General features: G+C 62.9%; 105 protein-coding genes and 2 pseudogenes. 74 read left to right on the top strand and 33 right to left on the bottom strand.

The genetic code is table 11. The features are described from left to right. Positions 1 to 15 precede the first annotated feature (15 nt). The gene (locus WG901_RS22315) at positions 16 to 441 is read right to left on the bottom strand and encodes a DUF3597 domain-containing protein (protein WP_339589341.1); all 426 of its coding nucleotides are present in this window, start codon (positions 439 to 441) and stop codon (positions 16 to 18) included. Positions 442 to 574: 133 nt separating this feature from the next. Between WG901_RS22315 and WG901_RS22310 the strand changes: the two genes are divergently transcribed. The 5 genes from WG901_RS22310 to WG901_RS22290 all read left to right on the top strand — a co-directional run bounded on the left by WG901_RS22310 (position 575) and on the right by WG901_RS22290 (position 4,235). Next, the gene (locus WG901_RS22310; RefSeq protein WP_339589340.1) at positions 575 to 1,147 is read left to right on the top strand and encodes a DUF4142 domain-containing protein; all 573 of its coding nucleotides are present in this window, start codon (positions 575 to 577) and stop codon (positions 1,145 to 1,147) included. A gap of 206 nt (positions 1,148 to 1,353) precedes the next feature. Beyond that, positions 1,354 to 2,772, top strand: a complete 1,419-nt coding sequence (locus WG901_RS22305) for an MFS transporter (RefSeq protein WP_339589339.1) — start codon at positions 1,354 to 1,356, stop codon at positions 2,770 to 2,772. A 117-nt stretch (positions 2,773 to 2,889) separates the two neighbouring features. Further along, entirely contained in the window at positions 2,890 to 3,144 is a 255-nt protein-coding gene (locus tag WG901_RS22300) for a hypothetical protein (RefSeq protein WP_339589338.1), read from the top strand. A gap of 188 nt (positions 3,145 to 3,332) precedes the next feature. Further along, entirely contained in the window at positions 3,333 to 3,512 is a 180-nt protein-coding gene (locus WG901_RS22295; protein ID WP_339589337.1) for a hypothetical protein, read from the top strand. 234 nt (positions 3,513 to 3,746) lie between these two features. After that, the gene (locus WG901_RS22290) at positions 3,747 to 4,235 is read left to right on the top strand and encodes a GFA family protein (protein WP_339589336.1); all 489 of its coding nucleotides are present in this window, start codon (positions 3,747 to 3,749) and stop codon (positions 4,233 to 4,235) included. 162 nt (positions 4,236 to 4,397) lie between these two features. On the opposite strand, the gene WG901_RS22285 is transcribed toward WG901_RS22290, so the two are convergent. Together WG901_RS22285 and WG901_RS22280 are read right to left on the bottom strand one after the other, a co-directional pair. Continuing rightward, on the bottom strand, positions 4,398 to 4,628 hold the full coding sequence (locus WG901_RS22285; RefSeq protein ID WP_339589335.1) for a hypothetical protein: 231 nt from the start codon (positions 4,626 to 4,628) through the stop codon (positions 4,398 to 4,400). 147 nt (positions 4,629 to 4,775) lie between these two features. Beyond that, positions 4,776 to 5,732, bottom strand: a complete 957-nt coding sequence (locus WG901_RS22280) for a cation diffusion facilitator family transporter (protein ID WP_339589334.1) — start codon at positions 5,730 to 5,732, stop codon at positions 4,776 to 4,778. Between the two features lie 1,318 nt (positions 5,733 to 7,050). Here WG901_RS22280 and WG901_RS22275 point away from each other — a divergent pair. The 6 genes from WG901_RS22275 (at position 7,051) to WG901_RS22250 (ending at position 11,456) form a co-directional block, all read left to right on the top strand. Beyond that, on the top strand, positions 7,051 to 7,503 hold the full coding sequence (locus WG901_RS22275) for a PA2169 family four-helix-bundle protein (protein ID WP_339589333.1): 453 nt from the start codon (positions 7,051 to 7,053) through the stop codon (positions 7,501 to 7,503). Positions 7,504 to 7,576: 73 nt separating this feature from the next. Then, a complete protein-coding gene (locus WG901_RS22270) occupies positions 7,577 to 7,933 on the top strand; it encodes a PRC-barrel domain-containing protein (protein ID WP_339589332.1) in 357 nt (118 codons plus the stop codon). Positions 7,934 to 7,999: 66 nt separating this feature from the next. Then, positions 8,000 to 9,259, top strand: a complete 1,260-nt coding sequence (locus WG901_RS22265; protein ID WP_339589331.1) for a cation:proton antiporter — start codon at positions 8,000 to 8,002, stop codon at positions 9,257 to 9,259. Between the two features lie 283 nt (positions 9,260 to 9,542). Beyond that, a complete protein-coding gene (locus WG901_RS22260; protein WP_339589330.1) occupies positions 9,543 to 9,869 on the top strand; it encodes an entericidin EcnAB in 327 nt (108 codons plus the stop codon). Positions 9,870 to 10,178: 309 nt separating this feature from the next. Next, complete coding sequence (locus tag WG901_RS22255; RefSeq protein ID WP_339589329.1) at positions 10,179 to 10,376, top strand: hypothetical protein; 198 nt, start codon at positions 10,179 to 10,181, stop codon at positions 10,374 to 10,376. A 57-nt stretch (positions 10,377 to 10,433) separates the two neighbouring features. Continuing rightward, positions 10,434 to 11,456 carry a mechanosensitive ion channel family protein gene (locus WG901_RS22250; protein WP_339589328.1) on the top strand — a complete coding sequence of 341 codons (1,023 nt, stop codon included), beginning with the start codon at positions 10,434 to 10,436 and terminating at the stop codon, positions 11,454 to 11,456. A 357-nt stretch (positions 11,457 to 11,813) separates the two neighbouring features. On the opposite strand, the gene WG901_RS22245 is transcribed toward WG901_RS22250, so the two are convergent. Beyond that, positions 11,814 to 12,035: a hypothetical protein gene (locus tag WG901_RS22245; RefSeq protein WP_339589327.1), complete on the bottom strand. Its 222-nt coding sequence runs from the start codon at positions 12,033 to 12,035 to the stop codon at positions 11,814 to 11,816. 2 nt (positions 12,036 to 12,037) lie between these two features. Continuing rightward, entirely contained in the window at positions 12,038 to 12,781 is a 744-nt protein-coding gene (locus tag WG901_RS22240) for a Crp/Fnr family transcriptional regulator (protein WP_417603925.1), read from the bottom strand. A gap of 226 nt (positions 12,782 to 13,007) precedes the next feature. Between WG901_RS22240 and WG901_RS22235 the strand changes: the two genes are divergently transcribed. After that, positions 13,008 to 15,245 (top strand): catalase, encoded by a 2,238-nt coding sequence (locus WG901_RS22235; RefSeq protein ID WP_339589326.1) that lies wholly within the window; start codon positions 13,008 to 13,010, stop codon positions 15,243 to 15,245. On the opposite strand, the gene WG901_RS22230 is transcribed toward WG901_RS22235, so the two are convergent. After that, positions 15,242 to 16,147 (bottom strand): NAD(P)/FAD-dependent oxidoreductase, encoded by a 906-nt coding sequence (locus tag WG901_RS22230; protein WP_339589325.1) that lies wholly within the window; start codon positions 16,145 to 16,147, stop codon positions 15,242 to 15,244. The genes WG901_RS22235 and WG901_RS22230 overlap by 4 nt on opposite strands. Before the next feature lie 14 nt (positions 16,148 to 16,161). Beyond that, positions 16,162 to 16,743: a hemerythrin domain-containing protein gene (locus WG901_RS22225; RefSeq protein ID WP_339589324.1), complete on the bottom strand. Its 582-nt coding sequence runs from the start codon at positions 16,741 to 16,743 to the stop codon at positions 16,162 to 16,164. Positions 16,744 to 16,930: 187 nt separating this feature from the next. Here WG901_RS22225 and WG901_RS22220 point away from each other — a divergent pair, with 187 nt between their 5' ends. The 4 genes from WG901_RS22220 (at position 16,931) to WG901_RS22205 (ending at position 19,803) form a co-directional block, all read left to right on the top strand. Continuing rightward, the gene (locus WG901_RS22220; RefSeq protein ID WP_339589323.1) at positions 16,931 to 17,113 is read left to right on the top strand and encodes a hypothetical protein; all 183 of its coding nucleotides are present in this window, start codon (positions 16,931 to 16,933) and stop codon (positions 17,111 to 17,113) included. Positions 17,114 to 17,258: 145 nt separating this feature from the next. Further along, complete coding sequence (locus tag WG901_RS22215; RefSeq protein ID WP_339589345.1) at positions 17,259 to 17,819, top strand: SRPBCC family protein; 561 nt, start codon at positions 17,259 to 17,261, stop codon at positions 17,817 to 17,819. Next, complete coding sequence (locus tag WG901_RS22210) at positions 17,819 to 19,009, top strand: zinc-dependent alcohol dehydrogenase (RefSeq protein ID WP_339589322.1); 1,191 nt, start codon at positions 17,819 to 17,821, stop codon at positions 19,007 to 19,009. Before WG901_RS22215 ends, WG901_RS22210 begins: the two co-directional genes overlap by 1 nt. An 8-nt stretch (positions 19,010 to 19,017) precedes the next feature. Beyond that, complete coding sequence (locus tag WG901_RS22205) at positions 19,018 to 19,803, top strand: SDR family NAD(P)-dependent oxidoreductase (RefSeq protein ID WP_339589321.1); 786 nt, start codon at positions 19,018 to 19,020, stop codon at positions 19,801 to 19,803. A 339-nt stretch (positions 19,804 to 20,142) separates the two neighbouring features. Here WG901_RS22205 and WG901_RS22200 read toward each other — a convergent pair whose 3' ends face one another. Further along, positions 20,143 to 20,595, bottom strand: coding sequence for a pyridoxamine 5'-phosphate oxidase family protein (locus WG901_RS22200; RefSeq protein WP_339589320.1), 453 nt, complete (start codon positions 20,593 to 20,595; stop codon positions 20,143 to 20,145). A gap of 477 nt (positions 20,596 to 21,072) precedes the next feature. After that, on the bottom strand, positions 21,073 to 21,216 hold the full coding sequence (locus WG901_RS22195; RefSeq protein ID WP_339589319.1) for a hypothetical protein: 144 nt from the start codon (positions 21,214 to 21,216) through the stop codon (positions 21,073 to 21,075). A 789-nt stretch (positions 21,217 to 22,005) separates the two neighbouring features. Here WG901_RS22195 and WG901_RS22190 point away from each other — a divergent pair. Next, entirely contained in the window at positions 22,006 to 22,614 is a 609-nt protein-coding gene (locus WG901_RS22190; RefSeq protein ID WP_339589318.1) for a J domain-containing protein, read from the top strand. Positions 22,615 to 22,813: 199 nt separating this feature from the next. Here the strand turns inward: WG901_RS22190 and WG901_RS22185 are convergent, their stop codons facing one another. Genes WG901_RS22185 through WG901_RS22175 form a run of 3 tightly spaced genes read right to left on the bottom strand, consistent with a single transcriptional unit; the run spans position 22,814 to position 23,693 of the window. Then, on the bottom strand, positions 22,814 to 22,993 hold the full coding sequence (locus WG901_RS22185) for a hypothetical protein (RefSeq protein ID WP_339589317.1): 180 nt from the start codon (positions 22,991 to 22,993) through the stop codon (positions 22,814 to 22,816). A 59-nt stretch (positions 22,994 to 23,052) separates the two neighbouring features. After that, positions 23,053 to 23,292, bottom strand: a complete 240-nt coding sequence (locus WG901_RS22180) for a hypothetical protein (protein WP_339589316.1) — start codon at positions 23,290 to 23,292, stop codon at positions 23,053 to 23,055. Further along, on the bottom strand, positions 23,289 to 23,693 hold the full coding sequence (locus WG901_RS22175) for a hypothetical protein (protein WP_339589315.1): 405 nt from the start codon (positions 23,691 to 23,693) through the stop codon (positions 23,289 to 23,291). The genes WG901_RS22180 and WG901_RS22175 overlap by 4 nt, the downstream gene beginning before the upstream one ends. Before the next feature lie 864 nt (positions 23,694 to 24,557). Here WG901_RS22175 and WG901_RS22170 point away from each other — a divergent pair. The 6 genes and pseudogenes from WG901_RS22170 (at position 24,558) to WG901_RS22145 (ending at position 27,770) form a co-directional block, all read left to right on the top strand. After that, entirely contained in the window at positions 24,558 to 25,139 is a 582-nt protein-coding gene (locus WG901_RS22170; protein WP_339589314.1) for a DUF4142 domain-containing protein, read from the top strand. A 152-nt stretch (positions 25,140 to 25,291) separates the two neighbouring features. Beyond that, a complete protein-coding gene (locus WG901_RS22165) occupies positions 25,292 to 25,510 on the top strand; it encodes a hypothetical protein (RefSeq protein ID WP_339589313.1) in 219 nt (72 codons plus the stop codon). A gap of 186 nt (positions 25,511 to 25,696) precedes the next feature. After that, positions 25,697 to 26,041 (top strand): annotated as a pseudogene (locus WG901_RS23800) (calcium-binding protein); the annotation flags it as partial. 109 nt (positions 26,042 to 26,150) lie between these two features. Further along, complete coding sequence (locus WG901_RS22155) at positions 26,151 to 26,348, top strand: hypothetical protein (RefSeq protein ID WP_339589311.1); 198 nt, start codon at positions 26,151 to 26,153, stop codon at positions 26,346 to 26,348. A gap of 449 nt (positions 26,349 to 26,797) precedes the next feature. Beyond that, positions 26,798 to 27,505 carry an SDR family NAD(P)-dependent oxidoreductase gene (locus tag WG901_RS22150; protein WP_339589310.1) on the top strand — a complete coding sequence of 236 codons (708 nt, stop codon included), beginning with the start codon at positions 26,798 to 26,800 and terminating at the stop codon, positions 27,503 to 27,505. 136 nt (positions 27,506 to 27,641) lie between these two features. Beyond that, positions 27,642 to 27,770: a hypothetical protein gene (locus tag WG901_RS22145; protein ID WP_339589309.1), complete on the top strand. Its 129-nt coding sequence runs from the start codon at positions 27,642 to 27,644 to the stop codon at positions 27,768 to 27,770. A 20-nt stretch (positions 27,771 to 27,790) separates the two neighbouring features. Here the strand turns inward: WG901_RS22145 and WG901_RS22140 are convergent, their stop codons facing one another. Continuing rightward, on the bottom strand, positions 27,791 to 28,213 hold the full coding sequence (locus tag WG901_RS22140; protein ID WP_339589308.1) for a response regulator: 423 nt from the start codon (positions 28,211 to 28,213) through the stop codon (positions 27,791 to 27,793). A 446-nt stretch (positions 28,214 to 28,659) separates the two neighbouring features. Between WG901_RS22140 and WG901_RS22135 the strand changes: the two genes are divergently transcribed. From WG901_RS22135 to WG901_RS22125, 3 genes are all read left to right on the top strand, one after another. Next, entirely contained in the window at positions 28,660 to 28,857 is a 198-nt protein-coding gene (locus WG901_RS22135; RefSeq protein WP_339589307.1) for a hypothetical protein, read from the top strand. Positions 28,858 to 28,947: 90 nt separating this feature from the next. Continuing rightward, positions 28,948 to 29,238, top strand: coding sequence for a hypothetical protein (locus WG901_RS22130; protein WP_339589306.1), 291 nt, complete (start codon positions 28,948 to 28,950; stop codon positions 29,236 to 29,238). 152 nt (positions 29,239 to 29,390) lie between these two features. Beyond that, positions 29,391 to 30,353, top strand: coding sequence for a YegS/Rv2252/BmrU family lipid kinase (locus WG901_RS22125; protein WP_339589305.1), 963 nt, complete (start codon positions 29,391 to 29,393; stop codon positions 30,351 to 30,353). 290 nt (positions 30,354 to 30,643) lie between these two features. Here WG901_RS22125 and WG901_RS22120 read toward each other — a convergent pair whose 3' ends face one another. Next, a complete protein-coding gene (locus tag WG901_RS22120; protein ID WP_339589304.1) occupies positions 30,644 to 31,738 on the bottom strand; it encodes a GGDEF domain-containing protein in 1,095 nt (364 codons plus the stop codon). A gap of 365 nt (positions 31,739 to 32,103) precedes the next feature. On the opposite strand from WG901_RS22120, the gene WG901_RS22115 reads away from it, so the two are divergent. After that, the gene (locus WG901_RS22115) at positions 32,104 to 33,396 is read left to right on the top strand and encodes a cytochrome P450 (protein WP_339589303.1); all 1,293 of its coding nucleotides are present in this window, start codon (positions 32,104 to 32,106) and stop codon (positions 33,394 to 33,396) included. A gap of 217 nt (positions 33,397 to 33,613) precedes the next feature. Here WG901_RS22115 and WG901_RS22110 read toward each other — a convergent pair whose 3' ends face one another. From WG901_RS22110 to WG901_RS22100, 3 genes are all read right to left on the bottom strand, one after another. Continuing rightward, a complete protein-coding gene (locus tag WG901_RS22110) occupies positions 33,614 to 34,240 on the bottom strand; it encodes a glutathione S-transferase family protein (protein WP_339589302.1) in 627 nt (208 codons plus the stop codon). 269 nt (positions 34,241 to 34,509) lie between these two features. Next, positions 34,510 to 35,307 (bottom strand): exodeoxyribonuclease III, encoded by a 798-nt coding sequence (xth, locus tag WG901_RS22105; protein ID WP_339589301.1) that lies wholly within the window; start codon positions 35,305 to 35,307, stop codon positions 34,510 to 34,512. A 1-nt stretch (position 35,308) separates the two neighbouring features. Then, positions 35,309 to 35,599: a hypothetical protein gene (locus WG901_RS22100; RefSeq protein WP_339589300.1), complete on the bottom strand. Its 291-nt coding sequence runs from the start codon at positions 35,597 to 35,599 to the stop codon at positions 35,309 to 35,311. Positions 35,600 to 35,746: 147 nt separating this feature from the next. Between WG901_RS22100 and folE the strand changes: the two are divergent. Both folE and WG901_RS22090 read left to right on the top strand, forming a co-directional pair. Then, positions 35,747 to 36,357, top strand: a pseudogene (gene folE / locus WG901_RS22095) (GTP cyclohydrolase I FolE). Positions 36,358 to 36,508: 151 nt separating this feature from the next. Further along, positions 36,509 to 37,882 carry a phospholipase D-like domain-containing protein gene (locus tag WG901_RS22090; protein ID WP_339589299.1) on the top strand — a complete coding sequence of 458 codons (1,374 nt, stop codon included), beginning with the start codon at positions 36,509 to 36,511 and terminating at the stop codon, positions 37,880 to 37,882. A gap of 342 nt (positions 37,883 to 38,224) precedes the next feature. On the opposite strand, the gene WG901_RS22085 is transcribed toward WG901_RS22090, so the two are convergent. Continuing rightward, complete coding sequence (locus WG901_RS22085; RefSeq protein ID WP_339589298.1) at positions 38,225 to 38,419, bottom strand: hypothetical protein; 195 nt, start codon at positions 38,417 to 38,419, stop codon at positions 38,225 to 38,227. 157 nt (positions 38,420 to 38,576) lie between these two features. Here WG901_RS22085 and WG901_RS22080 point away from each other — a divergent pair, with 157 nt between their 5' ends. From WG901_RS22080 to WG901_RS22045, 8 genes are all read left to right on the top strand, one after another. After that, positions 38,577 to 38,864: a hypothetical protein gene (locus WG901_RS22080; protein WP_339589297.1), complete on the top strand. Its 288-nt coding sequence runs from the start codon at positions 38,577 to 38,579 to the stop codon at positions 38,862 to 38,864. Positions 38,865 to 38,912: 48 nt separating this feature from the next. Next, positions 38,913 to 39,341 carry a DUF2231 domain-containing protein gene (locus WG901_RS22075; protein WP_339589296.1) on the top strand — a complete coding sequence of 143 codons (429 nt, stop codon included), beginning with the start codon at positions 38,913 to 38,915 and terminating at the stop codon, positions 39,339 to 39,341. Continuing rightward, positions 39,341 to 40,669 carry a PQQ-dependent sugar dehydrogenase gene (locus WG901_RS22070; RefSeq protein WP_339589295.1) on the top strand — a complete coding sequence of 443 codons (1,329 nt, stop codon included), beginning with the start codon at positions 39,341 to 39,343 and terminating at the stop codon, positions 40,667 to 40,669. The genes WG901_RS22075 and WG901_RS22070 overlap by 1 nt, the downstream gene beginning before the upstream one ends. 178 nt (positions 40,670 to 40,847) lie before the next feature. Continuing rightward, entirely contained in the window at positions 40,848 to 41,375 is a 528-nt protein-coding gene (locus WG901_RS22065; RefSeq protein ID WP_339589294.1) for a 2Fe-2S iron-sulfur cluster-binding protein, read from the top strand. Further along, positions 41,372 to 42,358, top strand: coding sequence for an FAD binding domain-containing protein (locus WG901_RS22060; RefSeq protein ID WP_339589293.1), 987 nt, complete (start codon positions 41,372 to 41,374; stop codon positions 42,356 to 42,358). Before WG901_RS22065 ends, WG901_RS22060 begins: the two co-directional genes overlap by 4 nt. Continuing rightward, the gene (locus WG901_RS22055) at positions 42,355 to 44,691 is read left to right on the top strand and encodes a xanthine dehydrogenase family protein molybdopterin-binding subunit (protein ID WP_339589292.1); all 2,337 of its coding nucleotides are present in this window, start codon (positions 42,355 to 42,357) and stop codon (positions 44,689 to 44,691) included. Before WG901_RS22060 ends, WG901_RS22055 begins: the two co-directional genes overlap by 4 nt. A 247-nt stretch (positions 44,692 to 44,938) precedes the next feature. Further along, positions 44,939 to 45,208 carry a DUF2171 domain-containing protein gene (locus WG901_RS22050; RefSeq protein ID WP_339589291.1) on the top strand — a complete coding sequence of 90 codons (270 nt, stop codon included), beginning with the start codon at positions 44,939 to 44,941 and terminating at the stop codon, positions 45,206 to 45,208. Between the two features lie 82 nt (positions 45,209 to 45,290). Continuing rightward, positions 45,291 to 45,470, top strand: coding sequence for a ComEA family DNA-binding protein (locus WG901_RS22045; RefSeq protein ID WP_339589344.1), 180 nt, complete (start codon positions 45,291 to 45,293; stop codon positions 45,468 to 45,470). 160 nt (positions 45,471 to 45,630) lie between these two features. Here the strand turns inward: WG901_RS22045 and WG901_RS22040 are convergent, their stop codons facing one another. Both WG901_RS22040 and WG901_RS22035 read right to left on the bottom strand, forming a co-directional pair. Further along, entirely contained in the window at positions 45,631 to 46,692 is a 1,062-nt protein-coding gene (locus WG901_RS22040) for a L,D-transpeptidase family protein (protein WP_417603922.1), read from the bottom strand. Positions 46,693 to 46,751: 59 nt separating this feature from the next. Next, positions 46,752 to 47,426 (bottom strand): murein L,D-transpeptidase catalytic domain family protein, encoded by a 675-nt coding sequence (locus tag WG901_RS22035; protein WP_417603920.1) that lies wholly within the window; start codon positions 47,424 to 47,426, stop codon positions 46,752 to 46,754. Between the two features lie 90 nt (positions 47,427 to 47,516). On the opposite strand from WG901_RS22035, the gene WG901_RS22030 reads away from it, so the two are divergent. Beyond that, on the top strand, positions 47,517 to 47,972 hold the full coding sequence (locus WG901_RS22030) for a response regulator (protein ID WP_339589288.1): 456 nt from the start codon (positions 47,517 to 47,519) through the stop codon (positions 47,970 to 47,972). Positions 47,973 to 48,190: 218 nt separating this feature from the next. Here the strand turns inward: WG901_RS22030 and WG901_RS22025 are convergent, their stop codons facing one another. Further along, entirely contained in the window at positions 48,191 to 49,714 is a 1,524-nt protein-coding gene (locus WG901_RS22025) for a M48 family metalloprotease (protein WP_339589287.1), read from the bottom strand. A gap of 788 nt (positions 49,715 to 50,502) precedes the next feature. Beyond that, entirely contained in the window at positions 50,503 to 51,954 is a 1,452-nt protein-coding gene (locus WG901_RS22020; protein WP_417603918.1) for a DUF4403 family protein, read from the bottom strand. Between the two features lie 296 nt (positions 51,955 to 52,250). On the opposite strand from WG901_RS22020, the gene WG901_RS22015 reads away from it, so the two are divergent. The 16 genes from WG901_RS22015 (at position 52,251) to WG901_RS21940 (ending at position 70,139) form a co-directional block, all read left to right on the top strand. Continuing rightward, entirely contained in the window at positions 52,251 to 54,242 is a 1,992-nt protein-coding gene (locus WG901_RS22015; protein WP_339589285.1) for a methyl-accepting chemotaxis protein, read from the top strand. A 5-nt stretch (positions 54,243 to 54,247) separates the two neighbouring features. Further along, the gene (locus WG901_RS22010; RefSeq protein ID WP_339589284.1) at positions 54,248 to 55,654 is read left to right on the top strand and encodes a chemotaxis protein CheW; all 1,407 of its coding nucleotides are present in this window, start codon (positions 54,248 to 54,250) and stop codon (positions 55,652 to 55,654) included. Continuing rightward, positions 55,651 to 56,733: a chemotaxis-specific protein-glutamate methyltransferase CheB gene (gene cheB, locus WG901_RS22005; protein ID WP_339589283.1), complete on the top strand. Its 1,083-nt coding sequence runs from the start codon at positions 55,651 to 55,653 to the stop codon at positions 56,731 to 56,733. The genes WG901_RS22010 and cheB overlap by 4 nt, the downstream gene beginning before the upstream one ends. Further along, positions 56,673 to 57,581, top strand: coding sequence for a CheR family methyltransferase (locus tag WG901_RS22000; RefSeq protein ID WP_339589282.1), 909 nt, complete (start codon positions 56,673 to 56,675; stop codon positions 57,579 to 57,581). The genes cheB and WG901_RS22000 overlap by 61 nt, the downstream gene beginning before the upstream one ends. Beyond that, positions 57,581 to 59,524: a chemotaxis protein CheA gene (locus tag WG901_RS21995; RefSeq protein ID WP_339589281.1), complete on the top strand. Its 1,944-nt coding sequence runs from the start codon at positions 57,581 to 57,583 to the stop codon at positions 59,522 to 59,524. Before WG901_RS22000 ends, WG901_RS21995 begins: the two co-directional genes overlap by 1 nt. Next, positions 59,521 to 59,781, top strand: coding sequence for a hypothetical protein (locus WG901_RS21990; protein ID WP_339589280.1), 261 nt, complete (start codon positions 59,521 to 59,523; stop codon positions 59,779 to 59,781). The genes WG901_RS21995 and WG901_RS21990 overlap by 4 nt, the downstream gene beginning before the upstream one ends. Positions 59,782 to 59,837: 56 nt before the next feature. Then, complete coding sequence (locus WG901_RS21985; protein WP_339589279.1) at positions 59,838 to 60,221, top strand: response regulator; 384 nt, start codon at positions 59,838 to 59,840, stop codon at positions 60,219 to 60,221. Next, positions 60,221 to 60,868 carry a chemotaxis protein CheX gene (locus tag WG901_RS21980; RefSeq protein ID WP_339589278.1) on the top strand — a complete coding sequence of 216 codons (648 nt, stop codon included), beginning with the start codon at positions 60,221 to 60,223 and terminating at the stop codon, positions 60,866 to 60,868. The genes WG901_RS21985 and WG901_RS21980 overlap by 1 nt, the downstream gene beginning before the upstream one ends. After that, positions 60,861 to 62,801, top strand: coding sequence for a PAS domain-containing protein (locus WG901_RS21975; protein WP_339589277.1), 1,941 nt, complete (start codon positions 60,861 to 60,863; stop codon positions 62,799 to 62,801). The genes WG901_RS21980 and WG901_RS21975 overlap by 8 nt, the downstream gene beginning before the upstream one ends. A gap of 839 nt (positions 62,802 to 63,640) precedes the next feature. Further along, positions 63,641 to 64,912 (top strand): putative bifunctional diguanylate cyclase/phosphodiesterase, encoded by a 1,272-nt coding sequence (locus WG901_RS21970; RefSeq protein ID WP_339589276.1) that lies wholly within the window; start codon positions 63,641 to 63,643, stop codon positions 64,910 to 64,912. Beyond that, positions 64,909 to 65,649: a LysM peptidoglycan-binding domain-containing protein gene (locus tag WG901_RS21965; RefSeq protein ID WP_339589275.1), complete on the top strand. Its 741-nt coding sequence runs from the start codon at positions 64,909 to 64,911 to the stop codon at positions 65,647 to 65,649. The genes WG901_RS21970 and WG901_RS21965 overlap by 4 nt, the downstream gene beginning before the upstream one ends. A 40-nt stretch (positions 65,650 to 65,689) precedes the next feature. Continuing rightward, positions 65,690 to 67,369, top strand: coding sequence for a serine/threonine-protein kinase (locus WG901_RS21960; RefSeq protein WP_339589274.1), 1,680 nt, complete (start codon positions 65,690 to 65,692; stop codon positions 67,367 to 67,369). An 8-nt stretch (positions 67,370 to 67,377) separates the two neighbouring features. Beyond that, positions 67,378 to 68,388 (top strand): type VI secretion system-associated FHA domain protein, encoded by a 1,011-nt coding sequence (locus WG901_RS21955; RefSeq protein WP_339589273.1) that lies wholly within the window; start codon positions 67,378 to 67,380, stop codon positions 68,386 to 68,388. Next, entirely contained in the window at positions 68,385 to 69,191 is an 807-nt protein-coding gene (locus tag WG901_RS21950) for a PP2C family protein-serine/threonine phosphatase (protein WP_339589272.1), read from the top strand. Before WG901_RS21955 ends, WG901_RS21950 begins: the two co-directional genes overlap by 4 nt. After that, positions 69,188 to 69,637 (top strand): PilZ domain-containing protein, encoded by a 450-nt coding sequence (locus WG901_RS21945; protein WP_339589271.1) that lies wholly within the window; start codon positions 69,188 to 69,190, stop codon positions 69,635 to 69,637. The genes WG901_RS21950 and WG901_RS21945 overlap by 4 nt, the downstream gene beginning before the upstream one ends. 325 nt (positions 69,638 to 69,962) lie before the next feature. After that, complete coding sequence (locus WG901_RS21940) at positions 69,963 to 70,139, top strand: hypothetical protein (protein ID WP_339589270.1); 177 nt, start codon at positions 69,963 to 69,965, stop codon at positions 70,137 to 70,139. 309 nt (positions 70,140 to 70,448) lie between these two features. On the opposite strand, the gene WG901_RS21935 is transcribed toward WG901_RS21940, so the two are convergent. Then, positions 70,449 to 71,108, bottom strand: coding sequence for a glutathione S-transferase family protein (locus tag WG901_RS21935; protein WP_339589269.1), 660 nt, complete (start codon positions 71,106 to 71,108; stop codon positions 70,449 to 70,451). 263 nt (positions 71,109 to 71,371) lie between these two features. On the opposite strand from WG901_RS21935, the gene WG901_RS21930 reads away from it, so the two are divergent. The 5 genes from WG901_RS21930 (at position 71,372) to WG901_RS21910 (ending at position 75,271) form a co-directional block, all read left to right on the top strand. Next, entirely contained in the window at positions 71,372 to 71,806 is a 435-nt protein-coding gene (locus WG901_RS21930; RefSeq protein ID WP_339589268.1) for an MgtC/SapB family protein, read from the top strand. A 334-nt stretch (positions 71,807 to 72,140) separates the two neighbouring features. Continuing rightward, a complete protein-coding gene (locus WG901_RS21925) occupies positions 72,141 to 72,716 on the top strand; it encodes a 3'-5' exonuclease (RefSeq protein WP_339589267.1) in 576 nt (191 codons plus the stop codon). A gap of 1 nt (position 72,717) precedes the next feature. Then, a complete protein-coding gene (locus WG901_RS21920; RefSeq protein WP_339589266.1) occupies positions 72,718 to 73,047 on the top strand; it encodes a hypothetical protein in 330 nt (109 codons plus the stop codon). Positions 73,048 to 73,229: 182 nt separating this feature from the next. Further along, positions 73,230 to 74,426, top strand: a complete 1,197-nt coding sequence (locus WG901_RS21915; protein ID WP_339589265.1) for a DUF2252 family protein — start codon at positions 73,230 to 73,232, stop codon at positions 74,424 to 74,426. A gap of 176 nt (positions 74,427 to 74,602) precedes the next feature. Then, entirely contained in the window at positions 74,603 to 75,271 is a 669-nt protein-coding gene (locus WG901_RS21910) for an alpha/beta hydrolase (protein ID WP_339589264.1), read from the top strand. A 57-nt stretch (positions 75,272 to 75,328) separates the two neighbouring features. Here WG901_RS21910 and WG901_RS21905 read toward each other — a convergent pair whose 3' ends face one another. From WG901_RS21905 to WG901_RS21895, 3 genes are all read right to left on the bottom strand, one after another. Next, positions 75,329 to 75,577, bottom strand: coding sequence for a DUF6894 family protein (locus tag WG901_RS21905; RefSeq protein WP_339589263.1), 249 nt, complete (start codon positions 75,575 to 75,577; stop codon positions 75,329 to 75,331). Positions 75,578 to 75,704: 127 nt separating this feature from the next. Then, positions 75,705 to 78,830, bottom strand: coding sequence for a helicase-related protein (locus WG901_RS21900; protein ID WP_339589262.1), 3,126 nt, complete (start codon positions 78,828 to 78,830; stop codon positions 75,705 to 75,707). Then, the gene (locus tag WG901_RS21895) at positions 78,827 to 79,381 is read right to left on the bottom strand and encodes a PRC-barrel domain-containing protein (protein ID WP_339589343.1); all 555 of its coding nucleotides are present in this window, start codon (positions 79,379 to 79,381) and stop codon (positions 78,827 to 78,829) included. The genes WG901_RS21900 and WG901_RS21895 overlap by 4 nt, the downstream gene beginning before the upstream one ends. A 321-nt stretch (positions 79,382 to 79,702) precedes the next feature. Between WG901_RS21895 and WG901_RS21890 the strand changes: the two genes are divergently transcribed. From WG901_RS21890 to WG901_RS21865, 6 genes are all read left to right on the top strand, one after another. Then, complete coding sequence (locus WG901_RS21890) at positions 79,703 to 81,343, top strand: putative bifunctional diguanylate cyclase/phosphodiesterase (RefSeq protein WP_339589261.1); 1,641 nt, start codon at positions 79,703 to 79,705, stop codon at positions 81,341 to 81,343. Then, positions 81,340 to 81,771 (top strand): BLUF domain-containing protein, encoded by a 432-nt coding sequence (locus WG901_RS21885; protein WP_339589260.1) that lies wholly within the window; start codon positions 81,340 to 81,342, stop codon positions 81,769 to 81,771. Before WG901_RS21890 ends, WG901_RS21885 begins: the two co-directional genes overlap by 4 nt. Positions 81,772 to 81,855: 84 nt before the next feature. Next, on the top strand, positions 81,856 to 84,435 hold the full coding sequence (locus WG901_RS21880; RefSeq protein ID WP_339589259.1) for a PAS domain-containing protein: 2,580 nt from the start codon (positions 81,856 to 81,858) through the stop codon (positions 84,433 to 84,435). Positions 84,436 to 84,467: 32 nt separating this feature from the next. Next, positions 84,468 to 84,767, top strand: coding sequence for a hypothetical protein (locus WG901_RS21875; RefSeq protein ID WP_339589258.1), 300 nt, complete (start codon positions 84,468 to 84,470; stop codon positions 84,765 to 84,767). A gap of 189 nt (positions 84,768 to 84,956) precedes the next feature. Continuing rightward, the gene (locus tag WG901_RS21870; protein WP_339589257.1) at positions 84,957 to 85,250 is read left to right on the top strand and encodes a DUF1488 family protein; all 294 of its coding nucleotides are present in this window, start codon (positions 84,957 to 84,959) and stop codon (positions 85,248 to 85,250) included. A 141-nt stretch (positions 85,251 to 85,391) separates the two neighbouring features. After that, the gene (locus WG901_RS21865) at positions 85,392 to 85,820 is read left to right on the top strand and encodes a VOC family protein (protein ID WP_339589256.1); all 429 of its coding nucleotides are present in this window, start codon (positions 85,392 to 85,394) and stop codon (positions 85,818 to 85,820) included. A gap of 45 nt (positions 85,821 to 85,865) precedes the next feature. Here the strand turns inward: WG901_RS21865 and WG901_RS21860 are convergent, their stop codons facing one another. Then, complete coding sequence (locus WG901_RS21860; protein WP_339589342.1) at positions 85,866 to 87,416, bottom strand: phospholipase D-like domain-containing protein; 1,551 nt, start codon at positions 87,414 to 87,416, stop codon at positions 85,866 to 85,868. A gap of 215 nt (positions 87,417 to 87,631) precedes the next feature. Next, positions 87,632 to 88,543, bottom strand: coding sequence for an endonuclease/exonuclease/phosphatase family protein (locus WG901_RS21855; protein ID WP_339589255.1), 912 nt, complete (start codon positions 88,541 to 88,543; stop codon positions 87,632 to 87,634). Between the two features lie 173 nt (positions 88,544 to 88,716). Between WG901_RS21855 and WG901_RS21850 the strand changes: the two genes are divergently transcribed. Beyond that, positions 88,717 to 88,854, top strand: coding sequence for a hypothetical protein (locus WG901_RS21850; RefSeq protein ID WP_339589254.1), 138 nt, complete (start codon positions 88,717 to 88,719; stop codon positions 88,852 to 88,854). After that, positions 88,851 to 89,045 carry a DUF6961 family protein gene (locus WG901_RS21845; protein WP_339589253.1) on the top strand — a complete coding sequence of 65 codons (195 nt, stop codon included), beginning with the start codon at positions 88,851 to 88,853 and terminating at the stop codon, positions 89,043 to 89,045. The genes WG901_RS21850 and WG901_RS21845 overlap by 4 nt, the downstream gene beginning before the upstream one ends. A 77-nt stretch (positions 89,046 to 89,122) precedes the next feature. Here WG901_RS21845 and WG901_RS21840 read toward each other — a convergent pair whose 3' ends face one another. Together WG901_RS21840 and WG901_RS21835 are read right to left on the bottom strand one after the other, a co-directional pair. After that, positions 89,123 to 89,737, bottom strand: a complete 615-nt coding sequence (locus WG901_RS21840) for an SOS response-associated peptidase family protein (RefSeq protein ID WP_339589252.1) — start codon at positions 89,735 to 89,737, stop codon at positions 89,123 to 89,125. 699 nt (positions 89,738 to 90,436) lie between these two features. After that, positions 90,437 to 91,381 carry a LysR family transcriptional regulator gene (locus WG901_RS21835; RefSeq protein WP_339589251.1) on the bottom strand — a complete coding sequence of 315 codons (945 nt, stop codon included), beginning with the start codon at positions 91,379 to 91,381 and terminating at the stop codon, positions 90,437 to 90,439. A gap of 76 nt (positions 91,382 to 91,457) precedes the next feature. On the opposite strand from WG901_RS21835, the gene WG901_RS21830 reads away from it, so the two are divergent. The 5 genes from WG901_RS21830 to WG901_RS21810 are packed head-to-tail and all read left to right on the top strand — an operon-like array spanning position 91,458 to position 99,525. Then, positions 91,458 to 93,920 (top strand): pyruvate formate lyase family protein, encoded by a 2,463-nt coding sequence (locus WG901_RS21830; protein ID WP_339589250.1) that lies wholly within the window; start codon positions 91,458 to 91,460, stop codon positions 93,918 to 93,920. After that, a complete protein-coding gene (locus WG901_RS21825; RefSeq protein WP_339589249.1) occupies positions 93,910 to 95,211 on the top strand; it encodes a spinster family MFS transporter in 1,302 nt (433 codons plus the stop codon). Before WG901_RS21830 ends, WG901_RS21825 begins: the two co-directional genes overlap by 11 nt. A gap of 28 nt (positions 95,212 to 95,239) precedes the next feature. Beyond that, complete coding sequence (locus tag WG901_RS21820; RefSeq protein WP_339589248.1) at positions 95,240 to 97,531, top strand: TonB-dependent receptor; 2,292 nt, start codon at positions 95,240 to 95,242, stop codon at positions 97,529 to 97,531. Positions 97,532 to 97,538: 7 nt separating this feature from the next. Then, the gene (locus WG901_RS21815) at positions 97,539 to 98,528 is read left to right on the top strand and encodes an aldo/keto reductase (RefSeq protein ID WP_339589247.1); all 990 of its coding nucleotides are present in this window, start codon (positions 97,539 to 97,541) and stop codon (positions 98,526 to 98,528) included. A gap of 4 nt (positions 98,529 to 98,532) precedes the next feature. Next, positions 98,533 to 99,525: an aldo/keto reductase gene (locus WG901_RS21810; RefSeq protein ID WP_339589246.1), complete on the top strand. Its 993-nt coding sequence runs from the start codon at positions 98,533 to 98,535 to the stop codon at positions 99,523 to 99,525. Positions 99,526 to 99,682: 157 nt separating this feature from the next. Here the strand turns inward: WG901_RS21810 and WG901_RS21805 are convergent, their stop codons facing one another. Both WG901_RS21805 and WG901_RS23835 read right to left on the bottom strand, forming a co-directional pair. After that, positions 99,683 to 100,180, bottom strand: coding sequence for a CinA family protein (locus WG901_RS21805; protein WP_339589245.1), 498 nt, complete (start codon positions 100,178 to 100,180; stop codon positions 99,683 to 99,685). 128 nt (positions 100,181 to 100,308) lie between these two features. After that, positions 100,309 to 100,644 carry a GFA family protein gene (locus tag WG901_RS23835; RefSeq protein WP_465263056.1) on the bottom strand — a complete coding sequence of 112 codons (336 nt, stop codon included), beginning with the start codon at positions 100,642 to 100,644 and terminating at the stop codon, positions 100,309 to 100,311. A 312-nt stretch (positions 100,645 to 100,956) separates the two neighbouring features. Between WG901_RS23835 and WG901_RS21800 the strand changes: the two genes are divergently transcribed. Then, positions 100,957 to 101,418, top strand: a complete 462-nt coding sequence (locus WG901_RS21800; protein WP_339589244.1) for a GNAT family N-acetyltransferase — start codon at positions 100,957 to 100,959, stop codon at positions 101,416 to 101,418. Positions 101,419 to 101,536: 118 nt separating this feature from the next. On the opposite strand, the gene WG901_RS21795 is transcribed toward WG901_RS21800, so the two are convergent. Then, positions 101,537 to 102,229, bottom strand: coding sequence for a hypothetical protein (locus WG901_RS21795; RefSeq protein ID WP_339589243.1), 693 nt, complete (start codon positions 102,227 to 102,229; stop codon positions 101,537 to 101,539). A gap of 293 nt (positions 102,230 to 102,522) precedes the next feature. Here WG901_RS21795 and WG901_RS21790 point away from each other — a divergent pair, with 293 nt between their 5' ends. After that, positions 102,523 to 102,663, top strand: a complete 141-nt coding sequence (locus WG901_RS21790; RefSeq protein ID WP_339589242.1) for a hypothetical protein — start codon at positions 102,523 to 102,525, stop codon at positions 102,661 to 102,663. The last annotated feature ends 67 nt before the right edge of the window (positions 102,664 to 102,730 follow it).

The following is a 102,730-nucleotide window of genomic DNA, read 5'->3' as shown; positions in this document are numbered from 1 at the left end:
TGGCGAGCGCCGACATCACGGCCTGAGACTGTCGGGCACCACGCCGCCGTTGTCGGCAAGTTTTTCCATAACCGCGCGGTGCAGCGCGATGTTCTGCTCGGCGCTGCCGTCGGCGCCGGCAGCGACTCCGAGCTCGTCGCCCAGTTCCTTGCGCGCCGTCAGGCTAGGATCGAGATCGAGCAGTTTCAGCAAGTCGACAATCGACGACTTGTAGTTGCCGCCGTGATCGCCTTTCATCGTGGCCATGGCTTCGAGCACGGCGCCGACATCGACCGGCGTAGGCGCCGGTGCTGTATCGACAGGCGGCGTTGCAGCTGGTGTGGTTGCTGGCGATGCTGCGCTCGGCGCGGGTACCGGGCTCGCTGGCGCCGCGCTCGGTGGGGCAGCCTTGGCGCTATCGTGATGGAAGATCTTGTTGAGAATATTGCCGAAGATGCTCATGCGCGCGCTCCCGAGGTTGCTGTGTCACAGACCGAACGCACGAGCGCCGCGAAAGGTCGCGGAACGTGTGGGGGCTGCCGCTCGTTGAGGTCGAGACAGCCGCGGGCACCGCGGCGAGAGGAGCCTCGAGGACATGAAGAACACCCTGATACTGGCCGCATCGCTTGCGGCAATCGCGCTTGGTGGCTGCAGCAAGAAGGACGAGACCCCGACCGTCGCCACCGACGTTGCGCCCGACGTAGCCGCGAGCGACCCGATGGCCGGCGCAACCGCAACGCCCGCTGCAAGCCCGGCGCAGGCTTTCGCCGACGCTGCGGCGACGAGTGACATGTTCGAGATCGAAACGTCCAAGCTTGCGGCGACCCAGGCCGGCGCGGCCAAGGTCAAGACCTTCGCCGAACAGATGATCAAGGCCCACACGGAATCCACCGCCAAGCTCAAGATCGCCGCGTCTGCCGCTTCGCCCGCCATCACGCCGATGCCGAGCATGACCGCGATGCAGCAGCAGACGCTGGCCGATTTGCAAGGCAAGTCGGGCGCCGACTTCGACAAGGCCTATGCGGCCGCTCAGGTCGACGCCCATCAGATGACGCTCGACGCGCTCAAGGCCTACGCCGCGAGCGGCGAGGCTGCCTCGCTCAAGAGCTTCGCGGGCGGGATGGTGCCGACCGTCACCGCCCACCTCAACATGGCAAAAGCGCTCTGATTGGGCGAAGCTCGGTCGCCTCTTTGCCCGATCGTGGTGGGGCGACCGTTTCTGCACGAAAGCATTTGCGTCCACGCGCGGCGACCATCGCATTCACCGGTTCGTGCGTTTAGGGTCGCAACCGAGGCGGCAATGAGCCTCATGGTGCTGCCGAGCAAGGGAGGTGAGCGGTGACCACGCCTCTGTCCCAATCCTGCGATGCGGGCGTGGCGCGATCGGCGGTCGGGCGCACGACCGCCAATCCGAACTGGACCATCGCGGCGACCATGCTCGCCTCGAGTCTCGCCTTCATCGACGGCTCGGTCACCAACGTCGCGCTGCCTGCGATAGGCAAAGACCTGGGCGGCAGCGCCAGCGACCTGCCCTGGGCGATCAACGCTTATCTGCTGCCCTTATCTGCGCTGCTTCTCATCGGCGGAGCGCTCGGCGACCACTACGGACGGCGACGGGTTCTGATCGTCGGGGTCGCACTGTTCACCCTCGCGTCGATCGGCTGCGCGCTGGCGTCTTCGCTCGCGGCCCTGCTCGCCTCTCGCGGATTGCAGGGCATCGGCGCCGCGCTGCTGCTGCCCAACAGTCTAGGCATTCTCGGCAGCGCCTTCGCAGGCGAGGCGCGCGGCCGCGCGGTCGGCACCTGGGCCGCGGCCGGCGCGATCGCGAGCGCGGTCGGACCACCGTTCGGCGGCTGGCTGATCGATACGGTCGGCTGGCGCAGTATCTTCTATCTGAACGTACCCGTCGCCCTGGGAGCGATCTTCATCTTCCTGCGCTACGTCGCCGAAACCGAACGCAGCGAAGGCACGCTCGACTGGCGCGGCGCCGCGCTCGCGACCGGTGGGCTCGGTCTGCTGACCTGGGCGCTCACATCCTGGTCGACCCGGCACGAGATCTCGGCATTGGTCGGGACTACGATCGCAGCCGGCGTCGCGCTCCTCGTCCTGTTCGTGCTCAATGAGAGGCATTTGCGCGATCGGGCGATGATGCCACTGGCGCTGTTCGCCTCGAAGGCCTTCGTCGGGCTCACGGTGCTGACGTTCCTGCTGTATGGCGCGCTCGGCGGCCTGTTGATGCTCTTGCCCTATCTGCTGATCGTGGGCGGCGGTTACACCCCGACCGAGGCAGGCCTCGCGCTGCTGCCGTTCTCGATCGTCATCGGCGTCACCTCGCGGCTGACGGGACGCCTGACCGGGACGATCGGGCCTAAATGGCCCCTGACGATCGGCCCGATCGTGACCGGGGTGGGTTTCGCGCTTCTCATGCGCGCCGATCCGCAAGCGAGTTATTGGACGAGCGTGCTGCCAGGCATGGCGGTCGTGGCGCTCGGCATGGCGGGCGCCGTGGCTCCGCTGACCACGGCGGTGCTCGCATCTGTCGACGAGCGACATAGCGGGACGGCTTCGGGCTTCAACAGCGCCATCTCGCGCACCGGCGGGCTTATTGCCACGGCGCTCGCCGGGGCCGTGATCTCGCAAGCTGGTGCGCAGCTCGTCGGCGCTTTCCAGGCGGCAGCGCTTGTTTCGGCGGTGTTCGCGCTCGCCGCGGGCCTTACGGCCTTTGTAACGCTCGGGAATGAGCAACGAGGACTGGAGAAGCAGACTGACCCAGCGGACGCGCGCAGAGGCTAGTCGATCCAGAGACCATGCTTGCGATACCGGTCCTCCAGCTGCTCTTCGGCGTGCGCATCAAAGGTCTGCTCGTCGAGACCAATCTCCGATCACACCCATGACGTTTTCGAGCCGAGCATGATGGGGACCGGCGAAGGCGCCTGGAGCAACCCCGCTGTCGATTGCCGGAGCGAACGGTTGGATGAAATCGGGATGATCGGGCGCGAGCATCAAAGCGCTCTAGCGCGGGCGGCGCAGAAGGTTCTCTCGCCGGCACTTGCGGCAACCGTCGCCGTCTTCGATCGAGGCCTGGAAGGCCATCGTCTCACCCGGAACGGTCAGCGGGCCCATGCTCGCGAACGCATCGAACTTGAGCCATCGCCCATTCAGTGAACGACTGCCGCTTTCAGGCCGCGCCTATTCTGGAGCCACCGTCCGCAATGTCGGAGACATCCGCACGAGAATGAATCGTTACCCACGCGACCAAGGTCTAAGGGTTTCCCTTATGCGATGGCGACAGACCAATCCGTTTCGGACATATTGAAACGGTGCCAAGTGCAAAACTGGTCCGCGTTTGGAACGTGGACCTCGTGGAATGTGTGGCCGCCTGGGATGCGGTCGTCATCCGTTTCTTTATGTCCCCCAATCGAGATCTGGAAATCTCCTGCATTCTTGCGGACGATTTCAACCTTGAAGATCAATGCGAGATGGCTGGCGAAGCCATCGACGCGATTAAACGCAAGCTGCTTCGCTCCTTTTAGCCATCAGCGGCCATGCATCCAGACTTGTCCAACCGACATCCCGCGCCGAGCAGGCCTGACTCCCCCTCGCGCATTAGCTGCGTATCGGACTTTTAGCTGGCGGCGGTCACCATGCAGGATTGCCTCGGACGCATGGAAGAGAGGCCTCGCGGATGCCCATCGGCTCGCGCATGACTGCTATGTCGGCGGAACCCGCGCGCAGGTCAGCGGTTTCCCGGCAGAAGGGAGCCAGCCATGCCTCTGAAGCTCAAAGGATCGTGCCGCTGCGGCAAGATTGGCTTTTCCGCCGACAGCCACGCACCAGTTCCGTTCATGCGATGCTATTGTTCGATATGTCGCAAGACTGCGGGTGGAGGCGGATACGCAATCAATCTTCATGCCGACAAAACTAGCCTCAGGATCGAGGGCAAGACGTCCGTATTCCACGCCGAGCTGGACAACAGCAAAGGTCAATGCCGCGTCAGCACGGGGGAGCGGCATTTCTGCAGTGGATGCGCTAGCGCGCTGTGGGTCTTCAGCCCGGAGTATCCCGAGCTCTTTCATCCATTCGCCTCGGCCATTGAAAACGAACTTCCAAAGGCCCCGTCGCTCGTCCACATGATGCTCTCGTCAAAGGCGTCGTGGGTCGAGCCAGACATCGGCCCAAACGACCAGCGTTTCGCAGAATACCCGGACATCACACTAGAGGACTGGCACCGAGCGCACGGCCTTTGGATGGATTAGCGTTCAGCGTCGTTGAGAGCCGTTCTGGCCAACACATGGGGCAGTGAGGCAGCTCAGACGTTCATGAAGGTATGGCCATCAGCCTCATGAAAGTTGGGTGCTTCGAAGATTGCCGGTCTGGCCCGGGAACGGCAGAAATGTCGGCGATCCAGACCCTTGTCCTCATCCGGCCGTCACAATCGAATGTTCAAGTCGAACATCGTCGAGCAGCCGCTCGATCGCGGCGCGTTGCCCATCGGTGCCGCTTAGTCTGACATCCCAGTTGCAGTGGGCATGTGTCTGCGTGTCGCGCACGATCACCTTGCCAAGCGCCCGCTGCCATGTTTGCGAGGTGCCGCCCCTCTCCCGAACAAGGCGGGCGATAATCAGATGTTCGAGATCGGAGGCGGTCATGCCGCGCGCTTAACCGATGTCGCCAGCCAGACAACAGGCGTGCCCGCGCAAGATCGATGGAAAACGTCGACTTTCGAGGATCATCTGCGGAGCGGCAAGTGTCGGGCAGGTCAGGGCGACGCGCCGAACGCTGAGCTGCGCGGTCGATCAGCGCGCAGGTGTTGGAATTTGGTGCAGACCACGGTCCGATCCGAATTTGCTGCCCGCGTCTTCGTGTGGACGGACGTATAGCCGATAAACGCTTGGAAACTCCGCCTGGATATCCTTTTCCATCTGGTCAATCATTCGCTCGACATCGCTTGCCGTCAGGCGATTGTCGAAATCGACGTTAATGGCCGCGACAATCTGGCTCGGAGAATTGTGTATCGTCATAATCTCGCCGATTCCCATCACACCGCTGCGCACTATGGTCCGGCGAATTCCCGCAATTAGCTCGGGGTCAGCGGCTTCGCCGATCAACAGGCCCTTGGCTTCCCGTGCGAGGAATATCGCGACGAAGCCGAGCAGAAGACCGATGAGGATCGACGCGATCCCATCAAAGCGAGGATCGCCCGTCAGCTGCGAGATCGCCAGACCGATGGCTGCAACGACGATCCCGACCATCGCGGCGCCGTTCTCGAGCAACACGATGACAGTCGTCGCGTCCTTGGTCGATGTCAGCGCCTGCCACCAGGACTTGCCTCGCCGCGCGCCATTGAATTCCTTGAAGGCCGCTACGGTCGAGCCGCCTTCGAGCACGAACGCGATCGCGAGGACGCCGTAGGCGACCAGCGGCGCGACAGCCGGTTCGGGCTCGACCAAGTGGACGATGCCCTCGTAAACCGAAACGCCGGCGCCCAGGGCAAAAACGAGCAAAGCGACGACGAAGCTCCAGAAGTAGAGCTCGCGGCCGTAGCCTGCGGGATGCGCCGCGTCGGCGGGCTTGGCCGCACGTTTCTGCCCGTACATGAGAAGAACTTGGTTGGTGCTATCGACGAGGCTGTGCACACCTTCAGTCAGCATGGCCGACGAGCCGGTGATGCCGGCAGCGACGAACTTGGCGACCGCGATCCCGACGTTCGCCGCCAGGGCGATGATCAGGACCTTCGAGTTTTCCGCCTTCATGCCCGGTCAAACGCCCCGCGGACGAAGGAGTTCAAGTCAGGGCGGTATTTGTCTCGCCGGCCTGCCAATGCCGCCAATGCTTGCGGATCAAGGTCCAAGGAGCCGGGCATGTGGCAGCAGGTTGAGAGGGATGAGCACGGACATTCACGATCTTGAGCTGCACATGGCGGTGGCCGCTGCCGCCATGGATCTCAAGGAGGCGCGCGGGAACTGATGCCCGGCCATGTGTCGGCCGCCGGCCTGGCGCTCTGCCTCGCCTTCCTTGGTTTGATGGCTTTGCGCCAGATCGCGGTTCGGCGGCGGCTCGGCCGCCCGACTCTGCCGCGGTCTGCCGGCGAGGACGATGCCCCCTTGCCTACGCGCTATCCATTGCCGGCGTGATGATCAGGGCGTTCGGCATCGTCGTCGCCGGGATGGTCCCGGCGCTGCGACTGGTAATTTAAACGCTCCATGCGACGCTGATCGCCGCGGCCTCGGATAACAGGTAGCTCGAAGCCCGTATCGCACGGCGATATGGGTTTGGGCTCGCCGCCGTTCGATCCGACCGATTTGGATGCATGCTTATCTTCGGTGAGGACAAGGCGGGTCGAACGCCTGCACGGTGTCGTAAGCAACCTTAGCGACCCCGCGTCCGTTCACTCTGCGACCTGCGAACCATTTCGCAGGGGACATCGCGGAGCAGCCACAATCGATATGCACCAAGACCCAGTAGGTCGAGCCTATGAGCTCGCGATCGAAGGGAGCTGCAAAGACTTGAATGACATCGAGCGTCAGCTCCGAGGAGAAGGTTATCTCAGAGCATCAGATCAGCTGACTGGCCGTCTTTTACGCGATCAGCTTGTCGCTGTGATCGATGCCAGACGCCTATTCGAGGCGCGGTCGATCTAACAAGTGCCAAGCTCTCTTGTCGCGCCGATCAGAGGCACCCGGACTTGGATTGTGCTTCAGGCCGCCGGACTGCTTAAGCCGACTCGACCGATAAAGACTGCGTCTGGTCGAGACGATACGACCCTCGCGACGGAATAGATCGATGGCATTGCTAGGCAATACGCCCATCGCGGCAAAGCGACTGCAGCGGGTATCTCAGCGTTTTTGCGCCTTGCGAGCAGTGTAGCGGGCGTCGCGCTCTGCCTCAGCTCTTTCGCAGTCGCCACTTGGGCCAGCCAGCCTCGGCTGCTCGCGCTAGCCCGCCGGCATCGCCTCAAGCCCGCCTGAGCGTTTCTCGCTCGGTTCACTGCTCGTCGCGTTTCCCCGCGAGACCGCGGAACGGGGCCTGACGCCCGGCGTTCAAGCTGCTCCCCATACAAGGAATTTTCCCATGACGGCACACAGCAAGGACGTGAGCGTCCTCAACACCCTGATCGCTACTCTCGTCGACAGCATCGACGGTTATCAGAAGTCAGCAGGCGACATCGACAACCAGGCGCTTGCCGACAAGTTCAACGCGCGTGCGCGCGAACGGCAGTCCGCTGTCACCAAGCTACAGGCCGCGGTGGCCACCGCAGGCGGAAAACCGGAAGATGACGGCACTTTGCTTGGAGGCGCGCATCGTGCGTTCCAGAGCTTGAAGGAGACGGTCATGAGTCGCGACGACAAGGCGATCGTCTCGGAAATTGAGCGTGGGGAGGACTACCTCAAGAGCAAGTTCGAGACGGCCTTGGCCGAAGCCGAACTCTCGCCGGCCGCACGCGATGCCGCCGAGCAAGCTTGGCAGTCAGTGAAGGCCGGTCACGACGAGATGAGCGCCCTCAAGCATTCGATGGGCGACTGATGCTTCTGGCCCGAGCTGGACGCGGTGACTGGCTCGGGCAACTTGTCGAAATCTGAATCGGGGAGCGGCCCTAATGAGCAACATACTCAAGAATGAGGCGCTTCTCGCCGAAGCTGAGGTCACGGGATTGATCGTCCGATCACGCGACGGCGACAAGCTTGGTCACGTAAAATCGCTCTTAGTGAATAAGCAAAGCGGACAGGCGATTTACGCGGTGCTCAGCCTGGGAGGGTTTCTCGGTCTCAACAAGAGCTATTATCCAGTGCCTTTCGAAACCATCGCCTATGGCATAGCAGAGGATGATTACGTCCTCACGATCGACCGCCGACTTCTCGAAGGCGGTCCAAGCTGGGCGAACAACGCTCCCGACTTTGACCAGGCCTATGCCGATCGCGTGTCGAGCTACTATGCCGCTTCACCGCAGATTTGACCGTTGACGTCGCTCGGTCTCGCCGGACCAGAGCCCTACATCCTGTGGCTTACGGGCGCTGGAATATTGATCGCCCTGGTTGCATGGCTGCCGCTCGCCTTAAAGCGCCTGCCACTCTCGCTGCCGATGATCTGTATTGCGATCGGGGCGGGTATTTTCTCTCTTTCCGACGTCGCGATGCGCCCGCTTCCGCAAGCCTACCCATTCATCACCGAGCGGCTCACAGAATTTGTCGTCATCATTGCTCTCATGGGAGCGGGTCTCAAGCTCGACCGGCCCTTCGTGTGGCACAGATGGAGCGTCACTTGGCGACTGCTCATCGTAGCCATGCCACTCAGCATCGGGGCGATAACGCTCGTCGGCGGTCTCGGAATTGGATTGGGATGGACTGCGGCCTTGCTCCTGGCAGCGAGCCTTGCCCCCACGGATCCGGTCCTCGCAGCCGATGTGCAAGTCGGCCCTCCTAGAACCGGACAGGAGGACGAGGTCCGTTTTGGGTTGACGTCCGAAGCCGGGTTCAATGACGGCCTTGCCTTTCCTTTCGTCAACTTGGCGATCGCGCTCGCTGTATCCGAGCAGAGCGGAAAGCCGTGGCTACAGCACTGGCTCCTGCACAGCGTAGTTTGGGAGGTGGTTGCGGGAGCCGGACTTGGCTGGCTCATCGGGCGGTTGTTCGGCTGGCTGACCTTCAAGGTGCCCGCAGAGACCAAGCTGGCCAAGACGGGTGACGGGCTGATCGCAATATCGGCCACGTTCGTCTCCTATGGGATCACCGAAATCCTGAACTGCTACGGGTTCCTGGCAGTTTTCGTGACGGCTCTCGCTCTGCGCAGATCTCATCGGGATCACGATTTCAACTATGAGATGCATGCCATCACCGAGCAGATCGAGCGCCTCGCTATGATGCTCGTTCTTATATTTTTTGGCGGAGCTATAATCGGCGGCCTGCTCGTGCCTCTAAGATTTGAGGACTGGATCGCCGCCGCTGCGATCATTCTTCTGATACGTCCCGCCGCAGGCATGCTGGCCCTCGCCGGCTTGAAAGCCGCCTTTCGCGAGAAGCTCATGCTCGCGTTCTTCGGCATACGTGGTGTCGGCTCGTTCTATTACCTGGCCTATGCTCTCAATCATGTCGACTTGCCGCTCTCGTCGCGGCTCTGGGCAATCGTCGGTCTCGTCTGCCTGCTATCCATCCTGCTCCACGGCCTCACGGTCACGCCGTTGATGCGATCGCTCGACCGCAGCCGAGGACGAAATCCCGATGATCTGGAAATCCCGCCACCCGGTCTACCCGGTCCGGCTGGTCACGAGCGCTTAGGCTCATGATCCATGCTCAAATCGTAAGAGCAATGAGGTGGCCTGCTGAAAAGAGGACTGCGACACGCATCCCAGGTGACCGATCAGGTAGCTTACGACCGACAAATCTGTAGCTGGCCGCTGTAAGGCGAGCCGAATGGTCTTGGCCCGCGCCAATGAGTGCCGCCCTAGCGCCTGTCACGCCGGCTTAGGTGAGGTGCGCAACGACCTGGTGGTCGGAGGAACTATGTGTCTCAGCAGCGATTTAGAGGACACGGCAACCTAAGGCGTTGTCGCACCGGAAGGGGATTTCATGAAAAAGATCATTCTCGGCGCCACGACCCTACTTGCGTGCCTATCTCTGGCTGCGTGCTCGGAAAAGACCCAGGACGCCGCGGAAAATACTGCACAATCTGCAGGCAGTGATGCAGCCGCGGCCGGTGTGGCTGTCGGGAATGCTGCAGAAGGCGCGGCAAACGCGGCTGGCAACGCGGCTGAGCGGGGTGCCGGCGCGGTCGCCAATACCGCCGACAAGGCTGCCGCCGCCACCGATGAAATGGGAGCAAAGGCCGAGGCGGAACGCGCCAAGGTTGAGGCAAGCGCCCACAACGAGAGCGTCGCCGAAGCCAAGAAAGATTAGCGGCGGTTCGAATGGCGGCGGTGGGAGTGGACCCTTGCCGTCGCCGTCTGAATTTCGTCGTTGGCTCGCGTTCCGCGGGTGCGCGCGCCGAAAGCCGCGTCACACTATTGGCAACATCGCAGTGACGAGGAGCGGCTTCAAGGCCTCCGACGTACTCGACCCGGCTATCAAGTCAGCAGACATCGAGAATGTTATGCGGGCTGTCGTCTACCCATGCGAGCGCTCGCGCGATGCGGTTACTTCCATAAAGTGTGCAAGCCTGCGACGGATGAGCGCAACAAGTTTTACGCAAGCCGGAGCGGAAACCCGATGCGCAAGCCAATGACATTCAGGCTTGATTTCGAGCTTTTGGAAAGAGCACGTCGCCACGCCATCGCGGAGAACCGGAGCCTCGCCAACTACGTGGAAACAGCGGTGTTACGTGAAGTAGAACAACGTGACTCAATTCTGAACGGCCAAGCCCGGAAGATCGCCGAGCTTGCGCAAGCTGATACATTCGGAACATAAGCGCCGCCGCGTAGCCGAATAAGCGAGCACCGGGATTTGGCTTCGCATTTGACGTGCTTGAACTGTGGCAATGTCGCTGGCGGCCACCCTCACCACCTTCGCGAGCAGGTCAGCCTCGGCAGGAAACCAACCTGCATCACCGCCTTCCGGACCAAAAAACGAGCACCTTTTGGCCAGCCGAACGTTCCGCTGAAGCGGATACGGATGACATGCAGCTTCCGCGAATACGGAGCCGGTATGAACTTGAACCTCCAAAGCGATGAACTGGTCTACTGGGTTGCCCGCATTGGTTCCGCGGCGCTGATATTGTTGATCGGCCTATGGCTCGCTTACTCTATTTCCAAGGTGGTGCGCACTAAGGCGATAGAAAACCCGAGGATCGACACCACCCTAGGGACGTTTCTGTCCCTGATCATCCGCTACGCGCTGATCATCGTCGTTCTAATCGTAGTCCTTCAGCAGTTCGGCATCCAGACGACCAGCCTGGTCGCCATCCTGGGGGCGAGTGCCCTGGCAATTGGGTTGGCCTTGCAAGGCACGCTCACCAATGTCGCTTCGGGCATCATGATAGCCTTCATGCGGCCTTACCACATCGGCGACTTCGTCGAGATCAACGGCAGAGAGGGTATTGTGTTCGACCTTGATCTGTTCTTCACGAAACTGCGCTCCGAGAATGATCAGATCATCCTTGTTCCCAATGGCCAGGCTGCGTCCAATCCGATCATCAACCACACCCGCAAAGGTATGCGCTGCTGCATCCTTCGTGTGGGGATCGGTTACGAGGACGATATCGATCATGCGCTGCGGGTCCTGAGCGGGATCATGCAGAACGACACCCGTGCCTTGGGTGAACCACCTGCATGGTTTGGCGTTCAGCAGCTTGGTGATTTCGCCGTTACGGTCGAAGGCCGGGTGTGGGTCGCGACGGAGGAACACCGCATATTCAAGGCCGAGATGACCAAGTTGATCAAGGAAGCTTACGACCGTGAGGGCGTGGAGATGCCCTATCCGCATGCGGTGGAGATGAGCAAAGGCGAGGTGCCCCGCCGCGAACCGCCGCTCAAGCAAGCGCCCGCATAAAAGGGACCTTGCCGATCAGTGGTCTACCTCCGACCCTCGTCGATCAATCTGCGTGCATAAATCGGGCTCCTTGAGCGCGAAAGCCATCACATGGTGATCTTCGCTTTGAGGGTGCGCTCGTCAGCTATCGCGGCAGGGCAAGTCCTCGCGGGCTGAATGTGTGGAGGGTGATATAGGCCTCGCTCGCCCCCCCCCCCCCCCGCACGACTGCTACGTCGGCGGGACCCATTCGTCAGCCCTCGCCCGAGTGTGCTGGCGAACGTCCTATTCCTTTGATGTTCCTTGAGCGCCCCCGCCAAGCAAAACCTTGCGAGATTTCAATCTTGCGCACTCGGCAGAATCGAACGCGGATGACAGCTAATCGGTCTCTGTCGCGCTGTCAGGCATAGGCCGGTCCACATCTATCTGTGCTGCGGCCACTTGCGCTGCAGCCAGCAGGCTGTTTCCGGTGCCGGTCGCTGCATCGACCGTCATGGTGACGGCGACACCTCCGGGTCCATCGAGGATGACGAAGCCATCCTCGGCACTCGCCTCGCCGGGCTCTGTGTGGACCTGTGGCACAGCGGTCTGGGATGTCATTATCATACCTTGCTGAGAGGGGATCGCGTCAACGCCGGATCGTCGATGTAGAGGTAGGTCGGGTCGAACTGCCCCCGGACGGCAAGCCGGTTCGGCTGGGGAATTTCGACCAGCGACGACCGGAAGACGCAGAGGCTTTCCTCCCGCAGATGACGCATGACGCGATTGACGTGGACGTTTGTCAGACCGCAGATTTCGGCAATGTCGTTCTGGGTTAGACCCAGGGCAAAGCGGTATCCGTCGCTCAGCCCTGCAGAAACCAGGCGCGCGTTGGTTTCGCACAGGAAGTGCGCGACACGCCCGACCGCGTCGAGCCGGCCCAGGCGGAACAGCCAGGCGCGGTGGATCGCAGCGTCGATCAGCGTGGCGAACCACAGCTTGCGCGCCATGCCGGGCATTTCACGCTCGATGGCTTCGAGTTCGCTATGGGGGACGACCGCTACGGTCACCGAGGTCATGCTCGCGACATCGTGATCGAGCACCTTCAAGGGAAAAGCGTGCAGATCGACGAAGTCGCCGGGCACATGGACTGCAACCAGCTGCCGCAATCCGCTGCGATCATCGATGTAGCGCGACATGAACCCCTCGATCAGCAGAAGGGACTGCGTCAGCCCGTCCCCGGCGCGGACGATCGTCGTGCGAGGCGGGAAGGTCTTGATTTCCCGGATCGCGGTTTCGAGCCGCGCGCGTTCGTGTGCCTCGAGCCGGCACCCGCGTTTGTCGCGAAGGAAACGTTCGGTAAAAATTGGCTGCTCTCTCGGTCGGCCCGGACCGGGCTCAGCTTCTAAACGGGCGGGCGTCCATCGCGTTGCTGCGCGGCCGGCGTCAATCGTCCTGATCCAGGTTAATTTGCGCGCCGAAGCAGCAACTCGCGTACCGCGCGCGGGTTGTCCGGTCGAGTTGCCCGCAAAGAGTGCGGGAGGCTGCGCGGCGCACCGCGCTACGCGCACCATCACCAAAGGATATAGGTCCATGGCCAAGACACCGGCCCCTTCGAAGACGTCGCCCGATTCCCCGGGCATTCTTCCGGCCGACATCGCCGGCGCCGATATCGGCGGCGAGTCCCCGCAGAAGGCCTGCCCCGTGCCTTCCGACGCCGATCTTTCGCACAGCTTCGGCGAAGTGCAGGCCGAAGGCGGCGATGTCCACCAGACCGCCGGCGGCGAAGTGGCGCTCTTGACCACGAGCCAAGGCATCCCGGTCGCCGACGACCAGAACAGCCTGAAGCAAGGTGCTCGTGGCCCCTCGCTGCTCGAAGACTTCCATTTCCGCGAGAAGATGTTCCATTTCGACCATGAGCGCATTCCCGAGCGCGTGGTCCATGCCCGAGGCTATGGCGCACACGGCTTCTTCGAGCTGACCGACAGTCTGGCGGACGTAACGCGCGCCGACGTGCTGCAGCGGGTCGGGGAGAAAACCCCGGCATTCGTCCGCTTTTCGACCGTTGCCGGGTCCAAGGGCTCGCCAGACCTCGCCCGTGACGTGCGCGGATTTGCGGTCAAGCTTTACACCCAGGAAGGCAATTGGGACATCGTCGGCAACAACATCCCGGTGTTCTTCATCCAGGATGCGATCAAGTTTCCCGACCTGGTCCATTCGGTGAAGCCCGAACCCGATCGTGACTTCCCGCAGGCACAGTCGGCCCATGACAACTTCTGGGACTTCATAAGCCTCACGCCCGAGAGCTTCCACATGGTCATGTGGCAGATGTCCGACCGTACGATCCCGCGTTCGCTTCGCACGATGGAAGGCTTCGGCGTCCACACCTTTCGCCTAGTCGATGCCGCGGGCAACTCGACCTTCGTCAAGTTCCACTGGAAACCCAAGCAGGGCCTGCAGTCGGTCGTCTGGAATGAGGCGGTCAAGATCAACGGCGCCGATCCCGACTTCCACCGACGCGACCTGTGGGATGCGATCAATTCGGGCGACTTTCCCGAATGGGAGCTGGGCGTCCAGCTGTTCGACGATGCCTTTGCCGACAGCTTCGACTTCGACGTGCTCGACGCGACCAAGTTGATCCCCGAGGAACTGGTGCCGATCCGTATTGTTGGCCGGCTCGTGCTCGATCGTGTCGTAGACAACTTCTTCGCCGAGACCGAACAGGTCGCCTTCTGCACACAGAACGTGCCGCCGGGCATCGACTTTTCGAACGACCCGCTGCTGCAGGGGCGCAATTTCTCCTACCTCGACACCCAGATCAAGCGGCTGGGCGGTCCCAATTTCACCCATATCCCGATCAACGCGCCCAAGTGCCCGATGGCTCATTTCCAGCAGGACGGGCACATGGCCATGCGCAATCCCAAGGGCCGAGTGAACTACGAGCCCAACAGCTGGGGGCCGTCCCAGGGCGGACCGCGCGAAGATCCGGTGCGCGGTTTCACCAGTTTCGCCGAAGCGGCCGACGGCCCTAAGCAGCGCGTGCGTTCGGAAAGCTTCGCCGATCACTACAGCCAGGCGCGTCAGTTCTTCGTCAGCCAGGCGCCGATCGAGCAGAAGCACATTGCCGACGCGCTCGTGTTCGAGCTCTCGAAAGTGGAACGCCCGGACATTCGCTCGCGCACGGTCTCGCACCTGCTGAACATCGACGTCACGCTGGCAGCGACGGTCGCCGATGGTCTCGGCTTGCCACTGCCTGAGGCCGCCGTCGCCGCGCGTAAGCCGATTGCCGACCTCCCGCCTTCGGATAAGCTGTCGATCGTCAAGAACGGACCGGATAATCTCAAGGGCCGCAAGCTCGGCATCCTCGTGACCGATGGTGCCGATGCCGATGTGTTCAAGGCGCTGCTTGCAGCGGTCGATGCCGAGGGCGCGGTCTATGAAGTCGTGGCGCCCAAGATCGGCGGCGTGACTTTGTCCGACGGCACGACGGTCGCCGCCAAGCACAAGGTGGACGGCGGCCCCTCGGTGCTGTTCGATGTGGTTGCGGTGGTCGTCTCGGCCGCCGGCGCTGCAATGCTGGCCCGCGACGCGGCGGCCAAGGACTTCGTCACCGATGCCTTTGCCCATGCCAAATACATCGGCATCGGTGCCGAGGCAGAGCCGCTGTTCACCGCCGCGGGGATTGCCGAGACCGATCTCGACGAAGCCTGCCTGCCGCTAGGCAATGCCGGCGACGCCGCACCCTTCCTCGAGGCCGCGCACACGCTGCGCCACTGGCCGCGCGAACTGACTGTCGATCTGGACGCCAAGCCGGCGCCGAAGAAGGTCTAACGGCGTAGCGGTGCCTTCGCGGCCAGATCGTTACGGATCGTGGTCGCGGCGACGCCGCCTTCGCCCATGGCGTGACTGATTTGGTCGAGGCCGAGCACGACGTCGCCGGCCGCATAGAGTCCCGGCACGCTAGTCCGCTGATGCGCGTCGACCATCAGGCAGCCTTCGCCGGAGCAATCCGCGCCTAACCGCCCGGCAAGTTCGGAGCGGATGTCCGATCCGAGCGCGGGATAGAGGCTGTCGAACAGGGCTGGACCCTCGGGGAGGTCAAGGACGATCCCGGCGTGCGCGAGGCGAATGGCCGTGACCGGGCCGGCCAGGGCAATCCCCGCCTGCGCCAGCGAGCGCGACTGCTCCGCCGAGAGATCATGATCGGGCCCAGGAGCCACCAGCGTAATGCTCTTGGTGTAGCCGCGCAGGAACAAGGCCTCATGGCACCCGCGATCGCCCGTTCCAAGAACCGCGACCATCTTGTCCGAGACTTCATAACCGTCGCAAATCGGACAATACCGCAGCCGACCGGTGGCCAGGGCTCGGTCATGGCTGGCATCGTCGATCATTTCGGGGCGGCGGTTGACGACGCCGGTGGCCAGAAGGACCGTCCGGCCTGCCAGCGTCCCCGGAGCGTGCCGGGCGACGAAACCATCCGCATTGTGGTCGAGCGCGACGACGGTGTCATGCTCGATTTGTACTCCATAAAGCCGAGCCTGCGCGCGCATGCGGTCCAACAGATCGACGCCGGCGATCCCATCAGGGAAGCCGGCGTGATTGCGCGTGAGTGGAATGAGGGCGGCCCGGCTTTGTCCGGAATCGATAACCGCCACCGACAGGTGGAAGCGGGCGAGATAGATAGCGGCGGTAAGACCCGCCGGGCCTCCGCCGATCACCAGGCAGTCGAGCATGCCGCCCTTGCAGCTTACTTCGGCGCCTGTGCCATCAGCTCGGCCTTGCGGGCGGCGAGCTGCTCGCCCAGGCCTTTGAGGTCGAGGTCACTGTCGCGGCTTTCGGGGAACATCTCGCTTTCCTCCTCTTCGACGTGATGGGCGATATATTCGCCCAGCACCGTCACCTTTGCGTCGAACAGTCTGTCGCCAGCCTTCATCGCCTGGATCTCGGCGATGAGCTGCTTGGCGCTGGCATGTTCGACTTCGGCCTCATCGAGCAAGTCGTCGTCGTCGATCGCCTCGCGCGCCGCGGGATAGTAGATTTCTTCCTCGATCTGCGCGTGAACCGTCAGCGCGAGGCAGATCTTGTCGGCGAGCGCCTGCTTCTCGGCATCGTCCTCAAGGTTCTCGTACTGCTTGAAGAAAGCCTTCACTTCCTTGTGATCGTCCTTGAGCAATTTGATCGCGTCAACGGGACGGGTTGCCGCGCGGGCGGTCTTGCGCCCGACCTTGGATCCGGGCTTCGCCTTGGCGCTGCGCGAAGCGGCAGCCTTGTCGGTAACGGGGGGCTTCGGTTTGGCGGGGGCGGACGTCGCCGATTTGGTCGTGGCCATGGCAGGTCTCCGGTGAAACGATAATCGTTCATCGGGGGAACGCCGCTCGGGAACCGAAGACCCCGCCGCATCGCGGGAATTAACCTCCATCAATACGATAATGGGCCTGCTTCGGCTTTACCCAGGAACGGCGTGCATAACCGGGACGTTCTGTAGAGGTCGGCATCGCGCCGGCCTGGAGCACATGATGAACGATCCCCGCGCGTTCGAAGGCGATTACAATTCCGACGACGAAGAAATCCTGCCCGAAGCCAACGAGGATGAACTCGAAGAGGACGAAGATCGCGAAGCGGTGGAACTCGGCCGTGAAGAGACGCGAGACACCCAGGACGGCGAGGAAAATGATGACGACGAGGATGATGGCGCCTGACGCCATTCGCCAATGGGCAGGATCAGAGGTCCCGCCCATCGGCATTGGTTGCCGCAACACGTCGTTTCACGAGCATCTCCGAGGAGGCGAACATAGTTCTTTTGCAGGTAGTTCGCTCTCGACAGGCCCCGAAGGATCTTCCGACATGACGAGCGATGCAAACCTGGAACAGCGGCAGCACGATGACGCCCCCGCGACCACTTCGAAAACAACCCAGCCCGATCGCGCGCTCTCCGCGGAGGCCGTCACTATCAACCGGCCGGCTCAGGAACTTTACGATTTTTGGCGCGATCCGACGAACCTGATCCAAGTGATGGAGAATATCCTCTCGATCGAACAGATCGACTCCACCCGATCGCGCTGGACCGTCAAGGCTCCGGCCGGCCGTACGGTGAGTTGGGAAGCGGTGATCACGGACGACGTACCTGGCGAGCGGATCACCTGGCAGTCTGCCGAAGGTGCCGATGTCGCGAACAGCGGCCGGATCGAATTCCAGGACGCGGGCGACCGCGGCACGGTGGTGCGCGCCATCATTGCCTACGATCCGCCCGGCGGCGCGATCGGGCAATTCTTCGCCAAGCTCTTCCAGCGCGAGCCGCGGCTCCAGAGCCGGCGCGATCTTCGCCGCTTCAAGCAACTTATGGAAACCGGCGAAATCGCCACGGCGGCGCGAACGCGCGAACAGGTCGAAGAGGAGACCAACTGATGCGCGCGCTCACCTGGCACGGCAAGCACGACGTCCGCGTCGACACGGTCGACGACCCCGAAATCCTCAACCCGCGCGATGCGATCATCAAGATCACTTCGACCGCGATCTGCGGTTCCGACCTCCATCTTTACGACGGATATATTCCGACGATGAAGGCCGGTGACATCCTCGGTCACGAATTCATGGGCGAGGTCGTCGAGACCGGTCCCAAATCGACTCTCCAGATCGGTCAGCGCGTCGTCGTCCCCTTCACCATTGCCTGTGGCTCCTGTTACCACTGCGGCAAGCACCAGTATTCGGCCTGCGACAACGGCAACCCGGCCGACAACCAGGATATCGGCCGAGAGATGTACGGCCAGCCTATGTCGGGGCTGTTCGGTTACAGCCACCTCACCGGGGGCTATGCGGGCGGCCAGGCCGAATATGTCCGCGTGCCTTTCAGTGACGTCGGCCCAATCGTCGTGCCGGACGGGGTCGAGGACGAAAAGGTTCTGTTTCTCTCCGACATCCTACCTACGGGCTGGCAGGCGGCGGAGAATGCCGGGATCGAGCCCGGCGACACCGTTGCGGTCTGGGGCTGTGGCCCGGTGGGCCTGTTTGCCATCCAGTCGGCCATGCTCATGGGCGCTGCGCGGATCATCGCGATCGATCACTTTCCCCACCGGCTCGAACTGGCGAAGAGGTTCGGTGCCGAGACGATCAACTATGAGGAGAGCCAAACCTACGAGGCGCTCATGGACATGACCGGCGGCATCGGTCCCGACGCAGTGATCGACGCGGTCGGCCTTGAAGCCCATGGTTTCTTCGTCGACAACGTCATCGACCAGATCAAGGCCTCGATGTTCCTGGGAACCGATCGCACCCATTCGATCCGCCAGGCGATCCATGCCTGCCGCAAGGGTGGGCGCGTCTCGATGCCGGCCGTCTACGGCGGCTTCGTCGACAAGTTCCCGCTCGGCGCCTTCATGGAGAAAGGCTTGACGCTCAAGACCGGCCAGACCTCGGTCCAGCACTACATGCCCGCTCTGCTGAACGCGATCATGGAAAGCAAGATCGACACCACGTTCCTGATTTCCCACGTCATGGCGCTCGAAGACGCGCCCAAGGGCTACAAGATGTTTCACGATAACCAGAACGAAGTGACGAAGGTCGTGCTCAAGCCCGATTTCGCCGCAGCAGCAGAATAGGACCGATCATGGCCGACAAATTCGCGATTATCACCGGCGCCTCAACGGGCATCGGCTTCGAGCTCGCCTCGCTGGCGGCCGAGAACGGCTACGACATCCTGGTTGTCGCCGACGAGCCGTTGATCGACGCCGCCGCGGCCGATTTTCGCAAGTATGGCGTGGAAGTAACCTCGGTCGAAGCAGATCTTGCAACCATCGAAGGTGTCGAGACGCTGCTCGCGGCGGCGGACGGACGTCATATCGACCTGCTCTGCGCCAATGCGGGACGCGGCCTCGGCCATGCGTTTCTCGATCAGGACCCGCCCGACTGGCGACGCGTGATCGACACCAACATCACCGGCACCATCTTCCTGCTTCAGCGCGTGCTCCAGGAAATGGTCGTGCGCAACGCCGGCAAGGTGTTGATCACCGGTTCGATCGCCGGCTTCATCCCGGGCAGTTTCCAGGCCGTATACAACGGCACCAAGGCCTTCATCGACAGCTTCGCCGACGCCATCCGCAACGAAATCAAGGAATCGAAAGGCGTGACAGTCACGACGCTGATGCCCGGCCCGGTCGAGACCGAATTCTTCGACCGCGCGAACATGCTCGACACTAGCGTCGGCGCCTCAGACAGCAAAAGCGATCCGGCTGATGTCGCTCGTGACGGGTGGGATGCGCTGATGAATGGCGAGGCGCACGTCGTCTCAGGCTGGAAAAACAAGGTTCAGGCCGCACTCGCGCACGTTACGCCGGCTGCGATCCTGGCCGAGCAGCATCGCAAGATGGCGGAGCCCGGGTCGGATAATTCCTGACCCATAAAGTCGAGGTCAGCCGATCGACAATGCTGCTCTTGCGCCATTTACAACTCGACTGTCCGTCTCAGTCTTACGAATGGCACGTTGCGACACCTCAAGGGCAGTCATGGAACGGCAGCCCCTTCGCCGAGATCCACACGAGAGCCAAGCGTGATCACAGCGCCCTCATCTTTGATAGCCGCTACGCCACCTCGTTGAAAATCGTGCGCTAGGTCCGACGCACGAAAGCCAGCGCCCTTTCGCAAATGAAGGGGTCGATAACGCCGAGATGTAGAATTGGGACCCAAGAGGCGCCGGCCCAGCCTGGCTGAGCCGGTCGCACGCCCGACAATCACGTCAGGCCTGGGTTCTCGTCGGGCTGAGAACGATCTCGCCCTCGTCCTCGCCGTCCCAGTAATGGGCACGCTCTCCACTGACTTTGATAAGCACGAGACCGGGCGTGTCTATCCCGTCCGGCCACCAGCGTTCCAGGCCTTTGGTCCAGTGCTCGGCAAACAGGCTCTTGTCTCGAACGAGAGAAGCTTTGCCTCCCACGGCCAGAAAGAAGGGCCGCTGGCCGAGAATACCCGAGCTGCCCTGATAGCCAAGACTGACCTTGGGGTCGGCGCTTATGTCGGCCACCATGAGCGTCGTATCGTCGGCGAAAAACCAAGCGTCGCCGTCATATTCGACCTCCCGGTTATTGCTCATCGGCCGCGAGCCGATCGTGCCGCCCTTCGTGTGGGTTGAAAGCATCGCGAAATCGATGTCCTTCATCTTCTGCGCGAGATCTTCTATGGTCCTGGTCATTGCCGGTCCTTTCCTAACGTTCATCAAGAACGCGCGAGGCGCCGTGCCGGGCACACAGGATCGAAGCCGATGCGATCTGGGCAGCGGGGGCCTCCAAGCTTCCAACCCTTTTGCGCCCGGCCCGGCTCATGCCACCCCCGAATTCGTCTTGGCGCAGCCGTCGCGCCGTGCAGGAACTCGGGACTGCAGCAAGACCCAAACGGATGGCGGCGGTCCGGCAGCGCGTTTTCGCGATCGCAAGTCGGCTAGGTCAGAGGAACCCGCAAGACTACTAGCGCTGAGTCTACCATCACGATCGGAATACAAGTCACAGACCGTCAAACTACAGCTCGACGGCCGCGCTGTTATTATCTGTGCCAAGGTCTGGGTCGCAGCGAGCGCTGAAAGTGATGCTCTTTAGGCGGCTCAGCGCTTGGCCCAGGCAAGTGGAGCTACTCGAATGGTGGCCTCATACCGACGGCCTTGGCGATAGCGAGATCAACTCGTTCGCCCGGTCTCCTCCTGAGGTCGAATTCGTTCCGCTTCGAGTCGTGCCTGAAAGGCTTCGCTGATCGGGCCCACAGCGTCGCCGAAGTGATTTTTCATTGCGAGGATCTGCTCAGCGTCGAACCCCTCGGTCAAGGCGCAATGAGGGCAAGTGAAGCGTGTCGACTCAAGGTCCCGGCCTTGCAAGGGTACCGCGTATCTCTCGCCACCGCATTGGCACGCAGCGTAGACTACAGCGTCATCGGGCATCATTTTCTCCCAGATTAGGCCCTCTCATACCAGAGCCGTCTGAACTGGGGCTGTCGGAGCAGAAATGAATTCCGGCAAGCAATACCGTGCTCGATTTCGGCGACCCTGGCCATCAGGAGCCCGACGCAGATCCCGGTAGACTGCCGTTGATTTATTCTGCCTCGCGCACATATCATCGGTATCTAAGGGCAATGCACCGTAAGCGCCCTTGGCTGAGAGACGATAGCGCTCCCGCTTACCTAGTGGAGCACGATCATGGAAATCATCAGCCGTCTCCAAAAAGTCGGATGCCCATGCAGCGAGACCATCGCATTTCCTAACGGCCTGACATTCCGAAGCTATGCGCGATCTGCGGATATGCCCCGCTGCGCTGAGGCGGCGGTGTGAACCGCGCGATCAACCTCACACTTTCCGAGCGAGTGGTTCGGGACCGATGTAAGGAAAGTGGGATCTCGATCAACATGATTGAGCCCCTTCCCTCAGGTGGTACCCGCCTCGTGTGCGCGACCGCCGGAGGCGCTGACGAAATTAGGCTGCGCCTGCAAGACCACGTCATCAAGGGAACCGTCCGGCGCTTTCCATTCCAGGGCGAAAGAGGGCCTTGGTAACCATAAGGAATTGTCCAGAGGACAGACTGCTCCTCGAACCCGGTCTCAGCCGAATGGGTAAATGTCGATGACGCACCTTTACGATATCCTGGACATCGCTCCCGATGCCCCGATCGAGACCATCAATGCTGCCTATCGACGCGAAGCTAAGCAACATCACCCCGACGTGGGCGGGGACCGTCAGATTTTCGCAGCACTTCAAGATGCCATTGCTGTCTTGCGCGACCCTCGACGAAGGGCTCACTACGATACGACGGGCGAGATCCTTCCCGAGCTCGATACCCTACAGATGGAGGCTATCCAGGCTCTGGTGGAAGCGTTTCACAATACGCTCGCGAGGGAGGAAAGTTCGTTTCACGAGCGCGACATCGTGACGGCTTGCGATGCGTCTCTGGTCGCCGCCGCTGCACGATTGGCGGATGAGTCAGCCAAACTCCCCGCTATGCAGAATAGCGTGGCTGGTGCGATCGAGCGGTTGCTCCACAATGGCATTGGCGAGGACTATCTGGGCACATCCCTTAAGGGGCGGGCAGCCTCGATCGAGAAGCAGAAGGCTAACAACGAACGACAGGCTCTCGTCCTCGCGATGGCGCGTGACATGCTCAAGTCTTATGGCTGGAGGTTCGAGGTCTCGGTGTCCCCGAGTGCTCATCAGACAGACGGGCAAACGGTTTAGACTCCTGTCCGGTGACACTCGCGGACCGGAAAAAAGCGTTGCAGCCGTGATCGGCTTTGCCCGGTTAGCCAGCCCTTCAGAGCGCTGTAAAAAGTAGCCAAATCGCCGATGGCTCTCGTGACGGTATCGATGATTATCTGTTCTTCCTATCAGATCCCAGGCCGCAAGCTCCGCCCGCGAGTCACCCCGTTCGTTCGCCTTAAGGCGAGCGGCGGCTTTCCTTGTTCAGGCGCCGGATGTGCTCGATCCGCTTGCGGACGTCCTGCCTATCCCGCTGCTCGACCGTGGCGTGAAACATGTAGATTCGAACACGAATTCCACCCGCGATGATGACTACGAGCAGACCCCACAAAATATAGAACGAAACAGTATCGGCCATGTCAGCTCCGGATTGCAGCCGACTTCGAAACGCTCGGCCATGAAAAGGGCGGCCAAGATCTATCGTGCGGTTGGCCGGTTATCTTCCCGTTGGAATTCCGCCACCATCGCCGCATCGTCGGGGGTGAGAGGCGGCTTGCCCCCGGCTTCGATCGCTTCTGCTTCTTCGGCTTGGCGAGCCCATGCCTCGGCAGCGACCACGGCAACCTTACGCACGTTGGGCAGGACGGCCTCGACCGCGATCTGCCGGTGGTGGGCTTCACGCGCCCGGCATGTCTGGGCGGAGATGTGAAAGTTCATAGCTCTGACCTGCGGCCTCCTGCCAATACCGTGTGAGCCCAGCACCCGATTGTTTGCAAGGCCGAGAGCGACCAGAATCGAGAGCGCGTTTTTCCCAGTATCTTGGCGTCGCTCTCATAGATGCTCGGTTCCGAACGCAAAAGAGCAGTGTGCAGGACAGCTTCCCGGTCTTTGAGAAGCGCCTCCAGATCGACGGGTTCGATACGGCGATGAACGATCCTGCCGACCGTTTCGACCGGCAGCATCGTCTCCATGCGGCGATAGATCGTCCGATCAATGGCTTCGATCGCTTCCTCATCGATATCGACGCGGTAGATCCCGGCCGGCATAATCTCCTCATGACCTTGCACCTTGAAAGGCGCGGCAAATTTGGCTGACGAAATCTTGGTACGGATTGTCATCGAGCAAGCCCGATTTCGGCAGTCGCGAACGTCAATCGAATGTCCATGATCGCTTCCCAGCTATGAAGGCGGGAGCACAATCGTCTCTCTGTCACGCGACGCCTGAGGCGCATTGCCGGTGATGATCCCTGATACCACGGGCGCCGTTCCAACCCATAACGCTAACTTGCGACTTTCGCGACCTTGTCGCCCTCTACGGCCTGTCGTTTCCATTGAGGGTCAAATCAGACACCGACCGAGGCATTGAAGGAATGGCCGCTTCCGACAATTTCGAGGGTGGCACTTAAGGGTCCGTTATGTCGGCGAACTAAGATAGGAGAACTTTGAACCATTCCGCCATGTCGGACTCAGCTAGAGAGCCCCTCGCCAGCGCCAGAACCATTCGAATGGCTTCGTGAGGTGCAAACACGATTTGCGCCTCGTTCAAGGCGAGAAACAGGCGCGCCAATACCCATGCGGTGCGCTTGTTGCCATCAGCAAAAGGAGAATGAAGGCAGTCGATTAGATTTGGAACTAGCGGATTCCGTTGGCATCAAGCATTTCATCACCAGTCGATTTGAGTTCGGCCGATATCAGTAAAAGAATTAGTCGGACGCAATTTCCGAAGAAAAACGCGCTCGAGCCACCACTTCATTGTCAATGATTGATCAATCGCCATCCGACATTCACGGACCATAGAGAGATTTGAAAGAAAATCACCCGCACTAAAGAAAAATTAAATTCGGTCGAGTGCGACTTTATCATTTCAGGTTCGTTGTCATGGAACCTCAAACGACGCCGTCCAATTCTTGGAGGCGCGTCTTCTGGTAACAACAGGCCAGCATCCAACGAATTGGACGATGCGCGCTTGTAAGGACCAACCTCATGAACCGTAAGATAACCGCTATGCTCGGCGCGACCATGATTTCCATGACAACGCCGGCTGGCGCGCAGATGGCTATGCCTGCAATGCCAAGCAGCCCGGCCGGCATAGACGCGCCTGGCGCTCCGACACTCGGCCTCGACGGCCCGGCGTTCCTAGCGGCGGCATCCGATGCCAATCACTACCAGATCGCAGCAGCGCGCATGAGCCTGACGCGCGCGCAAAGAAGCGACGTCAAGGACTACGCTCGCCGCATGATCGCGGAATCGGAAACCGCCCAGCAGGTGCTGATGGCATCGCTGACCAACGACCAGCGTAAGATCGCCAGACCCAGCACGCAGCTATCGGCCGATCGAAACTCGATGATAGAGATGCTGCGCAAGGCGCCGCGCAGCTCTTTCGACAATCTTTACCTGACCCAGTCAGCTCAGGTGCAGCAAGCAAGCTGGGCGACCCACAAGGGCTATTCGCAAGATGGCGCGGATCAGTCTCTCAAACAGGTTGCCGGCAATGGCGTTCCGATGATCGAGCAGCAGTTGCGCCAGGGCAAGGCGCTGCTGCCCACAGCGCTTTCGGCCAACTGATCGAGGACGAGCGGGGTTCTCTCCCCGCTCGTCGCACACCGCAGGAAATTGATATGGAAAAGACGCACGACGTTTCAGTGCACAGCCTCTGACATTGCGAGTTAGCGGTCGACAAGGCCCGTCACTCCCACCCACCAGGATGGAAATCAGCCATGGCGACGGGACGCGGATTGACACATCCCGGCAAGCCCTCCTCAATTTTAGGCGGAGTGAATTCAATGGATAGCACCCTTATTCTCTTCTTTTCGCTCTTGGCGATAGCCTTTGGCTTCTGGGTGATGGCAGCGAGATACGGCTACCTTTCATTATTGATCAGCCGGAAAAAGCGCGCACTTGTGCTTGCCAAGGAATTGGCACGTCAGAACCCCTAATTCTCAGACAGTTCAATTCAACTCGCTGTCGCATGGACGAATTAAATCGCGTTATTGCGTAATGACCACCCATATTGGGCCGCTGACGCCTTAAGACACAGAGACGTTCGCAGTGTTGCCTGCGCTGCCGGGACTTTATCACGCCCTTACGCTTGATGCTCGACGTGTCTGAAATTGTGCAAGTCGATGACGATCCGCACCTCGACCGCGAAGGCTCAATTTGCAGCACCCTTCAAAGGATCTGCCGCATCGCTTGGGAAGATTGACATGTCAGCGGTCAGGGGCGCCCAAGTCTTACCTAATGGTGAGTATTCTCGCGAGGGAGGCCGGGACGAGTTGCACGGCGGCAATGGCAACTACACGCTGGAATCCGGCGGTGGCGATGACACCCTCGATGGCGGCAGCGGCAACGACGTCCTGAACGGCGAGGATGGCAACGACGTTCTTTCGGCCGGGTCGGGCATCGATACCCTGATCGGTGGCCAAGGGAACGATCTGTTGGACGGCGGCGCGGACAACGACACGATCTTTGGCGACGCCGGCGCTGACGTCATGACGGGCGGCCTGGGCGCCGATCGCTTCGTTTTCAAGGGCGTGGGGGGACGTCATTACCGACTTCCAGGACGGGATCGACCGCATCGTGTTGGAAAAGCTCGGGGTCCGCTCCTATTCGTCGAGCGGCGCCAGTGGCACGGTCTTCGCGCGCGACGAAGCCGACGGCAATGTCCGGATCGACGTCGTGACTTCGGCCGGTATTCGCTTCTCCATCGCGCTCGAAGATCACAGCGGTTCGCTGAGCGCCAAGGCATTCTCGAGCGCCGACTTCGCTTTCGCATGAGCGTGTTCTCGATGACGGGAACCGACGTCTGCCCACTCTGAGTTTAGCAGGCCCGAACTTCTAGCTGAGACCGTTTTCCCGATCCGGACGTTCTGGGACTTCCAGGACGTGCTGAAGGCGCCATTGGCGGCCTGGCGAGATCATCGCTCGAGTGTCATTTAGAGAGCAGCCCAGCCGGTCAAGGCTTGCCAATCGAACCGCTGCTCGTTGGGTCAGCAAAAGCCTCACCAAAGCCTGAACGATCGGCTGCCCCCAACGATTTGGAACGTGCTCGGGAGACTGCTACGTCACCCCTTTCGGCGCCCAGCTTGCCCTCCGGAAAGCGAAGGACGGCGAGCGCATTTTCCTGCAGTGAAAATGTCGATTGTTGGGCTCTGTTGCGTTTGCCGGCTCGCTTCCTTCCGTCCGGGCGTTCAGACCTGCACCAATAGGGTTTCGGAGAATATTGTATGGCGAGCGTGGACAGGTCGGCGATCGTGTTTGGCGCGTCGGGTGGGATCGGCGGGGCATTCGAAGCCGTGCTGAAAGACGAAGGCGCGTTCGCCGAAGTCCGCGGCTTTGCGCGTTCGCGGACCGGAGCAGACCATGTCGATCTGCTCGACGAAGGCAGCATTGCCGCGGCAGCGCAACGGATCGGTGAAGGATCGCCTCCAAGCTTGGTCATCGTCGCCACCGGTTTGTTGCACGAAGGCGGGCAAGGACCGGAAAAAGCGCTGCGCGATCTGGATCCGGCCTGGCTCGCCAAAGTCTTCGCGGTGAACGCGATCGGCCCGGCGCTCGTCGCCAAATATGTGCTGCCACTCCTACCGAGGGGCGAGCGGACCGTATTTGCCGTCCTGTCGGCCCGGGTAGGCTCGATCAGCGACAATCGTCTGGGCGGCTGGCATGGCTACCGCGCTTCAAAAGCAGCGCTCAACATGCTTGTTCGCAATCTGGCGATCGAGGAGCGCCGCCGGAACGATCGCGGGATCGTCGTATCGCTTCACCCGGGGACCGTCGATACCGAGTTGTCCCGTCCGTATCGGGGCAATGTTCAACCTGGACGCCTGTTCGATCCCGAGCGCGCGGCGCTTCAACTTTTGGACGTGATCGAGGAGCTGAAGCCAGCCGACAGTGGCAAGCTGTTCGATTACGAGAAAACGGAAATACCCTTTTAGATGGCGGCACGATCTGATGGGGAAAGGTTAACAAGCCCCCCTTTTACAGACGATCAGTAAATCTGGTGGACGGGCTCCAGCCTCGCCAAGCACACCCTCGAGACTTCTGTGAACATCATCCGAGGATATTTCTCACATGCTCGAACATCCGGCGCGCTGGCTTGGCGCGCCACTCAATTCGGTTTGTGCAAGCCATGCCAAACTCCCTGTCGTCGAGGACAATATCCGGCCTCGTGACGGCAGCTGTATTGGCGAAAACCAATGATCGCCATATCCTGGTCGCCCTCAGTGACTTGCGACGCGCTTAGCAACTTCCCTGGGCCCGCCGGCAAGCGTATCGGCCGTCAGGGCCAGAAGCTGCGCAATCGAGAAGGGCTTGGTCAGGACCTGTATGTGCCCGTATTGAGATGGCAGGGCGGAACGCGAATGGCCCGTGGTCACGGCCCACGGAATACCAAGAGCATCCAACCTGCGTGCCACTGCGAGCGCGGTGTCATCCTCCAGCTGATGGTCGAGTATGGCAGCATCGATCGTCTCGCTTTCGAGCAGAGCAAGAGCGCGCGGCACCGTCTTCGCGGGGCCGAGCACTTCGTGGCCCGCTAGCTGGAGCGCTTCCTCCATGAGGAAACCGTTCAGCACATCGTCTTCGACGATGAGGATGCGAGCGGCTGAGGCCGGATTTCTGTCTTGGGAAGGTGCGGTAAGCATGCCCTTCTCATCTGGCATCAAGCGTCAACGCCACCTTACCGGCCGCTGCCGTTCGCCCGCATGATCCAACGGCTCGGCGAGAGGCGCCCCAAAGCAACGGCCAATCGATCGGAAGCTGTGGCCTGTCATGCGAGTCCAGAGCCCGGTCCGCGGCGGCGCGAGCCGGAACAGAGCGTGTGCCTCGCCCGCTAAGACATTGGTCGCAATCGCCAGGACCGGCGATAGACTCTTCAAGAGCCCCGTCATAATCGGCGCGCGGCGCTGGCGAACTATTCGACCTCCAACGGAAAGCGTCGCCAGACGGCCTTGTTGTGATCCTGATAAGACTGCCCCGCGGGTCCGCACCCCGCGGGGCCGTTCTTGCGCTCGGCTCTGGGCGACGAGGCGTGTGCCAACGCCGGCTCCGTCTATGGGCCCTCGCTTGCCGGACAATCGACGGTCCGGCGATGGGCATCGATGAGCGTTCTCATTTCTTCGCGATCAGCGATGACGGCTTGATCGCCGACGGCATGGCGGGCGAAGGCTGTGTGCCGTGCCGCTCGGCCGCGGTCTGCTTTGCTGACGATATCCCCGCGCGGCGCCCCGCCCACCCGCTTCTTTTTCATTGGCAAACCAGGGATGAACGAGTGGAACAAAGCCAATAAGGATCAGTTACTTCGAAATCCGAACCGCCTGGCCCGTGGCCGGCGTCAGTCTCATCGCAGATGGTCCGGACAGGTTGGAAGGGGAAAAATATGAGATTCACGAAATTTGCGCTCGCCACGTCCGTTGCGGCTCTGAGCCTTGGCCTCGCCGCCTGCGACAGCAAGAAGGAAAACGCAGCGGAAGATCAGGCCGATGCGGTTCGCGCTTCTGCAGAAGCCACCGCGGACGCTATGGAAGCCACTGCGGACAAGAAAGACCCGGTGACCGACGGCAAGGATTCCGCGGCCGAGAACGCGCAGGAAGACAAGGCCGCTGCGGTCCGTGCTTCGGGTGAAGCAAAGGCAGACGCGATGGAAGACAAGGCCGACAAGGCTCACTGATTCACGCAGCGAGTGAACGGGAAGGGCGGCTTCGGCCGCCCTTTTTGGTTTTGGGAGTCATCAATATGGGATGAGCCGGTGCGCTACACGAAAACCGAGGCGTCACGCCCTGCCAAACCGGCATGGGGCAAGAGAGGCGATGGTGAACAATCATGACCGGGGACGCTGAAGTGGAGGTTGCCCCGCGCAGTAGCGAGCGCCATCGTGGCGATGTGGAACAGGTACCCTCGCCTCGCGAAGCCGTGCTGGTCGTCAACGCTCACTCCCGGCGGGGCGAGAAGTTGTTTCAAGCGGCCCGTGACAAGCTGGTGGCCGCCGGCGTGACGCTGACAGAGGCACACGCCGTCCATGATCCGGACGACCTCGTACCCACCGTTCGATCGGCGATCGTGGGCGGCGCACCCATGGTAATCGTGGGGGGAGGCGACGGGTCGCTTTCGAGCACCATCGACGAGTTCGTCGGCAGAAAGAGCGTTTTTGCGCTTCTTCCCCTTGGTACAGCCAACAGCTTTGCCCGCACCCTCGCAATACCACTCGACCTCGATGGCGCCGTCCGCACCATCGCATCGGGCAAGATCCGGCGGCTAGACCTGGGCGTGATCAACGGCGACTACTTTGCCAATGCGGCCGCCCTGGGTCTTTCCCCGCTGATCGGGGAGACGGTGCCACACCGGCTCAAGCGCTACCTGGGACGGATCGGTTATCTGCTCTGGGCTATCTGGTGCCTGACCCACTTCCGCCCGTTCCGTCTCTACGTCGGCGAGGGAGATGATCGTCAATCTTTCTGGGCGAGCGAGGTGCGGGTGTTCAACGGCCGCTTCCACGGCGGCGTGGAGATGCTCGAGAACGAAGCGCTCGACGATGGCGAGATCGTTGTTCAGGCGGTGACCGGCCGCAGCGTGTCTCGCCTTGGCTGGGACTGGTTGCTCCGCTTTTTCAAGCTGTCTCGCCGCGCGCAGGCGGTGCAGGAGTTTCGCGGCAGCCGAATTCTGCTGGACACGAAGCCTCACCTCAAGATCTCCATCGACGGCGAGGTCGTCACCAAGACACCGGCCGTGATAGAAAGCGCCCATCGCGTCATCTCGGTGGTCGTTCCCGGCTCGTCCGACATGTGACGAATGCCCAGCGGAGCGCTTCGCACGATGCGAAGCCGACGAATATCTATGAGAGTACGACCGGCAAGTGTCAGGCAGCCTCTATCGCCCGCGCAGACAGCCCTTCTCCCACGCGTGAACACCCACCGCGATCAAGTCCTTTCCTGCAAAAGCCGGGCGGCGGCTCTGTCGGCGCAATCCACCAATTCTTCTCAGCGGCGGCAACCAGGGTGGCAATCGGGCGGACACCGAACCAGACTTCCTGAAAACCCGATGCGGGCAGCAGCGCCGACGAAACGCGCGCCTGACCGTCAGGCCGCGAGCCTGTTCCGCCCACTGGCCTTTGCCTGGTAGAGCGCCGCATCGGCGCGGCGGAGTGCCCCCAGGAAATCAGCCTCGCCCGATTTGATAGTGCCAAGCCCCAGACTGAGAGACCAGGTCGATCGTGCCTGTGCAGGCTTGAGGCAGGCCATCAGCGTTGCAGCCGCGGGACGAAGGTCGTCCGCACTCGGCAGCAAGATCACGAACTCGTCGCCCCCGACACGGGCGAGCGCGCCGCCGTGAGCGCAGCAAACCCTGGTTGCCGCCTCGGCGATCTCCACCAGCACGGCATCGCCGGCGGCATGGCCCAGCCGGTCGTTGACCGTCTTGAAGTGATCGACGTCGATCGCGATCGCGCCCGCTTGGGGCCGCCAGAGGAACGCCTTCTGCTCGTCCAGACCTGCACGGTTCCAGGCGCCCGTAAGAGGATCGCGCAGCGCCGCCAGTCGCAGGCTTTCCTGGGCGCGATCGAGCGGAATGGCGAGAAGGCCGACATTGAGCACGGGCAGCAGCAGCATGTCCGCGAGCATGGGCACCATGGCGATCGGTGCCTGATATTCGCCCATGATCGGCGTAAGCATGACGATGGCAAAACCTGGCAAATAGCCGAGCATGGCAAAGCCGGCTATGCGTTGGCCTCGCGCGGGACCGCCCAGCATGACGAGACCGCTGGTCAGCATCGCGCCCGCAAGGCCCAATGCGTCGCCGGCTTCGCGCAAGCGCGCCGACAATAGCCCCGCATCGACGAGAAGCGCCGTCACGAGATGCCCGGCAACGGCGAAGGCAACCGGCAGGACCATCCAGGCCTCGAACTGCGGCCGGCCCTCGAAGCGACGCAGTCCCAGGATCGGTACCAGATTGCTGATCGCCAGCAGCGCGAAAAGCGCGCTGCTTCCCCCAAGTCCGGCCTCGCCGCTCCAGGCGAACCCTACGAGCGTGGCGCAGTACAGGAAGGAGCTCGCCGCCCAATAGGCAAGGTGGACTTCGGTTCTGCGGCACAGCCACAGGATCAAGAAGATCGAGCCGCAGGCCAAAGCATTCAGGACGCTACAGAGGCGAAGGGTTTCGATGTCGGGAAGGGTCATATGGATCTCGAGCGGACGAGACATCGCTTTCCCAGACGGTGGTTAAGATTGCCTAAGTCGTGCGGATCGATGTTTCGTCTCGCTCAAGCAGGCGACGAGCCTGCCGTGCTCCGGCTCCCAAGTTCGTCGATGGGACGCCGCGGTCCTGCCCGAGCAAAAAATTCGCGAAGACCGTTCGAGATCGCACGCCGGCACGGCCACCGGATCGCCGCTGTTGCCAGCCAAGCAGACGAGGCCTCACCACGAGATCGATACCGTCCTTGCTAGCCTGTCACGCCCCATGCTGACCAAGTGTTCAGTTTTTCGTTGACACGCCCCGCCACCCGCCACAGTGACACACGGTGGATCACTGAGTGGAGGGAGCGATGGAGCAGCAACCGGTAGCGCTGGAGCGCGACTATTTCACCGACAAGTCGGTATTGCTCGACCCTTACGACTTCTTCGAAGAGATCCGCGCGCGCGGACCGGTCGTACAACTGGAAAGCCGAGATATGCTGTTCGTCACCGGCTTCAAGGAAGCGGTCGAGGTGCTGCTGAACAAGGCTGATTTTTCGTCGATGATCGCCGCGCCAGGTCCGGTGGCACCACTGCCCTTCGAGGTCGATGGCAACGACATCTCGGCCAAAGTCATGGCTTACGAGGAGTCGATCCGCGAACGCGATCTGATGATCAACCAGGACGGCGATTTTCACCAGGCCGCGCGTTCGTTGCTCCATCCCCTGCTCGTCCCTTCGCGACTGAAGGCCAACGAGGCCTATATGGAGAGGCTCGCGGCCGAAATGGTGCGCGAAATGGTCGCCAAGGGCGACTGCGAGACGGTGGGCGAGGTCGCCGTGCCTTACGTGACCTTGGTGATCGCCGATCTGCTCGGCGTGCCGGCCGAGGATCGCCAGCAGTTCCGCGATGTGATCGACCAGGGCCCGCCCCCGGGCAATATGGATGATGCCGAGAGCACTGCGCAGAGCGCAGCACTGACCTTCATGATTGGCTACTTCATGCGCTACCTGGGCGAACGTAGAGCCCATCCGCAAGCCGACGACATCATGACCGTCCTGGCACTCGCCAAGTTCCCCGACGGCTCGCTGCCGCCTTTGGTCGAACCGGCCAAGGCGGCCATGTTCCTGTTTGCTGCGGGTCAGGACACTTCGGCCAAGCTGATCGGCAATGCCATGCGCCAGCTTTGCGAAGATCTAGACCTGCAGGACCGGCTCCGCGCCGATCCGTCGTTGATTCCGGCCTTCCTCGAAGAGATGCTGCGGCTCGAAGGATCGACCAAGATGACCGCTCGGTTGGCTGTGCGCGACACAAAGATCGGCGACCTCGATGTGCCCGCCGGCAAGCGCGTATTTGTCGGTCTAGCAGCCGCTAACCGCGATCCGCGTCGCTGGGATCACCCCGACGTCTTCGTCCTGGGGCGCCAGAAGATCAAGGAACACGTCGCCTTCGGCCGCGGCGCCCATACCTGCGCCGGCGCGCCCCTGGCCCGGGTCGAAGTTCGCGTGTTGTTCGAGCAGTTGCTCGCGCAGACTTCGGCCATAGCGCTGTCCGAAGACCACCACGGGATCGCTGGTGACCGTCGCCTCGACTATGAAGCGAGCTACATCATCAGGGGCCTCGCGAACCTTCATGTGAAGTTGACACCGCGACGGAGCGCTTGAGCATCCGTCGAGCGTCCTTAGGGGAACAGGCCCAGTCCTCCGCCAGGATCTGCCCGCAGATCGGCATCAAGATGGGCAGCTTCCGCCAAGTTCGAGGAGAACTCGATGCGGCAAACAGGGCGGCGAGCACGGACATTGCCCGGCGCAGTGCGATCGTTCGACATCGTGGACGCCAGGCGATGCCTTCTGCAGCGCCAGCGCGCGGGACGCTCGGTGGTCAGGGGTTCACGCCTTCGTGCGAACGCTCCATCGCCCGCTTGTAGGTATCGCGGCGCATAGTGCGCTCGAGGTAGGCCTGTTCCGCGTCGCCTAGCGTGATCCCGCAGTTCCGTTGGCCCAGGTTCAGGGCGTAGGTCACCGAAATGTCGGCGGCGGTGAAAGCCTCGCCCGCAAGGTAAGGGGAGGCGGCCAGGCGCCGACTGACCAGTTTCAACCGCTTCTGGAACGACTGGAGGCACCATGTCGCGCCCCAGTTTTCCCGTTCGGCCTCGGGCGCGAGGAAACGGCTGACGACGACGGGCATCATCAAGGTCGCAAGTCCGGCTTCGCCCAGATGCAGGAACTGCTGGTAGCTCGAGAAGCTCGGATCGTGCGGCGCTGGCGCCAGTGGTGTCGGCCCGTAGCGGCCCATCAGGTACTCCATGATCGCGATCGACTCGACCATGACGACATCGCCGTCCTCGATCGCCGGGATATAGTCGGCCGGGTTGATCGCCAGAAACTCGGGGTCTTGATTTGCCGCCAGCATGTCCACCTGCCGCAGGCGGTAGGGCAGACCCATTTCCTCGAGCAACCAGACGACCCGGATCGATCGCGAGGTCTGTCCGCCCCAAACGGTTATCATCCATCGGCCCTTTCCAAGTATGACGGAGCATCGATCCTAGCGCCCCTCGTACGACCTTCGCACTCGAAGCTTATCCGCGCCATGGTATCTTCTGTGGCCGCTCACCCCAACCACTGCATCCGGTCTACGGACGGATGATGCGTCGCCCTGAGCGAGCGCGGAACACCGCGGCAACGCCGGCCCTGTCGACGGACGTGGACGACAATAGCGGCTCGATGGGGGCGCGGTCTTCAAATCGGCCTCCCCTCATGGGCAAGCCGTGATCGGCGCTAGGCCTTGCGCCGTCGTTTCGGCCTATCGCTTAGCGCAATGCACATTGGCGCATGATCGCTGGTTTTTTCCCAACTCCGCGGTCGGCGATCGACATCGGCCGTGACGAGGCGCGCGGCGGCTTTCGCATTGAGCAAGATATGGTCGATACGCAGGCCGGCATCGCGCTCGAACGACTGCCGCCAGTATTTCCAGAACGTGTAGATCCGCTCCCCGGGATGCAGCGTCCGCAGCGCGTCGGTCCATCCCTGCGCCAGAATGCGCGCATAGGCGGCCCGCACCTCGGGCGCGAATAAAGCATCGTCCCGCCAGCGCTCCGGCGCATAGACGTCGAGGTCGGTCGGCATGACGTTGAAATCGCCGGCGATGACGACGGGTGCGTCCAGCGCGACCAGGGTGGCGAGATGCGCTTCCAAGCGATCGAACCAGCGCAGCTTGAAGTCGAATTTGGTTCCAGGGCGCGGATTTCCATTGGGCAGATAGAGCCCAGCTATGAGAACACCATCGATCGCTGCTTCTATGTAGCGGCTCTGGGTGTCGGCTGGATCTCCCGGCAATCCGCGCCTCGTCTCCTGGATGGTGCCGACACGCGACAGAATTGCAACGCCATTCCAAGCCTTCTGGCCATGCCAGATCGCATCATAGCCAAGGTCCCGGATTGGCCGCTCGGGGAAGCGCTCGTCGGGCGCCTTCAACTCCTGCAGGCAGACCACGTCGGGCTGAGCGAGTTCGAGCCACCGTAGCAGCACCTCGAGGCGGCCATTGACCCCGTTCACGTTGTAGGTCGCGATCCTCACGTCACCCCAGCCGACGACGGTTCGCTTTCACTTTCTTCGAACAGTATCGCAGCGTCCGGTGCGCGATCGTCGCCGGGTTTGATCCGAGACCGCCTGTTACCAGTTCCATCTGAAGGTACGCGACAGCCTCGAATTTTTCGCTGATCATGCGGGTTGCCTCGTGGAAAGCACGCGGTCCACCGGCCGAGAATGTCGCCATGCGCAGGCCGATGACAGCCGCGGTGTCTACGCCCAGAGATACCGCGTCGATACCAAGGCTCATCCAGCCGGTTGGAGCAGTTTCCTGTTTCATGCCTGGTCAACGCCTGGCCGCAGGTTCCGTGCCGGTGATTTTGGCCACGGCGCAGATCGAAAGCGCCGCAGCGGAACAGCCTGAGGGATCGGGGCTTTCTCCAGAAGAGCGGCAAAGGCCGCATCGTCCCCTTTGGGAGAGAGACGCATGGCCGGTTCCACGCCCGACGATCATGAGGAAGCCACCCGGCAAAAGGTACCCGTTCCGCAAGAGGTGCAGGATGCCATCCGGACGCTCATCCAATGGTCGGGAGACGATCCCGATCGCGAGGGATTGCTCGACACCCCTGCCCGGGTCGGTCGAGCCTGGAAGGAATATTGCCAGGGATACAGCGAAGACCCCGCGGTGCACCTGTCACGGGTCTTTCACGAGGTCGGCGGGTACAACGAAATCGTCCTTTGAAGGACATCCCTTTCCAGTCGCATTGCGAGCATCACATGGCCCCGATCATCGGGAAGGCATCCATTGCCTATTTGCCGCGCGATCATGTCGTAGGCATATCCAAGCTCGCGCGTGTGCGCCACGGATTTGCCCAAAGGCTGCAGATACAGGAGCGGCTGACGGCAGAGGTTGCACAGTGCATCTGGAACGGCCTGAAGCCTCAGGCAGTGGCTGTCGTGATCGAGGCCCAGCATGGCTGCATGACGGGACGCGGCGTCCGCACGCCTGGGGTCGGAATGATCACGAGCCGCTTACTGGGTGTGTTCCTCGACAATCCGAGCAGCCGCAAGGAAGTGCTCAGTTTGATGGGCTATTGATTTCAAGCCGTTCATCGTTCGCAAACGCCATGCAGACGAGAGGCAGGCGGCGATCGGGGCCCATAGAGCATAGATCGCCAGGAGCATGACAATAGCGACGGCACAATCTGATGCCCAAGCGGCCAAGCGATCGCCCCAATGCGGGGTCCGCTTGCTGCATGACGGCAAGGACGCTTTCGCTGCCCGCGTTCTGCTGCTGCGCGCTGCTCGGCATACCCTCGATATCCAATATTATATCTGGCACGACGATCTCTCGGGATCGCTGTTGCTCGAGGAGATCGCCTCGGCTGCCGCGCGCGGCGTGAAGGTCCGTCTACTGCTCGACGACAATGGTATATCCGGTCTCGATGGGCGCCTGAGCGCGCTGGCCGAACACAAAAATATCGCGGTTCGTCTTTTCAACCCATTCCCGCTCCGCCGGCTCAAGCCCCTGAGCTGGCTCTTTGCCTTTCGCCGGCTCAATTCGCGCATGCACGCCAAGAGCATCACCGCTGACGGCAAGGCCACGATCGTGGGGGGCCGCAATGTCGGCGACGAGTATTTCGATGCAAAGGCCCAAGGGCTGTTCGAGGATCTCGACTTGCTGGCAGCGGGCCTGATCGCCGGCGATGTGCGCGCGCAGTTCGAGCGCCACTGGCTCAGTCCCGATGCGAAGGTGCTTGCCGAGATCGTGCCCCGCGTGTCTCGCGCAGCCAAGGCCAAGGCCTTGGCGCGGAGCACGCAAAAGGCCCAGAGCGACGCGGCCGAGCGCTATCGCGCGGCGATCCGCGACTTGCCGTTCGTTGACGACCTGCGCGACGGTGACCTCGATCTCGTTGCCGCTCCGCTCCGCCTCAGCGTCAACAGGGCACTGGATAGCCGCGGCGTCGCTGACGCACCTTGCGGTTTGGATGAACTGATGCCCGAGGGCCTTGCCAGACCCCAACGCGAACTCATCCTGATTTCTGGCTATTTCGTGCCGACCCCGCAGGGCACGGCGGATCTGGTCGCTCTCGCCCGGCGCGGCGTAGACCTTCGCGTTCTGACCAATTCGTTTGCTGCGACCGACGTTGGCCTTGTCCACGCAGGCTATGCTCCAGCCCGACGCCCCCTTCTCGAAAGCGGCGTCTCCCTGTTCGAAATGCCGGCCCCTGACGACGAACCCAAGACTGCCCGCAAATTCATCAGGCCAGGATCGACCGGCACGCGCGCGCGCTCGGGACGCTCTCTTCACGCAAAGGTCTATCTCGTCGATCGTCGCTACATCTACATCGGATCGGCCAACTTCGATCCGCGCTCGGTCTGGCTCAACAGCGAACTTGGTATCGTCATCGACAGCCCCGACATCGCCGAGCGCATGTGCGAGGCCTTCCAAGACGCGGCACGAAACAGTTACCGGCTCGCGGTCGATGGCGCGGGCAGGTTGTGCTGGACTGATCAACGCGACGACGATCCCGAGCCAGAATTCACAGAGCCGGCAACCACTCGCTTTAGTCGAAGTCTCGTCGCCCTGCTGTCACGTCTGCCGATCGCCCGCCATCTCTAGTCCCTGACAAAGTGCGGAATGCGGCTCTGCCGGGCCGGCCATTGCGGCTCATCCGATGCCAAGCGACGATCGACGTTTCGATCCTTGGAAGTCCCTTCGCTCGCACGAGGTCCAAGCCTAACGGCGCCATCGCCTTTCCGATGACCGTCCCCGCTGCCTTCCTCCGCCGTGTTCTGCTCGGCCTGTCCCTCGTCAGGCCGGCCCTTTGCCTGGCACCTTCGCGGCCGTGACGACCGGCCCCTCGCCCCGGGCCTTGGGCTGATCAACTGCCGCTTGGCTGCCTCGCAGCTTCCCCCTTCAACCGGTCGCGTCCTGCCCCGATTGCTTTTCGCCGTGGTCGATCTAGTTCGGGTTGCCAGGCTCCTGCGCCGCTTCCGCTTCGGCCGACGAAGGCTTCGCGCCTCCCTGCCTTTGGGCCGCAGGATCCTTGAGCACGCTTTCGGGTCGTTCTTTCAGCCCCTTCCCCTTCGCCACGCGCTCACCCACGGCTTTGGCGACTTGTTTTCCCGCTTGTAGGATTGTCCGGGCCTTGGCCATCTGCTCGTCCTCGAGAGGGCTGGTCCCTCACCTTGCGAACACCCTGCCCCGGTCGATGTATCCCGGCGATAGGCAACATGGGCTGGACCGAGGCTCCACGGCACGATGAGCCGATCGGCTCCTTGCCCAGTACGTCTGCTCAAATTGCCCAAGCATCGTGGACAGCGCCATTCTGCAAGAGCCTCCACCCGCCGGTACCTGGGTTGCCCTACTCACGGCTTCGCCGAAAGCGATCGAAACCGCGGCCGCCCGCCTATCGGGCGCGCGCTACCGGCCGATCCGCCAGTCCGGGACGGGGAAAATTCTGTTCGCGCGCGAGTTTGGCGCCGATCAAAGCTGCCCTCGCCAGTTCGATTTTTCGCATTGCGGGCTTGCGGCCTGGGCTTTCCGCCAGCCAGGCCGTTTCGCCTATTCCTTTGAAACATCGGCAGCGGCGAAGGGTTAGCATCGCGACGGCCGCTCCTTCGCGCGGCGACCCTGGGATGAGGACGCGATGGCGACCGTGTTGACCTATCGAGAGGCTTTGAATCCACTGCACGCCATCCTCCTGGCTTTCCCGGTGGCGCTATTTGCCGGCGCCCTCGTGAGCGACTGGGCCTATCTTGCGACGGCGCAGATCCAGTGGTCGAACTTCTCGTCCTGGCTCAACGCCTTCGGGCTTGTGTTCGGCGGGGCGGTCCTTGCCTGGGGCGTCGTCAGCGCGGTCCTGCGTCCGCGCTCTTGGCGCGGCGGACGCGGTCTGCATCTCGCCGCACTGGCCATCATGTGGGCGTTCGGCTTTCTGAACGCGCTCCTTCATGGCCGAGATGCCTGGTACTCGGTGACAGCGGCCGGGATGATCCTGTCCTTGATCACGGCCGGGGCTGCCTTGCTAGCCGGCTGGACCGGGTTTCGCGGCTTTCCCCGGGAGGAGGCGCTGTGATGGCCCGCTCTCGCATAATCACGCTGACGCTTCTCGTCGGCACGCTCGCGGCCTGCGGCAGCGGCAAGGAGCAAAGCCAGTACGGTCCCGATCCGCGGCTTCCTGGCCAAAAAAGCGGCTTGCTTCCCGACATGTCGATCGCGTCACCCACGGGCTGGGGCAGAGCCTTGCCCAAGGTGCCCGCCGGCTACACCATCACCCCACTGGCGACAGGCCTCAAGATCCCGCGACAGATGATCGTGATGCCCAACGGAGACGTGCTCGTCGCCGAGGGAAGTGGCGCGAGCGCTCCGCCCCTTCGCCCCAAGGACCTTATCGCGGGCCTGATCAAGGCTCGCGGAAAGAGCAAGGTGAAGGGCGGCAACCGCATCAGCCTGCTACGCGACGCCGACGGTGACGGCCGCGCCGACCTCAAGACCGTCCTGCTGGACGGGCTGGACGCACCCTATGGGCTCGCCTTCGTCAATGGAGCGCTTTTTGTCGCCAACCAGGGCGAATTGCTGCGCTATCCCTACCTCGTTGGCCAGACGAAGATCACGGCTCCCGGCGCCAAGGTCACCGATCTGCCTTCGCAGATCAACCACCACTGGACCAAGGCGCTCGCCGCCAGCCCCGATGGCACCAAGCTCTACGTGGGTATCGGATCGAACAGCAATATCACCGAACGTGGTATGGCCGCTGAGGTCGATCGCGCGATGGTCTGGGAGATCGACGCGGCGACCGGGGCGCACCGCCCATTCGCCACCGGGCTGCGCAATCCGACGGCTCTCGCCTTTCAGCCCGGCACAGGGCAGCTGTGGACTACCGTAAACGAGCGCGACGAACTGGGACCCGACCTCGTGCCAGATTATGTGACCTCGGTGCGCGAGGGCGCGTTCTATGGCTGGCCTTACAGTTACTGGGGCCAGCACGTCGATCCGCGGGTACACCCTCAAGATCCCAAGAAGGTCGCCTCGGCGATCGCCCCCGATTATGCCCTGGGATCGCATGTTGCGGCGCTGGGCCTTGCATTTTCAAGCCCAGCGATGGGCGCGCGGTTCGGCGAGGGACTTTTCGTCGGGATGCACGGCAGTTGGAACCGCAAGCCCTTCAGCGGCTACAAGGTGGTCTTCATCGGCTTTGTGGCAGGCAAGCCGACGGGTCAGCCGATCGACGTCGTGACCGGCTTCCTCGATGGCGACAAGGCGCGTGGACGCCCGGTCGGTGTGGCGCTCGACCCGCGCGGTGCCCTCCTCGTCGCCGACGACTTGTCAAACACGGTCTGGCGGATCGCGCCCTCGACACAGCCGCGGCCAGCCACGTCTTCCCCCTCTCCGCCCGCAGGCTGACGACGCAGGCGATTCGCATCGGGCCGCGTCCGGCGCGTCGGATCGACGCGCAGCACTCGTTTCAGCAAACGCGTTGGCCGCCCCTGGAATGTGTTGGCCACCGGCACCATTGCCCTGGCCTGGCGTTGTCCTCCCATTGGGCCGTGCGCGATGTCCGGCCTTCGATCGCGAGGTACCCATGAGCTTCACCGTCAATGGCCAGGACGTGACCACGCCAGACGATCCGCGGATTTCGCTGCTCGATCTCCTGCGCGAGCGGTTGCATCTGACCGGTGCGAAGAAGGGCTGCGATCAAGGCGCCTGCGGGGCCTGCACCGTGCTCATCGACGGCGAGCGCGTGCTTTCCTGCCTCACGCTCGCCGTGCAGTGCGTCGGTCGCGAGATCACGACGATCGAAGGCCTCGGCACGCCGGACGATCTCCATCCGTTGCAGGCGGCCTTCGTGGAGCACGACGGCTTTCAGTGCGGCTATTGCACGCCCGGGCAGATCTGTTCGGCGGTTGGCATGATCGCCGAATTGCGCCGCGGCGGACCGAGCCACGTGACGCGCGATCTCGCCGATGAGGTTCTCACGCTCACCCATGACGAGTTGCGAGAGAGAATGAGCGGCAACCTTTGCCGCTGCGGCGCGCACAACGGCATCGTCGAGGCCATAGCCACGACGTTCGAGGCCTGGGACCACGATCTCCACGAGGCTGCCCGATGACGCCGTTTCGCTATTCTCGCGCTACTGCGATCGACGACGCGCTGGTCCTCGGGGCCGGGACAGGTGTCAAATATCTGGGAGGCGGCACCAACCTCGTCGACCTCATGCGCGAGACAGTCGAGCGGCCCGCCGCTCTGGTGGACGTCTCGGATCTCAGTCGCGAAATCGAGGAACAGGGCGACGGGTCGATCCTGATCGGCGCAGGGGTGCGCAACACCGCGCTTTTGGAACATCGCTCGATCCGCCAGCGCTACCCTGCACTCTCGCGCGCGATCCTGGCGGGCGCGAGCGCGCAAATCCGCAACATGGCGACGGTCGGCGGCAATCTGCTGCAGCGGACACGCTGCGCCTACTTTTACGACGAGGCGGGATCGCGCTGCAATAAGCGAACGCCGGGCCAAGGCTGCGATGCGAGGGACGGGTTCAACCGGATGCACGCGATTTTGGGAGCCTCGGAGGCCTGCGTCGCGGTGCACCCGTCGGACATGGCCGTCGCGCTCGCCGCTTTCGACGCCGAGGTCGAACTTGCCGGCGCGTCGGGCAACCGCCGACTGCCCCTGACCGACCTTCATCGTCTGCCCGGCGACCGGCCGGACATCGAAACCCTGATCGAGCCCGGCGAACTCATCACCGCCGTGCGGTTGCCGCCGCTGCCTTTCGCGAAACGCTCGGCCTATCGCAAGGTCCGCGACCGATCGAGCTATGCCTTCACGCTGGTCTCGGTTGCCGCGGCGCTCGATGTCGAGGATGGCCGCATCCGGGACGTCCGGCTTGCCTTTGGCGGCATCGCACACAAGCCCTGGCGAGCGCGAAAGGCCGAAGCGGCGTTGAGAGGCATGCCGGCTTCCGCCACGACATTCGCCGACGCCATCGACGTGGAGCTCGCAGATGCGCAGCCCCTTCGCGACAATGGCTTCAAGATAGAACTCATGCGGCGCACGGGCGTCGCGGTTCTGGCCGAGCTCGCAGGAGAACCGGCATGAGCGTGATCGAGGACCTCAAGGGCTTGGCCCAAAGCGCGATGCAGGGGGTCATGGCCAAGGCGATCGCGCTGGCGCCCGATAGCTGGGTCCCGGGTGGCGGCGAGCCTGACCCGCTTATTCGCTCTCAGCATGGCCATATCGGCAAGCCGCTGTCGCGCCTCGACGGACCGCTCAAAGTATCGGGCAAGGCGCCTTTCGCTTCCGAGTTCCCGATGGAGGGAATGGTCTACGCTGCCATAGTCTTCAGCACGATCGCCAAGGGACGTATTGGCGCATTCGAGATCGAAGCGGCCAAAGCTGCACCTGGCGTGGTCGCGGTCATGACGCACGAAAACGCGCCGCGCATGAAACCACCGCCCGTCTTCATGTCGGCAGCGAAAGCAGCTGGCGGCGACACCCTTCCCGTCATGCAGGACGACATCGTCCGCTGGAACGGAGAACCTGTCGCGATCGTCCTTGCCGAGACGCAGGAGCAGGCCGATCATGCCAAGTCGCTTGTGGCGGTGACCTACGCGGCAGAGCAGGCGCTCACCAATTTCGGTGAGGCCAAGGCCAAGGGCACCAAGCCCGCCATGTTCATGGGTAAGCCGCTCCACGACGAGATCGGCGACGCGGAAAAGGCGCTCTCCGGTTCGCTTCTGAGCATCGACGCGACCTACACCTCGCCCCGGCACAACCACAACGCGATCGAGCTGCACGGCGTGACGGCGGCATGGGAGGGCGACAGGCTGCGGATCCATGATGCTTCGCAGCTCGTGGCCCACACCGCCTGGTCTCTGGCACAGATATTCGGCCTAGCCGAGGACGCGGTCCTCATCACCTCTCCATTCGTTGGTGGCGGCTTCGGTGGGAAATGCATGTGGCAGCATCAGATACTGGCCGCTGCCGCCGCAAAATTGATCGGGCGCCCGGTACGGCTCGTGCTATCGCGCGAGGGCGTCTATCGTGTCGTTGGTGGCCGCTCGGCAACCGAGCAGCGTGTCGCTCTCGGGGCTGACCGCGACGGCCGGCTGACGGCGTTGATCCATACCGGCACGACCGCCAAGACGGCCGCCAACGTCATGCCCGAGCCCTTCATCCTGCCGACCCGCTCGATGTACGCGGCTCAGACCATGCTGCTCGACGTGCAGACGGTCGAGCTCGATATGCTCTCGAACACGTTCATGCGTGCTCCGGGGGAATCGGTGGGCACCTTTGCTCTTGAGAGCGCGATGGATGAGCTGGCGCATGAACTCGGCATGGATCCGATAGAACTGCGCATCCGCAACGAGCCCACCAAGGATCCGACTACCGGTCTGCCATTTTCCTCGCGCCACTTGGTCGAAGCCTGGCGGCGGGGCGCCGAGCGCTTCGGGTGGGACAGGCGTAACCGTGTCCCCGCTTCCACCCGCGATGGGGAATGGTGGGTGGGTATGGGCTGCGCTGCGGCCACTTATCCGTACTACCGCATGGGCGGGGGTGCCGCGCGGATCACGCTCACCAGCGATGGGCGGGCGCGCGTCGACATCGCCGCGCACGAAATGGGCATGGGCACGGCAACCGCGCAGACCCAGGTGGCGGCGGAGCGGCTTGGCCTGGCCATCGAGAACGTGACGTTCAACTATGGCGATTCCTCCCTGCCAGGCATCGTTCTCGCGGGCGGATCCCAGCAGACGGCCGCGATCGGCGGCGCCGTGGCTGCCGCCCATGAAGCGCTCGTGAAAGAACTCCTTCGCCTTGCGGGCAATGCCTCCCCTTTGGCGGGTCTCAAGCCCAAAGAGGTGATCAGCACCAACGCCGGTCTTGCCAAACGCGAGGAACCTGACCGTCATGAAAGTTACAGGTCGATTCTCGCACGTGCAGGACACGCTTCGGTCAGCGTCGAGGCCAAGGCGCCGCCGCCGCTCGAGACGCAGCACTGGTCGATGCATAGCCACGGCGCCATGTTCTGCGAAGTTCAGGTCAACGCGATAACGGGCGAGCCACGCGTAAAGCGCTTCCTCGGATCCTTCGACTGCGGCCGCATCCTCAATCCCAAGACAGCCGCAAGCCAATTTCGCGGCGGCATCATCATGGGGCTGGGCCTGGCCCTGATGGAGGAAACCCAGTTTGACGAGAGAAGCGGGCGGGTCATGAACCCGAGCCTTTCCGACTACCATGTTCCGGTGCACATGGACGTGCCCGAGATCGACGTCATCTGGACCGACATTCCCGATCCCCATACGCCGATGGGCGCCCATGGCATCGGCGAGATAGGCATAACCGGCACAGGCGCCGCAGTCGCCAATGCCATCTTCAACGCCACCGGCAGGCGTGTTCGTGACTTGCCGATCACCTTGGACAAGCTTCTCTAAGGCCAGGACCATCCCCTGCCCGGCTTTCACCGCAAATTGGTCAACGACCGGACCAATGTGTCCGCTCGCTGTCCAAATGCGGCCGGCGCCGGGCAGACGCTGCGCGAAGCCAGCCGCCGTCCATCATCGAGCCGATGACGCCCAGCGCTTTGGTCTTCAAAAACCCCCTTGCAGACCGCGAAAATCCTTCGCTCTGAACCCGAAACCCAAAGCTGTGCGTTGAGACCAGGTAAGTAGGAGACATCAAATGGTCGATCTCACGCAAATCCACGAGCACATGGAAATCATCGGGGCCGACGGAGCCCATTTGGGCACGGTCGATAAGATCGAGGGCGATCGGATCAAGATGACGAAGGCCGACAGCGGCTCCCACGCAGATCATCACCACTACCTTGCGCAGGGCCTGATCGCTTCGATCGAGGGCAACCAGGTTCGCTTGTCGGCGACGAGCGCCTCGGCGCTCCTGTTCGAAGAAGAGGAAGATGGCGGCGCCCTGTCCGACAAGAACCCCGATTGACGGACGCGCGGGGGCTGCTCCTCGCGAAAAAGCCTGAGGCCGCAACACTGCCCAGAGGTGCCGATCGGTGAACGAACCCGCCATGATCGATATCAACGAAGCGACTGCCGAAGAGCTCGACACCGTGCCGTGCCTCAGCGGTCATGGCTTTGAGATCGTTCGCTACCGAGGTGAACGCGGCGCATTCACCGCACTGCGGCAATTGGACGAAGTGCCCGGCCTGTCGGGTAAAGTCGACGCGAATGCTCCGCTCAAGGTCTGAAGGCCGGTCAGCGTCGACAGGCCGGGGTTTTCGAGAGTCGACGTCGCCGGGGCCGAGCCACGGGCTCGCCGCCGCTTGAACCCGAGCGATCGAGTGATCGATCAGGTCGCACCCACCGACGTCCAACGCCGCCCCTGACGACGACGGTTATCCAGCCGGCTTATTCTTCGAAGACGACTGACACGCCGGGCTTTACCATCTGCGCGAGGCGCGCCGCATCCCAGTTCGTAAGGCGGACGCACCCATGGCTCTCGCTGTGACCGATCGAAGCGGGCTCGCCAGTACCGTGAATACCGTAATGGTCTTTCGAGAGATCGAGCCAGACGACGCCCACGGGACCATTGGGCCCAGGCTTGAGCAAGCGATCGGGCTGCTTGTCGCTCACATCCCAGAACAGCTTGGGATTGTAGTGGAAATCGGGATTGCGGCTTACGCCAAGGATCTTCCAGTTCCCAATGGGTAGAGGATCGTGCTCGCTACCTGTGGTCACCGGGAACTGCGCGAGCAGTTTGTCCGCACTATCGAAGGCGCGCAACGACCCTTTCGATTTCGACACGACGAGTTTGTCTGCCTGCGGCTGCACGGGCGCAACCCCCAGGGCCGCGAGCGTAGCGCTCCAACCACGCTCGTCCGCCTTCAGATTTGCGGTATCGACATCGGCAACGTTGGGGACACGGATGACCGTCCCGGCACCGATCCTCGCGTCCGGTCCGTTGAGGCTGACGATGGTTTCGGGCGTCGTGTGAAAGCGCTCGGCCAGCGCTTCCATGAGATTGCGGTAACCCAGATGATCAAAACCAGCCTGCTTGCCCGATTCCGCCGGCAGATCGGGCACGAATGGTCCCTGGGCAAAACCTTGCGGGATTCGAACCGTCCGCAGGGGCTCGACTGGCGCTCGGCTCAGCGCCGCCCGGGTGGCCTCATCGAGCTTGCCGGACACGGCGAGGTCGTTCGCGGCCTGAAACCCGCGCAACGCCAAGTCGTCGAGGCGCGTGGGCTTTCCATCGATAACGCCCGAAGAGAAGCCCAGCCGATCGAGCGCCACCTCAATCGCAAGGTTGGGCGGCGGCGTGAATGCTCCGCCTGCAGCCTCTACATCCTCGAAGCGCGTGGAGTCTTCCACGATTGCCGGAGCATCGCGTTGCGCGGTTTCTTGATTCTGGGGCGAAGGCTGGTTGCACGCAGCGAGAGGCAGCAAGACGACAATCGAAAGTTGGCGGATTTTCAAGCAGATGCTCCTCGTTGGCGAGATATAACTCGCCTGTCAGGTCGCCTGTTCCCTCAGCCCCTGGATGCGTAGATCATCCGCCCCTCGCCCAGGCGATCGAAGACCTCCGACAAGGACTTTTCGCCGACGGCGAAACACCCTTGGCTCCGGCCCAGCTTTCCGTGGGTGGCGACGACATCGTCATTGGCATACCAGGCGCCGTGGATGACGATGGATCGTGAGAGCGCGTTGCAGTTGGTCCGGTCAAGCCCGAGCAGGCGCTGCGATCGGCCATGCCTGCCCTCGTAATAGTCGGCCGTGACAAAAGCGCCTTCGCTCGACGCGTTTGAATCGAAGGTGTTGGAAAACGTGTGAAGGAAGCCGGTATGATCGGGATCCGAGCCAGAACCGTGGGAAACCCGAAAGCGCGCCCTCTTTCCGTCTGCGACGTCGAATATGTGCAGGCGCGCATCGGACGATGGCGCGGCAAAGTCCACGATAGCGACACGGTCGCGGTGCCGTATTGCGGCTCCATGGTGGTGGAGCGCCACCAGCGCGCGCTCCAAAAGATCGGGATCTAGCCTCGTCAACGGGGCTTTGGGCCTCGCGTCGGCAGGCCTGGGGTGGCCGCGATCGACGAAGCCCGGCCCGAGTGGACGCCAGGTCGATTGCACGAAGCCGGCCACTGTGGCGGCCGATCCCGCACCGATCAGCGCACGACGGGTAACATGAGGATGTCGGTTGAGCATCGCCTGGATATAAGGATGCGGGCGCCCGATTTCAGCGCAGGCGCGCGAGCTCGGGCGCATGCGCGATGCCAGTCGTCCCGTGGGAACAGTTTGTCGCCGCGCAAGGACGAAAGCCGTAACTTTTTTGCTCGATCGCGCGTTTCGACCAGGTACCCTTTGGCGATTGATCAAACCATGAGCATTTTGAACGGTCAGCGTATTCTCGTCCTCGAGGAGCAGGCGTCGATCGGCCGACTGCTCCTGGACATGCTCGAAGCGATGAACTGCCGCGTCATCGGGCCTGCAACGCGCATACCCGAGGCCTTTGCGCTTCTTGTCGAGCACGACGTCGACGCGGCGATCCTCGATGTGAAGATCGAGGGTCAGCCGAGCCTGCCCATCGCGGAAGAGTTGCTGCGCCGCGGTATTCCCTGGGCTTTTGCCAGCGCGAACGAAACCGATGATCTTGCGCACCGATACGAGGACGTGCCGATCATCACCAAGCCGTTCTCCTCTGATCATATCGGCAATGTGCTGAGGTCGCTTCTGGCGCGCAATCGCTCGTAGTCGAGCCAGCACGGCACGGGCTTTCAATCAGAAAGAACGGCAGCACATTCGGCGCAAGCACATCGTGAACAGCGGCAATCAGCGCAACGAGGACCAAGTCGGGTAAACGCCCATCCTGGAAGCAGAAAAATCCGTCGTGAAATTCTTCCGGCGATCAGCAGGCAGCACTCAAGAAAATCGGCTTGGATGCCCTGTGCTGGCCATTGCTCGCACCATGGTCAAAAGCTCGCCGAGTGGCTGGAAGCCCCCCTCTCCCTCACGAGGGATTTGGGGTGATAGGTGACGATCTTGACCCGATCGCCGGACTTTGGAGCACCGCCCTCGTAATCGGGGTTGAGAAGCACGAACAGCGCGCGCGGTGAGGGATCGGCAGTGCGGCGAACGAAATCGTCTAAAGTGTCTTCCCGCCTCGCAACGAGGGTTTGCAGGTAGCGCGGCCGGAGCGCGGCGGCCTGGGCAGGTGAGAGACGACGAAACGATTTTATCAGCGCCTCGAGAGCGGCAGCCTGAGGGTTGGAAGGTGGCGACATCATGATGAAATGATAAGCCTCACCGCCACCCCCGTCGTAAGCAGCTATGAGCAGCGGGAGGGTGCCGTCCTGCACGCGCACTGCCATCTCCAGGACGAGAGCAGGCATGCCGTTGATTTGGGTTGTGGTTTCCTTCCTCACGACCGCTGGCGCATCTCCCATCACCGCATCTGCCACCGCCTGGGCATAGTTGCGCAAGCCGCCCGATGGCAGCCGTCCTCCGCCAAATTCCCCGGACACCCCTTCGGGACCGATGAGCCGAACCGCCTGGGGACTGTTCGCCAGCGAGAAGCCAGTCGGCGCTTCGAACGAGATGCGCATCGCCGGATGCGCAAACCGGCGCCCCAGGACGAACCCTTGCTGCGGATCGTCGCCGAAGAGCAGGCCGTCGACCTGCTCGAGGTATGCTTCGGCCTTCTCCGGCAAGGCATCATCCTTCAGGCCGCTCGCGCGCGCCTTGTCATGGGCTCTGGCTATTCGCTTCTGGGTCAAGGGGTGGCTCGAAGTCCACTCAGGGAGGCTTCGCGCGGCATCCTGGTTGCGGGTCGCATTCATGAAGGCTTCCTGCCGATGCAGAGCCTCAAGCATCTCAGCGGCCGCATATAGGTCATATCCCGCCTTGCGCAGGTAAGCGACGGCCAGGTCATCGGCTTCGTATTCTTGCGTACGGGAGTAACGCAAGCCAAAGTACTGGGCAGCGCGGCCGGCAAACTCGGTCAAACGTTCAGAGCCTGTGAGACTTACGGCGATTACGCCCAGGGTCCGCCAGAGCGAACCTCGTTCCTGCCTTTGTGCATGCCGGGCAGCGATATGACCCACTTCGTGTCCCAGCACCGATGCAAGTTCCGCCTCGTTGCCAACGACCGCCAGCAAGCCTCTGGTGACATAGATAAAACATCCGGGCACGGCGAAAGCGTTCACCACGTCGCTGTTGACCAGGGTGAAGGTGCATTGTTCGCCAAGCCCGGCGCCGGAGGCGATCCGCTCTCCCACTGCGCGCAGGTAAGCACCCTGGCCGCCTTCATAGGCGCCACCTAATTCTGCGAGAAGCTGACGGTGCTGCTCAGCACCGTAGGCACGATCCTCTTGACTGATCGCCTGCTCCTTGTCCGCCGGAGCCTCTTGTGTGCAGCCATGGAGCGCGCCGGCAAGCGCCAGTGCAAAGGCACGGTGCCGCCACCGCCGCGGCCGGGCCACCTTTTCGTCCGTCACGGCAGGAACTGCCGCACGGTTTGTCCGCCTGGGATCGGCTTGCGTCTGAAGGAAGGCAACATCGGGGCTCCTGCTGGTGCATCACCAACGATCAGACTGATAAAGAGTTCTCCGGGCAACAGGCATGGGGCCTCACCAACCAAGCGATCGACTGCGGCCCGATTGTAGGCGGCGGCTGGCAGGAAGCGCGCAACAGACCTTCAAGATCGGCCCCACTGGCGGGAACAGGCCACCTGACGATGCCAATTGTCCCTCGCTTGCCCAAGTGCCCGTTCGCAAGAAGCAGTCAGTATCCCAGCTGCCTGCAGGTCGCGGCGAGGCGCGGAAGCCTGGGATCGGGGAGCCCCTCGGCTATCCATACCCTGACCTTGGCACAATTGGCTCGCGTTCTTGGATTGGTCCCACGCGTGCTCGATTGCTCACGTCGGGCTCGTGACGAGCCGGAGCCTTCGCGCGCAGCTTCATCGACCGCGCTGTTCATCGCCTCGGTCTGCATTATCGGTCCCCAGTCCATCTCCTGGGCACCTGCGGCCGCCGCCGATGAAATTGCGCCAACAATGGCCACGAATTTCCAAAGAGCCACAAGTCGCTTCCGTTCCCGTGAATGCACATCGTTAGGCTGGGTTTGGAAAGCACCCAAGCGGGCTGCGATCACCCGTGCCTGCACGTCGCCGGACGCGCTGCGCCCTCGGACAGTCTGCGTAGCGCCCAGCCGCTTCGCGTGCCGGTCCCCTGCCTTGACGATGCGCGGAAGGTCCCCGACGCGGATCGCCTCGGTGCCTGGCAGCCTATCGAGGCGCGGGCCTGAAGTTGACGAGCGCAGTGCCTTCGATGTCGACTGGCAAGTACAGCCCCTGACCGTAGGCAGCGATGCGTCCCGTCGAGAAGCGATCGATACGTGCGCGTATGACGAACCGCCCCGCCTCCTTGTTCTCGATTGCATGCCGAACCTTTCCGAGCAGATCATTCAGGTCCCGGCTGAAGTTCTGCGTGAGAGAGCCCGCTATCGCGTTCGATACGGCGCTGTTCTGGCCGAGCGCCAGCAGCATGTCTCCTCCGACACCGTTCGTATCGCCGGTGATGGCGAGATCCTCAAAGCGCACGAGCGCCGAGTTCGCGTCGTTGCTCGGCCGGGCGCTCAGCCAAATGCGGCCCTGGGTTTTGCTGACATTCCCCGACCTTTGGGAAGCCACGATCATCACCCCCACGACGATCCGGTTTGCGCGGGTGCCATAGACTTCGACTTTCTCGAACGTCGCATCGACCTCGCCGATTCCAGGCAGGACGAAGGGCTCGCGCGCGCGCTTTTGCAATGCGCGCAAGATGACCGGTTCCAGTTCGCGATAGTCGGCAACCACCGGGACGTGGAAGCGAAGACGGCCATCGCCTTCGAGCGGCGATACGGCCGGGAGCGGGGAGATCGCCGGATCGGCGGGCCGGGTGCCGACGAAGGTTTCGGTGAGCGCGTCCAAACCCAGGTTGAGGCGCAATTTCTGCCCCTGGAACTCATAGCCACCGTAGTGGAGCCGCTGTGGTGTCAGGCGCATCCAAACCGGCGGCCGCTGTCGATTGAGCTCGATAACGGTGAAGCCCTGCCGCCAGAGCGCATCGACCTGCGCCCGGACGTTCATGCGCCTCAACTCCTGCGGAAGCGTCTGCTCGAGCCGGCGGATGACGGGGGCGAGGCGCTCGTCAGCCTTCTCGGTGAACGAAATCCTCTTTCCCAGGAAATCTATCCCTGGGGCGTTCACCCAGTCGTGGTCGAGGCTCACCGTTGCGGCCGGTGACCAATCAGGCTTGAATGCCAGCCTGATCCTCGCGTGGACGACGGCCGAGCCCGTTGCGGTCTTGCCCTTGAGAATGCCGCCGACATCATAGGCACCAATCCTCGCGGCGACTGGAATATCTGCAACGATGTCCTGGCCAGCGCCACGCAGCCTGATCGCGCCGCGCGTGACCGCGCCACGGATCGTACAACTGATGGGGGGCGTCACCTTCAGCTTGCGGCCGAAGACTTTTACGCCTTGCGGGGCGATGCAGCGGTCCGAATGCTGCTCTATCGCCCAAAGCTGACGCGGCAGGGCGCTTTCGACCAGGCGAGCCAGGGAATTCGTATCGACCTCGATCGGCACCGCTAGAAGCGAGGAAACTTTCGGTGAGGGCACTGGCTCATCGGACCGAGGCGGCGCTCCGCTACCCCGGGGCGCACAGCCAGCCGGCGCAAGCGCAAGCAAGGCCACACTGACGATTGCGATCACGCCGGCGCTGCGCCCCTTAGCCCAGCGAGGATGCAAGCGTGACTGAATTGGTCTGTCTCCCGCGCGATATCACATCGGCAATCGCGAAATGCGCCTGGCCCGGGAGCGTTCCAAAACAAGAGGGTGCGGATGGACAGCAACCGAATTTCGACGTGAGAGGCGGCAAACCTCTGCGATCGGAGGAGTGCCGCAAGGATCGCCACGGATCGCGTATCTATCGCGATCGGCAACCCGCCTTGGTGCCACGCCTGTCCTCTGGCCCATGCCTTGAGACAGCAATGGCGCTGGCCTCCATGCAGGGCTTGGCCTACAGCCGCGACGTTGCTGTTTCGGAACGAGAAATCATCATGGCGCTTGTCAAGAAAACGACCCTCGTTTCCCGAAACAAACCAGCGTCGGGTGCGACCGCTCAGGGCGCCGAATCGCTAAAGGTTCAGGCTGCTCCAAGACGACGCGTGGCGGTCCCCTCGACAACTGCGATCGAGAAGATCGACCAGGCGACCCAGGAACTTTCCAGCGGCCTTGCCGAAGCGGCTGCTGCCTCGGCCGAACTTCAACGCGCTGTCGATACGATTTCGAGCGGGGCCGAGGAAGCCGCGGGCGCCGCCCAGGAATCCCTGGGCCTTATCGGTTCGTTGAGCACCAGTTTTCGTGAAGCACGAGAACGCGCGGAAACCGCGCGACGACAGGCAGAGGTGGTTCAGGCATCGTTCGCCGAAATCGGCAGTCAGATCGACAGCTCGATCGCTGCGATCGAACTGACGGCTCAGCGTCAGCTTTCGACCGTCGAGCTAACCGCAGTTCTCGTTTCCACCGCCGAGTATATCGGTGAGATCGGCACGAGCGTTGCCCATATTTCCGATCAGACGAGCTTGCTGGCACTCAACGCTACGATCGAGGCAGCGCGCGCGGGTCACAGCGGCGCCGGCTTCGCCGTCGTGGCCGACGAAATCCGGGCGCTTGCCGAATCGTCGGAGGGCGATGCCCGTGACATCCAGGATCTCGCGTCGGGCATCGCGAGCGACGTCAGAACCATCGCGGACCAGGTTGCCTCAGCTTCCGAGATCGCGGGCTCCGAAGCGAAAGCTGGCAGAGACGTGGTCGAGCAGCTCAAAGCATCGCGCGCCGATCTGGTGCACCTGGGCAAGGGACTTCAGGAAATTCTGGCCACCGCGCTCGAAGCCGAAAGTGCGATGCGCGAGGCGGAACGCGGCGCAGAACAGGTCGCCAGCGCAGCCGAAGAGCAGTCGGCAGCCGCGGCCGAAGCGCAGCAGGCGATCGAACAGCAAAGCGCGTCGCTCGATCAGAGCCAGCAGACGGCCGAATCGCTCGGGACGCTGACCCAGCAGTTGCAAGAGAGCGAAGGCAGTTCAAAGGCGGTAGAAGAGGTAGCCGCGGCAGCCGAAGAGCTCTCCGCAACCGTACAGGAATTGTCGGGTGCGTCGGGGCAAATTCTCGTGGCGCTCGAGCAGATCGGTCGCGGCACGCAGATCCAGGCGTCGGCGACATTGCAGGCCAACAGCGCAATGTCGCAGATCGAAAAGTCGGCCGAACTCGCGCAGGGCCGCGCCGCGTCCGCAGCCGATCAGATCGGCGAAATCGTCGGCTCGGTCAGCGAAGGTCTAAGGACGATCGAGCGCCTTGCCGAGGGGATCGAAAGCTCGCTTGGCTCGGTGAACGCTGTTCTGGATCTGCTTGCCGCGCTCAACACGAAGAGCCGCCGGATCGAGAAAATCACTGACAGTCTGGCGCTGGTGTCCGTTCAGACGAACATGCTCGCGGTGAGCGGCGCCGTGGAGGCAACCCGGTCCGGCGAGGCGGGACGCGGTTTCGCCACGGTCTCGAGCGACATCCGCAAATTGTCGCGTGATGCGGCCGCGAACGCGGAACGCGCGAAAGATTCCATCCGCGTCGTCCAAGACCAGATCGTCGCCGTCCGTCGGGACCTCGATCAGATCGTCGGTGCTTCGGAGTCCGAGATCGCGCGCAACCGCGCGCTCATCGACCGGTTCGGCGTCGTTGCCGCGGATCTGGGGATCGCACAGGCGATGAACGAAGAGATCGCCTCGGGCGCCGAGGATATCTTGCGTTCGGTCCGCGAGATCCGCAGCGGGACTAGCCAGATCGCCGACGCGGCCGAGCTCGCTTCGGGCGCGTCGCGCGAAGCGGCCACCGCGGCGCGGCAGCAGGCACAGGCATCCGAAGAGCTGGCCGCGGCCATCGAAGAGATCGCATCGATCGCCGCCACGCTCGTGAAGCCAGGCAACTGAAACACTTGGAAAATTCATCTGCCTTCAGCGACGCGATGCTGAGCTTCCGCATCGACGGCCAGACTTTCGCGCTGAAGACCGATTTGGTGCGCGAAGTTGCCACGATGCCGAAGATCACGCGCGTCCCGCAAGCGCCTGAAAGCATTCTCGGCCTCGCGAATTTGCGCGGTTCGGTAATCACAGTTTTGTCCGTGGCGCGCCTTCTTCACCGCCCCCAGGGCATTCCCACCAGGATCATCGTAGTCGATGCCGGGGAACGACTCGGCCTGGCAGTGGACGATACCCGCCAGATCGTGGCGGCAGATCAGAGCTCAGATGCGATCGAGATCGACATCGAGAAGCTGCTCGGCCAAGCCATGCCAGCCAGAACCGAGCGATCGGCGCGAGGAGGCGGTGGCGGCCGCGCCTCGCGTGACGAGACGCCCGACGAGATAGAGACGATCGCGCTCGTGGCTTTCGCGATCGGCGACCAGGACTTTGCAATGCCGCTGGCAGCGGTCGAAGAAGTCCTGCGGATGCCTGCCGAAATTGCGGTCATGCCCGATGCGGACGAAGTCGTGATCGGCAGCGCCGCGGTGCGCGGAGAGCTGTTGCCCATTCTCTCCCTGCGCGCCCTGCTCGCCCTCCCCGCGCAGAGCCAGGAGACACGCGCCCGCCTGCTCGTGGTGCGGATCGGGGTCCACCGTGTCGGCCTCCTCGTCGACGAAATGCGCTCGATCCTTCGCGTGCCCGAGACGATGATCGATGCTGTCCCCCAGGTCCTGTCGCGTGGACAGGCAGAAGCTCGAATTCAGGCGATATGCCGCATGAAGGATGGCGAGCGGCTCGTTTCCGTGCTCGCGGCCGACGCCCTGTTGCGCGACGACATCACGGCCCGGCTGCTCAACGGCGGCTCTGCAGAGCAAGGCATTATGGCGCAAAACGAGGTCGAAGCCGACAGTGAGCAGTTCCTGATTTTCCGGATCGGGGAAGAGGAGTTCGGCCTGCCGATCAGCGCTGTTGAGGAAGTGGCGCTATTGCCGGCCAAGCTCACTCCGGTACCCAAGTCGCCAGCTTTCGTCCTGGGGGTGATGAACCTGCGCGGCCAAGTCATCCCGGTCATCGACCAGGCACAGCGCTTTGGCGCGGCGACTGCGAAGGCAGGCCGGCGCCGTGTGATCATCGCGCGCGTAGGCGAACTGCAGGCCGGGTTCATAGTAGATGCGGTTTCAGAAGTCGTTCGCGTTCCGGCAAGCGCACTTCGCCCGGCGCCCGAGTTCGGCAACGAAGAAACGCGTGTGTTCGAGCAGGTCGCCAACCTGGCAGATGAACAGCGCCTCATCCTGATCGTCGATCCGCGCGAATTGCTCGATCGTGCCGAGCAGGACTTTTTGCAGGCGCTCGGCAGGAAGGGTGCAAAGGGCGTCCCGTGATCAGGCTCTTGGTGGTCGACGATTCGCCCCTGATGCGGCGTCTTCTGACGCAGATATTCATGGCAGAGGGCGACTTTGCGATCAGCGTTGCTCGCAGCGGCGCCGAGGCAATCGAGATGCTGACGCAAGTTGCCCCCGACGTTGTCACGCTCGATATCAACATGCCGGGCATGGACGGGCTCGCCTGCCTTGATCGGATCATGGTCACCCGGCCCTGCCCGGTCGTGATGCTATCCTCGATGACGGCAGCGGGCGCCGACGAGACGCTCGAGGCCATGGCGCTGGGCGCGATCGATTTTGTCGCCAAGCCCAAGGGTGCGGTCTCGCTCGAGATCGATGCGCTGGCGCCTGAGCTGATCGAGAAGGTTCGGGCCGCTGCGGCCGCCCGCATCCCGCAAACCCTGCGCCTGCGCGACCGCGTCAGGGCCCGCTCGGCAAGCACCATCAAGAAGCCGAAAAGCACGACGAGCCGACCGCCGACAGCGACACCAATCAAGCGGGCCGATACGGGCATCGTCGTGGTTGGATCCTCGACCGGAGGACCGCCTGCGCTCGACAGGCTGCTGGGCGATCTGCCTGGCGACTTTCCGTGGCCGATCGTCGTGGCGCAGCATATGCCAGCCAGCTTCACCGGCCCGCTTGCGCGCCGCCTCGACAAGCTCTGCGCGCTCGGCGTGCGCGAGGTTACCCGCACCACGCCACTCGAGCCGGGACATGCCTATATCGGCAAAGGTGACGCGGATCTCATTCTGTCGCGACGCAGTGACTCCCTGGTCGTAATTCCAGCGCCGTCCAGTCCCGCACATTTCTGGCACCCGAGCGTTGACCGCCTGATGGAGAGCGCAATCCGACATGTTTCTGCGCAAGGTTTGATCGGCGTGCTGCTGACGGGCATGGGGTCGGATGGCGCAGCGGCAATGAACCAATTGAGGGGACTGGGAGGCTACACGATCGCTGAAGCAGCCGAAACCGCGGTGGTTTGGGGCATGCCGGGATCGCTCGTGGCGCTTGACGGTGCTTGCGCCGTACATCCTCTCGACCAGATAGCCGGCGCGCTAATGGCGCTCGTCGGCCGGTGAGCGGAAAGGACGAACCTCGAGCAACGCATCCCGCGCTAACCGACAAGGAAATCGCCCAGGTCGGGCGCCTGATCTACCGCTGGACCGGAATGATTTTCGGCGAGAACAAGCGCTACTACATCGAGCGGCGAATAGGCGAGCGAATGGCGCGCAGCCGCATGGCGGACGTTGCCACCTATCTGGGATTCGCCGGTTCGCATCTCGACGAGCGCGAAGCGCTGATCAATGCCTTCACGATCAACGAGACCTATTTCTACCGTGAGGAGCACCAGCTTCAGGCGCTGAGTGCGCAAATCCTGCCCGAAATCGTTCGATCGAAACGTCCGGGCGATGCCGTGCGGATCTGGTCGATGCCGTGCTCGACCGGCGAGGAAGGTTATTCGATCGCGATCTGGCTGCTGGAGAACTGGTCGATGGTCGACGCCTATAATGTCGAGATCGTCGGGTCCGATGTCGACACGGCAGCATTGCGGCATGCGCGAGAAGGTCGTTTCGGAACGCGCTCGCTTGCCCGGCTGCCAGCCAAGGTGGTCGACGCCTACTTCGAGGGGGAGCGCGGTCATCGCCGCAAGATCATCGATGACTTGCGCGAATCCGTTCGATTTGCACCGGCCAATATCGTCGATCGTGCCAGCCTCGCCGCGCTCGGCCGCTTCGATGTCATCCTTTGCCGTAATCTGCTGATCTACTTTGACGACGAGGCCCGCCGCCTTGCCGTGAGCAATCTGTATCACAGTCTCAATCCCGGCGGATTCATATGCCTGGGTCACAGCGAGTCGATGACGCGGATAACCGACCTGTTCGAGCTTGTTCGCCTCGAAGGCGCAATCGTCTATCGTAAGCCGTGATGGACGAGCTGCTTGAACAGTTTCTGATCGAAAGCCGCGACCTGATCGCGGCGGCTTCGCGCGATTTCGCGTCGCTTGCTCGAAATCCGCATGGGACCGGCTCGATCGACAGCGCCTTTCGCGCGATCCACACGCTCAAGGGATCTGTCGCGATCTTCGACATGGGTCCAGCCGAGCAGGTTTTGCACGCCGCCGAGGACATTCTCGAACGCGCGCGGAAGGGGACGGCCGAGCTCGACGAAGCGACCGTCGCCTCGCTCGTGGCCTGCCTTGACCAAGTCGATCGATGGGTGGACGAAATCGAGAAGGCAGGCGCGCTGCTCCCCCAGGCGTCCGACCTCGCCGGCCAATTGGTCAGTGGTCTCACCGAGGCCTCGCCGTCGACGCCCGCGGCGGGCCCAATCGCTGAGGCGGCGAACGAGACGTGGGTGGCTGACCTGCTCGCGCGCGAAGCGGCCGCCCTTGCCGGTCCGAACCAGGCGCTCACCGCGTTTCGCTACACGCCTGACGCCGACAGCTTTTTTCGCGGTGACGATCCTCTCGCAGTCGTCGCTGCCGTCCCGGACCTCCTTTCGCTCGCGATTTTGCCCGTGCAAGGCAAATGGCCCGTCGCGGCGGACTTCGAGCCTTTCGTCTGCCTCTCGGTGCTCGAGGGCATAAGCGCGGCGCCGCGCGACAGGGTCGCTGCTGCCTTTCGCCTGATGCCTGACCAAGTGGCGTTTGCAGTCCTCGATCAAAGCTCCGAACAGACAATCGGTCAGAACACCGAGCACGAGGTTCGCGGCAATCGGATACTGCGCGTCGACAGCGAGCGCGTCGATGCGCTCGGCGATGCCCTTGGCGAACTGCTCGTCGCGCTGAACGGCGTGGCACCGCTCGCGGACCACGCGGCGACGTTCGACCGCAGCCTGGCAGGAAAGATACGATCGGTGCAAGCCGATCTGGAGAGAGCCGCGAGCGATCTTCGCACGTCGGTCAATGCCGTGCGGGCCGTACGTCTCGAACCCACGCTCCGACGCGTTCCGCGTCTCGTGCGCGAAATCGCCGAGAGCCTGGGAAAGACGGTCCATTTTGAGATTACCGGCCAGGACATCGAGATCGACAAGCAGATCGCCGATGGCCTGTTCGAACCGCTGCTCCATCTCGTGCGAAACGCCATCGACCACGGGATCGAATGCGGCAACGAGAGGGAGGCTTGCGGCAAGCCCATGGTGGGCCGGGTTTCATTGGACTTTCACCGCGAAGGCGATGCGGTACTCGCGCTTCTGCGCGACGATGGCGCGGGCATGGATCCTGAGCGCATTCGCAAGGTTGCTTCCGAGCGCGGCGTCCTTAGCCCGGAGGCCGCCGAGGCGCTCTCGGACGCTGCTGCGATTCGCCTCATTTTCGCGCCAGGATTCTCGACGGCCGAGACCGTGACGGAATTGTCTGGCCGCGGGGTCGGTATGAATGCCGTGGAAACCGCCGTGGAAGCCTTGCGCGGGACTATCGGCGTCGAGAGCGCGCTCGGTGCCGGCACCACCATCACCATGCGCTTTCCCGCAAATGCGCTCACGCAGCGCCTTCTGGTGATCGAAGCTGGAGGAGAGCGGTACGGTATCTCGCTCGACCAGATCGTCGAGACAGTCGGCGTGGACAATGACAGGTTGCTGCCTGTCGGTAGCGGTTTTGCCTGTGTTCTTCACGGTCGCACGGTGCCCGTCCTTAGTCTCGCAGGCCTCCTGGGCGGCAGGGATCGGGATCAGGCGATCGCGAAGCTGGTCGTCACCCGGTCGGGGGGCGAAGCCGTAGCCTTGCGCGTTGATGGCTTTGGTGAACGCATCGACACGCTGGTGCGCAGGCCGACCGGCATGCTTTCCTCGGTACCCGGCGTTACGGGATCGGCTCTTCTTGCAGACGGCGGGGTGCTCCTCGTCCTCGACCTGCCGGAGCTGGCGGCATGAGCGTGCGGATCGAAAAGGGCGTCGTCTATCTCGAAGGCCGCTGCATGGCAGAAGATGCCGAGTTGCTCCTCGTGGCGATCCAGGAAAATCCGCAAATGCGGGTCGACATCGCAGGCATGCTGCGGGCGCATATGGCGGTCGTGCAGGTGCTTCTTGCGTTCAGGCCGACAATCGTGGGAGAGGCCTCCGACAAATTCCTGTCGCGGCACGTTTTCGGCCCGTTATTCCTGGGCGACAAAATGCCCAAACCTGCCTAGCAAGACCGGACTCGATGGCTCCTGGCCATGAAGAGTTTGGCCGTTTGGAGTCGCCCATGCCCGTTACCGTTCTCATCGTCGACGACAGCAAACTGGCGAGGATCGTGGCCGGCAAGGCGCTGGCAGAGCTGCAGCCGGAATGGAAGAAGATCGAGGCAAGCGGCGCTGACGAGGCGATCGAGAAACTCAAGAGTGAGACGGCCGATATTGCCCTCATCGATTTCAACATGGAGCCAAGGGACGGCCTGGAACTGGCGAGCGAACTGCGTGTTTTGCGCCCCGATATGCCAATCGCGATAATCACAGCGAATATCCAGGACGAGATCATCGCCCGTGCGCGCCAGGTTGGCGCGGCTTTCGTCGCAAAACCGGTCACCGCCGATGCGCTCGAGGGTTTCCTTTCCGGAGCGGCCCTTCGCTTGCGCTCACAGCAAAACTGATGGGCCAGGAATTCGAGGCAATCGTCGGACTCGAGCGCGACGCTCTAACCGAGATCATGAACATCGGCGTCAGCCGCGCGGCTTCCAACCTGCGCAAGATGATCGGCGACCAGGTCCATCTGTCGGTTCCCTCGATTGAGGTCGTCAACCAACGTCGGGCGGCACGATTGATCAGCGAGCGCGAGATCAGCGAGCTCATCGCCGTGCGCCAAGACTTCAACGGACCATTCTCGGGCCGGGCTCTGCTAATCTTCCCCGAGACGAACAGCCTTGAACTGGTCAGGGCCGTGACCGGCGATGCGCTCTCGGCGGACGAGGTGCTCGAAATGGAAAACGAGGCGCTTGCCGAGACTGGCAACATCATACTCAACTCGTGCCTCGCCACGATGGCCAACATGCTCAAGCGTTCGCTGACCATGACCATTCCCGAGATTCTTCGCGGATCGGGCGAGAGTTTGTTTGAAGTCACCGACGAAACCCCGGCCGAGGGGCTCGTGCTGTTCCTGTACATCGACTTCGCGGTCCGGAGGCGAGACATCCGCGGCTACATCGCGATGATGATGGACATCCCATCGTTGGAAATCCTGCGCGAGCTCTTGGCAGAATTCATAGCCCGCGTCGTGGGCGACGACGGCGCAGATGCCTAGTTCGAACGAGATCCGATCGCTCATCGCCGCTACCGGAGCGAGCGGAACGTGGGATTGGGACGTTCCCACCGACACGCTCCGTGCCGATGGACACTTCGCCGAACTGTACGGCATCGATCCGGATCAGGCGCTCGGCGGGGTGCCGTCCCGGACGTTTTTCCAGGCTATTCATGCTGACGATCGCGCCCGCATAAAAATTGCGGTGGCTGGAATTCTGGCCGGAGCGGAGCTGTTCTCCAAAGAATTTCGCGTAGCGGCCCCCGATGGTTCGATCTTGTGGATGCATGCACGCGGGCAAAGTCACCGGGACGAGGCGGACAACGTTGTCCGCTTCTCGGGCGTCCTTGTCGACGTGACCGAAAGGAAGCGTACCGAGGAGCGACTGTGGATCGCGCAGACCGCAGGCGGGGTCGGCACGTTCGAATACATCGATGGCTTTGCAACGGCGATGGTATCCGAGGAGTTCTGTCGGCTGCTCGGGCTTCATCCGACATCGAGCTTGCCGATCCAGACGATCAATGGCGTGGTGCAGCAGGGTCAGCCCCAGCTGATCCCCGACGGGCGCAGCACCACGACGCCCGAAAGTTTGGAAGGCGTGTTTGGGATCGTTCGCAACGACGATGGCGCCTGTCGATGGATTGCGCGCCGCGGGGAAATCTTGCGCGAGGGATCCGGCCACCGGCTCATAGGCGTGATCTACGACGTGACCACGGCAAAGCAGCAGGAAGCCGAGCTACGTCGCTTGAACGACACGCTCGAAGCGCGCGTCCAAGAGGAGCTGGAAACGCGTCGGCACGCCGAGGATGCGCTGCGTCAGGCGCAGAAGATGGAGGCCGTCGGGCAGCTGACCGGCGGCGTTGCCCACGATTTCAACAACCTGTTGATGGCCATCTCAAGCAGTCTGATCCTGCTCAAGAAGCGGGTACCCGAGGATCCTCAGCTTTATCGGATGATCGACAACGCGCTCCAGGGAACCCAGCGAGGGGCCGCACTGACACAGCGTATGCTCGCCTTTGCCCGGCGCCAGGATCTCGTGCCTGAACCGGTGAATATTTCTGCTTTGGTCGAAGGCATAAAAGGGCTGCTCGAGCATACGCTTGGTCCATCGTGGGCGATACAGCTCGAGTTTCCCCACGACCTGCCGGCCGTGGTGGCAGACGCCAATCAGCTTGAGATGGCTATACTGAACCTTTCGGTGAACGCCCGTGACGCGATGACCAATGGTGGTGTGATCCGCATCACGGCCGAGCAGAAGAGCGTCCAAGACGGTGAAATTCCGGATCTCGGCGCGGGCAACTATCTCAGGGTTTCGGTCATCGATGGCGGCGCGGGAATGGATCTGGCGACACTCGAACGCGCGACCGAACCGTTCTTCACGACCAAAGGCATAGGCAAAGGCACGGGCCTTGGCCTGTCGATGATCGACGGCCTTGCCAAACAGCTCCACGGGACCTTCACTCTGACGAGCATTCTTGGAAGCGGGACCACGGCATCGCTCTGGTTGCCTGCTTCCGATGAGGAGGCCGCGTCGCCGGCGGCGCCTTCGCTGACCGGAACGCACGATCCCGCTTGCCCGCTAAAGATAATCGCGGTCGATGACGACGCCTTGATCCTGATGAATACGGTCGATCTGCTGGTTGACCTGGGACACGAGGTCTTTGAGGCGAGCTCGGGTGAAACGGCCCTCGAACTCCTGAGGGAACATCCCGACGTGGATCTCCTGATCACCGATCAGGCGATGCCCCACATGACCGGAACTCAGCTCGTCGAGCAGGCCGTGAAAAACAATGCTGCTCTCGCGGTCATTCTGGCGACAGGCTATGGCGAGGTGCCACATGGATTTGGCGCGAAGATCGTCAAGCTCGGCAAGCCGTTCGATCAAGAAGATTTGGCCAAGGCCGTGTCCAGGGCTTTGCAGCTTTCGAGAAACTGACTGCCACCTCGGCCTCTGTCGCCAAGGCACCTGAGCCTTAACCCGATCGACGACAGAACGTGAAGACACGCAATCAGCAAATTTCCGCCTGAAGCCGGCAGATGTTTGGTCGTTGACGGCTGCTTGTCGCAGATTCGGGCGGCCGAGCTTGAGCGCGTGGGGATCGTTCAATCCCGCAGTTCAAAATCCGCGCCGACCAGGAGATCACCGCCGTCGTCCCGGGAAGCTCTATGGGAATTCCAGACAATGTCAGGAGGCGAACGTCGCAAAGTGCTGTTGACGACCTGGATCGCGCGTGAACTCGACCAAGACGACAAGATTGGCGCGCCAGGCATTCCTTCGAGATGGAGCGTCCCTTGCATGCTCAACGCGCCAACGGCCAGCGCGGCGCCGGACTGCGACAGCTTCGAATGGTCGCGGCCAAAGACTAACCATGGCTTCCATCACGCAAGGCGCATGAGAAAGGCGCCTGGCCGATTAAGAAACGATTGAATGTTTTCAGATAGATCGGTGCCATGGGAGGACGAATTTCGATACGGCGGCATGCAGCCGCGCGCGATTGGGCTCGCACGGTAAGACCGTGGTGGCGGCCCGCGCGCGAATTCGTCCCCTGGCGGTGGACCTGATCGGTGGTCTGGGGTCGCACTTCATCGACGAGTGACAAGGGCAGTTGGCCCGCACTCGCCAATCGCCTCGACGCAATCGCCGGTGCGGCAACGACGGGCGCGCCCTACGCTCGCATCGAAGCTGGAATCCGGACAATCGAGGAACGCGAGGTCCCTCCCGGCGACCGTGCGCACCGGCGTCACGCCGCCAGCGGAATTCCGACACGCGAGCCTTTGCTGCAGAAGATGCGCGAGGACGGCGGCGGTGTGCTCGGCATCATTCGTTTCCTCGATTTCGACCGTCTGTGCGCTTTCGATCCATCGCTCGGTGACCAGCTCCTGCAAAATGTCGCGACACGGGTGCGTGGCATGTTGCCGTCAGAGCGGCTTCTCGCCCATGTCGATCGGGCCGACCTTGCGATCTGGTTCGGTTTCGCGGCGACCGAGGAAGCGGCCGGGCGCGAGATGGAAGCGATCGAATATGCTCTGGGCGAAGCCCTGCGGATCGGCGAGCGCACGATCCTCCCCAAGGTCTCGAGCCAGATCGCATCGGTCGGGAGTGAGGAGCCAGGCACTGCGCTGGCCCGCGCGCTCGCGCGCCTGACAGTCGGCGGCGGTCCGTCGATGACGGCGCCCCAATCCGACATGGAAGGGGGAGACGCGCATGACGATTTCGCATTCGAGCAGGATTTGCGGCTTGCCATGAACCGCAACGAGCTTCGCCTTTGCTATCAGCCGCTCGTCGATGCAGCCAAGGCGCGCGTCTGCGGCGCCGAAGCGCTCCTGCGCTGGCAGCACCCGGGGCGCGGAGCGGTTTCACCGGCGGTCTTCGTGCCGATCATGGAAGCAGCCGGTCTGGCCCATGAATTCGGGCTCTGGTCACTCAATTCGGCAATCCGCGAGGCACGCCGCTGGCAGGGGCTCGGCTTCGGCGATCTGTGCGTCGCGGTCAACGTATCGGGCCATCAACTCGAACGCGACGACTTCCCGGTCCTCGTGCAGCGCACACTTCACCGTCACGCCTTGCCTCCCGGCGCGCTTGAGATCGAACTGACCGAGGGCGTCGCGATGGGGGACTGCGAACGCGCCGCCCGTCTCTTTTCAGAGATCAGGGCGATGGGCGTCGCCATAGCCATCGACGATTTCGGAACGGGCTATTCGAGCCTCAGCACTTTGCGCAAGCTCGCCTTCGACAAGATCAAGATCGACCGGGAATTCGTCACGGAGGTCGATAAGCGCCGTGACAGCCAGGCAATCTGCCAGAGCGTGATCGCCCTGGCGCGTGGCCTTGGCATCCGCGTCCTCGCCGAAGGCGTCGAGCGTCGCGAGGAATATGCCTGGTTACGCGCGCATGGCTGCGGCCTTTTCCAGGGCTTCTACTTTTCCCCCCCGCTCGAGACGGCTGATTTCCTGGCCTACCTCGACGATGCAGCGGGACTTGCCGCCAAGCTCGCGGTCGACCCGCGCCAGGCGCACCAGGCCATTTCGGAGGCACTCTCGGCATGATCACTTACGCGCAGACCGCGCGCTTTGGCGCAGCGATCGGGCTCGGGCTTCTGGCCGCGGCCTGCTCGGGCAACGGATCGCCTCCCCGCTCGACGACGGCGCGCGCGCAGCCGGTTCCGGCAACGGAAGTCGAGGCGATCGCAGGCCTCCTGGAGCGCGGTGACGAGCGCGCCGCCAAAAAACGCCTCGCCGCGGCTCTGAAGAAGGATCCGGGAAACGCCAATCTCATGGTGCTGCGCGATTCGATCGAACGCGATCCCAAGGAATTGCTCGGGCCCAACAGCTATGCCTATACGGTCCAGGCCGGGGATACGATCGGTGGCCTCGCCCAGCGATTCCTCGGAAATCGCCTCAAAGCGCATCAGCTCGCACGGTATAATGGCATCCTGGGAGCAGCGGTCCTCGGCGCGGGCCAGACGCTTCGTATCCCAGGAGAACCTCCCCGGATCGAGCCCGTGCGCCGGCCCGACAGACGCGTCGAGCCACAGGCGACCCCGGCGAGACCCAAGGCCACGCCATCCCGCCCCGCAGTGGCAGCGCCTCCAGCTGGCGCGGTAAACGTGACAGCCGCACGCCAGGCGCGCGCGGCAGGTCTTGCAGCGCTCAACGACGGCAATCCCGCCCGGGCCGTCAGTCTTCTGTCACGGGCTGCTTCGCTGGATCCAGGCAATGCGGTGATCGCGCGCGATCTCGCCCGCGCGCGGCGGATCAACGCCACGGTTCGCGCAAGCCAGTGACGCGCTCGCACTTCCCCGCCCGTCTCAACGGAATTGCACCATGATCATGCTGGGTCGCTACCGCATAGATGCCAAGATCGGCGAAGGCGCCATGGCCGACGTCTATCGCGGACATGACGAGAGCATCGGGCGCGCGGTCGCGCTCAAGGTCCTCAAGGAAGAACTCGCGCGCGATGCCGAACTCTCGGCGCGCTTCATGCGCGAAGCACGCGCCGCCGGCGCGCTCAACCATCCCAACATCGCGACGATCTACGATGTCGGCTCGGTCGATGGGGTCGCCTATATCGCAATGGAGCTCGTCGAGGGGCAGCCGCTCGACGTCGCACTTCAGGCACAGGGTCGGCTGCCCTACGAGCGGGTGCTGAGCCTGGGCCTGCAGCTGGCGTCGGCGCTCGCCTATGCCCATGACGCCGGCATCGTCCACCGCGACCTCAAACCCTCGAATATACTCCTGACCAGCGATGGCCGCACGGCCAAGCTGCTCGACTTCGGCGTCGCGCGGATCGAACGCGACGGCGCCGATCAGGACCTCGCCCGCACGCAGTTTGGCCAGCTCATGGGCACGCCGCGCTACATGAGCCCCGAACAGGCCCTGGGCAATCCCGTGGATCACCGATCTGACCTGTTCTCGCTCGGTGTCGTCCTCTACGAGCTCACGACGGGCAAGGTCGCTTTTCCCGGTACCACGCTCGCAACGCTTGCGATCAAGATCGCCCAGGAGCAGGTCGAGCCGATCGAACGCTCGGCAGCCGACTGCCCGCGCGGCATGACCTTCATCATCGACAAGCTGCTCGCCAAGAAGCCCGAGCACCGTTTCGCGAGCGCGCAAGTGCTCAACGAGGCCATCGCGCGCGAGATTGCCGCACACGGAGACCAGGCCCCGGCGCGGCGCGGCCTGCCCCTGCGCGTCAAGCTCCTGCTGATGACGGCCTGCGTGACCGCGCTGGTTCTTGCAGGAAGCGTCCTTTCCGTTCTCGCGCGCCAGGAGGCGACGCTTCAGCGGATCGCTATCGTCTCGGGCGCCTCGATATCCGATTTCGTGACGCGGAGCAGCGGCGTTATGTTTGCGGAGAATGCGGGGCTCGCGCCCGAGGAGCAAGACTGGACGACGCTCCAGGCCTATGTGGCAAGCGCATCGAAGGATCCCGAGATCCGCTCGATGGTGATCGCCGACACGGCGGGCGTCATCCGCGCCGCGAGCGAGACCGCACTTGTCGGACAGCCACTCGCGCCGGCCCTGGGCGAAGCAGCCATAGCAGCGCCTCGGCCGGACCAGGCGCTGCGGGTGACGCAGGCTCCAGACCGCGGCGATGGTGCCGGATTGCGCTTCGTGCGTCCCGTTCAATATGCCGGCAAGCGGTTCGGCTCGGTCGACATCGTCATCAAGCGTGCGGCGCTCGACCATGCCGTTGCCGACACGCGCGACATGCTGATCCTCCTCTCGCTCGTCGTCATCGGTGTCGTCGCGACCATCGGCTATCTCAGCGGCGCCATGGTAGCCCGCCCCCTCGCGCGGCTCACCAAGGCGCTCGACGAGGCCGCAGACTGCGGTTTCGCGCTGCGCATTTCGCACAGGCGACGCGACGAGTTCGCCGTTGCCTTCGACGCCTTCAACGGCGCCGCGGCCGCGATCGAGCCGCGCCTTTCGAGCGGCACAATGCCAGTCGAGCCCGACGTCGTGATGACGCGCGTCGCGCCCGCGCAGCGGGACGCCGCGTGATGTCGGTCATGTACAAACTTCAGCTGTTCGCCACGTCGAACCCAGCGCAAGTGATCGACGCACGGCTCTTTGCTGAAGGTTCGATGACGATAGGCCGCGATCCGCGCGCGAACTGGTCGATCGACGATCCCGACTGCGCGCTCTCGCGCTGGCACTGCGAGCTGTTCGCCAGGCCAGAAGGCCTCGCCGTGCGCGCGATCGGCGCGAACGGGGTCTTTTACGATGAGGGCGGGGAACGCCTCCCTGACGAGACCGAAACCATGCTGGCGCTGCCTTGCGGCCTCGAACTTGGCGGTTTCCGTCTCGTCGCCAGCCTCGCACCGTTCGAGCGTCAGGAGATCAACCCCAGCTTGACCATGGTCCTGACCCCGCCGGTTGGGACCTCGAGTGAAGTGCCGAGCGATTGGGAAGATGCCGGTTCGCTCATGGACTTGCGCCGGGGTTCGCTGCTCGAGGCTTTCTGCAAGGGCGCCGGCCTCGATTCCGCGCTGCTTTCGAGCGAGGAGCCCGAGGAGATCATGCAGCGCGCCGGGGCGATCTACCGCCAGATGGTGCTAGGGATCGGCGACCTCATGGTCGAGCGCGCCCGCGCGCGGGGTCACTACGACATGAGCCGCACGACGATCGGCGGCATGGGCAACAATCCCTTCAAGTGGGCGCCGAGCCAGCGCCTGGCGCTCGACCTGCTGCTCTCGGGCCCGTCGAGCTTCCTGAGCGGTCCGGCCGCGGTGCAATCTTCGTTTCGCGACATCAAGCGACATCTCATCGCAAGCTTCGCCGGTCTCAAGGGGGCGCTACGAGCTGCCGTCGACACTTTTTCGCCAAGTGAACTGGCCGCTGCCATTCCCGAGAAGACCTCGTTCCTCAAGAATCGCGCGGCGCTCCAGATCGAAGAGGTCGCGCGGCGGCACGAGGATCTCGTCGCACAGCTCGACGCCGGGCTGCAGGGCTCGCTCGATAGCGCTTTCGTGAAATCCTACGATGCCGCCGACGGCGCAGCCCGGCAGGCCTCGTCTTGATCGGCCGCGACCTGCTACGGCGGTGGAGCCGCGAGCCGCGCTCGATTGCGATCACGCCGCGGGTCGCGGCGCGCAGCCATGTCGGCAAGGTCCGTGAGATCAACGAGGATCGTTTCCTCGTGCGGTCTGACCAAGGGCTGTGGGCCGTCGCCGATGGCATGGGGGGGCTTGCCGGGGGCAGCGAAGCGGCGGAAGCGGCGATAGCCGAACTCGCAGCCACGACCGATCACGGCGAGCCGGTCACCGAGAAGGCGATCCTTGCCGCGTTCGATCGGACCAATCGCAAGATACGCGGCGACCTGGGTGACAAGGAGGCACGCTCGGGCACGACGATCGTTACCGCCTGGCTCGAGGGTACACGTCTTACGGTCTTCTGGATCGGCGACAGCCGCGTCTATCTGATCCGCCGGGGATCGGCGCGCTGCCTCACGCACGACCACAGCGTGGTTCAAGACCTGATTGATGCCGGCGAGATCACGCTCGCCGAGGCCGCGCGGCATCCTTTCGCCCATCTCGTAACCCGCGCGCTCGGCGCTGCGCAGAACGTAAAGGCCGACAAGGTCACCATCGACCTCGCTGTGGGCGACCGCCTGCTGCTGTGCTCGGATGGCATATCCCGCTCGCTCGACACCGAGGAGGCTGCCGGGAGTGACGCTTCGCTCACCCTTCTTGCAGACACGCTGCTCGACAGCGCGCTACGGCGCGACGGAAGCGACAATGCGACGCTCGTCGCGATCGAAATCCTTGCCGGTTCGCCGCCCGGTCCTGATGCCGCCCCCGCGACGGTTCCCGCAGCATCATGACGCGCGCACGTTCCACAGATGTGCAGGCGGTCGCCACCCCGCTCGACGACAAGGACGACGAGCGCCGGCTGAGCGATCGGTTCGCCCTTATGTTCAACACGCGATGCCGTACAGGCGATGGTCCGATGCCGGAGGTCTGGCTGCTCGACCTGTCGCGTAAGGGCTGTCAGCTCTTCGGGCGCCAAGGGACGTTTAGGCCTGGTCAGAACGTCATCCTCCTCAATCTGGCCGGGGCCGCGCGCAGCGGCCGCGTCGCCTGGACAGCGCAGATGAAGGCGGGAGTTGAGTTCGATCAGGTTATCTGCGCCGAACTATTGGCTGGAATGCTCGATAATCCATCGATCGCGGAGTGCGAGCGCTCGGAAACCGAACCGATGGAAGACCAGTTCGGACGCAAGCTCGCCCCCCTGCCCCCGCTCGGCCGAGCCTTCCGCGACCGTCGCTGAAGCCGAAGGGCCCGGCGGGCCGGTATACCTGGCCGCAGCAGTCTCCGAGGTCTGGTGGCGTGCAACGCCGGCAATGGCCTCGTGTCGGACATATCGTTGGTCATTTTCGACAGGGTTCAAACCGTCGGTCTCGGCACGCGCTTCGTCGATCTTCGCGCCTCGCCCATACCGCTGTCAGCGATCCGCTCTCGTACTGGAGGTCGGCTCGGAGCAGCACTATCGTCAGGATCGGGTTCCAGGACCATCGAAAGGGTCGGGAGCCTCTTTCCGCTTCGCGCGCTTAACTTCGTGTCACTTCAATCGTGGCTTCATCCAGGAGACGAGCATGAGCATCGAAGGCAAAGCCAAAGAAGCAGCTGGCTATATCAAGGAAGAGCTGAACGAGCACGGCAAGTCGCCCGAAAGTCAGAAGAAAGCCCAAGAAGGCCGCGATCTGCGCAATGAGGGCCGTGTCGAGGACGGCAAGCCGCCGAAGAACGACAAGCCAGGCACCGACGCCTGACGAAATTGGCCTCCGCTTCGGCGGGGGTCATTTCATTCCCGGATCGGTCGGGCGTTTCGAGCTGGATCCATCGAACGCGAAGACGAGACCGGTCCTTTCGCACTCGACCCAACGATGCCGCCACCTTGCCCCTGCATAGGCCCCGCCCTTGCAATTCCGCCTTCGACGAGCGGCATGTCTTAGAACCGGCTCGCGCCTGGTGCCGCGTCCCAGTATCGCCTCGTGGTCCGGTTCTTGGTAGTTTGATTGCCGCATAGCGGCTCCGACCTCGCAGCGCGTTGAGGTCGAAAGGCGGGGATGGAGCAGCCGTTATGCGTAGGCGTAAGGTCCGCCGCTCGCGAGCGCTGCGCGATAGGCCGGACGAGCGTGAATCCTTTCGAGCCAGGCTGCAGTCGCGGGCCGCGTTTCTTCGAGACCAGCCCGCTCCGCCGCTGCCTCAAGCGGAAAGCTCATGATCACATCGGCAGCGGAGAATTCATCGCCTGCAAACCATGCTCGGGAAGCCAGCTCGCTTTCGACGTAGTCGAGATGAACGTCGATCATCGGCTGGATTCGAGCTTGCGCCTGTTTTCCGATCAAGGGGATCTTGCCGAGAACCAATTTGATCAGAAGCGGCGGCATCAACGAGCCTTCAGCATAGTGCAGGAAGAAGCGGTATCGACGCAGGGCCTCGCGACTAGCCGGACTTTCCGGCTGGTCGGCCATCGGCGCGCCGAGCCTGCCTCCTGCGCTCTGGGTAAGATACTCGATGATCGCGCCCGTCTCGGCCACGGTAACCCGCGCGCCGTCGCCATCGTCGGTGATCACGGGGGACTTACCAAGGGGATGCACGGCCTTGAGGGTCTCGGGCGCCAACATGGTCTTGGGATCGCGTTCGTATCGCACGACCTCATAGGGTTCTCCGAGCTCCTCCAGGAGCCACAGGACCCGCTGTGAACGAGAGTTTTCGAGGTGGTGGACGGTGATCATGGATTCCTCCCCGCAAGGTTCGCCTCGCGGCTCACTGCCTGACTGCAACGCGTGCTGGCGCGAGATGTTCACGCGCAGTCGGCCAATGGCGCGGTTTGGAAGCGCCATGGAGCCGGGCAAGCCAATGACCACGCGCCGGCATTCGGATCGGTCTGACCCAAGTCGATGGGATCCAGCCTCACCAACCCGCCGAGAGCAATGTTCGCGCTTCCCGCTCCGGCGCTAGAGCGGAGCCAAGGCGGCCGTGACGAGTTCTCATCGCCATGAACCTCGACTTCACGCAGCACTGTCTTCCTCTCGCCGCGGCCTACGTGCTGGCGCTCCCGATCGGCTGGAATCGAGAAAGAGAGGAACGCAGCGCAGGTATCCGCACCTTCCCGCTGGTCGCCCTTGCAACCTGCGGGCTTATCCAGGCGACCGAACGGCTGACAAAGGACGACGCCGAGGCCATGGCTCGCATCATCGAAGGGCTGATCACCGGCATGGGTTTTATTGGCGGTGGTGCGATCCTGCGTCTCAAGGATTCGGTCCGAGGCACGGCGACTGCGGCGAGCCTTTGGGTCACGGGGGCAATCGGCGTAGCCGCGGGTGTTCAATCCTTCGATGTCGCAATCATGCTCAGCGCCACGACCGTGCTCACCTTGTGGCTACTCAAGCCGCTGAAAAAGTTCACCGGCACGGATCCAGCGGATGAGTAGGGAGGGGTCGCCCGAAGGCGCTCAACCGCCACGCCGATAGCCCGAAAGCAGAGACGTCTTGCGCGCGTACAAATTGTCTTTGTTCGCAATGCCTTGTCCAGTTGAATGCCCAAACCGTGATCCCATATCGTCGGTATCGTTCAACAACGGAAAGGAGGTGGTCTGATGTCTCGTTGTCCCATGCGCCATGCGGCGGAACCGCTGGGCACGACTTCCCCCGCGGGAAGCCTGCTCGTCTGAGCTTTCGCGTGAAGCACGACAATGGAAGGGCCGCTCCCAGCCAGGGGCGGCCCTTCGCGTGTTCGCCGAACCGAGGCGTCTCGCTGTCGCAGCCTTGGCGCGCGCGCAGCGTTCCAAGTTCATGCGCGTCTTCCTCGACTTCGAAGCCTCCTCGCTCGCCGATCGCAGTCATCCTATCGAGGTGGCCTGGGTCTTCGAGGACGGTCGATCGGAAACCCATCTCATCCGGCCTGCGCCAAACTGGACCGACTGGAGCCCTGTCGCTGAGTCCATTCATGGTATCAGCCGCGCGATGCTCGCGCGCGAAGGCGAGCGACACGACGTGATCGCCCGCCGCATGGTCGATGCCCTCGAGGGGCACGACCTGCTCGCCAGCGCGCCGAGCTGGGACGGAAAATGGCTCTCTGCCCTCTTACGGGCAGCAGGCTTGCCACGGCATGCGCTGCGGCTTCGCGGCACCGATGCCGCGATTGCCGAGGCGGCTGCAATGGTGCTTGGTCGATCTGTTCCGGCCAGCTCACTGCGCGAGAGCGTGACAGCGCTCATTCGCGAAGTCCGGCTTGGTGAGGCAATTCCTGCGCACCGCGCCTTGCCCGATGCGCGCGCCGAACGCGGCCGCTGGGAAGCCGTCATGGATCGCGCGAGATCGATGGCGGGCGTGCATGGCTGACATGACACGCGCGGGCGATCATCCCATTACGCCCGATGGCCGCTACTTTGTCATACGCGGACGCCTGTGGCGCATGTCCGATCCCGCGCTGCCAGCCGACGAGCGCGAGCAACTCGTCAAGCGCCTCATGCAGGCGCGTCGCGCCGTCGGTGAGGCGCGGGGCAAGCGTGACGAGGCAGGCGAAGTGGCCGCACGTGCCGAAGTCGACAAGGCCAAACGCGCTCTTGGCGAGCGCGGACCAGTCTGGTGGCGCGATGGGGCGCCCGACTACAATCGTCATATGGCTTGCAACTCGCCCTATTCCGTATGGTTCGCTGCGCTGCTCGGATAGACCCGGAGAACTTGGCGACACGAACGACTCGTCGAATACCGGTAACCCAGACCATCGATCGCTACGCGCTTGCTGGCGTCAGCGCCCCGGCTTCTAGCGCCGTCTTACTGGATATTTTCGGTGACGCGTGGCTGTCCCGTCCGATCGCGCGTTGTCACAAAGCAGCAACAAATAGGACGATCATGCCGCAAATCATGGAAGACCGCGCAGCAACTCTGGAGCGCATGAAATCGCTCAAGATGGCGCGATCGACCCACGCCTACGTGCGGGGAAACACGATCAAGTTCTACGAATGGCTTGCCGGCTCGCGCTCGGCAGCTGAGCTTCCCGTTGGTCCACCCGTCTGGATCTGCGGCGACTGCCACTTGGGAAATCTCGGGCCAGTGGCCGATGCGCAAGGCAGGGTGGAAGTCCAAATCCGCGATCTCGACCAGACCGTCGTCGGCAATCCCGTCCATGACCTGATCCGGCTCGGGCTTTCGCTGGCCAGCGCCGCGCGCGGGTCGGATCTGCCCGGCGTGACGACCGCGCGGATGATCGAGCAGATGGTCGAAGGCTACGACCATGCACTTGCCCTCGGCGATGAGGACGATACGCCTGAGCCGAACACGGTGCGTGCCGTTCGGCGGCGCGCCCTGGGACGACGCTGGCGCCACCTTGCGGCAGAACGGCTTGTCGATATCGAACCTCGGCTGCCCCTGGGCAAGAAGTTCTGGGCGCTCGACGCGGCCGAACGCGACGAGCTCGGCGCGCTTTTCGGGCAGGAGACGGTTCAGGCAGCGATACTCTCGCTCCACGGCCGTGAAGCTATAGATCGCGTCCGCCTGATCGATGCCGCCTACTGGATGAAAGGATGTAGCTCGCTGGGCAGCCTGCGCTTCGCGGTGCTCGTTGGCATCGGAGGCTCGAAGAAGGATCCCGCGCAATACGCGCTCATCGATCTTAAGGAGGCGGTCGATCCGGTCGCTCCCGCAGCCGGCTCGGCCATCATGCCTGCCGGCAATGCAGAGCGGGTCGTAGCCGGGGCACGGGCGCTCGCTCCCAATCTCGGGGAGCGCATGGTCCCAGTTCAACTCCTGGGCAAGCCCATGGTCTTGCGCGAGCTCATGCCACAGGATCTGAAGCTGGAAATCGATCAATTTTCACGCTCGGAAGCGACCAAGGCCGCGCGCTACCTCGCATACGTCGTGGGGGTAGCCCATGCCCGGCAAATGAGCGCGGGCGAACGGCGCGCCTGGCGGCGCGAACTTGTGGCCCGTTCGGCAAGCGAAATCGAGGCGCCATCGTGGCTTTGGAACAGCGTCGTCGATCTGACGGCGACCCACGAAGCGGGTTATCTCGAACATTGTCGCCGCTATGCCTTGGGTGTTGCGTCGTGAGCGATGGGATAAACGCCTGTCCATCCAGTCGGCCAAGGCGATGTCTCACGCGATGTAGCAATGGGCGACCGGATCGCACGCCCCTGCGTTGCAGCACCGGTCCGCCGGGATGCGAAGATGCGTTACCCGGCCACCAAAGGGCGAGCGCCTATTGCGCGCAGCGTGAGGACTGACGCTTGAAGATCGTCAATGGTGCAAGCCTGCAGCCTTGGTCCGGCGGAAAACCCAGACATATCGTGCTTCTGCTGCATGGATTTGGATCCAGCGGCCACGATATGATCGCGCTCGCGCCGGCATGGCAGCAGAGCATGCCGGACGCGCTTTTCCTCGCACCGCATGCCCCGCAGCGATGTGGCATATCGGCAGGCTATCAATGGTGGCCGCTGTCCGACATTTCGCCCCAAGCCCTTGCTCGAGGTGCGGCGTCCGCCGCGCCGTCGATCGACAGCTTCATCGACCGGAAGCTCGACCAGTATGGGCTCGCAGATGCCGATCTTGCCTGCGTCGGATTCAGCCAGGGGGCCATGATGGCCTTGCACGTCGGCTTGCGGCGCAAGAGCGCGTTTGCCGCAATCGTCGGATATTCTGGAATGCTGCCAGGTTCGCTGCAATTGCAGCACGAGATCGCGTCGAGACCGCCGGTGCTGCTTGTGCATGGCGCGCGCGATCCTGTCGTCCCGGTTGCCGCGCTTCACGACGCCGAGCGGGCGCTCAAGCACGTTGGTGTCGAGGTCGAGACGCATGTCTCGGCGAACGTGGGTCATATCGTCGACCCGATTGGCCTGCGGCTCGGTTGCGCGTTCGTCGCACGATCGCTGAACGCCGCCCAAGCACCGCTGGAGTGAAGCAGCTCGGCTCGTCTGCGCCTTGCATGCGGTTCGACGATAGCCTCGGAGCGCCCCTCATCCTGCAGATATGGCGACAACGCGAACCGCGTCCCCAAAACGGACGATGCCTACCTCGCGTCCGTCATCTGCGACACAGATGATGAAATGGTTGAGGTTGAGGGAACCGGTGCGGACCGCCGAGCTGGCGACGTCGCGCGCGCTTGCGAGAGCGCATTCGAGCGCGGCACGATCGTCGGGAAACTCCTGGCCTTCCTCGTCGGGCGCGTTGATGTCGTTGTGGAGGTGGAGAAAATAGCGTTGCATGAACATGCCTAGTCCGTTTTCCCGAATTTGGTTCCGCGCCGCGATGGATTTTCCGCGAACGACGGCAATCCGTTACCCCTCCCCACGCACGGCCCGCCCGCTCGGCGCTGTATGGCCGATCGGCCCCTTATCCGATCAACTGCTCAAGCATCTCAGCTATGCGCCCCATGCGATCCGCCTCTTCGAGCCTCCCCTTGAGAAGCCAACGCCCCTTCTGCTCGACGAGACCGATTTTCCCGGGGTCCGACGTGGCTTTGGCACGCAGTGTCAGGGCGATTGCGGCAGGTCCCGCGTCAATTCGCGCAACCCCCGCCGCGCGTGCCAGGACGACAAGACGGGCGCGCATCAGGAGCTGCTCGGCCGGGCCGGGAAGTGGGCCGAAACGATCGACGAGCTCGTCCTCGAAAGAATCGATGGCGCCAGCCTCGACGAGCCGAGCGAGCCGGCCGTAGAGCCCTAGGCGCAGATCGGGTTCGGGAATCCAGCTTTCCGGAAGCGAGCCTGTCGATCCGATCCGCATTTCGGGCTCCCAGTCCTCGACCGCCTCACCCCGCGTCCTGCGCAACGCATTCTCCAGGAGGTGCTGGTAGAGATCGACACCGATCAGTTTCATGTGTCCTGCCTGGCTCTCGCCGACGAGGTCACCGCCGCCGCGCATATCGAGATCCTGCGCGCTGATCAGAAAGCCTGCGCCGAGCTGGTCGAACGTCGCCAGCGTCCGCAGCCGTTTGAGCGTGCGATCGGCGAGGTCGCCTTCGTCATCGCTCAAGAGGTAGACCTGTCCTCGGCGATTGCCGCGTCCCACCCGGCCGCGCAGCTGGTGCAGTTGCGAGAGACCGAACCGGTCTGCGCGCCAGACGATCATCGTGTTGGCACGCGGGATATCGAGTCCGGCCTCGATGATGTTGGTCGCCAGCAGGATGTCGCCGACACCATCGGCGAAATCGACCATGACGGCATCCACCTCGGTGGCAGGCAACTTGCCGTGCGCCTCGACAACCTCGAGATCGGGCACCAGGCGACGCAGGCGATTGCCGAGCTTTGCCATGTCATCGATGCGCGGAACGACGACAAAGCTTTGACCGCCTCTCGCCTTCTCCCGCTGGAGCGCCGTACGGACGCGCGTCTCGTCAAAGCGATCAACACTCGTGCGGATGGGCTGGCGTTGCGCTGGCGGCGTGGTAATCGCCGACATGGTTTGAAGACCGACGAGCGCCATCTGCAGGGTCCGCGGGATCGGCGTTGCGCTCAAGGTCAGCATATGGATGGAGCCGTCACCGCGCAGGCGTCCCTTGTCCGCGGCGCCGAAACGCTGCTCCTCGTCGATGATCACCAGTCCCAGACGCGCGTAGGAAACCGACTTCGCCATGACGGCACCGGTGCCGATAACGATGCCGATCGATCCATCGGCGAGGCCGGCCTTTACCGTCTTCTTCTCGGCGGCGCTCGTGAGCCGCGACAGGCCCGCGACAAGGATGCCGGTTTCGGCGAAGCGGCGTTCGAAGGTCTCGACATGTTGCCGCACGAGAACGGTCGTAGGAGCCGCGACGATGACCTGATAACCAGCGAGCGCCGCAAGAGCAGCTGCCCGCAGGGCCACTTCTGTCTTGCCGTAGCCGACATCGCCGATAACGAGGCGGTCCATCGGCTTGCCCGTGGCTAGATCGTCGCGAACCGCCGCGATCGCGCGCGCCTGATCGGCTGTTTCATTGAAGGGGAAGCCTGCGACAAAACGCTCGTAGGCGGCTGGGTCGGGATCGAGAATCGGCGCGACAAGACGAGAGCGTTGTTCGGCCAGCGACCGCAGAGCCTGCGCGCTTTCTGCGATGGCCTCGTCGATCACCGCACGACGGGCCTGCCAGGTGCGTCCGTCGAGCCGGTCGAGCGTGACCGCCTCGGGATCGGCACCGTAGCGCCAGAGCCGGCTTGCTTCGTGAAGAGCGATCATGCGGCGGTTTCCGCCGGCATGGGTGAGCACGATCATCTCGTCCTCGCTCGAACCAGGGGCAGCCTCGAGTCCGGCGATAGAGGCGACCCCGTGATCCTCGTGCACGACGACGTCGCCGATACGCATCGCTTCTGCGCCCAGCGCCGAAGTCTGCGAGGCCGGCTGGGGAGCCGCGCCAACGATCGCGCGGCTGCCGAGCAGATCCCCTGCGGCAAGGACGATCGTCGTGTCGTCGACAAAGCCCCGCTCGATCGGAACCTCCAGCCATGCCGCTGAGCCTTCATGCAGAGCGGTGACGCCTCGCCAGCCACTACAGGCCCCGAAACGCAAGCCGAGACGTTTTTCCAGGCGCGGGCGCACGAAGCGCAGATCCCTCGAGCTACCGACCAGCAGCAGCTTGCGGCCTTCTGCGAGCAGGGGTGCCAGGAATTTTGCGCAAGCCGATAGCGGCGCCTGTCGTTCGACGAACCGGGGCACGGCACGTACCTCGCAGAGCGGCGGGTCGATAGCGGCCCAGCCCGCCAGCGCTGCCTGCCAGGCCTCGTCGTCGGTCGCCTCTGCAACGTTCTCGCCGCGACGTGCTGTGTCCTTTGCAAGGGCAATGAAGCGGCGACGGCGCACCTCGGCCTGCGCGGCCATGCCGATGGCGCCGAGCGGGAGATGGGCGAGGACGCTCGTATGGGCGCTGGCGACGGGCTCGGCCGCACGGCCGATTTCCAGCGACTTGCGATCGTCGAGACTACGCTGGCTCAGCGGGTCATAGGATCGGATCGCGGCGATCCGGCCTTGGGCTATCTCCAGCCTTGCGGGATAGTCGGTGTCGGCGGGAAAGATGTCGATGACGTCGCCGCGAACCGCGACTTCGCCCGGTTCATCGACGCGGTCGTCGGCGAAATAGCCGATTTGCTCGAGCATCGCAGCAAAGGTCTCCGCCGCGATTTCATCGCCGACCGCGATTACTGGCGGAGCGCGGTCATAGTCCGATGGGTGCGGATAGCGCTGAGCTGCTGCCTCGCCGCTGAGGATACAGGCGATCGGGCTCTCGGGCCGCTTGGCCACATGTCGTCGCAGCCTGCGAAGAGCCGCGGTCCTGCGACCGATGTTGCCTGGCGAAGCAGGCGCGACATCGCCGGGAAGTGCATCGCTGGAAGGCAGAAATATCACCGGTGCATCGGTGGCAAGAGATTCCAGAATTGCGGCGAGCGCCTGGGCCTGCTGCTCGTCGTCACAGAGGTAGACAACCGTGCGCTTCGTCAGTTCTTCTAAGATACCGAATGCGACAGCGCCGAGGTTGAACTCGGTCATGCGAGCACCAGGCGCGATGGCGGGACCTCGGCCGGCCAGTCTCCAGCAGTGAGTTCTGGAAGCCGGGTGAATGCCTCGGCCGCGATCGCGAGATCGAGACGCTCGCATCCCAGGCGCAGGTCTTCGATCGCCACGGCGCGCAAGCTTTCAGCGATACCGGCCACGCCGCCCGACGCGACGACGACATAGGCGACCTCGCCGCTCGCACAGGCTATCAAAGCTTCGACCGTCCTCCCAACGGCTTCACCGCGACAGTCGTACACCGGCATGCCGGCAAACCCCGTGGCGGTGAGCAAGGTCGTGCTCCTTGCCCGACGGCTCGCGGCCGTCGCCGAAGCGGCGCCGTCCTCATAGGCGCGCTGACGCCCCAGCCAGCGCCAGATTCCTACAACGTTGACGAGGGTCAGAAAGCCGTTGGTCGCGACCAGATTGGCTTGATCCGAGGTGATGCCGATGATCGACCATCCAATCGAACCAAGGGTGAAGACGACGAAGCCCCACCCGGTGACCCGAGCTCCCAGGTTCGCTGCCGTCATCATCGCGGCGATCATGGTCGCAATCGGCGCGATCCAGCTCGCGATTTGAACCAAGTCTCTCTCCCTCGAAGATGCGATCGTTTGCCCAGGCAAACGATCTTCAGAAATCCTGCACGACGGCGGTCGATACGCGGGAAAATGGCTCGATCCGGTCTCGCTTCCGTTACGGCCGGTAAGGGCTAACCGATGGTGGACCCCCGCGTTCCCAGGGTGCCTGGCAAAAGCCAGGCTCCACAGCGGATCCCGGAACTCAGTCGGACGAACGAGGGCGGTGCATCCGCACGTGAATTGGCGGCTTTTCACGTTTTATTCTTGGATTTCAGGCATTCGGCACTCATGCCCTTTGAAATCGAACGCGCGCCCGACAAGAGATCTAGCCACAGCTCGGTGAGCGAGCGTGAAGCCCTCAACTACCTTTCGAGCGCGGTGCTGCTCGTCGATGAGGATGGGATCGTGCGGTTTGCCAATATGCAATCGCGCGACCTGTTCGCGTGCGAGGCCCATCCCGGCGTGGCGCTATCCACGCTGCTGCAGACCCGGGTCGTGTCGGGTATGATCGACCTGGCCGGTCCGAAGGGGACGGGCTGCGACACGAGCCTGCGCTTCACCGATGGACGGTCGGTCTGGGCCGCGGCTCGCCCGGTTCCCAGCGGGGGGTGGTCCATCGTCTTCCAGGACGTAAGGATGGCTCTGGCACAGGCCGAAACCACCGACCCCGTGACGCTGCTCGCCAATCGCGCCTGCCTCAGCAGCACCCTGACCGCCGCCATCGGGGCCGCGTGCGATCCCGTCCTGTTCGCGGTCGGCCTCGATCGCTTTCGGCACGTCAAGGATGCGCTCGGCCATGAGATCGGCGACGCCCTGCTGCGACGCGTAGCCGAGCGACTGACGAGCCTTGCCGATAGCTGCGACCTTGCCGCGCGCGTCGGCGACGGCGAGTTCTTGCTCCTCAAGGCCAGAGCGATGGATGCCGGAGAAACGACAGCCCTCGCCGACCGTATCGTCGATCTTCTGAGCCGCACCTACGCCGTCGAAGGACAGATGCTCAACGTGGTGGCCCACGTCGGGGTCGCCATGGCCTGCCGCGAGATTGCTACGCCGGAAGATTACATCAAGCGGGCCGATCTCGCGCTTGCGCAAGCCCGCAGCGACGGCGTCGGGGTCCGCTTCTACGAGCCGGTTCTCGCCGAGCGAATGGAAGTACGTCGGCGCCTGGAGCTGGACCTGCGCCGCGCGCTTGCGCTCAAGCAGTTCGAGCTCGCCTATCAGCCCCAGATCCACCTCGAGTCCGGGACGATCGGGGGTTTCGAAGCCCTGCTGCGCTGGCGACAGGCCGACGGGAGTTTCGTGTCCCCGGCCGACTTCATACCGATCGCGGAAGAAACCGGCCTCATCTTGCCCATTGGCGAATGGGTCCTGCGAAGCGCGTGCCAGGCCGCCGCGCATTGGTCGCACCCCGCGGTGGTTGCCGTCAATCTGTCACCCGTCCAATTCCGCAACCGCGGACTGACGCAAAACGTAGTCGCGGCTCTGGCGCACGCAGGCCTGCCGCCCGAAAGGCTCGAGCTCGAGATTACCGAAGGGGCGCTACTGGAAGACACCGAGGCGGTGATTGCCACGTTGAAAAGCCTGCGTAGCCTGGGCGTCAAGGTCTCGATGGATGACTTCGGGACCGGCTATTCCTCGCTCAGCTATCTGCGCAAATTTCCCTTTGACAAAATCAAGATCGATCAGTCCTTCGTCCGCGAGCTCGAACATGATGCCGAAGCCCGGGCGATTGTGCGCACCATCGCCGCGCTGGGCTCGAGCCTCGGGATCAAGATCACCGCTGAAGGCGTTGAGACCCAAGGCCAGCTCGAAGAGGTGCGCAGCCATGGCTGCGACTACGTCCAAGGATATCTGACAGGCAGGCCGATGGATGACGCTGCCGCCAGGGCTAGTCTCGCGCGGATAGAAGATCGAGTTCACGGAACATGAGCACTCAGCCCTACCGCCTGGTCTATTACAGCCGCAACCGCATCGCGACCGATCCGGCCGCAGCGATCCGCGAGATCCTCGAAGCCAGCCGTCGCAACAACACGCGTGTCGGCGTGACCGGCGCCCTGATGTTCAACAGCGGTTGCTTTGGACAGATCCTCGAAGGTCCGCGTGAAGCCGTCGAGGCGACTTTTGAACGGATTCAGCGTGATGCTCGGCACGGCGACGTCTCTTTGCTCGATTTCAAGCCCGTCCCAGCGCGCAGCTTCGACGAATGGTCCATGGCATTTGTTGGCGTCCGCAAAGACGACGAAGCGCGTTATGGCGATCTGGGCCGGGAAACCGGTTTCGATCCCTCGCGCATGTCGTCCGACACCCTTTTCGAGCTCCTCCATGGCCTCACCCAAAGCGAAGAGTTCGGTAGCTAGGCGCGAGGCTACGCAAGATCGGACCACGCGGGGGCAGCACAAATGATGGATGCGGCCAGACCGCGGCAATGCTAGTTCGCGCTCATGAAATCCAATGACGCCCCCGGCACAGTACCTTCGCAAGGCAAACCGCGGAGCGACCGAGCGGCGGCCCTCGCCGGCTATGGGATCCTCGACACGCCGCAAGAGCCCGAGTTCGACGACATCGTTCGGTTGGCGGCCGACACGTTCGGCGCGCCGATCGCGGTCGTCAACATGGTCACAGACGATCGTCAGTGGTTCAAGGCCGAGGTCGGAATTGGTCAGCGCGAGCTTCCGCTCGACGTGTCGATCTGTGCCCACGCCATTGCCCTCGACGACTTCCTCGTGGTTCCCGACACACGCGAGGATTCGCGCTTCGACCGCAATCCGCTTGTAACAGGCGAGAATGGGCTGCGCTTCTACGCGGGCGCTATCCTTCGCAGCGCGCATGGCCTGCCGATCGGAACACTGTGCGTGCTCGACCGCGCGCCCCGGCCTCAAGGCATAACGCCCCATCAGCGCCTGGTCCTCGAGGTGCTCGCTCGCCAGGTCATGACCCAGCTGGAGCTACGCAAGGCGCTGGCCTCCCAACAAGCCGGCGCCGCGCAGCTTCGATCGGAAGTGCGTCAGCGCTCGGATGCCGAAAAAGCGCTCGGAGAAGTCGAAGAGCGCCTGCGTCTCGCCAATCGTGCGACGAACGATGCGATCTGGGATTGGGATCTCGTGACCGATCATGTGATCTGGAACGAAGCGCTCGAGACGGCGCACGGCCATCGCCTCGAGGATGTAGCACCAACCGGTGCGTGGTGGATCGCCCAGATCCACCCTCGCGACCGCGACCGGGTCAATCACAGCATTCACGATGCGATCGGGGGCACGGCGGATAGTTGGACCGAAGAGTATCGCTTTGTGCGGGCCGACGGCAGCTACGCGAACATTCTCGACCGAGGACATATCATCCGCGCGCGTTCGGGCGAGGCGGTGCGGATGATCGGCGCGATGCTCGACGTCACCGAGCGTCAGCGGACCCGCGCCGAGCTCGCCATCAATGAAGAACGTCTGCGCCTGGCGACCGAGGCAGCAGAAGTGGGCTTCTGGGATGTCGACGTCGTGCACGACATCCTCATCTGGCCTCCGCTCGTGAAAGGCATGTTCGGCATATCGCCGCAGGTCGAAGTGACGATGGCGGACTTCTATGCGGGCCTTCATCCCGACGACCGGGAAGCCACGATCCAGGCCTTCACGGCCGCCTGCGATCCCGACGAGCGCGCGGTTTACGATATCGAGTATCGCACGATCGGGAAGGAGGATGGCCGGATCCGTTGGATCGCGGCCAAAGGGCGCGGCCTTTTCGAGGCAGATGGTCTGTGCGTGCGCGTGATGGGGACGGCGATCGACGTGACCGAGCGCAAGCGCGACGAGGCAATCCTGCGGAACCTGAACGACGATCTCGAAAGGCGCGTTGCGCAGCAGATCGCCGAGCGCGAGCAAGTCGAGGAAGCGCTTCGCCAAGCACAGAAAATGGAAGCGGTCGGCCAGCTGACCGGCGGCATCGCGCACGACTTCAACAATCTGCTCGCCGGCATCAGCGGCAGTCTCGAACTGATCGACCGCCGCCTGACACAGGGTCGCACCGACGGGCTCGAACGATATTTGAAGGCCGCGCATGAGTCAGCCAACCGGGCCGCCTCGCTGACACAGCGGCTACTGGCGTTTTCGCGGCGACAGACGCTCGATCCCAAGCCGATCGACGTCAACCGCCTCGTCCACGGAATGGAGGACCTCATCGGCCGCACGGTCGGCCCTGCGATCGCAGTCGAGGTCGTTGGCGCGCCGGGGCTGTGGCCGACAAGGGTCGATGCCGCGCAGCTCGAGAGCGCTCTCCTCAATCTCGCGATCAACGCGCGCGATGCGATGCCCGCAGGCGGCAGGATCACGATCGAGACCGCCAACAAGTGGCTTGACGATCGTGGCGCGCGCGAGCGAGACCTCAGCCCTGGTCAATATGTCTCGATCTGCGTGACCGACAGTGGCAGCGGAATAGCCAAGGAAATTGTCGGCCGGATATTTGATCCGTTCTTCACGACCAAGCCGCTGGGCCAGGGAACGGGGCTTGGTCTCTCGATGATCCACGGTTTCATGCGTCAATCGGGCGGCCAGATCCGCGTCTACACCGAGCCGGGCAGTGGGACGACGATGTGCCTTTATCTGCCGCGCCATGCCGGCGCCATCGTGGAAGACGCCGAGGAAGCAAAGAACATCGAAGCGGTGGGCGCCGGCGAGACCGTGCTCGTCATCGACGACGAGCCGACCGTGCGGATGCTCGTGGTCGACGTGCTCGAAGAGGCTGGTTATCAGGCGCTCGAAGCGCCGGACGGTGCCGGAGGACTCAAGATCCTGCAGTCCGATGCCAAGATCGATCTGCTCATAACCGATGTCGGACTGCCGGGCGGAATGAACGGCCGGCAGGTCGCGGACGCGGCGCGCCAGGTTCGCCCGGACCTGAAGGTTCTGTTCATCACCGGATTTGCGGAAAACGCTGCGGTGGGAGACGGACATTTGCCACGCGGCATGGAAGTCATGACCAAGCCCTTTGTGATGGCCGAGCTCGCCGACAAGATTACCGACTTGATCGAGCGCTGAACAAGGGCAGACGGAGGCGGCAAGATATCGTGGTGCAATGGATCGCAAGGCGTTCTGACGCGTTGAGAGAGCACGGTATTTTGCACGAGGTCGAGAACATGAAAGCGCGTGAACGGGTCATCGAGGCTGCCACGGGTCGTACGGATCGCCGGGCGCGCCGAAGCTTTATCCGTTCGCTGGAGGAAACCGCCATTCGCGCGGTGGTCACGGCAACGGTAACCTTCGCGGTGGGTCTGGTACTCAAGAAGATGTTCGAGAAATCTGTCGCAGAGGCCGCGCAGGAAGGTGCGAAATCGGGTGTCAACGAAGAGCTCGCCGAGCAAGGCGCGTAACGTCTCGGCGTTTTACAGCCGGACCTGTCCGCAAGTGCGTCAGCGTGATCGCCGCGATCAGAAATCTTCAGCGCCAGACAAAGCGGATCGTAGCGCGCCAACGGGATAGCATCAGAAACTTCGCCACGGACCGCTCGTTGGAACCCGTGGCGAGCCGACACGGCCAGGCCTTGATGACGGAGAGAACAAATGGAAGCGCACGGGCTGAATTTTGACACCGCCAATCGACATTGGTCGGCGGAGCGCGAGGCCGTCAATTTCTTCGCGCGTCATGATGGGATCGAACTGGAGTTCATTGCCACAAGGGATGCGCTCATTGCCGTGGGAAAGCACACCGCTTCGCTCAATGCGGAATCGGCGCTCCTCACTTTCGACAATTACGAGGATGTGTTCCTGGAAGCAGCAGCGCGGGTTTGGCAGTCCGCCGGGGACAGCAAGCCGGTCTATTTCATCAACGACAGTGATGTGGCTTTCAACGTATGATGGCTTTCCCGTCCTGAGCTATGGGGCAGCGCCAAGACCTGCCGCGCCCTGAGGAATGCGAGCTTCCTCGCGGGTAACTCTTGCTCTGCCAAGGCAGGGGCCATGGATTGCCGGAAGTCGAAAGCCAGCTAGACTAGGGGAATGACCAGCTTCATCCTGAACATCGATGTGCCCGACGTCGAAGCGGGCGTTGCCTTCTACACTTCGGCGTTTGGACTTCGCATCGGGCGCAGATTTGGTCCTGGCTTCGTAGAATTGTTGGGCGCGGAGACGCGGATCTATCTGCTGGAAAAGGCTCCTCGCACCTGCATCGCCCCCGATAGCGGGGATGCACGCCGCTACGATCGGCACTGGTCGCCGATCCATCCGGATTTCGTTGTCGAGGACATCGAGGCCGCGACGGAAAAGGTGCTCCGGGCTGGTGCCACCCAGGAGGGTCAAACCTGCGCGGCACCATACGGCCAGCTGGCTATGTTTGCCGACCCGTTTGGACACGGTTTCTGCCTGATCGAATTCAATGCGCTGGGATACGACGCGCTCATCACGAGCGAGGGTTGTCGTTCAGGCTGAGTAAGGGCGTGGTGGACCATAGACGAACGCGGTGTACCGTCAGGCCTATCGCGACCGCTTTCGTGATCTCCACACGGCGCCCGCCACAAGCGCTCCCCCAACCGACGCTGCAAGGCCGATGCCGGTCGCGACGGCAGAAATCTTGCCGTCGCTTCGGCGAAGGCGAGGTTGAAACCGTCCCAGCAATGGCTTTCGTTTCGAAAAAGCTTCGAACATCTCGCCTGGACCTTCGGGATCAAGAACCTTGTTGTCGGCAAGCCAAGCGCGCACGGCGTCCAGCTCGGGTACCTGATAAGGGCGCAAGGATCTGCCCTCTCCCCGCAATCGCTCTACCGTTTCGATCAGCGACCCTGTTTCGGCGAGCGTTGCACCTACCGTCGCGCCATCCGTGCCCAGATGCTCTGCGAGCAGTGAATTGCGGATCCTTGCGATTGTCCGGCGCTCGTCGATATTGGCATCTCGCGCCGCGTCGATGACGACGTCGCATTCGGTGTCGAGCCGCAGCGACCGGTTGTTGAAGTTGGACGATCCGACGCGAAGCACGTCGTCGTCAAGTACCGTCACTTTGGCGTGGACATAGATCGGCTCACCGCCCTGCGTGTGCGGATGGTACAGTCGCAACCGGCCATACTTGTCGCGTTGCTGCAGGGCCTCGACGAGCCGGGCTCGCGCCGAATCCATGGCAACCGGCTCCAGCCAGCCTTGCGCGCTCGTTGGGTGTACGATGACGAACTCGGGACCGTTCGGTTCGTCTAGGCGCTTCGCGATAGCCTCGGCGACTTTCCGGGATGCGAAGTATTGGCTCTCGGCATAGACCCACCGTTTGGCGCGGGCGATGAGGTCGACATAGAGCGTCTCGATCTGGTGAAGGGCTTCCTGGTCCGACATTTCCGGAACGGTGAGCGCGATACCCACTTCAACATCGGTAAAATCAGGTGCCACGTGCTCAGGCCAGCAATCGCCCATAATATCGATCTGTCCTAGATCGCCGCCGCCCGAAACCTTCCAGCGGCCCCGGCACATATCTCCCAGGGACTTTGCGACCGGTCCTTGCAGCATCGTCGTCGCATCGTGCCACGGACCGTAAGGGGTACCGTCGGGTTCCAGCCTTCGCGGCTCATCGTCGGCGTGGTCGCGCGTGTCCCAGCGATCGGCAGTCATGTCGATTCCGCCGCAGAAGGCTAGGCAGTCGTCGATCACGACCACCTTTTGATGATGCGATCCGGCCGGCGGATGATGCGCGTCGAGGCGCAAATGGATCGACGGGTCACGCATCCACTTCGCGAGCCGAACGAGCGTGCGACCATGAAACAGAGATTTGATGGCACCGGTATCCCAACGAAGGATATAGATGTTAAGTCCCGGCGTGCGTTCGACCAGCCAGGAAAAAAAGGCGCCAACTTCTTGGGGTCCCTCGTCACCGGTGTCATCCCCCAGGCGAATTCGCGCGTCGAAATCCCAGCCCACGAGCAAAATTTGCTTCTTGGCCTTTAGCATCGCCGCACGAGCCGCTTTGAAATAGTCGTCTGCGTCAACGATAACGGTGGCCTGCGTCGCACGCTCGATGCGCCAGCAGTTGCGCCCCAACTCGAGCATTGATTCCTCCGTGATCACCGAAAGGGCATCGCAGGATCGGCCGGGTCTGCCAAGCACGGCTATCGGGCCGCTTCGGCGGCGGCCGCGCATGAGGGTTGATATGCGCATTTCGCGCGCGGCTTTGAATGCCGCTGGTCATGGCGTCTGCTCATGACCCCGGCGCGATGCCGGCGCTTCGCTCGACAACGAGGGTCGTGCGGACAGAAATCGTTCGATCAGCCACCCAGCGTCACCATGACGGGGCAGTGATCCGAGTAATGCTTTTCGCCCTCGGCATAGCGAACTTCCGAAAACGAACGCATGTCGCGGCCCGCGCGGCGGTCGAGCACAACATGGTCGATGAAGCTGTCGAACCGTGGATCGCAGGCCGGCGGAACGCCATCATCGGCGAGGCGCAGATCGGCATTGGCCGGAACGCTGTCGTCGATCGCGGCCCAGACCGCGTCCTTGGGAATCGCCAGACGGCGGTTCCAGTCGCCCATGACCGCAAAACGTTGCGAACCTCTCGCGGCCGCATCGATCCAGGCCTCGAGCGCGGGGACCTGTCGCAGGAACACCGGGCAAGCCTTGGCCCCACCGCCGGTGAAGCAGCCCGATTTGAGATGGACACCCAGCAGCCTGATCGCGGCACGCCCGCGCGGGCGGAGCGTCACGTCGACACCCGAGCGCAACTGTGGATCGCCGAGTTGCAGGCTCGTCACGTCGGGATTGCGATCGAAGGCGATGCCCTTGCGGATCGCGAAGCCGACCGCCTGGCGAATGAAAGGCTGCTCGGGGTGCTGACCGCCGCACGTGCCGGTGGGATTGCCCGCCCGGTTCTCCATGACGATCACATAGCGGGTGGGATCGAAAACCCGCGCCGCGGCCGCCGGGCTCTCGGCTTCCTGGAATGCGACGACATCGGCATCGATCCCATCGGCGATCCGCCGCATCGCCGCGTAGTCGGCCGCCGTCCTGGGCTCGCAACCCGTGCCATCTCTTTCGGCGAGGAATTCGAGATTCCAGCTCGCGAGCTTCAGCGGCGGTGCAACCGGCGCGCGCGCAGTGCGCGGCGGCGCATACGATGCCGTGCAGGCAGCGAGTGAGACGAGCAGGGCGAACGGGGCGGCGAGCAATCGGAGTTTCATGCAGGCCTTCTGGCCGGACCGCGCGGATGGTTCAATTGCTGTCGGCCACCGCCGGGGTCGGCGCCCGATAGAACCAGCCTCCTGCTCTAGCCTTCTCGCCCGGATTGAAGAGACACAGTTTCGGATGCAACTGCGCTCGCGCATTGCGTGACCGAGTTGTAGCTTCGCGTGCCATGAAGGACTGGTACACCGACGAAGAACTCGTCGAGATCGAGCGGACCGAGCGCTGGACCATCATCGACGCCTGGGCCCATGCGTTCATGTTCGGAGCCTTGTGGCTACGAGCATGGGACTTTCTGCCCTGGTCGTGACCGACGAGCAGCACCTGTGGGCCTGCGCTCTCGAAGTCGAGCGGCAGCACGGGAAATCGGCATTTCTGTTCGCATCGATGCGCGCGGACCAGTTGCAGGCCGATGGCGCCTTCGAGGGCGCAAGGGTATGGCGCGCCATTCTCGAGCGCATCGAAGCGCTCGAGCAGAAACCATCGAAACCCGACAACTAGCTCGGACCTTCATCCCCAGTCGCCCGCGCCGTGCAGGACGGGAATGAAAATTATTCCCCCTTCCGATGGCTCACAATTCACCGTGATCGGGGCGCTGTCGCCCATGGCTCCTCGGTCGGTTCTCGCCACATCCCCTCGACCGAAGGTGTGTTCCTAACCGACAGGGAAGCCTCGGCGAGTTCCTGATCGAGCCAACTTGCCGCATCGCCTGCCGCGAGCAGGGCAGGCATGCTGCCATGCGGATCGACGATCGCGTCTGGAGCGACGAGAAAGCCGCTGAAACCAGGCCCTTGTGGACCATTGCGCCAAATTCCTGGCCAGCCGAACAAAGGGACATCATCGGAGCCGAACCAAGTCCGTGTGGCTCGTCCCTCGTACCTGTCAGGTTTTGCAAACGCCTCGATCACGATCACGCAGCGATGTTCTGGTGCCATCAAGGCCTGATAGCGCGGCCAAAGCTCACGAAACCATATCGTTGTCGCCGAACGTCCGGGCGAGGAACATGGATCGGATCCCCCCGGCAATCCCCAAGTCATGGCGATGACGACGCGGCCTCCATCCTGGTTGACGATCGCAAGTCCCGTTCGCCCTGGCCAGACTTCCGCATCCCATTCTGCTGACAAGGGCGTGTGGGCCGCGAATAACTCCTCGACCTCGCGGAGCGATGTCCGGCATCGATAAAGCGCAACCACGCATCCTCCCAGCCAATCTCGATCATCATCCTATCTTCGTTTCTTCTCGAATGTAACTCCTGCGCAAATTCGTTTTGTCTTTAAACAAATTCGACCATCCGCTGACGCGAGTGAATGACTTTCATCGGTTGATGCACCTGACAAAGGAATCAACTGACCGCCAGATTGAGCTCCGTTGGTCAAAACGCTGCCAGGATTTCTGCCAGGATTTTTGTTGTGCTCGCTTCGACGCAGTTGTAGGATCAAAAAACCTACGGATTTCCGTGGGTTCTGGTTGCCTGAGGCGACGCGAAATTGCGATATATCGGTTTTTGGTACCGGCATTCGCAGGTTCGAATCCTGCCGCCCCAGCCAGGCCTCCAAAAATCCGTCGGATTTCCCGAGGTTAGGCTCGCTATTCAGCTCGCCGATCGTCGACGTTGAACTCTGCCTTCGCCAGGATTTTCCGGCTTCTCTTCGGGCGCCAACCCCCGGGTCAAGGCGTGATAATTCAAGCGCTTTTGGCCGCTCGCTCAGCTGAGACAGGCAAGTGCGAAGTCTCCTTCGATCAAGCTGATGGTCGCCCCTGCGCTCGCCTGACATCGCCCCAGAGAGATTCAAAGATTCGAAGCTGTAACCAAGAGGCGTGACTGTGCGCACATGCAACCAGCTTTTCCGTCGCGGAGCCGGCCACTATCACCGCGGCAATCGCCGCTTTGTTTACGATAGTGCGGAGGGAGTCCGCCTAGTGCAGTCCACGATCAGTTTGCGCAGCCAGATGTGTTCGACCGCCGCATGAACCCGCGGATGCCAAGCCATTGAAAGATCAATGTCGGGAAATCGGAACGGTAGCTCGACGATTCGGATCGATGCGCCGAAGCTGAGGGCTACCGTCTCCGGGCAGGTTGCCACCAGCCGGGTCTTCGAGATGATGTTCGGCGCTATCGAGAAATGCGACACGCGCATCACGACGCGGCGCTCGAGCCCCCGCTTGCCTAGGAAATCGTCGATCGGGTTAGGATAGGCCGGTCGGTCGCTCCCAAGGCCAAGATGATCGAGCGAGACGAGCTGCTCTTCGGTCAGATAGTCGCCGATGCCCGCATTTTCGCTGGCACAGATTAGCACGATCCGGTCATTGAGAAGCTTGCGTTGGTGCCATTGCGGAGGCAGCGAACGCAGGCCCCCGATCCGCAGATCGTATCTGCCCACGTCGAGCTCGGACTGGTCGGTCTGCCAATTGGGTATGAGCGCAATGCTCGTGCGGATCTGCGGCGCCTGATCGAGAAGCGCTTCCTGCAGCGCGGGCAGCACAACAAGCCCGGCGTGATCGGTCATACCGAGCTTGAACAGGGTCGATGACCGGGCAGGATCGAAGGCCTCTTTCTCGAACAGCTGGAGCATCGGCGGTAGCACCTGCTCTAGCCGATCGCGCAGGGCCTCACCTTGCGCGGTGAGGACGAAACCGCCGCCCTCCCGGACCAGAAGCCGATCATCGAAGACATGGCGCAGCCTGGCCAGCGTATGACTTAAGGCAGGCTGAGATAGCCCGACCTCGCGCGCGACCTTGCTGAGATTGCACTGAATCAACAGCTTCTGGAGCGCGATCAACGTTCCTATGTCGATCTTACGTATATTCGCGGTGAGAATATCCGGCATGACATCCATGCATTAGACTGAATGGCGCGAAGAGGATAGTTCTATCTCATAGCAAACGCTCGATGAAGCGTGTGAGAGGAACAGCATGAGCCGCGAGACGATGGACCGGACCGGTCCCAAGCCGCTGGAAAGCGTAAGCCCCAGGATTTTAAATCTTTTCGCCAAGCTCGACCGCGTCCGCGACGGGCGCTTTGCAATCAGCATCGAAAAATCGCGGCTGATGACGGCGTCGTTCGAGGCGACCGAGGGGCAACCGCAGGTGATCCGCGTCGCCAAAGCCTTCGACGCCGTCCTGCGCAAAATCCCCGTCTTCATCGAGCCCGACGACCTGCTCGCCGGCAATTTCGCTGCCCGTCCCGGCGCCGTCGAACTGAGCAGCGTCTGGGCGAACTGGGGCACCGAAGAGCTTGACGCGCTCTGCACGGCAGGTTTCGCGGTCGATCCCGAGGACCGCGCGGATATCGCGCGGATCAACGCCTATTGGCAGGATCGCTCGCTGACCTCGCGCATGACCTCGCGCTACGACGACGGGCGGTTGTGGCCCTATGCGCAGCTTGGCGTCGTCCTGCCGCCGTTCCGATCAAAGGCGGAAGGCTGGGGGCCTGGCGGCATGATCGGAAATGGCTGGGGCATTCATCACGAGATCAGCCAGATCATCGGCGTGTTCGACTATGGCCGCGTGCTGCGCGAAGGCCTCGCCGGACTGCTCGCCGAAGCGCGCGGCAAGCTCGCCGAGACTCGATTGACCAGTGCTGACGCGGTGGCGAAGGCAGAATTGCTGCAGGCCATCGTGATCTCGCTCGAAGCGATCGTCCATTTCGCCGAACGCCTGGCAGAAACCGCGGAACGCGACGCCGAGGCCGCTGAAGAACCGCGCCGTACCGAACTCTTGCGCCTGGCGCGGATGTGCCGGCACGTCCCCCTCAACCCCGCACGCGATTTCCACGAGGCGCTGCAGTCGCTGTGGATCGTCTGGCTGATGATCCTGCCCGCGGGAATTCTCTCGTTCGGACGACTCGATCAACTGCTGGGTGACTACTACGAGGCCGATCTCACCGCCCGATCGATCGACGAGCCGCGCGCGCTCGAGCTCCTGCAGTGGCTGCGCATCAAGGATTCGCAGATCGTCATCACCTCGGGCCAAACCCATCGGCAGAAGTATGGCGGTCTGGCGAAGTGGCACAACTGCGTGATCGGCGGGCAGACGGCCGCTGGACGAGACGCCACCAATGCCGTGAGCTTCCTGCTGCTGAAAGCCGCCCGCACCTGCCCCACGCCCCACCCCACGCTGACCATGCGCGTTCACGACGGCACACCCCCGGACCTGCTCGACGCCGCACTCGACCTGATCGGCACGGGTATCGGCCTGCCGGCTCTGCTCGGCGACAATTCGGTCGTCGAATTCCTGACTCGCGAAGGTGTCTCGCAAGCGAAGGCACGCGACTATGCCGTCGCGGGGTGCCTCGGGGTCAACGTGATCGGGCAATCGCGCATGGTCGCATCGCCGATGTTCGTCGCACCGCTGGTGCTGAATTTCGCGCTGCACGGCGGCGTCGATCCGCGCACCGGTACGCAGGTAGGACCCGTCACCAAACCGCTGCCCGCCTGCCGCGACTTCGTCGAGTTCGAGGCCGGCGTACACGCGCAGCTCGCGCATTTCCTCGAACTCCAGGCCGAGTTCAACAACGTCACGATCCAGAGCTATGGCGAGCGCTTTCCCCAGCCCGTGGAATCGGCACTGACCGATGGCGGCATCGGCGCGAGCAAGAATATCCTCGGGCGGACGCTGCCGTTCGAGAACGGCTCGGCGGTCAACCCGATCGGCCTGATCAACGTTGCGGATTCGCTCGTGGCGATCCGCCGTCAGGTGTTCGAGAACAAGGCGATAGATCCCGCGGATCTGCTGCGCCACCTGGCGAACAACTGGGAAGGCGAGGACGGTGCGCGGGCGCGCGCGCTGATGCTGGCGGCACCAAAGTACGGCAACGCCGATCCGATCGCCGATGCTGCCGCAGCCGATCTCTACCGCTTCTGCGCCGAGACGATAACCGCGCTGACGACCACTTACGGCGGCTATCACAAGGCGGGGTCGATCACGATCGGCACCTGCATCATGCCCGGCGGCCGAGCCAGCGGCGCGACGCCCGACGGACGGCGAGCCGAGGAAGGCCTGGCCGACGAATCTCTTTCACCGATGCGCCAGCGCGACAAGGGTCCGCTGAGCGCCATGCTGGACAGCGCGCTCGGCATCGATCAGATCGCCTGGCAGGCCTTGTCGCTCGATCTTCGGCTGGCTCCGCACCTTTTTGCGAACAGGGCCGAACGCGCGCGCGTCGCAGCGATGGTCCGGGACTATTTCGCGCGCGGCGGGAAGCACATCCAGTTCAATGTCGTCGACGACGGCCTGCTGCGCGCGGCCCAGCGCGAGCCTGAACGCCACAAGGACCTGATCGTCCGTATCGGCGGCTGCAGCGCCTATTTCACCCAGCTTCCGCGCGAAACGCAGGACGAGATCATCCATCGCCGGGAATACGACCGTGTCGACTGACGCGGCCTCGATCGAAAGGGCCACCCGCCCCGCGCAGGCGACGTCTGCCCCGGTGGCGCTGTTCCTGCTCTTCGCGCTCAACACTCTGCTTGTCCTGGACAAGATCATCTTCACGGTCCTGCTCGAGCCGATCAAGGCCGAGTTCCAGCTCGACGACTTCCGCCTCGGCCTGCTTGCAGGCGCGGTCTATGCCGTGTGTCTGGGCATCGCGAGCATACCCTTCGGCGTCCTTGCCGACCGAACCAATCGTCGCAATCTCGCGGCGGCATGCCTGGCCTTCTGGTCGGTGATGACTGCGCTTTGCGGCGTGGCGCAATCCTACGCCATGTTGCTGGCCGCACGGCTCGGCGTGGGCATTGGCGAGGCGGGCGGCGGGCCGACAGCCCTGTCGATGATCGCCGATCTCTACGAGCACAAGCGCAGAGCGACCGCGATGGCAATCTTCTCGCTGGGAACCCCCACGGCCGCGCTCATCAACCTGACGATCAACACGCAGATCGCCCATGCCTGGGGCTGGCGCGCTGCCCTGCTGATCGCGAGCGCGCCGGGCGTGATCCTCGCGATCGCGATGATGATGCTGATGTCCGAACCACGGCGAGAAGGCAGCGCGAAACACAATACCGCGCCGCCACTCGCCGGCACCCTGCGGCACATCGCCGCGACGCCATCGCTGACCTGCCTGCTGCTCGGCGGGATGTGTGCCTACATCGTGCTCGCCGGCGTCAGTTCGTGGAATTTCTCGTTCCTCGTGCGAACGCACCACGTCAAACTGAACGAGGTCGGCCCTTTGCTGGGCGTCACCATCGCTGGCGCAGGCCTCGTCGGCATCTACGCCAGCGGACGCCTCGCCGATTTCCTCTCGACCCGCGATGAGCGCTGGCGCACGCGCATCATGGCGCTGACCACTCTGGCGTCAGTGCTGTTCGGCTGGGGCGCTTTCAACGTCGGCGATTGGCATACGGCGGTCGCCTTCACCGCCGGGCTCGCCGCCTGCTCGAGCCTGTGGCTGGCGCCCGGTTACGCGCTGTCGCAAAGTCTCGTGCCGCCGCGCATGCGTGGCACGATCGGCGCGATCCTGTTCATGCTGGCCAATGTCGTCGGTTACGGCCTCGGGCCGCCACTGGTCGGCGCAATCAGCGACGCCCTTGCCGATGCTGGCGGCATCCACTCGCTCAAGATCGCGCTCACCACCGTCGTCACCGCGAATGTCCTGTCCGCCGCGATGTTCCTGCTCGCCGGGCGGACGCTGCGCCGCGACCTCGCCGCCGCCGAAAACAGCACAAAGCCATAAACCAGAACGAAAAACCGGGAGATAAGACATGCAGAACCAACGCCTTCCCCTCGCCTCGCTCGCCGCGCTTTCGCTCGGCCTGATTGCGACCGAAGCCCATGCCCAGGCCGAAGCCACGACCGCGGCCGCTAGCGCCGACCAGGGCATTGCCGAGATCATCGTGACCGCGCAGCGTCGCGAAGAACGTCTCCAGGACACGCCGATTTCGGTCGCTGCGATTTCGGGCGAAGGCTTGCTCGAGCGCGGCGTGACGAACCTCAAGACGATCACCAACTTCGTACCGAACGTCGAGCTGACGACCACCAACCGCCCGACCGCTGGCGGGGCCGCCTATGCCGCCTGGATCCGCGGCGTCGGCACCGGCGACTACGCCTTTCCCACCGATCCGGGCATCGGCATCTACGTCGATGGCGTTTACCTCGCACGCACGCTCGGCGGCCTCCTCAGCGTGGCCGACATTGAGCGGATCGAGGTTCTGCGCGGCCCGCAAGGCACGCTCTACGGCCGCAACACGATCGGCGGCGCGGTCAACGTCGTCACGACCAATCCGAAGCTGTCGGGCGATGCCGAAGGACGCATCACCGCGCGGGCAGGCAACTACGGCCGCGCCGACCTCGTCACCACGTTCAACACGCCGCTGGTCGAAGACCGGATCGGTCTCAAGCTCTCGGCCAGCTATTTCAGCAGCGACGGCTATGGCCGACGCATCTTCACCGGCGAGCGCACCAATGACGAGGACCGTCTCGTACTTCGCGGCGGCCTGCTGTTCCGGCTCGCCGACGGCCTCACCCTCGATGTGCGTGGCGACTACAGCCGCCAGCGCAACACGGGCTCGGTCGCGCAGATCGCAGCGCAGCTGCCGGGCGCCACCCCTGCGCTTGTCGCGCGCTTCAACACGATCGCCGCGCCGGTGCAGAACGCCCAGCTTGGTCTCGCTGCGGGGTCGGTCTACGGTGGCGCTTTCGCGCTGCCAGGCACCTACCGCAGCTTCAGCGCCAGCCCGCTGCAGGACGATTACGACATCGGCGGCGGTCAGGCCACGCTCGCCTGGGACCTGAGCGACGATATCGCGGTCAAATCGATCACCGCCTATCGCAAGCTTCACACCCGCATCCAGGTCGACGGCGACAACAGCCCCTACACGATCTCGACCACCAACGAGACCATCCATGACGAGCAGTTCAGCCAGGAGCTCCAGGTCTCCGGCCAGCTGTTTGACGATCGCGTGAAATTCCTCGCCGGCCTCTATTATTTCAACGAGACCGGAACCTCGGACAAGACCAGCTTCAGCTTCCACGGCGTCTACGAGATCACCGGGCTGGCCTCGGACGCGCGCGACACCTTCACCGCGCAGCGCTACAGGGCGCGGTCTTACGCGGCCTTCACCCAAGAGGACATCACTCTCGTCGACGGGCTCGAGCTGTCGCTGGGCGCGCGCATCAACCACGACGAGAAGGACTTCACCGTCCAGGTCACGCTGCCCCAGCGCGGGGGCGTGACACAGGTACCGCTGCAGACCCGTCGTGCCTCGTGGACCTCGTTCACCCCGCGCGTGGGTCTCAACTGGAAGCCGAATGCGGACACGCTGATTTACGGCAGCTGGTCGAACGGCTTCAAGAGCGGCGGCTTCTCCAACCCGACCGCGACTATGGCCGCGCCGATCTACGATCCCGAAAAGCTGCGCACCTTCGAGCTCGGCGCGAAGACGCAGTGGTTCGACAACCGGCTCACCGTCAATGTCGCCGGGTTCCTGTCGAAATGGCGCGACATCCAGCTCAACGTCATCGTTCCCGGCCCGACCGGCGGCGTCGTCAACCTGACGAGCAACGGCGGCAGCGCCAAGCTCTACGGTTTCGAGGCGGAACTCGTCGCCCAGCCCGTGCGCGGGCTGCGGCTCAACCTTGGCCTCGGCTATACGCACAACGAGTTCACCGATCTCGCCGCCGGCGCCGTCACGGCGGGCATCACGCTCGGCACGAAGCTGCCGCACGTGCCCGAGTGGTCGATCACGCCCGGCATCCAGTACGAAGCCGATACGGGTATCGGCCGGTTCCTGCTGCGCAGCGACCTGTCGTATCGCAGCAACCAGTTCCTGACGATCGCCGATCCCGTTTCGATCCAGAAGGCCTATGCCCTGCTCAGCGCGCGGCTGTCCTTCACGCCGCGCGCGTTTCCCAGCCTCGAGCTCGGCATCGAGGGCTCCAACCTCACCGACCATCGCTATCTCGTCTACCACCAGCAGGCCGCGATCTTCGGTGTAGAGATCAGCCAGCCCGGCGACCCGCGGATGGTCTCGGCCACGGCCACGCTGCGCTTCTGAGGCCGATATGGACTATCGTACGATCTCGCCCAGCCTTCCGCCCGTCTCGATCGTTTCGCTGGGCAGCTGGAACACCTTTTCCCGCTGCACGCCGGACGGTCTCGTCGCTTTGCTGTCGCGCGCCTTCGCGCGCGGCATCAATCTGCTCGATGTGGGTTACTACTGGGACAAGCCCGACACGGAGGATGCCGTCGCGGCAGCTCTCGATCGCATCGGTGCGGCGAGATCGGACTACCTGATCGCGCAGAAGCTGTGGCTCTGGAACTACCCGGAAGAAGGCTTCGAGACCCAGCTAGCGCGATCGCTCGCAAGGCTCGGGCACGATCACGTCGATGTCGTCATGGTTTCGCGACCAACCGGCGAGACCGGCTTCGCGAACTATGTCGCGGAAGTGATCGCTTTGATCTCGAAGGGCATGGCCCGCGCCTGGGGCGTGACCAATTTCCTGCCCGAGCAGGTCGCGGAAACGCTGGCCTTGTGCGATGCCAATGGCTGGCCGCGGCCGTCCATGCTGCAGATGCAGTACAACGTCATGCGACGCGGCATCGTCGAGGGACCGGGGTATGACAAGCTCTGGTCCTCGGGCGGCCCGGGGCTCTGCGCCGCGCACACGATGGAAGGCGGCATTCTTGCCGGGCATCTCGATCGGGATCGGGTCGATCCTCCGGCCATGGCTGCCGGCGTTCGCCCCGTGGGTCGGAACATCGCGCGCGATTCGGGCGGAATCCGCGAAGAGATCCGTCTACGCCAGCCCGCCTTGGCATCATTGGCTGAGGAAATCGGGGCCACGCCAGCACAGCTCGCGCTCGCTTTCGTCGTCGATCACCCAGCGCTGAGCACGGCCCTGATCGGTGTCTCGACCCCGCAACAGCTCGACGAGAACCTCGCCGCGCTCGATCTGGTCTCGCGACTGCCGGAAATCCGTGAAAGACTGGATGCTCTGGCGATTGCGGGTGTCGGCCACCCCAAATTGTTCAATCCGCACAACGACATCTGATCGCATGGAACCCGTGCGCCTCGGTCGATCTGGCCTCAAGGTCTCGCCACTGGCTTTGGGGACGGCCGCTTTCGGCGACCCGTCGCTCCGCGCCTGGAACCTGGGCGAGGAGGCCGCCTCGTCGCTAGTAGCGGCAGCTTTCGATCGCGGCGTAACGCTGTTCGACACGGGAAGCACTTACGGCGGCGGCCTGGCCGAGACGCGTCTGGGCGCGGCGCTCGCGCGGTTGGGCCACCGCCACGACGTGACGATCACGACGAAAATCTTTTTCCCCACCGGCCCCGGCCCCAATGAGCGGGGCCTATCGCGCCAGCATTTGACGAATGTGCTCGACCGTAGCCTGAAACGGCTCGGCACGGACTTCGTGGATCTGTTGATGATCCACCGGTTCGATTCCGGCACTCCGATCGAGGAGACACTCGCAACGCTCGAGCATTTCGTACGGTCCGGACGGGTACGCTATCTTGGCGCATCGTCGATGTCGGCCTGGCGCCTGATGAAGATGTTGAGCCTGCAAGACCGTCAAGGCTTCTCGCCGTTCATTGCCATGCAGGGGCACTACAATCTCGTCTATCGTGAGGAAGAGCGCGAGATGATACCACTCTGCCGTGAAGAAGGGCTCGGATACATGGCGTGGTCGCCGCTCGCCCGCGGTCGGCTCGCCGGACCGCAAGCGGACATCACGAGGCTGCAGGGCGATCCGCTCGCGCGAGCGAGTTTCGATCCGGCGCTCGATCGTCCCGCCCTCGACGCTCTATCCGTCCTGGCCGCAGCCACCGGTCTCGGCCAAGCCGAGTTGTCGCTCGCATGGCTCGCGGGCAAAGGCGTCATTCCGGTCATTGGACCATCCGGGATCGAACAGTTGGATCGCGCGATCGCCGGGGTCCGCCTGGCAAAGGAAGAGCTGTCCTTTGCCAGCGTCGAGAGCGCCTATCTGCCACACGCCGTAATTGGATTCGATCCCAAAGCAGAAAGCGCGTCGGCACCCGACAGCTGATGTTTCAATTTCTGCCGGCATTGCTCCCTGAACAAAGGGCTGCCTTTAAAGCGTCTGAGAAAGCTGCGGAGCGACGGCTTTGTCGGCGTCACCGGCAGGAGGGCCGTCATCGTCTAACAAGACATGTGGCGGGCGTCCTGGATATGAATACACCACATCAAGTCGGCGCGGTTTCGAGGATCTCGACGAAAAACTTGAGAGTAGCCTCGGCAAACGCCCACATATTGGTAACGCGGTCGTCCACACCCGTGCGCAACGTCCGTACCGCGGTGATTGCACCGACGACCGCCATGCAAGTGTGGCCAGCGGGATCGCCGTAGCCGTTGGCGGGTCCTGCAGCACCAGTCTCGGACAGCCCCCAACTCGTCGATCCGTGGCGAGCACGAATCTCGGTTGCGAGGAGGAGAGCATAGGGTTCAGAGCTCGAACGAATTCCGTCGGCCCTCATTTGCCTGATGGAGATGCCGGCTAGTGCTTCGATCGACCGGGCGGAGTAGGTGATCGCGCCGCCGACAAAATAGGACGAGGCTCCAGGCACGGCCAGGAGGCTTGCAGATATCAGACCGCCTGCGGAGGTTTCTCCAACAGCGACAGTTTCCCCACGCGACTTGAGCAGCATGCCGGCGCGAGAGCCCAGCTCAAAAACTTCGTTCATGTCGCCGCTTATCAGTTCTGCAGACCGGCTACTATCAGCGAACTCGAGAGCGGAGCCGAACGGCGGCTACGTCGGCGCATCGAGACGACCGTGCCTGGGCAAGAGCAAAATTCGACTAGTCACATTATTCACCAGCTCGCCCCATCTACAGCTCTGCGGGGTAGCGCTTGCCACAGGCCGGGATCGAACAGCCGAAGATTGATCCCCATCCGGTCGTACCCGGGATCGACAGGGCTCCATTTTGTGATCACACCGCAAGTCCCACAGTGGAACAGCGTCAGTGTCCTGTCTCCGTGGAGGTAGCCAACGCCTTCGCCAATCACTTCGACGCGACTTGGTGAGGCATAAGTCCATAGCGCACCAGTCCGGCGGCAGATCGAGCAATTGCATTCGCTCGCTTCTACCGGATCGTCGTGGATCACGACACGGACATCGCCGCAGTGACAGGTTCCCTCATGACCCATTGGCCCATCTCCCTGTTACCATTGGAGCAACACTTGCATTCCAACGTCCCGCAAACGCACTCATGACGCATGTACGGCCTGTCTCGCGGCGTCCGCCATTGTGCGATACCCTAAGCCGGTCGAATATCCATTTTGTCGGCGAGGGGCGCCCTCACCCAACAAGGGTCGAGCATGCGGCGGCCTGGTTGTGGGGTCCGGACATTCCGCTGTCGGAAGCAAGAAGTTTGATAGCGGCCTTTCGTCCTGGTCCGCCGCCCAGCCGTGATGCGATCAAAAACGGATAGAACCTAGCGAGAAAGGCATGATTGCCTGATGAACACAATTCTCATTCGGCCTGCAAAGCCGACCGACCTATCAGCATTGACCGCATTATACTGGCACTTGGACGCGGCAGCCGAGCGTTGCCCACCTGAAAAAGCAGCATCCGTTTTCGCCCGGTTTGCGCTTTACCAAGGGAGCGCAATCCTCTTGGGGCTGTTTGAAAACGCGCCGGTTACAAGTTGTACTGTCGTAGTTGTTCCCAACCTCACCCATGGCGGAACGCCATACGCTTTGATCGAAAATGTGGTAACCCACGCCGATTATCGAAATCGTGGATTTGGGAAGGCTATTCTGCATGCGGCAGTTGAGCTTGCTTGGGCAGAAGGCTGTTACAAGGCAATGCTTATGACCGGCTCGAAGGAAGCGTCCACGCTCGCGCTCTATGAAGCCGCCGGGTTCGAGCAGTCCAAAACTGGGTTTCAGGTCCGACGAGTTCCAGTCCGATCGGAATGAACGTCGGAGTTTAGAGCCCGCATCTACGGTCGCAAATGACCGCAAAGTCGGCGAGAGGCGCCCTTACCTAGCCCGGCGCGAGCGCACGGCGACTTGGTCGTGGAAGGCGGACGATCAATCACGCCAGTGCTGGACGGCAAAGCTCGCGCACGAAGGGGATCGACAGCGTCTCCTTGCTTGCGGGCATCTGAGGAAACACCTTGAAAGGCGTTAGCCATTGACCCGGTTCGCCTTTAACGAGGTTGTATTTCATGACGCGATTGGCATCGACAGCGAGCAGGTAGGCATTGCGAATTTCGCGCCAGTCCGTCGCGTCGAATTTGGTCGGTTCATTCAGTCGCTGAAGAACTTGCCAGCTTTCACGTTCTTCAACTGCGGAGGGAACGAAGGTATTGTAAGCTTCGGCCACTTCGAAATAGCGGCGTTTATCGCGTAATGACATGTGTGAGAGTGATCCGTCTGCCGTTGCCATTCGCAGCGCGCCTTGACCCGCACTCCAAACGGCCGGTCGACCGATTGGACCGACAATGCCAAGCGGACGTTGATCGTCATGCCGCTTAATCACCTCTCCGATTTCATTCAGTCGGCGATCTACGCACCCCTGAACGACCACTCTGGCTGACATAGCGTCCCACATGCTTTTTACGTCGTCATCAAGTGATTTGCGTTGTTCATCAATATTTCTCTTCCAGTTCCAATCATCGAGGAGTTCTTCAGCTCCTAGCGCAAGCAAAACGCCTAAAACGATGATCCCAACTTCACCGAGAAAACCACGCCACCCATGTATCGGCTTCAGCAAATCAAAACGCATTCTCCATCCCCCCGCTAATTTACGTTGTATCAGGGCGCGTTGCGTCCGCAACAGGGCAGTATGTCGGCAAGGGGGCGTATTCAGATCCTTCGAATGGCGGAACTAACCGGATCGCTCGCATGGGCCCATGGTTAGGTCAGGAGAATTCGGTTGCCTCGCCGTGCGCTGATGGCACCGTCGGCAGCCCGTGGAGTGCCTCATGCGTCCAGTGACCTTCGCTGCCATTCTGATGCGGCAACGCCGCATAATCTGCACGCTCATGACGGACATGTAGCAACGGTGGCGACCGCTCCATGACCTCTGCCACAAAGGAAGAGCACCTCAAGCCGCCGACGGTTGCGCCTCACTACACCTATGGTTCGGCAGCCGGAAAACACGGCGACGTCTGGCCCTGTCGAAAGCTGACCTTCGCCGCCATCGGGAATGGCATGTAAGTCCCAAGGCTGGCAGCTTGGATTCCTCGCTTTGGCCTGATGAATGAAAGGCAGGTTTTAGGGAGCG

It is taken from the genome of Novosphingobium anseongense (genome assembly GCF_037482895.1).
GTDB lineage: Bacteria > Pseudomonadota > Alphaproteobacteria > Sphingomonadales > Sphingomonadaceae > Novosphingobium > Novosphingobium anseongense.
Note: the sequence above shows the minus strand (reverse complement) of the source record. Positions and strands in the feature narration are given on the sequence as shown.

Excerpts from the sequence above, each read along its gene's own strand:
- WG901_RS21800 (WP_339589244.1), top strand. The coding sequence starts at position 100,957 with ATGAACACAATTCTCATTCGGCCTGCAAAGCCGACCGACCTATCAGCA.
- WG901_RS22060 (WP_339589293.1), top strand. The coding sequence starts at position 41,372 with ATGACGCCGTTTCGCTATTCTCGCGCTACTGCGATCGACGACGCGCTG.
- WG901_RS22125 (WP_339589305.1), top strand. The coding sequence starts at position 29,391 with ATGACCGGGGACGCTGAAGTGGAGGTTGCCCCGCGCAGTAGCGAGCGC.
- WG901_RS21980 (WP_339589278.1), top strand. The coding sequence starts at position 60,221 with ATGGGCCAGGAATTCGAGGCAATCGTCGGACTCGAGCGCGACGCTCTA.
- WG901_RS21810 (WP_339589246.1), top strand. The coding sequence starts at position 98,533 with ATGGAACCCGTGCGCCTCGGTCGATCTGGCCTCAAGGTCTCGCCACTG.
- WG901_RS22235 (WP_339589326.1), top strand. The coding sequence starts at position 13,008 with ATGGCCAAGACACCGGCCCCTTCGAAGACGTCGCCCGATTCCCCGGGC.
- WG901_RS22035 (WP_417603920.1), bottom strand. The coding sequence starts at position 47,426 with ATGCTCAACCGACATCCTCATGTTACCCGTCGTGCGCTGATCGGTGCG.
- WG901_RS21865 (WP_339589256.1), top strand. The coding sequence starts at position 85,392 with ATGACCAGCTTCATCCTGAACATCGATGTGCCCGACGTCGAAGCGGGC.
- WG901_RS22290 (WP_339589336.1), top strand. The coding sequence starts at position 3,747 with ATGCCTCTGAAGCTCAAAGGATCGTGCCGCTGCGGCAAGATTGGCTTT.
- WG901_RS21995 (WP_339589281.1), top strand. The coding sequence starts at position 57,581 with ATGGACGAGCTGCTTGAACAGTTTCTGATCGAAAGCCGCGACCTGATC.
- WG901_RS21940 (WP_339589270.1), top strand. The coding sequence starts at position 69,963 with ATGAGCATCGAAGGCAAAGCCAAAGAAGCAGCTGGCTATATCAAGGAA.
- WG901_RS21915 (WP_339589265.1), top strand. The coding sequence starts at position 73,230 with ATGCCGCAAATCATGGAAGACCGCGCAGCAACTCTGGAGCGCATGAAA.
- WG901_RS22315 (WP_339589341.1), bottom strand. The coding sequence starts at position 441 with ATGAGCATCTTCGGCAATATTCTCAACAAGATCTTCCATCACGATAGC.
- WG901_RS22100 (WP_339589300.1), bottom strand. The coding sequence starts at position 35,599 with ATGAAACAGGAAACTGCTCCAACCGGCTGGATGAGCCTTGGTATCGAC.
- WG901_RS21890 (WP_339589261.1), top strand. The coding sequence starts at position 79,703 with ATGCCCTTTGAAATCGAACGCGCGCCCGACAAGAGATCTAGCCACAGC.
- WG901_RS22230 (WP_339589325.1), bottom strand. The coding sequence starts at position 16,147 with ATGCTCGACTGCCTGGTGATCGGCGGAGGCCCGGCGGGTCTTACCGCC.
- WG901_RS21955 (WP_339589273.1), top strand. The coding sequence starts at position 67,378 with ATGTACAAACTTCAGCTGTTCGCCACGTCGAACCCAGCGCAAGTGATC.
- WG901_RS22140 (WP_339589308.1), bottom strand. The coding sequence starts at position 28,213 with ATGCTTACCGCACCTTCCCAAGACAGAAATCCGGCCTCAGCCGCTCGC.
- WG901_RS22070 (WP_339589295.1), top strand. The coding sequence starts at position 39,341 with ATGGCCCGCTCTCGCATAATCACGCTGACGCTTCTCGTCGGCACGCTC.
- WG901_RS22145 (WP_339589309.1), top strand. The coding sequence starts at position 27,642 with ATGCTCGAACATCCGGCGCGCTGGCTTGGCGCGCCACTCAATTCGGTT.
- WG901_RS22130 (WP_339589306.1), top strand. The coding sequence starts at position 28,948 with ATGAGATTCACGAAATTTGCGCTCGCCACGTCCGTTGCGGCTCTGAGC.
- WG901_RS22055 (WP_339589292.1), top strand. The coding sequence starts at position 42,355 with ATGAGCGTGATCGAGGACCTCAAGGGCTTGGCCCAAAGCGCGATGCAG.
- WG901_RS22275 (WP_339589333.1), top strand. The coding sequence starts at position 7,051 with ATGACGGCACACAGCAAGGACGTGAGCGTCCTCAACACCCTGATCGCT.
- WG901_RS22175 (WP_339589315.1), bottom strand. The coding sequence starts at position 23,693 with ATGACAATCCGTACCAAGATTTCGTCAGCCAAATTTGCCGCGCCTTTC.
- WG901_RS22045 (WP_339589344.1), top strand. The coding sequence starts at position 45,291 with ATGATCGATATCAACGAAGCGACTGCCGAAGAGCTCGACACCGTGCCG.
- WG901_RS21930 (WP_339589268.1), top strand. The coding sequence starts at position 71,372 with ATGAACCTCGACTTCACGCAGCACTGTCTTCCTCTCGCCGCGGCCTAC.
- WG901_RS22200 (WP_339589320.1), bottom strand. The coding sequence starts at position 20,595 with ATGACCAGGACCATAGAAGATCTCGCGCAGAAGATGAAGGACATCGAT.
- WG901_RS22085 (WP_339589298.1), bottom strand. The coding sequence starts at position 38,419 with ATGGCCAAGGCCCGGACAATCCTACAAGCGGGAAAACAAGTCGCCAAA.
- WG901_RS22215 (WP_339589345.1), top strand. The coding sequence starts at position 17,259 with ATGACGAGCGATGCAAACCTGGAACAGCGGCAGCACGATGACGCCCCC.
- WG901_RS21885 (WP_339589260.1), top strand. The coding sequence starts at position 81,340 with ATGAGCACTCAGCCCTACCGCCTGGTCTATTACAGCCGCAACCGCATC.
- WG901_RS21855 (WP_339589255.1), bottom strand. The coding sequence starts at position 88,543 with ATGAAACTCCGATTGCTCGCCGCCCCGTTCGCCCTGCTCGTCTCACTC.
- WG901_RS21830 (WP_339589250.1), top strand. The coding sequence starts at position 91,458 with ATGAGCCGCGAGACGATGGACCGGACCGGTCCCAAGCCGCTGGAAAGC.
- WG901_RS22170 (WP_339589314.1), top strand. The coding sequence starts at position 24,558 with ATGAACCGTAAGATAACCGCTATGCTCGGCGCGACCATGATTTCCATG.
- WG901_RS21945 (WP_339589271.1), top strand. The coding sequence starts at position 69,188 with ATGACGCGCGCACGTTCCACAGATGTGCAGGCGGTCGCCACCCCGCTC.
- WG901_RS22285 (WP_339589335.1), bottom strand. The coding sequence starts at position 4,628 with ATGACCGCCTCCGATCTCGAACATCTGATTATCGCCCGCCTTGTTCGG.
- WG901_RS21835 (WP_339589251.1), bottom strand. The coding sequence starts at position 91,381 with ATGGATGTCATGCCGGATATTCTCACCGCGAATATACGTAAGATCGAC.
- WG901_RS21880 (WP_339589259.1), top strand. The coding sequence starts at position 81,856 with ATGAAATCCAATGACGCCCCCGGCACAGTACCTTCGCAAGGCAAACCG.
- WG901_RS21820 (WP_339589248.1), top strand. The coding sequence starts at position 95,240 with ATGCAGAACCAACGCCTTCCCCTCGCCTCGCTCGCCGCGCTTTCGCTC.
- WG901_RS22135 (WP_339589307.1), top strand. The coding sequence starts at position 28,660 with ATGGGCATCGATGAGCGTTCTCATTTCTTCGCGATCAGCGATGACGGC.
- WG901_RS22185 (WP_339589317.1), bottom strand. The coding sequence starts at position 22,993 with ATGGCCGATACTGTTTCGTTCTATATTTTGTGGGGTCTGCTCGTAGTC.
- WG901_RS22260 (WP_339589330.1), top strand. The coding sequence starts at position 9,543 with ATGAAAAAGATCATTCTCGGCGCCACGACCCTACTTGCGTGCCTATCT.
- WG901_RS22180 (WP_339589316.1), bottom strand. The coding sequence starts at position 23,292 with ATGAACTTTCACATCTCCGCCCAGACATGCCGGGCGCGTGAAGCCCAC.
- WG901_RS22190 (WP_339589318.1), top strand. The coding sequence starts at position 22,006 with ATGACGCACCTTTACGATATCCTGGACATCGCTCCCGATGCCCCGATC.
- WG901_RS22015 (WP_339589285.1), top strand. The coding sequence starts at position 52,251 with ATGGCGCTGGCCTCCATGCAGGGCTTGGCCTACAGCCGCGACGTTGCT.
- WG901_RS22050 (WP_339589291.1), top strand. The coding sequence starts at position 44,939 with ATGGTCGATCTCACGCAAATCCACGAGCACATGGAAATCATCGGGGCC.
- WG901_RS21870 (WP_339589257.1), top strand. The coding sequence starts at position 84,957 with ATGGAAGCGCACGGGCTGAATTTTGACACCGCCAATCGACATTGGTCG.
- WG901_RS21975 (WP_339589277.1), top strand. The coding sequence starts at position 60,861 with ATGCCTAGTTCGAACGAGATCCGATCGCTCATCGCCGCTACCGGAGCG.
- WG901_RS23835 (WP_465263056.1), bottom strand. The coding sequence starts at position 100,644 with ATGGGTCATGAGGGAACCTGTCACTGCGGCGATGTCCGTGTCGTGATC.
- WG901_RS22225 (WP_339589324.1), bottom strand. The coding sequence starts at position 16,743 with ATGGCCACGACCAAATCGGCGACGTCCGCCCCCGCCAAACCGAAGCCC.
- WG901_RS22205 (WP_339589321.1), top strand. The coding sequence starts at position 19,018 with ATGGCCGACAAATTCGCGATTATCACCGGCGCCTCAACGGGCATCGGC.
- WG901_RS22255 (WP_339589329.1), top strand. The coding sequence starts at position 10,179 with ATGCGCAAGCCAATGACATTCAGGCTTGATTTCGAGCTTTTGGAAAGA.
- WG901_RS22245 (WP_339589327.1), bottom strand. The coding sequence starts at position 12,035 with ATGACATCCCAGACCGCTGTGCCACAGGTCCACACAGAGCCCGGCGAG.
- WG901_RS22150 (WP_339589310.1), top strand. The coding sequence starts at position 26,798 with ATGGCGAGCGTGGACAGGTCGGCGATCGTGTTTGGCGCGTCGGGTGGG.
- WG901_RS22310 (WP_339589340.1), top strand. The coding sequence starts at position 575 with ATGAAGAACACCCTGATACTGGCCGCATCGCTTGCGGCAATCGCGCTT.
- WG901_RS21920 (WP_339589266.1), top strand. The coding sequence starts at position 72,718 with ATGACACGCGCGGGCGATCATCCCATTACGCCCGATGGCCGCTACTTT.
- WG901_RS21905 (WP_339589263.1), bottom strand. The coding sequence starts at position 75,577 with ATGCAACGCTATTTTCTCCACCTCCACAACGACATCAACGCGCCCGAC.
- WG901_RS22165 (WP_339589313.1), top strand. The coding sequence starts at position 25,292 with ATGGCGACGGGACGCGGATTGACACATCCCGGCAAGCCCTCCTCAATT.
- WG901_RS21965 (WP_339589275.1), top strand. The coding sequence starts at position 64,909 with ATGATCACTTACGCGCAGACCGCGCGCTTTGGCGCAGCGATCGGGCTC.
- WG901_RS21960 (WP_339589274.1), top strand. The coding sequence starts at position 65,690 with ATGATCATGCTGGGTCGCTACCGCATAGATGCCAAGATCGGCGAAGGC.
- WG901_RS22115 (WP_339589303.1), top strand. The coding sequence starts at position 32,104 with ATGGAGCAGCAACCGGTAGCGCTGGAGCGCGACTATTTCACCGACAAG.
- WG901_RS21895 (WP_339589343.1), bottom strand. The coding sequence starts at position 79,381 with ATGATCGCCGCGATGATGACGGCAGCGAACCTGGGAGCTCGGGTCACC.
- WG901_RS22120 (WP_339589304.1), bottom strand. The coding sequence starts at position 31,738 with ATGACCCTTCCCGACATCGAAACCCTTCGCCTCTGTAGCGTCCTGAAT.
- WG901_RS22220 (WP_339589323.1), top strand. The coding sequence starts at position 16,931 with ATGAACGATCCCCGCGCGTTCGAAGGCGATTACAATTCCGACGACGAA.
- WG901_RS22270 (WP_339589332.1), top strand. The coding sequence starts at position 7,577 with ATGAGCAACATACTCAAGAATGAGGCGCTTCTCGCCGAAGCTGAGGTC.
- WG901_RS22065 (WP_339589294.1), top strand. The coding sequence starts at position 40,848 with ATGAGCTTCACCGTCAATGGCCAGGACGTGACCACGCCAGACGATCCG.
- WG901_RS22280 (WP_339589334.1), bottom strand. The coding sequence starts at position 5,732 with ATGAAGGCGGAAAACTCGAAGGTCCTGATCATCGCCCTGGCGGCGAAC.
- WG901_RS21860 (WP_339589342.1), bottom strand. The coding sequence starts at position 87,416 with ATGCTCGAGTTGGGGCGCAACTGCTGGCGCATCGAGCGTGCGACGCAG.
- WG901_RS22110 (WP_339589302.1), bottom strand. The coding sequence starts at position 34,240 with ATGATAACCGTTTGGGGCGGACAGACCTCGCGATCGATCCGGGTCGTC.
- WG901_RS21805 (WP_339589245.1), bottom strand. The coding sequence starts at position 100,180 with ATGAACGAAGTTTTTGAGCTGGGCTCTCGCGCCGGCATGCTGCTCAAG.
- WG901_RS22075 (WP_339589296.1), top strand. The coding sequence starts at position 38,913 with ATGGCGACCGTGTTGACCTATCGAGAGGCTTTGAATCCACTGCACGCC.
- WG901_RS21985 (WP_339589279.1), top strand. The coding sequence starts at position 59,838 with ATGCCCGTTACCGTTCTCATCGTCGACGACAGCAAACTGGCGAGGATC.
- WG901_RS21990 (WP_339589280.1), top strand. The coding sequence starts at position 59,521 with ATGAGCGTGCGGATCGAAAAGGGCGTCGTCTATCTCGAAGGCCGCTGC.
- WG901_RS22300 (WP_339589338.1), top strand. The coding sequence starts at position 2,890 with ATGATGGGGACCGGCGAAGGCGCCTGGAGCAACCCCGCTGTCGATTGC.
- WG901_RS21935 (WP_339589269.1), bottom strand. The coding sequence starts at position 71,108 with ATGATCACCGTCCACCACCTCGAAAACTCTCGTTCACAGCGGGTCCTG.
- WG901_RS21795 (WP_339589243.1), bottom strand. The coding sequence starts at position 102,229 with ATGCGTTTTGATTTGCTGAAGCCGATACATGGGTGGCGTGGTTTTCTC.
- WG901_RS21900 (WP_339589262.1), bottom strand. The coding sequence starts at position 78,830 with ATGACCGAGTTCAACCTCGGCGCTGTCGCATTCGGTATCTTAGAAGAA.
- WG901_RS21790 (WP_339589242.1), top strand. The coding sequence starts at position 102,523 with ATGACCTCTGCCACAAAGGAAGAGCACCTCAAGCCGCCGACGGTTGCG.
- WG901_RS21815 (WP_339589247.1), top strand. The coding sequence starts at position 97,539 with ATGGACTATCGTACGATCTCGCCCAGCCTTCCGCCCGTCTCGATCGTT.
- WG901_RS21850 (WP_339589254.1), top strand. The coding sequence starts at position 88,717 with ATGAAGGACTGGTACACCGACGAAGAACTCGTCGAGATCGAGCGGACC.
- WG901_RS22210 (WP_339589322.1), top strand. The coding sequence starts at position 17,819 with ATGCGCGCGCTCACCTGGCACGGCAAGCACGACGTCCGCGTCGACACG.